The sequence below is a fragment of the Spongiactinospora sp. TRM90649 genome (assembly GCF_029382225.1).
In the GTDB taxonomy this organism is placed as follows: domain Bacteria; phylum Actinomycetota; class Actinomycetes; order Streptosporangiales; family Streptosporangiaceae; genus Spongiactinospora.
In genome coordinates this window covers 113,281-228,623 of sequence record NZ_JARLTC010000014.1, presented here as the reverse complement: position 1 = coordinate 228,623, position 115,343 = coordinate 113,281, and the positions used below count along the sequence as shown (strand labels likewise).

Genomic DNA, 115,343 nt, shown 5'->3' with positions numbered 1-115,343 from the left:
GCGAGCTTCTTCGGCGGGCACAACGTGGCCGAGGCCACCATGGCCGGGGTCACCGGGGAGCGGGCGCGCGTCGGCTTCGCCGGGTGCGAGCTGGAGGTCGCCTGCGGGCAGCCGCTGGAGCCGGCCGAGCGGGTCGGGCTGAGCATTCCTGAGGAGGCGCTGGGCCTGACCCCCGCCGGGCCGGCCCCGGCCCGGCTGGAACTGCACGTGCTCGACGACCTGTACCTGGGCAACGCGGTGCGGGTCACCGTCCGCACCGCCGACGGCGTGCGGCTGCGCGCCGTCCTGCCCCACGACGCCCGCGACTCGATCCGGCACGGCGGCGAGCTGACCGCGTACCTCGACACGACCCAGGTGGTGGCGGTGCCGCATGAGCACTGAACCTATTGGCCCTGACCGAACATATCGTCAGCCCGCGCTCGCGGATCTGCTGAACCCGAAGAGCATCGTGATCGTCGGACTGTCGGCCCGCCCCGGCTCCACCGGCATGCGCATCCTCGCCAACCTCCAGCGGTCCGGCTTCGGCGGCACGGTGTACGGCGTGCACCGCAGCGGCGAGGACGTCGAGGGCGTCCCGGTCTACCGGACGCTTGCCGACGTGCCGGAGATCCCGACCGTGGCACTGCTCTGCACGCCGGGCGAGACCGTGCCCGAGCTGGTCGAGCAGGCCGGGCGGAAGGGCTGCCGTGGCGCGGTCGTCTACGCCTCGGGGTTCGAGGAGACCGCCGACGGCGCGGCGCGGGCCGCCCGCCTGCGCGAGTCGGCCGCCCGCCACGGCATGAGCGTGGTCGGCCCGAACTGCCTGGGCCTGTTCAACCCCGGCCGCGACCTGTGGCTGACCGCCGCCGACTTCGGCACGGACCTGCGTCCCGGCCCGGTCGCGGTGGTGTCGCAGTCCGGGTCGGGGTGCATCCTGCTGGCCGGTTCCGGGCGGCTCCGGTTCTCCTACGTGGTCTCCAGCGGCAACGGGACCGTGACCGGGCTGGCCGACTACCTCGACCACTTCGTGCAGGACCCCGCCACCCGCGCGGTCGGCGTCGTGGTGGAGGGCCTGAGCGACGCCGAGGGCGTGCTGGCCGCGGTCCGCAAAGGCCACGACAACGGCGTCGCGGTGGTGGCCCTGAAGGTCGGCCGGACCGAGCTGGGCGCGCGCAACGTCGCCTCGCACACCGGCGCGATCGCCGGGGACGCGCGGGCCTACGAGGCGTTCTGCCGCAGGGCCGGGATCGTGACGGTCACCGACTACGACGAGCTGACCGAGGCACTGGTCGCGCTCTCGACCATACGCACCGCCCCGGCCGGGGACCGCGTGGCGTTCCTCGGCCTGTCCGGCGGCGAGATCGGGCTGATCGCCGACGTCGCCGCCGACTTCGGCGCCCACCGGGACGGCGGCGCGGTACGGCTGGCCGAGCTGTCGCCGGGCACCCGCGAGGAGCTGGCGCGGATCCTGCCGGAGTTCGCCACGATCGCCAACCCGCTGGACGGCACCGGCCAGTTGGTCGGCGACCCCGAGCGGTTCGGACGGCTCGCCGCCGCCGTGGCCGGTGACCGGGCGGTGGACCTGCTGGCCGTCGTCCTGGACGCGCCGCCGTCGCTGGGCGAGCGGCTGGCCGGCTCCTACGGCCGCCTGCTGGCGACCCTGCCCGGCGTCCGGGAGGGCTCCGGCACGCCGGTCATGGTGCTGTCCAACTACGGCGGCGGGCTGCACCCGTTCACCGAGCGGGCGCTGGCCGGCTCGGACATCCCGGTAGTGCACGGCACCCGCGCCGGGATGGCGGCCGTCGCCGCCGTCACCGCCGGGCGCGGGCGGGCACCCGGTACGGCCGAGGCGCACGAGGCGCGGCCGGAGTCGCTGTCCGCCGTGCGCCGTGCCCTTTCCGCCTCGCCGTCCGGGCAGGTCTCCCACGACGTGCTGGCCGAGCTGGCCGAGCGGTACGACCTGCCGCTGCCCCGCCGGATCGCCGCCGACACCGCCGCCGGCGCGGTCGCGGCGGCCGAGTCGATCGGCTTCCCCGTCGTGCTCAAGACCGCCTCGCCGAAGGTGGTGCACAAGAGCGACGTCGGCGGTGTCGCCGTCGGCCTGGCCACGCCCGAGCGGGTGCGCGAGGCGTACGAGGCCGTGACCTCCTCGGTGGCGGGTCACCTCGGCGAGGCCGCGCCGCAGGTCGTGCTGGAGGAGATGGTCACCGGCGGCGTCGAGGCGTTCGTCGGCTGCGGGCTCGACCCGGTGTTCGGCCAGGTGCTGGCGCTCGGGGCGGGCGGCACGCTGGTCGAGCTGCAGCCCGACCCGGCGCTCTCGCTGCTGCCGGTCTCATCGGAAGAGGTCCGCCGGATGGTGGCCGGCACACCCCTGGCCCGCCTGTTCGCCGGTTACCGGGGCGCCCCGCCCGCCGACGCCGAAGCCTTCGCCGGCCTCGTCCAGCGGGTCGCGCGGCTGGCCGCCGACCTGCGCGTGGCCGAGGTGGAGATCGACCTGAACCCGGTCGCCGTACTGCCACGGGGGCAGGGCGTGCGGGTGCTCGACCTCCGGATCGTCGCGGCGGCCGGACCCCGTGTCCCCGACTCCCAGACACCCGCCGACCAGGAATAGGAAGACCCGCCGTGGACTACGCAACGATCCTGTACGAGGTGGACGACGCGGTCGCCACCGTCACCCTGAACCGGCCCGAGGTCATGAACGCCCTGTCGGCCGACCTGGAGCGGGAGCTGCACGACGCCCTGCGCCGCGCCGGAGCCGACCCGGAGGTGCGCGCGATCATCCTGACCGGCCGGGGCCGGGCGTTCTGCTCCGGCTACGACATGTCGGCCGTCGAGGGCTCCTCCGACCCGGCCGCTCGCTACCCGTCGGAGGTCATCTCCACCTGGTACGAACGCAACCAGGCGGAAATGGACCACCTGCGGGAGATCTGGAGCCTGTCCAAGCCGGTGATCGCGGCGGTCAACGGCTGGTGCATGGGCGGCGGGTTCTGGTACAGCCTGGCCTGCGACATCACCATCGCCTCCAGCGACGCGGTGTTCGCCCAGCCGGAGGTGCGGATGACCTCCAGCTCCATCTTCCTGTTCGCCGCGCTGTGCGGCTGGAAGAACGCCAACCGCTACGCCCTGACCGGCGACCACTTCGACGCGACCGAGGCGCTGCGCATCGGCGTGGTCAACGAGGTCGTCGCGCCGGAGGACCTGCTGCCCGCCGCGCGGCGGCTGGCCCGGCGCATCGCGCTGGTGCCCGCCTCGTCGGTGCGGCTGAACAAGGCCATCACCATGCTGGGCCTGCGCGCGTCCGGCCTGGACAGCGGCCTGCTGCTGAACGGCGCGCTGAACGCGATGGCGCACTCCTCCTACGGCCCGGACCGCGAACGGCTGAACGAGGCCAAGGCCGAGGGCGGGCTCAAGGCGTTCCTGAGGGCCCGCGACGAGCCGTTCCTGCCGGAGCCGTTCGGCCCGAAGTCCGCGAAGCCCAGCGAATAGCCGGCGGCTCACACATGACCGGCGGCTCACACATGAACGGAGGAAAGCGGATGGCGGGAACGGCGGGAGCACGGACGGTCCGGGCGCCGCACGGCGGTGACCTGACCTGCCGGGGCTGGGCGCAGGAGGCGGCCCTGCGGATGCTCATGAACAACCTGGACCCCGATGTCGCCGAGCGTCCTGAGGACCTCGTCGTCTACGGGGGCAACGGCCGTGCGGCGCGGTCCTGGCGGGACTTCGACGCGATCGTGGCGACGCTGCGACGGCTGGCCGACGACGAGACCATGCTGGTGCAGTCGGGCCGTGCGGTGGCGGTGTTCCGCACGCACGAGTGGGCGCCCCGGGTGCTCATCTCCAACGCGATGATCGTGCCGGAGTGGGCCACGCTGGAGGAGTTCCGCCGGCTGGAGGACGCGGGGCTGACGATGTTCGGCCAGATGACGGCCGGTTCGTGGGCCTACATCGGGTCGCAGGGCATCCTGCAGAGCACGTTCGAGACGTTCGCGGCCGTGGCCGACCGGCGCTTCGGAGGAACGCTGGCGGGCACCCTGACGGTCACGGCGGGCCTCGGCGGCATGGGCGGCGCGCAGCCGCTGGCGATCACCATGAACGGCGGGGTGGTCCTGTGCCTGGAGGTCGACCAGGCCAAGATCGACCGGCGGATGCGGCTGGGCTACCTGGACGCCCAGGCCGACGACCTCGACCACGCGCTCGCCGTCGCGCTGGCGGCCAAGGACCAGCGGCGGGCCCTGTCCATCGGGCTGCGGGCCAACGCCGCCGAGGTGCTGCCCGAGATCGTCTCTCGCGACGTCCCCGTGGACATCGCCACCGACCAGACCTCGGCGCACGACCCGCTGCTGTACGCCGTCCCTGGCCTTTCCGAGCGGGAGACCGCCGACCTGCGCGCCAACGACCCGAGGACCTACGTGCTGCGCGCCCGCGCGAGCATGGCCGACCACGTCAGGGCGCTGTCCGCGCTGCACGACCGGGGCACGGAGGTCTTCGAGTACGGCAACGGCATCCGCGTGGAGGCCGACCTCGGCGGGTTCAAGCGGGCCTTCGACTTCCCCGGCTTCATCGCCGCCTACATCCGCCCGCTGTTCTGCGAGGCCAAGGGCCACTGCCGGTGGATCGCGCTGTCCGGCGACCCGGCCGACATCGCCGTCATCGACGCCGCGATGCTGGAGGAGTTCGCCGACAACCAGTCGGTCACCCGGTGGCTGCGGCTGGCCGCCCGCCACGTCCGCGTGCAGGGCCTGCCCGCGCGCACCTGCATGCTCGGCTACGGCGAGCGCGCCCGCGCGGGCAAGGTCATCAACGACCTGGTCCGCGACGGCAAGGTGCGCGCGCCGGTCGCGATCGGCCGCGAGCACCTGGACTCGGGCTCGGTCGCCTCCCCCTACCGGGAGACCGAGGGCATGCTCGACGGCAGCGACGCCATCGCCGACTGGCCGGTGCTCAACGCGCTGCTCAACGCGTCCAGCGGCGCGACGTGGGTCGGCGTGCAGCACGGCGGCGGCACCGGGATCGGCCGGTCGGTCCACACCGGCATGGTGGTGATCGCCGACGGCACCCCGCTGGCCGCGCTGCGCGTGGACCGGGTGATGACCAACGACCCGGGCAGCGGCGTGGTGCGCCATGCCGACGCCGGATACCCGCGCGCCGTCGAGTTCGCCGCAGAGCAGGGCATCTGGACGCCGAGCCTGTCGGTAGAGGCCGGGAAGGGGACCCCGTGAGCGTGGCACCGCTTTCCGGCATCCGCGTCCTGGAGTTCGGCCACTACATCGCCGGGCCGTTCTGCAGCCAGATCCTGGCCGACCAGGGCGCCGACGTGATCAAGGTGGAGCCGCCGGAGGGCGACGCCAGCCGCAGCACGATCACCCTGTCGTACAACGACGTCTACTTCCACGCGCTGAACCGCAACAAGCGCAGCGTGATGCTGGACCTGAAGTCCGGCGAGGCGCAGGAGGCCCTGGTCGAGCTGCTGCGCACCGCCGACGTGCTGGTCACCAACTACGCCGTCGGCATCCCCGAGCGCCTCGGCTTCGGCTACGAGCGGGCCAGGGAGATCAATCCGGCGCTGGTCTACGTGCACGCCAGTGGCTTCGGCAACGACAGCCCGTACGCCAGGCGGCCGGCGTTCGACGGCATCATCCAGGCGATGTCGGGCCTGGTGCACCTGACCGGGGAGCCCGATGGCACGCCGATGCAGGCCGGGCTGTTCGTGCCCGACCACGTCACCGGCCTCTACGCCGCCCTCGCGGTGATGTTCGGGCTCAGCCGCAGGCAGGCGAGCGGCGAGGGCTCGTTCACCGACCTGAGCATGCTGGACGGCATGGTCTCGCTGCTCGGCCCGTGCCTGGCCGAGGTGCTCCAGCTCGGCGTGAGCCCGATGCGGGTCGGCAGCAAGGTGCGGCGGTCCTACGCCGGGACCTACACCGCGTCCGACGGCCACATCTACCTGGCGCCGATGACCACGCGGATGTGGACGGCGCTGGCCGGGGTGGTGGAGGCGCCGGAGCTGCTGCCCTACTTCACCGGCCCGGCCGCGGACAGCAGGCTGGAGCACCGCGCCGAGCTGGACCTCCTCATCGAGCGGTGGACCCGCGCGCGCCCGGTGGCCGAGGTCGCCGAGCGGATGGGCGAGGTCGGCGTGCCGTGCAGCCCGATCTTCAGCGTGGACCGGGTGGCGGCCGACCCTCACGTGCTGCACCGCCGGATGGTCCGGTCCATCCCCCTGGAGGACGGCAGCGGCGAGGTGTTCGTGCCGGGCTCGCCGCTGCCGGTGATCGACACCGCGTTCTCCTCGGGGCCGCCGTCGATCGGGCAGCACACCAAGGAGATCATCGGCGCCGCCGCGGGCGACGCCGGCCGTACCCAGGAATCGACGACCGAACTCCGGAGTGACCTTTGCTAGCCGTCTACGCGACCGCCCCCGCCCCGAACGACCCGCTGTCGGCGCTGGAGGTGGGCGAACGCCCCGATCCCGTGCCCGCGGAAGGGTGGACCACGGTCGAGGTGAGGGCCGCCGGGCTCAACCACCACGACCTGTGGACGCTGCGCGGCGTCGGCATCGCCGCCGACCGCTTCCCGATGATCCTCGGCTGCGACGCGGCGGGGGTGGACACCCGGACCGGCGAGGAGGTCGTCGTGCACGCGGTCGTCGCGAGCCCCGGCTGGAGCGGTGACGAGACCCTCGACCCGGCCCGTTCGCTGCTGAGCGAGAAGCACCAGGGCACGCTCGCGCGGTACGTGAGCGTGCCCGCACGCAACGTGGTGCGCAAGCCCCCGGAGCTGTCCTTCGAGGACGCCGCCTGCCTGCCGACGGCGTGGCTCACCGCCTACCGGATGCTCTTCACCAAGGCGGAGGCGCGCCCCGGCCAGACCGTGCTGGTGCAGGGCGCGTCCGGAGGCGTGGCGTCCGCCGCCATCGCGCTGGGACGCGCGGCGGGCCTGCGGGTGTGGGCCACCGCGCGCACCGAGGCCAAGCGCGCGGCGGCGCTGCGGCTGGGCGCGCACCGGGCGTTCGAGCCGGGCGCGCGGCTGCCGGAACGCGTGGACGCGGTCGTGGAGACCGTCGGCGAGGCGACCTGGGCGCACTCGATGAAGGCGCTGCGTCCCGGTGGGCGGCTGGTGGTCTCCGGCGCGACCAGCGGCGCGGCGCCGCCCGCCGACCTGAACCGGCTGTTCTTCCTGCAACTGGAGGTCGTGGGCTCGACCATGGGCACCCGGCGTGAGCTGGAGGACCTGATGGCCCTGCTGGTCCACACCGGCCTGCGCCCGGCGATCGACCGCACGCTGCCGCTGGCCAAGGCCGCCGACGGGCTCGCGGCCATGCTGGCGGGCGAGATGGTGGGCAAGATCGTGCTCATCCCCTGAACACGCCAGGATGAGTACGGGTATGCCAGGGGCCGACTCACCACGTAACGCCCCGTACAGTGAGGACGCGCGTACGAGTGAGCAAGGAGAACCCGTGTTGCATGAGAGACTGTCGCCGATCTACGACAACGTCCTGCGCCGCAATCCTGGAGAGATCGAGTTCCACCAGGCGGTGCGTGAGGTTCTGGAAAGCGTCGGCCCGGTCCTCGGCAAGCACCCCGAGTACGCCGAATCCAAGATCATTGAGCGGATCTGCGAGCCCGAGCGGCAGATCATCTTCCGCGTCCCGTGGATGGACGACCAGGGCGAAGTGCAGATCAACCGCGGCTTCCGGGTGGAGTTCAACAGCGCGCTCGGGCCGTACAAGGGCGGGCTGCGCTTCCACCCGTCGGTCTACCTGGGCATAGTCAAGTTCCTGGGGTTCGAGCAGATCTTCAAGAACAGCCTGACCGGGCTGCCCATCGGCGGCGGCAAGGGCGGCTCCGACTTCGACCCCAAGGGGCGCTCCGACCATGAGGTCATGCGCTTCTGCCAGAGCTTCATGACCGAGCTGTACCGGCACATCGGCGAGTACACCGACGTGCCGGCGGGTGACATCGGCGTGGGCGGCCGGGAGGTCGGCTACCTGTTCGGCCAGTACAAGCGGATCACCAACCGCTACGAGTCCGGCGTGATCACCGGCAAGGGCCTGGTGTACGGCGGCGCCCAGGTGCGCCGCGAGGCCACCGGCTACGGCTGCGCGTTCTTCGTGGACGAGATGCTGCGGGCGCGCGGCACCTCCTTCGACGGCAGGCGCGTCGTGGTCTCCGGCTCCGGCAACGTGGCCCTCTACACCATCGAGAAGGTCACCCAGCTCGGCGGCGTGGTGGTGGCCTGCTCCGACTCCTCCGGCTACGTGCTTGACGAGAAGGGCATCGACCTCGACCTGCTCAAGCAGATCAAGGAGGTCGAGCGCGGGCGGCTCGACGCCTACGCGGCCCGGCGCGGCGAGCACGTCGGCTTCGTGCCCGGCCGCAGCGTGTGGGAGGTGCCGTGCGAGGTGGCCATGCCGTCGGCCACCCAGAACGAGATCAGCGGGCGCGACGCCGCCGAGCTGGTGCGCAACGGGTGCATCGCGATCGGCGAGGGCGCCAACATGCCGACCACCCCGGAGGCCATCAAGGTCTTCCTGGACGCGGGCGTCGCGTTCGGCCCCGGCAAGGCGGCCAACGCGGGCGGCGTCGCCACCAGCGCCCTGGAGATGCAGCAGAACGCCAGCCGCGACTCCTGGACCTTCGAGTTCTCCGAGCAGCGGCTGCACGAGATCATGAAGGACATCCACGGCCGCTGCCTGGAGACCGCCGACGAGTACGGCATGCCGGGCAACTACGTCGCCGGCGCCAACATCGACGGCTTCCGCCGCGTCGCCGACGCGATGCTCGCCCTCGGCCTCATTTGATCCCCTGATCCGGGCGGCCCGGCTCCGCGGAGCCGATCCGCGCCGCCACGGGTGCCGCCGGGCTAGCGTGCTGTCGTGCCGATCATTTATCTGCCGTATCACCTGGATGAGCACTTAGCCGCCCTCGACCTCCCGCTGCCCGCCGGGATCGAGGCCACCGAGCCGGTCGTGGAGCTGCCGCGCGAGGACGTATGGGCGCGCCTGGCGGGGCTGTACGAGGCGGTCGCCCGGGTCGTCGAGGAAGAGGCGCGGAGCGGGACGGTGGCCACGGTCGTGTCCGGGGACTGCACGATCTCCATCGGGATGGCCGCGGGCCTGCAGCGGGCCGGGATCGACCCGGCGATCGTCTGGTTCGACGCGCACGGCGACCTGCAGACGCTGGAGACCACCACCTCGGGCTACCTCGGCGGGATGGCGCTGCGCCTGCTCGGCGGGTACCGGTCCGACCTGATCGCCGGGCCGCTGGGGCTGAGCCCGCCGGCGGAGGACCGGGTGGTGCTCGTGGACGCCCGCGACCTCGACCAGGCGGAGGCCGACTACCTGGCCTCGTCCGCGGTGCGGCGGCTGGCGCTCGGCGAGGTCTCGGAGGAGACGCTGCCCGCCGGGCCGCTGCTGGTGAACTTCGACCTCGACATCGTCGATCCGGCGGAGCTGCCGGGCCTGCGCTATCCGGCGGCCGGTGGGCCGGCCCCCGCCGCCCTGCTCCGCGCGGCGGAGACCGTCTTCGCCACCGGGCGGGTGGCCGCGCTCAACGTGGCCTGCACCTGGGATCCGGGGCACCCCGAGGCCGACGAGGTGCGCCGGGAGCTGATCGCCGGGGCCCTGGCCGCCCTGCGGGCCGGGGGAGCCTGACCGGTCAGGGAGTGGCGTCGAACGGGGCCAGCAGGGTGCGCAGCAGTGCGGCGAGGGCGTCGCGCTGCTCGCCCGGCATCGAGCCGAGCAGGTCGTGCTCGCGGCGCAGCAGGTCGGCGAACGCGGCGTCGACGCGGGCCTGGCCGGACGGCGTGAGCGACACCAGCACGCCCCGGCGGTCCTCGGGGTCGGGGCGGCGGCGGACGAGCCCGGCGGCGGTTAGGCGGTCGATGCGGTTGGTCATGGTGCCGGAGGTGACCAGGGTGGCGCGCAGCAGCGCTCCCGGGCTCAGCTCGTACGGCTCGCCGGCCCGCCGCAGCGTGGTCAGCACGTCGAACTCCCAGGGTTCGAGCCCGTGCTCGGCGAAGGCCGCCCGGCGGGCCCGGTCGAGGTGGCGCGCGAGCCGCGAGATCCGGCTGAGCACCCGCAGCGGCTCCACGTCGAGATCGGGCCGTTCCTGCCGCCACGCGGCGACCAGCCGATCGACCTCGTCCACCTCATCTGTCATGGCGCGATTCTATCTCTCTTGACATCGAGATATCTCGTTCGCTATCAATTATCTTGATGTCAAGAGATATGTGGGACCCCGAGGTCTATCGCCGCTACGCGGACGAACGCGCCCGGCCGTTCTTCGAGCTCGTCGGCCGGGTCGGCGCCGCACGTCCCCAGTATGTCGTGGACGCCGGGTGCGGGCCCGGCGAGATGACCGCCGAACTGGCCCGGCGCTGGCCCGAGGCGCGGGTGCACGGCTTCGACTCTTCACCCGCCATGATCGCGAAGGCGGCGGGCCACGCCACCGAGCGGCTCGCCTTCGAGGTCGCCGACCTGCGCGAGTGGCGTCCGGAACGCCCGGTGGACGTGCTGGTCTCCAACGCCGTGCTGCAGTGGCTGCCCGAGCACCGCGAACTGCTGCCGCGCTGGGTGGACGGGCTCGCCCCCGGCGGGTGGCTCGCCTTCCAGGTGCCGGGCAACTTCGAGGCGCCGACGCATGCCACGGTTCGTGAGCTGTGCCGTAGCCCGGCCTGGCGTGACCGGCTGGGCGACCTGGCCAGATACGACCCGGTCGGCACGCCGTCGGAATACCTCGACCTGCTCGCCGGGCTCGGCTGCGGGGTGGATGCCTGGGAGACCACCTACGTGCACGTGCTGCCGGGGGAGGACGCGGCGTTCAACTGGGTGAGCGGCACCGCGCTGCGCCCGCTGTTCGAGCGGCTCGGCGAGGGACCGGAGCGGGAGGCGTTCGCCGCGGACTGCCGCAAGGTGCTCGGCGCGGCGTATCCGCGCAGGTCATACGGCACGCCGTTCGAGTTCAGGAGGGTGTTCGTGGTGGCCCGGCGACCCCCGGGATGAGGACCCGAAAGTTGTTAACCTTTCGGTGGCATCATGGCAACGTACTCGCTACCTGATGATAAGGCGGGGTTGGCCGTGGCGCTCGAAATCGAAGACAAGTTCGATGTTCCCGTTGACTACGAGATCCCTGAGCTGGCAGGGGTCCGCGGCTGCGCCGAGGTGGTCGGGCCGAAGAGTCACCAGCTCGTCGCGATCTACTTCGACACCGCCGACCTGCGCCTGGCCGCGCGCGGCATCACCCTGCGCCGTCGCCGGGGCGGCGCCGACCCGGGCTGGCACCTGAAACTGCCCAAGGCCAAGGGCGTCCGGCAGGAGATCACCCACCCGCTGACCCGCAGCACCAAGATCGTCCCCGCTGAGCTGGCCACGCTCGTCCTCGCCTACACCCGGGGCAGAGACCTGGTACCGGTGGCCGAGCTGGACACCCGCCGCAACGTCACCTGGCTGAAGGACGCCGACGGCAACACCGCCGTCGAGCTGGCCGACGACCGTGTCAAGGGCACCGTGTTCGGCGACGAGCCGCGCGTCGAGCGCTGGCGCGAGGTGGAGGCCGAGCTGATCGGCGCGGACACCGCCTTCCTGCGCCGGGTCGGCAAGCGGCTGCGCAAGGCGGGCGCGTCGCCCGCGGCGTCCGCCAACAAGCTGTCCCGCCTGCTCAACGGCGCTTCCCAGCGGGTGACGGCCCCGCCCGCGCTCGCCGCCGCCGAGGGCACCGCGGGCGAGGTCGTGCTGCGCTACCTGGCCGCCCAGGTGGCCGCCCTGCTCGCGCAGGACCCCCGGGTCCGCCGCGCCGAGGACGACGCCGTCCACCAGATGCGCGTCGCCTGCCGCCGGACGCGCAGCGCGCTCAAGGCGTTCAAGCGCATCGTCGCCGTGACCCCGGAGACGACCGCGCTGCAGGAGGAGCTGCGCTGGCTCGGCAACGAGCTGGGCGTCGTCCGCGACCTGGAGGTGATCAGGGCCAGGTTCGCCCGCCACTTCGCGGCCCTGCCCGCCGAACTGGTCGTCGGCCCCATCCGCGCCCGGCTGGGCGACGACCTGCTGGCCAAAGAGCAGCAGGGCTACGGGGTGATCCGCGAGACCCTGTCCGGCGAGCGCTACTTCGCCTTCCTCGACTCCCTCGACGCGCTGCTCGCCGCGCCGCCGCTGACCAAGGTCGCCGCCCGGCCCGCCGACGCGCCGCTCGCCGCCGTCGCCGAGCGTGAGTGGAACCGGGTGACCACCGCCTTCGACGTCGCCCAGGCCGAGCCGACCGAGGCCGCCAGGGAGATCGCCATGCACGACGTCCGCAAGGCCGCCAAGCGGGCCCGCTACACGGCCGAGGTGCTCGGCATGCGCGAGCTGGCCAAGCTGGCCGAGTCCGTGCAGGAGACCCTGGGCACCTACCAGGACGGCGTGGTCACCCAGGAACTGCTGGCCGCCGAGGCCGAGACCGCCCGCCAGGCCGGTGAGGACACCTTCACCTACGGCGTGCTGACCGGCCTGGAACGCGGCACCGGCGAGCGCGCCCACGCGGCGTTCCCCGGCGTGTGGGCGGAGACCACGGCCTCCGCCCGCGCGTTCTTCGACGCCCGCCGCTGAGCGGCCCCGATCACGTGCTGTAGCGTTCCAGGCTCACGATCTGGCCCGCACAGTGGTGGAGCACGGCGAACGCGCCCTTGCGCAGATGCGTGTCGCGGGAGGGCGCGGTGTGCCGTCGCCGCCACACCGCCGTGATCAGCTCGGGCAGCGTCTTGCCGTGCCCGCACAGCACGGCGGGGCGCTCGGCGTCGAGTACGTCCAGCGCCAGCCGCAGCGCGCCCGCCGGGTCATGGGCGGTCTCGGCGAGCGCGGGCTCCTGCCGGATCGGCAGGCCGTGCCTTTCCGCGTACGGTTCGAGGGTCTGCACGCAGCGCCGGCTGGGCGAGCTGATCAGCACCTCCGGCCGGAACCCCGTCAGGGCCTCGGCGAGACCCGCCGCCTGCGCGACGCCGTCGTCGTCGAGCGGGCGTTCGTCGTCGTCGCCGGGCCACTCCTGGCGGGATCCGGCCAGCGCGTGCCGGACGAAGATCAGCGGAACGGTGGTGAGCGGCGCGGCCCGCAGGCCGCGCAGCAGCCCGGCGTCCCACTCGTAGGTGAGCCGTCGCCGGGCCTCCTCGACCCGGAGCCAGGCCATCGCGTCGACCTCTTCGGTCACCTCGAAGCCCGGCCCGCCGTCCGCCTGGGCGGCCCAGTAGTCGACCCGCTTGAGCCTGCCGTTCTTCAGGTAGTGGATCGGCGGCAGCGCCCGGCCGAGCACCGCGTCGATACCGGTCTCCTCGCTCACCTCGCGCAGCGCGCCCGCGATCACGTGCTCGCCCGCCTTGAGCTTGCCCTTGGGGAACGACCAGTCGTCGTAGCGCGGACGGTGGACGAGCACGACCTCGGGGTCGCTCTCGTCGCCCCGCCACACGACCGCCCCCGCCGCCCTGATCATGTCGGTGGGGTGGACGTCCGGCTCAGTCATCTATCGTCCTCCACCGACGGGTACCGATGAGGTGGGTCTGCACGTCGAGCAGCGGTTCCCCGTTGTCGTCGCGGTGTCGGCGGACCCATGATCCGTCGGAGTTGAGCCACCAGCTCCCCGTCTTCTCGGACATGTAGAGGTCGAGCAGCTCGCTGAGGTATTCGCGGTGCTTGGCGCTGGTCACCCTGACCAGGGCCTCCACCCGGCGGTCGAGATTGCGGCGCATCAGGTCGGCGCTGCCGATCCAGATCTCCGGACGGCGGCCCGCGCCGAACTCGTAGATCCGGGAGTGCTCCAGGAAGCGGCCGAGCACGCTGCGTACCCGGATGTTCTCCGACAGGCCTGGGATGCCCGGCCGCAGCGTGCAGACCCCGCGCACGCACAGGTCGACCGGCACGCCCGCCCGGGAGGCCCGGTACAGCGCGTCGATCGTCGTTTCGTCCACCAGGCTGTTGCTCTTGATCCGGATCCGCGCCGGACGGCCCGCCTCCAGATGTGAGATCTCGCGCTCGATCCTGGCCACCAGCCCGCCGCGCATCGAGTGCGGCGCCACCAGCAGCCGCCGGTAGGCGGAGTGATGGGAGTAGCCGGTGAGGTGGATGAACAGGTCGGTGACGTCCTCGCCGACCAGCGGGTCGGAGGTGAGCAGGCCGAAGTCCTCGTACAGGCGGGCGGTCTTGGGGTTGTAGTTGCCGGTGCCGATGTGGCAGTAGCGGCGCAGCTCGCCGGAGGGCTCCTGACGCACCGCGAGGGCCAGCTTGCAGTGCGTCTTCAGGCCGACCACGCCGTAGACCACGTGGCACCCGGCCCGCTCCAGCTTGCGCGCCCAGGAGATGTTGGCGTGCTCGTCGAACCTGGCCTTGATCTCCACCACCACGACGACCTGCTTGCCCGCCTCGGCGGCGTCGATCAGCGCGTCCACGATGGGGGAGTCGCCGCTGGTCCGGTAGAGCGTCTGCTTGATGGCCAGCACGTTCGGGTCTTTCGCGGCGTCCTCGATGAACCGCTGCACGCTGGTGGAGAAGGAGTCGTAGGGATGGTGGACCAGCACGTCGCGCTCGCGCAGCACGGCGAACAGGTCGTCCTCGGCGTGGACGGCCTCGGCGGGCACGAACGGCCGGAAGCTCAGCTCGCCCCGGTCGAGGTCCGCGATCGCGTGCAGGCCGGTGAGGTCGAGCGGGCCGGGCAGCCGGTAGATCTCGTGGTCGGCGACGTCGAGCTCGTCCACCAGCAGGTCGAGCACCTCGTCGGTGATGCTCTCCTCGACCTCCAGCCGGACGGCCGGCCCGAAGCGCCGGTTGCGCAGCTCGCGCTCCAGGGCCTGCATCAGGTTCTCGGTGACGTCCTCGTCCACCTCCAGGTCCTCGTTGCGGGTGACCCGGAAGACATGGTGCTGGAGGATCTCCATGCCCTTGAAGAGCTGGCCCAGGTGCGCGGCGATGACGTCTTCGAGCGGCACGAACCGGTTCGTGGACGCCGCCACGAACCGGGGGAGCTGGCTCGGCACCTTGACCCGGGCGAAGACCTTCGGTCCGGCCGCCGGATTTCGGACCAGGACGGCCAGGTTGAGCGAGAGCCCGGAGATGTAGGGGAACGGGTGGGCGGGATCGACGGCGAGCGGGGTGAGCACCGGGCGGATCCGCTCCCGGAAGAGCTTGCGCATGGCGGTGCGCTCGTCCCTGCCGAGATCGTCCCAGCGGACGAGCTCGATCCCCTCGGCGGTGAGGCTGGGGCGGATCTGGGTGTGGAAGCACGCCGCGTGGCGCAGCGCCAGTTCGTCGGCGATCGCGCCGATCCTGGCCAGCTCCTCGCGCGGCTTCAGCCCGCTCTTGGTGCGCAGCAGCAGGCCCGTGGCCATCCGGCGTTTGAGACCGGCGACCCGGACACGGAAGAACTCATCGAGGTTGCTGGCGAAGATGGCGAGGAAGCGGACCCGCTCCAGGAGGGGAAGCGAGCCGTCCTCTGCCAGTTCCAGCACCCGCTGGTTGAACTGGAGCCAGGACTCCTCACGGTTGAGGAAGCGCTCCTGGGGGAGTGGAGGGTCCTCTTGCCCGTCGGGCGATGGCTGCACGATTTCGGCGGACATATCAACGAATATTGCTCAACTTGTTGAACGGAACGTTAATTTTGGTTCAACGAGCGCTGTCGGTCGCGCGTGCCCGTTACGTTCCCCCTGCACTTCCACTTTAACCTGCTCCGTTGGCGGTGTCCTGGGTCCGGTGGTGCGGTGACGGCGGCAGGCCGCAGCCCACCGCGAGCTCCTCCTGGGGGGCTCCCGAGGGCACGGACAGGGGGGCCGATTCCCCCCCGCCATCGTGCCCGCCATCGTGCCCGCCGTCCTGCGCGGCGGACGGGTGGCCGCCCGCCGTCCGCACCGGCTTGGGCTGGGCCGCGCCGACACGCTCGGCCGCCCGCCGCAGCTTCTCCTGCTCCCTGGCCTCGCGTTCGCGGGCCTTCTCCTGTTCGCGCAGCTCGCGCTCCCTGGCCTTCTCCTGCTCGCGGGCGAGCTTCTCCTGCTCTCTCGCCTCGCGTTCGCGGGCCTTCTCCTGCTCCCGCAGCTCCTTCTCCAGGGCCTTCTCCCGCTCGCGCTGGTCGCGCAGCCGCTGCTTCTCCAGTTCGCGGGCGAGCTTCTCCTGCTCCCTGGCCTCGCGTTCGCGGGCCTTCTCCTGTTCGCGCCGCTCCTTCTCCGTGGCGGGCGGCCGTACGGCGGACGGCCGGGACTGCCCCAGCATGCCCGCGTTGCGGCCGACCGCGCTGAGCCCCGGATCGGGGTTCAGACCGGTCAGGCCGTTCCACGCCAGATTCACCAGGTTGGCGGCGACCTCCTCACGGCCGGGCCGCCGGACGTCGAGCCACCACTGGCCGGTCAGCGCCACCATGCCGACGAGCATCTGCGCGTACATCGGCGCGAGCTTGGGGTCATAGCCCCGGTTGGCGAACTCGTCGGCCAGCACGTCCTCGACCTGGCTGGCGATCTCACTGATCAGGCTGGCGAAGGTGCCCGTGCCGGAGGCCGCGTGGGAGTCGCGGACCAGGATCCGGAAGCCCTCGCTGCTCTCCTCGATGTAGCGGAGCAGCGCCAGGGCCGCCCGCTCCAGCTTGGCCAGTGGGTGGGAGGCCGACAGCGCCTCGGTGATCATGGTGAGCAGGCGTTGCATCTCGCGGTCCACGACGACCGCGTAGATGCCCTCCTTGCCGCCGAAGTGCTCGTAGACCACCGGCTTCGACACCATGGCGTGCGCGGCGATCTCCTCGACGGAGGTGCCGTCGAACCCCTTCTCTGCGAACAGGGCACGGCTTACCTCGATCAGCTGCTCCCTGCGTTCCTTGCCTGACATGCGTCTGCGGGACCGGGATTCGCTCACAGGTCTCATAATGCCCGCAGACCGGGCACCGGTGGGAACGCGGGCCGCCCGGGAGACGGCGGCCCGGCCGATCACCGGATGGTCAGACAACTCGTTTCGCCGCCAGCCGCTCGGGGTCCGGCCAGCGGACGTCGGTGGCCCATCCGGCCTTCTCCAGCAGCCGGATCGTGCCGGCGCTGAGGTCGATCTGCCCCTTCAGCGCGCCGTGCCGCGCGCAGGTGGGGTCGGAGTGGTGCAGGTTGTGCCAGGACTCGCCGAACGAGGGGATCGCCAGCCACCACACGTTGCGCGACTTGTCGCGGACCTGGAACGCCTCCTCGCCGAACACGTGGCAGATCGAGTTGATCGACCAAGTCACGTGGTGCAGCAGGCCGATCCGGACCAGGGTGCCCCAGAAGAACGCGGTGGCCGCGCCCCACCAGGACCAGGTCAGCAGGCCGCCGAGGATCGCGGGCAGGAAGATCGAGGTGATCGCCATGACCGGGAACCACGAGTGCAGCTTGCGGATCACCGGGTCCTTGTAGAGGTCGGGCGCGTACTTCTCGCGGTTGGCGCGAGTGGACTCGAACAGCCAGCCCATGTGGGCGTAGAGCAGGCCCTTGGACATGGCCTTGAACCCGGGGCCGAAGCGCCACGGCGAGTGCGGGTCGCCCTCCTTGTCGGAGAACTTGTGGTGCTTGCGGTGGGTGGCGACCCAGTCGAGGACCGACATCTCCAGCGAGAGGCTGCCGGCGATGCCGAGGGCGATCTTCACCGGGCGCGGCGCCTTGAAGGAGCCGTGCGTGAAGTACCGGTGGAAGCCGACCGTGACGCCGAGGCCGGAGACGATGTAGAGCACGAAGGAGATGACGATGTCGAGCCAGCTCAGGCCCCATCCCCAGGCGAAGGGCACGGCGGCGGCGATGGCCACGAGGGGCGCGCCGACCACTACCGCGAAGGTGATTAGCTCGGGTTTGGTCTTCGGCTCGGGGTCGATATCCGGCTTCGGATGTTGGGACGTGCTCTCGGCGACGACGGTCATAGGGCAGCCTCTCACGACGTGAATGGGGCGAATGTCCTAGCTACGCAACCGTAACCTACGCCATCGTAGGTAAGGAACCCCTAAGAACCGAATATGTCGTAGGTGACGATCCGGAAGAGATCTGATGGTGTTTCCGTGGCTTGCCGATTGAGCGGATATGTGTTACAAGTCGCGCTTTGTCGGAACGTGTGTCTATGTGCGCGCGAAGTAACGAGCGCCGGGCCGGTCCGGGAAAGATCCGTGGAGCTTGTGGTAGTCGATCGCCTGTGACGGGCTGGGCCAGGTAGGGTGTCACGGTGGGCTGAGGCGGCGATCCCCGGTCGTCCCGGGGGTTGTATGGTCAGCTCGCCATCCGGCGTTGGGTAATTGGCAGCCCGCTGTCTTTTGGTGTCAGTTGTCCAGGTTCGAGTCCTGGCGCCGGAGCTGCGTCCGTGTCCGGTTCGGTGGCGGTGCGGGTGGCTGGGTGGGGTGAGAGTCGCCGCAGGGTGGGCAGGTATCCTCACGATGTCGGGTGGATTGCGGTACGGGGCCCAATAGGTGACCGTACGCCATCCCTGATCCATATCTGTTCACAGCCGCGACGCCGAGGGAGCTCAGTCCGTGAGTGTGCCGCGCCCGGCCGCCGTCGTCGTCCTCGCCGCGGGCGAGGGCACGAGGATGAAGTCCGAGAGACCGAAAGTCCTGCACGAGCTTTGTGGCCGGGCGATGCTCGACCATGTGCTCGTCGCCGCGCGAGGGCTGGATCCCGAGCGCCTGATCGTCGTCATCGGGCATGGGCGCGAGCGCATGCACGAGCACCTCGCGCGCACGAGCCCCGACGCGCTCGCCGTGGTCCAGACCGAGCAGCGGGGCACCGGCCACGCCGTCCGCACGGCCCTCGAAGAGGTCGGCACGCTGGGCGGCACGGTGCTGGTCACCTACGGTGACACGCCCATGCTGCGCCAGGAGACCATGGAGCGGCTGCTCGCCGCGCACACCGGCGACGGCAACGCGGTCACCGTCCTGACCGCCGTGGTGCCCGACCCGACCGGATACGGGCGCATCATCCGCGACTCCGGCGGGGCCGTCCTGGAGATCGTCGAAGACCGCGACGCCACCCCCGAGCAGCGCGCCATCGCCGAGATGAACTCCGGCGTCTACGCCTTCGACGGGCAGTTGCTGGCCGACGGCATCAAGCGCGTCGGGGCCGCCAACGCGCAAGGTGAGGAATATCTCACCGACGTGCTGGCCATCCTCCGTGAAGACGGCCACCGGGTCGGCGCCTTCGTCGCGGCCGACCACGTCGAGGTCGAGGGCGTCAACAACCGGGTGCAGCTCGCCGCCGCCCGCCGGGTGCTCAACGACCGGGTGCTGCGCGACCACATGCTGGCCGGGGTCACCGTGATCGACCCGGCGAGCACCTGGATCGACGTCGACGTCACCGTCGAGGCCGACGCCGTCATCCACCCGGGCTGCCAGTTGCACGGCCGCACCACGATCGCGTCCGGCGCGGAGATCGGCCCCGCCACCACGCTGACCGACACCGAGGTCGGCGAGGACGCGGTGGTGCGCAACTCCGTCTGCGAGGGCGCCAGCATCGGCCCAGAGGCCCTCGTCGGCCCCTACACCTACCTGCGGCCCGGGGCCGTGCTGCTGCGCAAGGCCAAGGCCGGCGCGCACGTCGAGATCAAGAACTCCGAGGTCGGCGAAGGGGCCAAGGTGCCCCACCTGAGCTACGTCGGCGACGCCACGATCGGCACCGGCGCCAACATCGGCGCGGCCACCGTGTTCGTCAACTACGACGGCGTGGAGAAGCGCCACATCACCGTGGGCGACCACGCGTTCGTCGGCTGCGACACGATGCTGGTGGCGCCCGTGACGGTGGGGGACGGCGCCTATACGGCCGCCGGATCCACCATCACCAACGACGTTCCGCCCGGGGCGATCGCGGTCGCCCGCGAGCGGCAACGCACCATTGAAGGGTGGGTCGCGCGCAAGCGTGCGGGCACCAGGTCGGCCGAGGCGGCGCGGCGTGCGTCGGCCGCCGGGCAGACCGCTGATCAACAGGAGAAAGGCACGTGAGCGAGCGATCACGTAGGCACGTCATCGAGCAGTCCGGTGAGGTGGCAAAGTGAGCGGCAGGAAGATGACGGGCGAGAAGAACCTGATGTTCTTCTCCGGAAGGGCCTACCCCGAACTGGCCGAGGAGGTCGCGGCCCACCTCGGCATCGAGATGACCCCGACCAAACTGCATGACTTCGCCAACGGTGAGATCTACGTTCGCTATCTGGAGTCCGTCCGCGGATGCGACGCCTTCGTGATCCAGAGCCACACCGCTCCGATCAACCAGTGGATCATGGAGCAGCTCATCATGGTGGACGCCCTGAAACGGGCCTCCGCCAAGCGCATCACCGTGGTCATGCCGTTCTTCGGCTACGCGCGGCAGGACAAGAAGGGCAGGGGCCGGGAGCCGATCACCGCGCGCCTGGCCGCGGACCTGTTCAAGACGGCCGGCGCCGACCGGCTGATGTCGGTCGATCTGCACACCTCCCAGATCCAGGGCTTCTTCGACGGCCCGGTCGACCACCTGTTCGCCATGCCGGTCCTCGCGTCCTACCTGCGCGACAAACTGGAGCCCGCCACCACCACGATCGTCTCGCCCGACACCGGCCGGGTGCGCCTGGCCGAGCGCTGGGCCGACACCCTGGGCACCCCCGTCGCCTTCATCCACAAGCGGCGCGACCTCGACGTGGCCAACCAGGTGAAGGTCCACGAGGTCGTCGGTGAGGTGCGGGGCCGCACCTGTGTGCTGATCGACGACATGATCGACACCGCCGGCACCATCTGCAAGGCGGCCGACGCGCTCTACGAGCAGGGCGCCACCAACGTGCTGGTCGCGGCCACGCACGCGGTGTTCTCCAGCCCCGCCGTCGATCGCATGAAGAACAGCAACATCTCCGAGGTCGTGGTGACCAACACGCTGCCGCTGACCGAGGACAAGCGGTTCGACAAACTGACCGTGCTGTCGATCGCCCCGCTCATCGCGCGGGCGATCAGCGAGGTCTTCAACGACGGCTCGGTGACCAGCCTCTTCGAGGGCGACAGCTAGCTCGTGCGAAGGCGTTAAGGACGCGAGGGCCCGGACGGGTCCTCGCGTCCGTATAAACTGGTTAGGTTGCGCTCGTAACGCCTCCCGCTAGGGCGGGCCAGGGAGAGCGCGCATCCCGATGATCCAACGAGGTCCCTAGGAGATCAGCCGTGTCCGAAGTACTCATCAACGTCGAAGAGCGCACCACCTTCGGCAAGGGCGCCGCCCGCAAGATCCGCCGCGCCGACAAGGTCCCCGCCGTCCTTTACGGCCACGGCACCGACCCCAAGCACCTCACGCTCCCCGGCCACGAGCTGATGATCGCGCTGCGCACGCCCAACGTGCTGATCCGCCTCTCCGGCGAGGGCGTCGACGAGCTGGCCCTGCCCAAGGGCGTCCAGCGTGACCCGATCAAGGGCTTCCTGGAGCACATCGACCTCCTCCTGGTCCGCCGCGGCGAGAAGGTCACCGTCGAGATCCCGGTCACCGTCGCCGGCGACGTCGTCCCGGACGGCATGCTGGAGCAGCTCCTGGTCTCCATCGGCGTCGAGGCCGAGGCCACCCACATCCCGCAGGGCATCGAGGTGAACATCGACGGCCTGGAGATCGGCACCCAGGTCACCGCAGGCGACCTGAACCTCCCGCAGGGTGTCTCCCTGACCGCCGACGCCGAGACCCTGGTGCTGCTCATCGCCACCAAGCCCACCGGGGCCGAGGAGGAGACGGAGGCCGCCGAGGGCGAGGCCGCCGAGGCCCCCGCAGGCGAAAGGGCCGCCGCCGAGGCCACCGAGTCCGAGTAGTAGCCCGCACCACCGGCGCCCGCCTCACACGGCGGGCGCCGTCATGGTTTGGAGGTGTCCGTGGACCGTTGGCTGATCGCGGGCCTGGGCAATCCGGGGCCGGAGTACGCGGCGAACCGGCACAACGTCGGCTTCATGGTGCTGGACGAGCTGGCCGCCAGGGCCGGGGGGCGTTTCAAGACGCACCGGTCGCGCGCGGAGGTGGTCGAAGGACGGCTCGCGGGAGTGCCCGCCGTCCTGGCCAAGCCGCTGTCCTTCATGAACCTCTCCGGCGGCCCGTGCAAGGCGCTGGCCGACTTCTACAAGGTCGATCCGGCGCGGGTCGTGGTCGTCCACGACGAGCTGGACATCCCCTACGGCGCGCTGCGCGCCAAGCTGGGCGGTGGTGACAACGGCCACAACGGCCTGAAGTCGATCACCAAGTCGCTCGGCACCCGCGACTACCTGCGGGTGCGTTTCGGGATCGGCCGCCCGCCCGGTCGGATGGACGCGGCGGCCTTTGTGCTGCGCGACTTCGGCACGGCCGAGCGCAAGGACCTGCCGTTCCTGGTCGACCGAGCGGCCGACGTGGTGGAGTCGCTGATCACCAAGGGCCTGGAGACCACGCAGAACACCTTCCACGCGGCCGACCTCAAGCTCTCGGGCCCTCCTCGCTGACCTCGGCCGTTGCTTGGTCGTGGCCCGCCGCGGTGGCCGATCCCGGCCAGGCCATCAGGTTCTGCAGCAGTTCCGCCTGCTCCATGGCGTCGTCGAGGGCGTTGTGGGTGTGCGGGCGCTGGGCCGCGAGATGGCGGGGCATCTGCCGCTTCGTCGCCCAGCCGATGGTGACTCCGGCCTTCGCCGCGTAGAGCGTTTTTATGTCGATGCACCGCGAATGCCCGAACGGGGACGACCCGGTGAAGTTCATGAAGTACCAGTAAATCCACATCCAGTCGAAGGAAAGCGGATAAGCCGCGAGCACCGGCGTGGAATTCCGGCAAACTCGCTTTATCCAGGCCGCGGCCTCCGCCATCGCGCCCCCCGGATCACGGCCCTCCCGGACCAGCAGGTCGCGGTCGAGCCCGCACACCGCCATCGACTGCGGCACGAAGTCATCGCTGATCGGCCGCAACTCGACGTAGAAGGTGTGGGTGTCGGGACTGATCGCCTCGAAGTGACGCCCCCGCATCCGCCCGGCCATGGTCATTCCCAAACTCACCATTGAATATGGCCCGGGAATCGGACCATCCGCCTCAATGTCCACGGAGATATACGTTTCAGCCTTCAAATCACCGGCCTCCGTTCCACTCGTTATCATTCCCTGACTGTCCGTTTGTGAATGGCAGGAGGGGTGCGTGTTCGACGGTGAACCTTCCACGGCCCTGGCGCGCTCGGCCAGCGGGCGGCGGGCCTCCGACCCCGCGGATCGGTCCCGGCTGCCTCGGTGGGTGCGACAGTATCGCGGGCGGGCGATGTCCGCCGACGCATTTTGCGCCGTGCTCGCCGGGGCGGTGGCGCTCGGCGTCAGGTTCGGTGAGGTCACGCCGTACGTCACGCCCTATCTGCTGCTGAGCGCCGCGCTGCCGCCGGTCTGGACGGCCGCCATCTCCGTCAACCGGGCCTACGAGCCGCGCCTGCTGGGCGCGGGCTCCGAGGAATTCCGCCGCATCGTGCAGTGCGGTCTGCTGCTGACCGCCGGGCTGGCCGTCTGCGCCTACAGCACCAAGATCGATATCGCCCGCGGCTACGTCGTGGTCGCGCTGCCGCTGATGACGCTGCTCACGCTGGCCGCCAGGCACCTGCTGCGGCGGTGGCTGCACCGGGCGCGGGCGCGCGGCGGCTGCATGCGCAGGGTCGTGGTCGTCGGCCACCGCGACGGCGTCGCCGACCTGGTGCGCAGGTTCCGCACGGAGCCCGAGCACGGCATGCAGGTCGTGGCCGCCTGCCTGCCCGGCGACACCGGCGGCTACCGGGGTTTCGGCGCCGGGGAGTGCGAGGTCGAGGGCGTGCCCGTGCTCGGCGACTTCACCGACGCCGCGCTGGTGGTCAACCAGACCGCCGCCGACACCGTGGCCGTCCTCGGCTGTCCGGAGATGGACGGCCTGGCGCTGAGCCGGCTCGCCTGGCGGCTGGAGAAGACCCGCACCGAGCTGGTGGTCGCCCCCGTGCTGATGGAGGTGGCGGGGCCGCGCACCACCATCCGCCCGGCCGCCGGGCTGCCGCTGCTCCACGTCGAGCACCCCGACCTCGCCGGGCCCAGGCAACTGGTGAAGAACCTGTTCGACCGCACGGTGGCGGCGGTGCTGGTGGTGGTGCTCGCGCCGGTGCTGGCGGCGCTGGCGCTGGCCGTCCGCTCGACCAGCCGGGGGCCCGCGCTGTTCCGGCAGACGCGCGTCGGGCGCGGCGGGCACGAGTTCACCATCTACAAGTTCCGCACCATGGCCCCCGACGCCGAACGGCGCAAGGTCGAGCTGGTCAGCGACGGCGACGGCGTGCTGTTCAAGATCCGCGCCGACCCGAGGGTGACCCCCTTCGGCGCCTTCCTGCGCCGCCGGTCCCTCGACGAGCTGCCCCAGCTCATCAACGTCCTGCTCGGCCACATGTCGCTGGTCGGGCCACGCCCGCCGCTGCCCGAAGAGGTCGCGGGCTACGGCGACGACGTCCGGCGGCGGTTACTGGTACGCCCCGGTCTGACCGGTCTGTGGCAGGTGAGCGGCCGGTCGGATCTCTCGTGGGAGGAATCTGTACGGTTGGACCTGCGTTACGTTGAGAACTGGTCCCTGATGCTGGACCTGCAGATCCTGTGGAAGACCTGGTCGGCTGTCGCCCGGGGAGCTGGAGCGTATTGATGACGATTAGGGATGACCATGTGCTGGCCGCCGACCTCGCCACCGAGGCCGGTGAGCTGCTACTCACCCTCCGGGCCGAGCGTGGCTTCGAAGATCCCCGGGCATTGCGCGACGCCGGAGACGCGAGCGCGCACCGGTTCCTGGCCGACTCGCTGGCCCGGCTACGGCCCTCCGACGAGGTCCTGTCGGAGGAGGCCACCCGCGAGGAGCGGCTGAACTCCCGGCGGCTCGAGGCCGAGCGGGTCTGGATCGTCGACCCGCTCGACGGCACCCGCGAGTTCGCCGAGGAGGGGCGCGCCGACTGGGCCGTCCACGTGGCCCTGTGGGAGCGCGGCACGCTGACGGCCGGAGCCGTCGCCCTGCCCGCCCAGGGCCGCACGCTGACCACGGCCGACCCGCCCAAGCTCGCCGCCGCGCGCCCCGGCGCCCGCGTCCGGATCGCGGTGAGCCGCAGCCGTCCGCCCGAGTTCGTGCAGAAACTCGCCTACCTGGTGGGCGGCGACCTGGTGCCGATCGGCTCGGCCGGCGCCAAGATCGCCGCAGTGCTCACCGGCGAGGTCGAGGCGTACGTCCACGCCGGGGGCCAGTACGAGTGGGACTCCGCCGCCCCGGCCGCCGTCGCCCTGGCCGCCGGAGCCCACGCGAGCAGGATCGACGGCTCGCCGCTGACCTACAACCAGGCCGACCCCTCACTACCGGATATCCTGGTTTCCCTACCGGAGCTGGCGCCGTCCTTGCTCTCCGGAATCCGTGACCTTCAACGATGACCCGCGTCCACAGAGCCACCTCGGAGGACACCCCGATGCTGCAGGCCGACTACACAACGTCGCAACTCGACGTCCTTGAGGCCGAGGCGATCCACATCATGCGCGAGGTCGCCGCCGAATTCGAGCGCCCCTGTCTGCTCTTCTCCGGCGGCAAAGACTCCATCGTGATGCTCCGCATCGCGGAGAAGGCGTTCTGGCCCGCGCCGATCCCCTTCCCGCTGATGCACGTGGACACCGGGCACAACTTCCCCGAAGTGATCGACTACCGCGACCGCAGGGTCGCCGAACTGGGTGTTCGGCTCGTCGTGGCCAGCGTCCAGGCGTCGATCGACGCCGGGCGGGTGGTCGAGGAGACCGGACGCCGCGCCTCGCGCAACCGGCTGCAGACCACCACGCTGCTCGACGGCATCGAGGAGCACGAGTTCGACGCCGTGTTCGGCGGCGCCCGCCGCGACGAGGAGAAGGCCCGCGCCAAGGAGCGCGTGTTCTCCTTCCGCGACGACTTCGGCCAGTGGGACCCGAAGAACCAGCGCCCCGAGCTGTGGAACCTCTACAACGCGCGGATCCGCAAGGGCGAGCACATCCGGGTCTTCCCGCTGTCCAACTGGACCGAGCTCGACGTCTGGGACTACATCCGCCGCGAGGACATCGAGATCCCGTCGATCTACTTCGCGCACACGCGCAAGGTCTTCCTGCGCGACGGCATGCTGTTGTCCGACGACGAAGTGGTCAACCGCGGCGACGACGAGCCGGTCTACGAGGCCACCGTGCGCTACCGCACGGTCGGCGACATGACCTGCACCGGGGCCGTCCAGTCGGCCGCCGCCAGCGTCGAGGAGATCATCGCCGAGATCGCCGCCACCCGGATCACCGAGCGGGGCGCGACCAGGGCCGACGACCGCACGTCCGAGGCCGCCATGGAAGACCGCAAGCGGGAAGGCTACTTCTAAACCATGGACATCCTGCGTTTCGCCACGGCGGGGTCGGTGGACGACGGCAAGTCGACGCTGATCGGGCGGCTCCTCTACGACTCCAAGGCGATCTTCGAGGACCAGCTCGAAGCGGTCGAGCGCACCAGCCGCGACCGCGGCACCGAGTACACCGACCTGTCGCTGCTCACCGACGGCCTGCGCGCCGAGCGTGAACAGGGCATCACCATCGACGTGGCCTACCGCTACTTCGCCACGCCGAAGCGGAAGTTCATCATCGCCGACACCCCCGGGCACATCCAGTACACCCGCAACATGGTGACCGGCGCCTCCACCGCCGACCTGGCGATCATCCTGATCGACGCCCGCAAGGGCGTCCTTGAGCAGTCCCGGCGGCACGCCTTCCTGACCACCCTGCTCCGGGTCCCGCACCTGGTGCTCGCGGTCAACAAGATGGACCTCGTCGACTACTCCGAGGAGCGGTTCAACGAGATCCACGAGGAGTTCACCGCGTTCGCCGCCAAGCTCAACGTGGCCGACCTCACGTTCATCCCGATGTCGGCCCTGCACGGCGACAACGTGGTCTCCCGCTCCGAGAACATGCCCTGGTACCAGGGCACCTCCCTGCTCCACCACCTGGAGAACGTGCACATCGCCTCCGACCGCAACCTGGTCGACGTGCGCTTCCCCGTGCAGTACGTGATCCGCCCGCAGCGGGCCAACGACCCCGCCTTCCACGACTACCGCGGCTACGCCGGCCAGGTCGCGGGCGGCGTGCTGAAGCCGGGCGACGAGGTCGTCCACCTGCCCAGCGGTCTCGCCACCCGCATCGCCTCGATCGACACCTTCGACGGCCCGGTGGCCGAGGCGTACCCCCCGATGTCGGTCACCCTGCGCCTGGAGGACGACATCGACATCTCGCGCGGCGACATGATCTGCCGCCCCAACAACCAGCCGCAGGCGGCCCAGGAACTCGAGGCCATGGTCTGCTGGATGACCGACGCCACCAAGCTGTCACCCCGCACCAAGCTGAGCATCAAGCACACGACCCGTACGGCCCGCGCGATGGTCCGCGACCTGCATTACCGCCTCGACGTCAACACCCTCCACCGCGACGAGTCCGCCGAGTCGCTGGGCCTCAACGAGATCGGCCGCGTCTCTCTGCGCGTCACCCAGCCGCTCTTCGTCGACGACTACGCCCGCAACCGAATGACCGGCGGCTTCATCCTGGTGGACGAGTCCACCAACGGCACGGTAGGCGCCGGCATGATCGTCGACGCCCGCACCTGATCTCCATGTGGGGGCCGTAGGGGGCGCACTCCGACGGCCCATCTCACACGTGGGGCAGGAGAATCTCCCGGACTTCCACGATCTCGCGGTTGTGGACGGTGATGAGAACCGGGATGTGGTAGGAGTGCGCGGTGGCGCGCTTGATCAGTAGCTCCCGGGAACACGACCTGGTGCCCAGGGAGCGTCGGGCGGCGATCGGGCCCTCCGGAGATACCTTGCACAGGTAGGCGCTCTTGAAACGCACATCCCGGGCGATCGGCGAGGCGTAGACCCTCGCGTCGCGCTTCGGCGGGCTCACGAATCCGCTCTCGCCGTCGTTTCCGTATCTCCAGCGGATCGGCTCGTACTCGGCGACTCCGTCCCGCACTTTGGTCATCCAGCCGCGCAGGACGCCGTTGTGGCGGGAATGCGGCTTCTTGCTGAAGTCATGGCCCGGGTCACGCTGGAACTTCGCGCCGAAGACCTTGGGGTCCTTGTAGTGAGGCATCGCGTCGGCTCGGGCCGACACGGCGGGTAACACGACGAGGGCAGCGGCCCCGACGGTGATCAGTGTGCGTAACAGACTTTTCATGCTCGTTTGGACACTCATGAGCAGACCCCGGTTGTTCCTAACGAGTGTGATACATATCACAATGGCCTTCGCTGCGCTCGAACGACCTCTCCAAGGGCCGCGCTTCGCCCTCCAATCCTTTCCGCCCTCCAGCCGGAGCCGCGTTTCTGCCTTCGTCTGCGTCGGTCTCCGGCCCGAGCGCCACTCCGCACGCCTGAGATCGCCCTCGCCGCGCCCGGCCGAGCCTTCCAATGGCCGCGCTTCGCGCGTCCAAGGGCCGCGCTGCGCTCGGACGTTCCCCGTCCCCGGTGCCACGGCCCGAAGGCGTTTCCACGGCCAGAGCGGGAAGCGCGATGGCGTCCCGTGGGGTGGTGGGACTTTGGCGAGGCCGGAGCAGCCGACCTGTGCGATGTCCGATACGGCCGCTCCCATTCACCCACTCGGCGGGGCACCATCGTCAGGCGGCACCCATGCGGGCCAGGATGCCGAGTTGTGCGGCCAGCGCCGCGGACAGGTCGATCGGTGTCGGGGAGGTCACCTTGGCGGTACGCCCGCACGGACGGCAGGACGTAGGTGACGGGGACGGGACGCGTACCGGGGCGCGTTGGGCGACACCGCCTGACGGTGCAGGCGGTGTCGCGGCTCGCCCTAGGAGACACGTTCGGGCGAGGCGAAGCCGATCAGTCGTACGCCCGCGCGGACGGCGGGGCGCACGCCATGGTGGGGCCGGCGTCACCGGTTCGGTTCACGAATCGGGTGGGCCGCAGGCGGGACGTGTCACTTTCGGCGTGGTTTGCGGTAGGTGATGGGTTTGTCGCCCTTGGCCGGGTAGGCCATGATCAGGAGGCGTTGGCCGTTCTCCTGTAGGCCCTTCCAGTTGAACCAGTCGTAGTGGACGCGGATCCGGTAATGGCCGGGGCGGCCGTTGAGGGACAGGTCGGGGAACGTGGTGCCGCTCAAATCGTCGGTGAGGACGATCTCGCCGGTAGGGCTTTCGTAGCCGACCTCGGTGACCTGGTCCCAGCCCTTGGTCTCCACCGGAGGGCGGCGGGTGTAGGTCTCCAGGGTGACGCAGAGGTCGTAGTCGGAGTGCGTCGTGATCACGAGCTGGCCGGGGTGGGCGGCCACCAGGCCGTTGTCCTGGGCCTTGCTCAGCAGCTCCTCTTCGCCTTCGGCCGGATCTTCGTCGCCCCCGGTCGGCTCGTACGTGCTCACGACTCCGTAGTCCGTGAACTGCGGTTCCTTCAGGCGGACGGCCTTGGCGGGTTTGATGAGCGGGCGGTGGACGGGGCGGGTGTCGCACATGCGCTGCGAGTCGTCCTCCCACTCCTGCATTTCCCGGTTCTGCTCGGCGGCCGCGGCGCTCACCACGGCGCCGGCGCTTGGGCAGATCTCCGCCAGCGGGTAGGTCAGGGCATCGCGCCGCAGTCCCGTCGTCGCCTGCAGGCGGGCGACCTCCGCGGGGTCGTTGCGCGTGTAGACGCCGCACAGGCGGCGCGCGTAGGACAGGATCCCGGCGTCGGGTGTGTTGGCGGTGAACTTGAACTGGTCACCTTTTCGCAGGGAGCACACGATGCGCTGATCCCTGGTGAGTGCGGGCTTCTTCGCCTCGCCCGAATACATCTCGGTGCCATACTCGGCCTGGGTGCACTCCTCGCCTGTGGTGATCGAACCCGCGGGCCGGGATGCCTGGAATGTGAATCCGAGGGCGATCAGAGTGACGAGCCGGACCGACACCACGTAGTAGCGGGCGAGCCCGGTGAACGCGGACGCGTATATGACCCGCAGGAGCAGGGCGGAGCCGATCAGGGCGGCGGAGTACCACAGCGGCGAGATGCCGAACCAGACCTCACCGTTCTGTCCCTGGGTGAACAACCCTTCCGGGTAGATCTGCGTGCCGTCGTAGAAGAAGTCGAATTCGCCGGACGTCGGCACGGTCGTGAGCGCGCTGATGAGGCCCACGGCCGCCGCGATGGTCAGCGCGCGTGTCGTGAGCCGCACGATGCCGGGGGTCCGGCGCAGCACGGCGGCCAGGATCAGCAGCGCGGGCCCGCCGACGCCGATGAAGACGTCCAGGCCGAGCCACGCCATCGCCTGCCCGCTGCCCAGTTGTGCACGGGCGAGGTACTCGATCACGCCCCTGGGCCCGGTCCAGTGGTACCTGCCCTGGGCGAGGTTGACGGCGGCCGGGGCCAGCGGAAGCGCGATCGCCAACACGGCCAGTGGCCACGACACGGTGGTCGCGCGCACCGGCGCCGCTCGCGGGACCGGTTCCGGCAGCGGATTCGCCAGCTCGTGGGCCGTCCGGGCGTCCCACACCAACCCGAAGACGCTGACCGCGCCGACGAGAGTGAAGAAGGTGAGGATGCCGGGGAACTCGCCGTCGAAGGTGACCATCCCGTGGGGCTGGAGCACGGTCATCGCCTGCGCGATGACGCCTATCCGGACGGTGGCCGCGCTCCAGCGGGGATCCCGTGCCTGTGCGATCAGGATCGTCACCGACCACACCAGTCCGCCATAGCCGTACCCGCCGGCGAGGTTGAGGATCTGCCCGGCGAAGTCGAGGTCGAAGAGGTCCGTGATCCCCTCGCCGAGGGCGCTCAGAGTGCTGATGAGCCCGGTGATGAGGGAGAACACCCGCAGGCCACGGGAGGCGCTACCTCGAAGCACCAGGAAGAACAGCCAGACGACGGCCAGTTGCACGAGGCATCCGATGGTCCCGATCACCGACCAGAACCAGGAGATCTCCAGTAGCCGGATCAGCGGCCCGCTGGTGGTGAGGATGAGGCTGTAGCCGACGGTGAGGTAGAGGAAGAGCCGCAGCAGCGCCACGTGCCTGCCCCGGTCCGTCAGCTCGCCTCGCAGGCGTCCGCGCAGCACCTGCCACAGGGCCCAGCCCTGCACCGCCCCGATGGGCACCAGGACGAGCGCGAGCCACCCCGGGAGGACGAAAGGTGCCTCTTCCCGACCGAAATACCACCGCGGATCGGTCTCCTGGGTGACGACGGTCCACACGGGCTGGTCGGAGGTGGTGGTCAATGCCAGGACGGCCAGCAGGACGACCGCGATGAAATAGCCGAGCGCGATCAGAGCGGCGATCTTGCCAAATCGATAGCGACGCATGGCCTTCTCTGCAAGGGGCGCGAAGCGGGTGAAAACGCCCAACCGTAGCGAGCCACCGCAAAATCAATCAAATAAAGCGCTCTCCGCGGATGTGATCCACGTCACGCCCATACGTCGGGGTGGCGTCCATGATGAATCCTTGGTGATCGGACCACGAAATGATTACCCTCAGTGCTAGCATGAGTGCTGACGGTAGCGACTGCTTGGGGGTGCATTCGTGGGCCAGTGCCCGCCGCCCGCTCGGGTGATCTTTCTGGGTGGGCTCGGCCGTAGCGGAAGCACGCTCCTGGAGCGGCTGCTCGGTGAGGTTCCCGGGGTGGTTCCGCTGGGCGAGGTCGTGCACCTGTGGGCGCGCGGCGTGCTCGGTGCGGAGCCCTGTGGCTGCGGCGTTTCACTGCCGGGCTGCGGGTTCTGGTGCGAGGTCGGCAGGCGGGCCTTCGGCGGCTGGGCCGCCGAGCTGGCCACACGCATGATCGAGCTGCGCCGGCTGGTCGATCGCACCCGGCACATTCCGCCCAGGCCGAGCCTTGAGCTGGTGGAATACGTCAGCGTCTACCGCCGCCTCTACACCGCCGCGGCCGACGTCGCGGGCGGCAACGTCGTGGTCGATTCGAGCAAGCACGCGTCGCTGGCGTTCTGCCTGGCCGCGGCCGGGGTGCCGGTTCACGTCGTGCACATGGTCCGCGATCCCCGGGCGGTGGCCCATTCGTGGCGCAGGCGCATCACCCGTCCGGAAGACGGTACGCCGATGCCCCGCTGGTCGCCGTTCCGCACCGCCGCGCACTGGACGGCGCAGAACCTCGCGCTCGAACTGCTGGCGGGCAAGGGCGTTCCCGTCACCCGGGTTCGATACGAAGACCTGCTCGACGCGCCGCGTCCCGCGTTCGCCCGGCTGCTGACCAGCCTCGACCTGGCGCCCCGTCTCGACTTCCTCACCGGCCGCCACGCGCGGCTGACCACGGCGCACACCGCCTCCGGCAACCCGATGCGGTTCAGCTCGGGAGAGGTCGAGCTGGTGCGCGACGACGCGTGGCGGCAGGCGCTGCCGCGCGCGCAGCGGGTGCTGGTCACGGCGCTGACCCTGCCCCTGATGATCCAGTACGGCTATCGCGCCCGGGCGGCGGCATGACGGCCCATCCGTCGGTCGGCGTGGTGATCGCCACCCGTGGCGCGCGTCCCGGCCCGCTGTGCGACGCCGTCCTCGCGGCCCTCCGGCAGGACTACCCGGGCCATGTCGAAGTGATCGTCGTGGCCGACGGCGGGGCCGAAATGGTGGCCCAAGTGAAAGCCCAATTGGCGCACGTTTTGTCAGAAACAAGGGCAAAGGTGCGAGTCACATCAAATCAACTCACAAATGGACTTCCAGGTACACGTAACACCGGCGTCGTCACGCTCGACACAGATATCGTGGCGTTTTGCGACGACGACGACGTATGGATGCCCGGAAAGCTCAGCGCCCAAATCTCGGCACTGAGCGCGCATCCGACCGCTGAGTTCGCGAGCTGCGGCATCGAGATCGAGTACGGCACATGCCGCACCGCTCGCCTGGCAGGCACCGACACGATCACCCACGCTCACCTGACGAGATCGCGGATGGTCATGGTGCACTCCTCCACATTCCTGTTCTGGCGTCACGCCTCCTTCCGGGTGGACGAAAGCGCCCCCGGCGGCCAGAACGAAGACTGGGACCTAGCCCTCCGTGCCGCCAAGCGGCACCCGATCGTTCATGTCGACCTGCCGCTGGTTCGGGTGCGCTGGGGAGCGTCCGACTACCTCGCCCGCTGGGCGGACAGGATCGCCGGGCTGCACTGGATGCTCACCCGGCACACGGAGCTGGCCGTAGATTCACGCGGCGCGGCACGGATCTACGGCCAGTTGGCGTTCGCTCACGCGGCGCTCGGTCACCGCCGAGAGGCGTGCAGGTGGGCCCTGCGCGCCTCGGCGGCCCGGCCGGCCGAACCGCGCGCCGCCCTCGCCCTCGTCGTGGCCGCGGGGCTCGTCTCCGCCGCCACCGTCGTGGGCCGGCTGCACACGAGGGGGCGCGGGATATGAACATGCCGCACGTTCCCGAAGACGGCCGGGTGATCGTCGGCCGTGTCGCGTTCGACCCGCTCACCGAGGGCGAGGTCGTCGATCGAGTCGTCGCGGCGCTTCGCGCCGGTCAGGGCGGCCACATCATCACGCCCAACGTCGACATCTGCCGGGCCACCCGCCGAGATTCGGAAATCGCCGCACTGGTGGCATCGGCCGACATCGTCGTGGCCGACGGCATGCCCCTGGTCTGGGCGTCCAAGCTACTGGGCACCCCGGTTCCGGGACGGGTCACCGGTGCCGACCTGATCTGGTCCCTGTCGGCCGCCGCGGCCCGTGAAGGGGCCCCGGTCTTCCTGCTCGGCGGCCCGCCGGGGGTCGCCGAGCGGGCCGGTGCCGCACTGGCGGCGCGTGCTCCGGGGCTCATCGTGGCGGGCACCTTCGCACCGCCGTTCGGGTTCGAGTCGGTCGCGGCCGAGCAGGTCCGCATCCGGAGCGAACTGCTCGCGGCCGACCCCCGGCTGGTGTTCGTCGGGCTGGGCTTCCCACGGCAAGACCGGCTGATCGTCGAGCTGCGCGAGATCCTCCCCGGCGCCTGGTTCGTCGGATGTGGAGCCGCGGTCGCCTTCGCGGCTGGCACCATGCGCCGTGCCCCCGCGTGGATGCGCGGCGCCGGGCTGGAGTGGATGCATCGCCTGATCACCGAGCCCATCCGGCTGGCCCGCCGCTACCTGATCGACGATCTCCCCTTCGCCACCGGCCTGCTGATCACCAGCGCCATCCGCCGCCGCCACTGACCACCGGTCCACGCTGCACACCGGCCCACGCTGACGGTCCATCTATGCTGCCCGCCGGCCCGGGCTGACCGTTGGTTCGGGCCGGTGGTTTACCAGCGCTATCCGCCGTCGGCGCAGCCTGCCGACCGGGGCTGACGGTTGGTCCGCGTCGACGGACCACCTTTACCGGTCGCCGGGCTGGGCCTCTTTCGGCCGGTCGCAGGCGGAGTGTGAGGCGTCGCACCCCGCCTGGTCCGGCCTGGTCCAGGCGGTCGGTTGAAAGGGGTACCGGCGCATCAGCCGCATAGGCGGCGGATGCGGTTGATCTGGTCGGGGGAGAGACCGAGGGCTCTCGCCTGGGCCGCCTGCCGGGAGTCCATCCGGCGGAAGGCGGTGCGCGACAGCGACCGTCCGCTCCACGCGAACGGAACCGGGATCATCGGGCGGTTCAGCGGGGGGCTGCACGCGCGGGTGATCCGCGCCTCCGCGCGGGGCGACCAGGTCAGGCCCGCCCAGGTGTAGAGGTCGCTGAACCCGCCGAGCGGGTCGGCGGCGAGGTGTTCGTAGCGGACGACACGGATGCCCGGATGCCGGGCGGCGAGCCGGTCGGCGATCACGCCGGTCAGGCGCCACAGGATGGCGGTCTTGATGACGTCGTCGGCGGAGGCGGCGAGCGAGGCGACCTCCCGCGCGTGGGGGTGGTCGCGCAGCAGCAGCGGCTGGTCGAGGAGTTCACGGAAGTCGAACGTCCAGCCGAGCCGGTGCCAGCTCGCCGCGAGCGCCACCGGGTCGCGGAGCAGGATGATCACCCGGCAGCCGAGCCGTTCGACGAACCAGCCGGCTGAGAGCAGCGCGAACGGGTCGTCGAGCAGGGCTCGGTGACCCAGCATCCGCCCGGCGGTGAACGCCCCGCCGTACCGGATGAGCCGGGCCACGTCGTACGGCGCGCGGTTGCGCCGCAACTCCGCAGCGAACCGGTAGCGCAACGCGACCGTGTCCCGGAACGCCGGAAGCCACCCGGCCTCGTTGTCGCGGCAGATGTACTGGAACCGGTGGGTGACGGTGGCGTCGAGCACGCCTGGACACCCGCCCGGCGGGTGCTGCGGATTGAGCGGTTCGTTCACGTAGACGAGTTCGCCGCCCGCGACGAGCATGCGTCCGGCCCAGCTCGTGCCACTCCTGGGCAGGCCGGTGACCAGCAGCGGACCGGTGAAGGGAAGGCTCATGGAGTGTCTCCGCGCCAGGTGCGAGGGCGTAGCGCGGTGGCGCTGTGCCGTCCGAAGGGGCGTAGGCCGTAGCGGTGGTGCAGGTGCAGCAACGGGAGCAGGTTCTTCACCAGCACCCCCGCCGACCAGCCGAGCGCCGCGCCGACCGCGCCGTGCTCTGGCACCAGCGCGAGATCGGCGGCGACGGTGACGGCGACCGCGGCGGCGGTGTTGGCCAGGCTGGCGGTGGTGTGCCCGGCGGCGGTCAGGACGATGTCCACCATGCCGCACGCCGACGCGATCATCATGGTCCCGGCGAGGACGGCGGCGACCTGCACGCCACGTTCGTACCCGGTGCCGAAGAACCGGGGGAGCAGCGGGGCGAGCGCCGCGTAGCCCGCCCACATCGGCCAGGTCAGGGTGACCAGCCACAAGGTGGTGGCCTGGTAGAGCCGTCGCGCGCCCGGCAGGTCGCCCGCCGCGAGCGCGCGGACCAGCCGGGGCTGCGCGGCGTGCGCCAACCCCTGGGCGGCGAGCTGGCCGACGACCTTGAAGCGGGTGGCGGCCGTGTAACAGGCGGCTTCCGCCGGCCCGCCCAGCACCGCGACGATCACGATGTCCAGTCGCTGGAACACCGCCTGGATGGCGCCCGCCCCGGCGCGCGGCGCGGTGTGCCGCCACAGCTCCCCGGCCGCCCCAGGCCGCCGCACCGCGCCGCGCGGGACTCGGCGGCGCAACCACAGCGCGGCCAGGACCAGCACCGGCACGTACGGCAACGCCCACGCGAGCGGCAAGGCGACGCTCGCCTCAACAGCGCGGGCGGCGTTCGCGTCGACGGTGGTGGTGGCGGGCGTCTCGATGGCCGGTGCGATGTGCGTCTCGATCGCCCGGGTGGAGTTCGTCTCGACGGCGTGGGTGGCGGGGGGTTCGACCGTTGGTATGGCGCTTGTGCCGACCGCTGGAGCTGTGAGGAGGACGGCGATCACGGTGAGTGTGAGCTGGCCGAGGGGCTGTAGCAGCCCGCTCAGATACGTGGTGGGGCCCATCGCGCCGAGCCCGCGGGTGGCCGCCACCAGGACGTCGGCGCACGCGATGAAGGGGACGGCCAGCGCGAGCAGCCGCACCCACGGCACGGGGATCCCGGTGGCCGCCGCGACGGCCGGGCCGAGCAGATGGATCGTGGCGGAGGTGAGCACGGCCAGGGCGAGGACAGGAAGCAGAGCCGCCCGAATGTACGCGGAAACATCGGCTTGGTCGGTGTGCCGGGCCAGTGCGTGCACCAGCCCGTTGCCCGCGTCCAGCCGGACGATCCCGGCGACCATCAAACTGAGCGCCATCGCCGTGAACAGCGCCCCGGCCGTCGCGGGCGGCACCGCCCGGCTGACCACCACGACCAGCGCCACCTGCGCCGCCGCCCCCGCGCCCGCCCCCGCCAGGCCCAGCGCGCCGCCGCGAGCGACGGCCCCGAGCGACGGCGCGGCGGACACGGTCACCGGCGCCAGGACGGCGTGCGCCCCCCCAGCCACCGGACGAGCTGCGCGTCGCACGCCTCGAACTCGTCGGACAGCCTGCGACGCAACCGGGCGGGCATCGGCGCCGCCCGAGGACGGGCGTTGTGCCGGTCGAAACAGGGCGGCGTCAGCGGCGGGAGGTCGAGAAACGACAGGATCTCGTCGTAGACGACGGCGGGCGAGGCGAAGAACCGGTGGCTGTCCACCACCAGCAGCCGATCGGCGCCGACCAGCGGCTCGATCCGGGCGAGCTGCTCGGCGTAGCGCCCCCTGGACAGGTAGGCGTGGTGCCGGTGCGCGTGGCTGCTCGCCATAGGATCCGCGCGCAGGCGCTCGGCCTCTCCCGCGAGCCGTTCGCCCTCCAGCTCGACGGCCCGCTCGAACCGGCTCTCCGGCTCGAAGCCCCTGGCCACCTCATGGGCATGCGCCGAATGCGCCCGTTCCACCGGGTCGCGGACCAGCACGATCAGCTTCACCCCCGGCAGCCGCTCCGCGATCCGCGCCCCGGCCAGCGGGTGGAAGAGGTAGTAGGGCGACGACTCGAACGCCAGCGGACGCCTGCCGTACGTGTGGTGCAGCCGGGCGGCGGTGGCATGCAACGGAAAATGCGCCCGATACCAGGACAGCCCATGCTCGTAGGCGACGTCGAAGTAGTGCACGCCCTTGCGCAATACCGGTTTGAGCACCAGCGGGTGCCCGGCGAGCGCCCGGTAGAGGGACGTGGTGCCGGATCGCTGCGCACCGATGATCAGAAAGGTGGGCAGCATCCGGCCCTCGGCGGTCAGGCGGCCGGCGGCCAGCGACACCGCGTGCGCCGACCCCTTGAGCGGTCCGCGCAGCGGGCCGTCCAGCGCCCTGCTCAGGGAACGCCGCAGCGCGCGGTTCAGCGCACGGGGACGCGACCCCCGCACGGGAACGCGGGCCCGGCCGGGCAGGTGGATCAAAGGATCAGCTCCTGGTGATCGACGAGCGGCGAGAGCCAGGTGGACGGCGGGCCGAGCGGCTCGTGGCCGTCTCGCGCGTGCCGGTCGGCCAGCGTGATCAGATAGTGCAGCACCGTGTGCCTGGCCTGCGCGGACGACAGGCCGTACGGTGCGAGCACCGCCGTCGCCTGGGCCAGGCACGAGCGGGCCGCCTCCGCCGGGCGCATCCGCCGTAGCGCCCGGTGCAGGTAGTTGTGCGCGGCGTCGAACCCGAACGGCACGCCGGTCGCGAAGCGTTCCCAGTCCCACACCAGCAGCCGCCCGCCGGGTACGGGCGCCATGTTCCACGGCGTCAGGTCGCCGTGCCACGCGTACGGCTCGCCGGGGCACAGCTCCGCGATCTCGCGGACGGCGGCGCGCAGCGTCTCCGGGCGGGGCTTGGATGCCCGCAGCCCGCGCCGGGGCACCGGCAGCGGGGAGGTCACCAGCACCTCAAGGCCGCGCCAGCGACCATGGTGCAGCAGGGCGGGCGCGACCACGGTGCGCAGCGGTGCACCCGCCAGCAGGCCGAGGGCCGTGGCCTCGGCACGCACCAGCGCCGCCGTGCACGGCGTGTCGCCGATCTTGACGAACGCGGCGAGCCCGGCCGGGCCGTGCGCCTCCAGGACGGGCTTGCGGTTGGCCCGCCGCGCGGGCCGCACGTGCAGGACGGCACGCACCGGGATGCCCAGGACCTCGCCCAGGTGATCCTCGATCGAGTCGCCGCCTCCCGACGGGACCATCACCCGGCTGCCGAACGCGCGATGCCACCACGCCCGGGGTACCAGGCGGCGCGGCAGCCGGGGATGGGGCAGCAGCGAGTAGGCGACCGGATCGTCGTCGCCGGGGAACAGCAGGCGGACGGTCTGGTCGAGATAGCGCACGCGAACACGGGCGTCGGTCACGGTGACCCCTTGGTGAGGGACCCTCTCCACAGGAGGGCGAACGAGATCATGTAGAGCGTGAGGGGGGTGAAATAGCCGTCGTAGATGAGCATGTAGAACAGGACCAGCAGCATGACCAGCACGCCGGCCATGGCGATCGGGCTGCGGTCGCGCCGGTAGCGCAGCGCCGCGCCCGCGAAGAACGCGATGTAGAGGGCGGCGCCGACGAACCCCTGGGCGATCGTCAGGTGCCACAGGTGACCGTCGCTGCCGAGCGGGGGGTGGCCGCACTCGTCGCACCACTGCGTCTTGCCGGTGGTGATCGAACGGTGGTTGCCGAGCGCGTTGCGGGTGTTGCCGTAGCCGATGACGGGGGAGTGCCCGGCGGCGGCGAGGGTCGCGGTCACCGTGAACGCCCGGATGTCGTTGCTGTGCGGGCTGTCCAGCCGCTTGGTGATCACCGACGCCAGCGGGCTGAGCAGGACGGCCAGCACGGCCGCCGCGCTCACCGCGCAGAGCGCCACCCGGGCCCGCGCGCCGAGCCGGAACACCAGGTAGACGACGGCCAGGCCGAGGCCGATCCACAGGCCCCTGTTCAGCGAGTACACCACCGGGATCGCCGCAACGGCCAGGACGGCGGCGGCGACCAGACGGTGCCGGGCCTCGCCGTACACCCACCAGCCCACCACGAACCAGACGGCCAGGACCGACAGGTTGCTGCCCCACGCGTTGGCCCATTCGAACGGGGCCTCGGGGCGGGGCAGGGCGTGCCCGAGGACCTTCTGGGTCTGCGCGACGGTGGGATGGATGAGGTTGCCGACGAAGGAGTTGCCACCGAGCCAGTCGGGCAGCACCATCTCGACCGGCGAGGTGAACTCGAAGCCGGGGGCGATCAGCCCTAACAGGCCTCCGGCCACGGTGGCGACGAACAGCGCGCCGAGCATCCGCACCAGGGTGAGCTGCGGCAGCTCCTGATGGGTGAGATTGCCCAGGTAGAGCACGATGATGAGCATCGCCACGCACATCGTCAGCCGGATCAGGTGACCGACCACCCGGCCCTGGCTCAGATCGCCGTACGTGCCGGGCGGCGACTCGGCCAGCATCAGCGCGCCGAGCGCCTGGCCGGTCAGCAGCAGCACCCACAGCCCGAAACCGGGCGGCACCTTGACCGGCCTGCGCCGCCACAGGACGACCGCCATCGGGATCGCCACGACGATCACCGACAGGCCGCCGAAGCCGAGCGCCCACCAGATCGGGTAGCCGACGAGCAGCGCGGCGATCGGCCAGGCCACCGGCGCGAGGCGCCACCTCATCGCGCACGCCTCACATCTCGTGCCAGGGGCTCCGGCCCCCGCGTGGCCGGTCGTCGTCCGTGGCGGGGGTCTCCGGGGTCTGACCGTGCGGCTCCCAGCGGAACGGCTGGGCCGGGGTGACGGCCTCGGCGAGACTGACGAGGGCGGCGAGCCCCGCGAGATCTCCGGATTCGGAGCCGCCGGGGTTGTGCGCGGTGGGTTCTTCCTCGGCGTCGTCGTCGGGATCGTCGTGCCACTGGGCGTGCTCGTCGTCGGATGTGCCGTCGGCCCATCGGTCGGCCTCGTCACCGGGCGTCCGGCTCAGCCGGTCGCCCCAGGCGGGGGACGCGGCCTCCCGGCCGATGTCGTCGAGGCCGTCGTCGGCGGCCCAGCGCGAACGCCCGGCGGGCGGCGGCACGACTCGTTCGTCACCGGGGGTGATCGCCTCCGGCCCGGTGTTCGCACCGAATCGCGGCAGTGTGTACCCATCGCCCGAGGGCCCGCTTCCGTGCGACCGGTCGCGCGGCGCGGAGGGCTCCGACCGTGCGGTGAGGCGGGGCATGCCCGTGTGGTCGGTGGGGCTTTCCGACGGGTGCGGCGCGCTGGAAGGAGGGGCGGCGTCGGCCCAGCGGGAGCGGCCGGTGGGCGGGACGTCGTCGAGCCGGTCGCCCCAGGCGGGGTAATCGGCGGAGGCGTCGTCGCCCGGGGTCTCCGGGGCGGAGCGCGCCTGGCCGGTGGGCGGGGACGCGGCGAAGTGGTCGGTGTCGGTGGTGGGCGACACCCGGCGGCCGGGGGGATCGGACGGTTCGGTGAGCCGGTGGATGGGGCTGGTGATCAGCGCTTCGGTGACGTGCGAGGCGTCCCAGGTACGGCCGGTGCCGGGCGCGCGATCGCCGGGCGCGGGGACCACGAGCCTGCCGAGGCCCTCGGTGCCGGGCGGTCGGCCCTCGGACCTGCGCGGTGGCGTAGCGCCGAGCGCGTCCGACTCGGCCCGCGAGGCCGTCCGGGACGGCGGAGCCGGCGGTACCGCCGTCCCCGGCCACTCACCGTCCCCCTGCCAAAACCCCCCCGCACCTCGTCCCGCCGCCCCGAACTTCCCCACACCCGCCACGTTCCCCGGCCCCCCGGCCCCGGACCAGGACGCCCCGGCATCGACGGCCCCGCCCTCAGGATCGCCCCCGGAATCGGACGCGGCCCTGTAGCCGAGCTCGACCCCCGCCCTGGCACCCGGCTCGGATGCGGCCCTGAAGCCGGAGTCGGATGTGGGCCTGAAGTCGGCCCCGGTTCTGGTGCCGGGTTCGGGTGTGGCCCCGTACCTGGAATCGGATGTGCTTTTGAAGCCGAGGTCGGATCCGGGCATGGGGTCTGGGGTGGTCGCTGAAACGGGGGCTGAGCCGGAGGCGGACCAGGGGGGAGGGGCTCCGGCGGGGGAGCCGGGAGGGTGGGGCGCCTTTTCGGCTCCGGACCCCTGCCTGCCGCCGCCCCTGCCGTCCGGCTTGCCGAAGGAGCCGGGCTTCTCCAGTTCCGGGGACGGCCGGTCGTTCGTCGGGGGCTCGGCGGCGGCGCGGCGGACGCGGCGGCGGGCCGGGCGGAGCACGATGGCGCCGATCAGACGGGTGCCGGTGCGGCGCAGTGCCTGGGCGGCGGTGGCGACCTCGCGGGCCGAGACCCCGCGCAGTGAGACCAGCAGCACCGCCGTCTCGGCGCGGGCGAGGTCGTGCAGGCCGTCGCCGTTCAGCACGCGGGTGGGGGCGAGCGGCCCGGCCAGGGCCCGCGTGAGCTGGCGGCCTTCGAAGTCGGCCCCGACCGGGCGGATGAGCAGGTGGCCGCCGGGCCGGGCGGCGATCAGCGTGGACGCCAGCTCGTGCGGCCCATCGGGGTCGCGGCCCCCCGGGACCCCGGACGGCCCCGCGATCACCGGGATGCCGGTGAGGCGCTCGACGTCGCGGGCGCCGCGCAGCCGGGTGTCGAGGCGGTCGCGGGCGAAGGCCGCCCCGGCCCCGGCGAGCAGGCCGAGCATCAGGCCGCTGCCGAGGTGGAGAGGAGCGCTGGGGGCGCTGGGCGCGCCGGGCGGGACGGCCTCGCTGATCACCGACCCGGGGGTGATCGCGACCGTGCGCAGGGTGTCGTACTTGGCGGTGAGGTTGTAGACCTGACGGCTCAGGACGTCTTGCTGCTGCTGGGCGATGGTGCGCTCGGCCGAGCCCCTGGCCAGGCCGGGAAGCGAGGTGGCGATCTCGCCGAGGTCGGCGTTGACCTGCTTGAGCTTCGCCGACAGGGCCTTGAGCTGGACGCCCAGCTCACGCTGCGCGGCCTCGGTGCGCTGCTGGAGGTACGCCTCGGCGTAGGCGCGGGCGTGTGCGGCGGCGGAGGCGGGCGTGGCCGCGGTGGCGGAGATCGACAGGACGGCGGAGTTCGGCGGCACGGCGACGGCGATCGTGGCGGCCGGGACCGGTTCGGCGAGCGCGGACGGCTTCAGGTTGGTCGCGGCCTTCTCGGCGACGACGGCCGACTGCGCGATCTGCGCCTCGGTGTCGAGGTTGAGCGATTCGCGCTGCCGCCCGCTGAGCTGGTTGATCTGGTCGTTGACCCCGGTGGGGGAGACCAGGACCTGGGTGGTCGCGGTGTAGGAGGACGGCGTGTACCGGAGCAGCGCGGCGCCGCCGGTGAACCCGGAGGCGAGGCAGAAGAAGAAGATCAGCCACCGCCTGCGCAGCAGCGAGGTGTATTCGGACAGTTCGGTTCCCGAACCTCGGTCGGGAAAATCCGGCGACAGGCTCATAGGAAATCGTGCCCTCCAGCCGGGTCCGGATGGTTGCGCGGGCCGCTCCCGCACGCAAAGATGAACGGCCCCCCACTATAGGCCGGTCGGCCATTCCACCGATGCGCTTGACCGATATTTTCCATCGGATGAACGAATTTCGGCAAGTGAATCATGGAGTGATGGCAGGGTTGTCCTGAAAAAGCCGGACATACCTGGTCGGAAGGCTTCGCAACGGCTGTGTAAAGTCTCCGACGTGCGAGGATACGCCGGTGGGATGGTAGGCGGCAAGGACGTCAAGAAACGCGCAAGAGCTATGTATTGCGACATATAGCCGCACATAGAAACATGGCGACGTTTTCGAAGGGAGTGCGGCGACTTGCATCATCGTGGCCATAAGCATGGAAGGGTCCTGGCCCGGATCTTCCGGAATATCGGGGATATCGGGAAAATCAGGAATATTAAAGAAGCCAATAAGAGGCGCTTCCTTCGTCAGGTGCGGTTCGTGATGGTCGGTGCGTTGCTTGGGGCGAGCAGCGCCTGTTCCGGAGCGGGAGGAGGCGACGGCGGCACAGGGGCCTCGCCCGCGCCCGAGAGCCGGACCGATCTGCTGGGCCTGGGGGCCTCGGTGCCCTGTGAGGTCACCGCCAAGCTGATTCCGTCCTGCGGGGCCTGGTGGGGGATCGCGCCCGAGGTGTTCTCGGGGCTGCCGCCGGGGATGGCGCTGGCGCGGGCGGAGCGGCGAATGGGGCGCCGGGCCGACATCGTGCACCTCTACCACCGGGAGAGCGAGTTGTTCCCCTCCAAGGAGGAGCGGGCGCTGGTGGAGGACCGCCGCCGGCCGCGGATGCTGCTGATCAACTGGAAGCCGTCCTTCGAGCACACCTGGGCGCAGATCGCGGCGGGGGCGCTGGACGCCCGGATCGACCGGCTGGCGGCGCACCTGACCAAGCACTTCCGTGAGCGCTTCTTCCTCACGATCCACCACGAACCGGAGAACGACGTGCGCGCCGAGCCCCGGTCGGGGATGACCGCCGACGACTACGCGGCGATGTACCGCCGGGTGGTGCTGCGCCTGCGCGCCAAGGGGGTCGGCAACGCGGTCACCGTCATGACCTACATGGGCGCGCCCAACTGGGCCTCAAAGCCGTGGTTCGAGCGGCTCTACCCCGGCGACGACGTGGTCGACTGGGTGGCGCTCGACCCGTACGCCGACGCCCGCGTGAACGATTTCGACAGCCTGATCAACAAGCGGCGCGCCGACTACCCCGGCTGGCCGGGTTTTTACCGGTGGATGCAGACCCGCTTCCCGAGCAAGCCGATCATGGTGGCCGAGTGGGGGGCCTTCGAGCGCGCCGGCGACCACACCTTCAAGCGCAGGTTCTTCGATTCTGTGCGCTCCAGGATCCAGCGTTACCCGCAGGTCAAGGCGATGGTCTACTTCGACTCGGCGCTGGCCCCGCGAGGCGACACCAGGTTCGACACCTCGGCCGGGGCCGGGCGGGCGTTCCGGGATCTCGCCCGCGATTCCTACTTCCGCTCGACTCCCGTCGAGCGCTGAGCCTCCGCCGAGGGCTGAGTTTCCGCTGAGCGCTGAGTTCCCGTCGAGCGCTGACCCTCCAGTCGGCGGGTGAGCGTGGCGAACCACCAGACGGCCGCTCCGACGGCCACGGCGGCCACGAGCACCCACAGGGTGGTCATGTCGTCCACGCCGAGCAGCTTGAGCGCCGATGCCAGCAGCACGATCGTCAGCAGTGCCCTGATCAGCCCGCCGGGGGCCCGCGAGGAGATCCGCGCGCCGAGGTAGACGCCGGGGATCGAGCCGATCAGCAGCGAGGCGGTCAGGTCGAGCCGGAAGTCGCCGTAGAGCAGGTGCCCGATCGCCGCCGAGGCGACCAGCGGCACGGCCTGCACCAGGTCGGTCCCGACGAGCTGGTTGGCCCGCAGCGCGGGATACAGCGCGAGCAGGGCGACCACGATGAGCGAACCCGACCCGACCGAGGAGATCCCGACGATCAACCCTCCGATCGTACCGACCAGTAGGGTAGGGATCGGGCGCACAGCGATGTCCGTGAGCCCCGTCTCGGTTCCCTTCGAGCCGCGCTCGCGCCACCCCAGGTACGTCTTGGCCACCAGCCCGCCCACGGCCAGCAGCAGCGCGACGCCCAGGGCGTACTTGACCGCCTGCTGCACCTGCTCGCCCTCGCCGAAGGCGCGGGCCACGAACACCCCGCAGAACGCGGCGGGCACGCTGCCCGCGCACAGCCAGCCGACCAGCCGCATGTCCACAGTGCCGCGCCGCAGGTGGACGTAGCCGCCGACGGGCTTCATCACCGCCGAGGCCACCAGGTCGCTGGACACCGCGGCCAGCGGCGGGACGTTGAAGACGAGCAGCATCATCGGGGTCATCAGGGCCCCGCCGCCCATGCCGGTCAGTCCGACGATCACGGCGACCAGGAACGAGCCGATGATCAGGGGGAGGTCGATCACCGGATCACCTGATCCATCGGCCGGAGGTCAGCAGGTCGGTCACCCGGGCCACGGCGCGCTCCACCGGAATGCCGGTGGTGTCGATCACCAGGTCGGCGTCGTCGGGCTCCTCGTAGGGGTCGGAGATGCCGGTGAACTCGGGGATCAGGCCGGCGCGGGCCTTGGCGTACAGGCCCTTGCGGTCGCGGCGCTCGCACTCGGCGAGCGGGGTGGACACGTGGATCAGCAGGAAGTCGGCGCCGACCGCCTCGGCCATCTCGCGGACCTCGGCGCGCGTGGCGGCGTATGGCGCGATCGGCGCGCAGATCGCCAGCCCGCCGTGCCTGGCCACCTCGGCGGCGACGAACCCGATGCGCCGGATGTTGAGGTCGCGGTCGGCCTTGGAGAAGGTCAGCCCGGCCGACAGCAGTCGCCGCACGACGTCGCCGTCGAGGTAGGTCACCGTGCGGGTGCCGCGTTCCAACAGGACGTCGTGCAGGCCCCTGGCGATGGTGGACTTCCCGGAACCGGACAGTCCGGTGAAGAAGACCACGAGGCCGCGCCGGTGCGGGGGGCCGGGAATGGAGATCGGGTCGGGGGCCGCCAGGTGCTCGGACGCGCCGTACGCCTCGGCGACGTGCTCGCGCAGCTCCAGGTCGATCGCGGTGTCCTCGCGCGGGGCCAGCGGGACCGCGGTGATCGCCGCGCCGCCGGGCAGCCGGTCGCGGGCGCTGAGCGCCGCGCGCACCACGGCGGGGCCGCCCTCGCCGTACGCCAGGGGCAGCAGCAGCACGGCCGCGTCGAGCTCGGAGGCCGTCGCGGTGATCTCGGCCAGCACGGGATCGTCGAGCGGCCCGCGCATGGTGATCGCCAGCACGTCTCGGTCGCCCAGCTCCTTGCGGGTCTCGGCGGGAGTGCGTCGCAGCCGCGCGAACGGCCCGTGCTCCGGCGCCCCGAGCCCTTCGACGGGCCCGGCCACGCCGTGCGGCCCGCGCTCGGTGACCGTCAGGACGGCCAGCGCCGCCCCCTCCGGATCGCGCAGCGTGACCTGGTCGCCGGCGGCGGCCGGATGGTCGTCGGGCAGGGCCAGCAGCACCGGGTCGGGCCATCGGGTGCCGTCGGTCAGGGTGCCGTGGTCGAGCACGCTGTGCGCGTCCGCCTCGCCGAGGAAACCGGTGAGCGGGTGGAACGCGCCGGACAGCAGCAGCTCCAGATCGGCCAGCTCACGGGCATCGGGGGTCCACTCGGAAGTCGCCATATGCTCCGTCGCCGTTTGCCGCACTCAACCGACCGTCTTGGTAGGAGAGTGACAGATTAGCGACTCGTCCCAGGTCAGATCAAACGAGCGAACTGGTTCTGCGGCTTGCGGATGACGAACGTGATCTCGTCGTGCGCGGCCGTGCGGCGCCCGCCGGAAAGACTGTGGACCAGGCGGCACGCGAGCCGCGCGAGCCCGCCGAACGTGCCGCGCAGCGCGGGCCCGGCGCAGGCGGTGTGCTCCTCGCTGATCCGCAGGCCCCGGCTCAGGCAGAACGACCGGACACCGTCACGGGAGGTGATCGTCTCGTAGACGGCGGGCAGCGGCCCGACCGTGCCGGAGGGCGTGAACCGGCGCCAGGTAAGCCGTCGCAGCGGCGTGGGGACCACGCGGTCCCAGAAACCGTAGGCCGACTCGCGGTCGCGCATCCGCAGCAGCAGCAGCCCGCCGGGGCGCAGGCCCGCGATCAGGCGGTCGAGCACCAGTTCGGCGTGCCGGATGCGTTCGAGCACCAGGTCGATGTGCACCACGTCGAAGGCGCGTGGCGGGACCGGCACCAGGCGCAGGTCGCCGAGCGCGAAGGCGTCGAGGTCGGGGCGCGACTCGACCACGCGGCGCAGCGCGGGCAGGTCTTCGTCGATGCCGGTGACCCTGGTCTCCATGCGCGGCGCGGTGAGCGGGTCGCCGCCTCTGCCGCACCCGGCCGCGAGGACGTCGATCCGGCGCCCCAGGTGCTCGGTCCACTGGTCGCGGATGATGCGGTTGAACAGGTCGTCTCGCTCGACGCCCGATGTCACCTCGTACATGTCACCTAGAGTAGTCAATCGACCGCGAAGAGCCGAGGATACCCGTGCGGCGACGTCACGGAGAGCCGGGCAAGTACCCTGTAGTCAGTAACCCCCGTGCACGCGACCCTCCCGCCGGGGGTAGTCGTGTTGCCATCGTGGGGCTGTGGGCGATTTCTGATGACCCTTTCCGGACTTCTTGATCTTGTCGTGGCCGATCCCGGGCTCGCCGGGCCGCTGCGCGACGTGCGGTCGGGCGACACCTCCGACGTGTCCCTGATCGCGCCGCCCGCGCTGCGTCCGTTCACGGTCGCGGCGCTGGCCCGCGACGGCGACGGCGACGGCGGCGCGGCGCGCACCGTGCTCGCCGTGACCGCGACCGAGCGCGAGGCGGAAGACCTCGCCGCCGCGCTGACCAGTCTGCTCGACGAGAACTCCATCGCGGTGTTCCCGGCCTGGGAGACGCTGCCGCACGAGCGGCTGTCCCCACGCAGCGACACGGTGGGGCGGCGGCTCGCGGTGCTGCGGCGGCTGGCCCACCCGGTGGGCGGCGACACCGCCGCGGGCCCGCTGAGCGTGGTCGTGGCCCCGATCCGCGCGGTGCTACAGCCGATCGTCAAGGGCCTGGGCGACCTGGTGCCGGTGCGCCTGCGCGCGGGCGACGACGCCGACCTCGACGAGGTCGTGGCGCGGCTGGTCGAGAACGGCTACCACCGGGTGGACATGGTGGAGCGGCGCGGCGAGGTGGCCGTGCGCGGCGGGCTGCTCGACGTCTTCCCGCCCACCGAGGAGCACCCGCTGCGGCTGGAGTTCTGGGGCGACACCGTCGAGGAGATCCGCTGGTTCAAGGTCGCCGACCAGCGGTCGCTGGAGGTGGCGGAAGACGGCCTGTTCGCCGCCCCCTGCCGCGAGCTGCTGCTGACCCCCGACGTGCGCGAGCGGGCCAGGGAGCTGGCCGATCAGCACCCGGCGCTGGCCGAGACGCTCGAACAGCTCGCCGAGGGTTCGCCGGTCGAGGGCATGGAGGCGTTCGCGCCCGTGCTGGCCGGGGAGATGGACCTGCTGGTGCAGCACCTGCCGGTCCGCTCGGCGGTGTTCGTCTGCGACCCCGAGCGCATCCGCAGCCGCGCGGAGGAGCTGGTCCGCACCAGCCAGGAGTTCCTGGAGGCGTCGTGGATCAACGCGGCGGCCGGCGGCGAGGCCCCGATCGACCTCGGCGCGTCGGCCTTCCGCAGGCTCGACGAGGTCCGCGAGCACGCCGGTGAGCTGGGGCAGCCGTGGTGGTCGATCGCGCCGTTCACCGGCACCGGCGACACCACGGACGGCGTGACGCTCGACGCGCACGAGGCCGAGTCCTACCGGGGCGACACCCAGCGGGCGCTGGGCGACATCAAGGGCTGGCTGGGCGAGGGCCGTACGGTCGTGCTGCTCAGCGAGGGCCACGGCCCGGCCGAGCGCATCGTGGAGCTGCTGAAGGGCGTGGACGTCCCGGCCAGGCTGGAGCCGGGCCTGGGGGCCGAGCCCGCCAGGGGAGTGGCCCACGTGACCACGGGCCGCGTGGAGCACGGGTTCGTGACCGAGACCCTGGCCGTGCTCACCCACCTCGACCTGGTGGGGCAGAAGGCGTCCACGAAGGACATGCGGCGCCTGCCGTCGCGCCGCCGCAACATGGTCGATCCGCTGCAGCTCAAGGTGGGCGACCACGTCGTCCACGAGCAGCATGGCGTAGGCCGTTACGTGGAGATGGTGCAGCGCACGGTCCAGGGGGCGACGCGCGAGTACCTGGTCATCGAGTACGCCAAGGGCGACCGGCTGTACGTGCCCACCGACCAGCTCGACGAGGTGACCCGCTACGTCGGCGGCGAGGCCCCGACGCTGAACCGGATGGGCGGCGCCGACTGGGCCAAGGCCAAGTCGCGGGCCAAGAAGGCGGTCAAGGAGATCGCCGGCGAGCTGATCAGGCTGTACAGCGCCCGGATGGCCTCGCCCGGTCACCCGTTCGCGGCCGACTCCCCGTGGCAGCGCGAGATGGAGGACGCCTTCCCCTACGCCGAGACCAACGACCAGCTCGCCGCCATCGACGAGGTCAAGCGCGACATGGAGCGCCCGCTGCCGATGGACCGCCTGGTCTGCGGCGACGTCGGGTACGGCAAGACCGAGATCGCGGTGCGGGCGGCGTTCAAGGCCGTCCAGGACGGCAAGCAGGTCGCCGTGCTGGTCCCCACCACCCTGCTGGTCCAGCAGCACCTGTCCACGTTCACCGAGCGGTTCTCCAGCTTCCCCGTCGTGGTCAAGCCGATGTCGCGGTTCCAGACCGACGCCGAGGTCAAGGAGACCATGCGCGGGCTCACCGAAGGCTCCGTCGACGTCGTGATCGGCACCCACCGCCTGCTCAGCCCCGAGGTCAGGTTCAAGCACCTCGGCCTGATCATCGTGGACGAGGAGCAGCGGTTCGGCGTGGAGCACAAGGAGGCCATGAAGCACCTGCGCACTCAGGTGGACGTGCTGGCCATGTCGGCCACCCCGATCCCGCGCACCCTGGAGATGGGCCTCACGGGGATCAGGGAGATGTCCACGATCCTCACGCCGCCGGAGGAGCGGCACCCGATCCTGACCTTCGTCGGGCCGTACGACGAGAAGCAGATCTCCGCCGCCGTGCGCCGCGAGCTGATGCGCGACGGGCAGGTGTTCTTCGTGCACAACCGGGTGGCCAGCATCAACAAGACGGCGGCGCGGCTGCACGAGCTGGTGCCCGAGGCCAAGATCGCGGTGGCGCACGGCCAGATGAACGAGCAGCAGCTCGAAAAGATCATGGTGGACTTCTGGGAGCGCAACTTCGACGTGCTGGTGTGCACGACCATCGTCGAGTCGGGCCTGGACGTGCCCAACGCCAACACGCTCATCGTGGACCGGGCCGACAACTACGGCCTGTCGCAGCTCCACCAGCTCCGCGGCCGGGTGGGACGCGGCCGGGAGCGCGGCTACGCCTACTTCCTCTACCCGCCGGAGCGCCCGCTGACCGAGACGGCGCACGAGCGGCTGGCCACCATCGCCCAGCACACCGAGATGGGCGCGGGCATGTACGTCGCGATGAAGGACCTGGAGATCCGCGGCGCGGGCAACATCCTGGGCGCGGAGCAGTCCGGCCACATCGCGGGCGTCGGCTTCGACCTCTACGTGCGGATGATGTCGGAGGCCGTGCAGGAGCAGAAGGCGAAGCTCACCGGCGCGGCGCCGGGCGAGAGCGAGCGCGCCGACGTGCGGGTCGAGCTGCCGATCAACGCGCACATCCCGCACGACTACGTGACCTCCGAGCGGCTGCGGCTTGAGGCGTACAAGCGGATCGCCGCGATCGGTGCGCAGGAGGACATCGTGGCGGTCCGCGACGAGCTGACCGACCGGTACGGCCGGCCGCCGCAGGCCGTGGACAACCTGCTGGAGGTGGCGCGTTTCCGGATCCGCGCCCGCCAGGCCGGGCTGACCGACGTCACCGTGCAGGGCCAGTACGTCAAGTTCATCCCGGTCACCCTGGCCGACTCCCAGCAGGTCCGGTTGCAGCGCCTCTACCCCAAGTCCCTGTACAAGCAGGCCGTCCAGACGCTTCTGGTGCCGGTGCCGAAGACCAGGCCGCTCGGCGGTCAGCCGCTGCGCGACCTCGACCTGCTCAAGTGGTGCGGCGACCTGGTGCAGGCGATGTTCCTGGAGCCCGCCGCCGCGGCGGGAGCCGCCGGACGGGCGCGATAGGGTAGGCGCGATTTGTCGGAAGGGATCCCACGTTGAAGACTCCAACGCGTCTGGCTGTGGCCGTGGCGGCCTCCGGCGTCATCCTGCTCACCGCCTGCTCGCCGATGAAGGCCGGAGCGGCCGCGATCGTGGGCCAGGAGCGCATCACCTCCTCCGAGGTGGACGCACGTGTCCGCGAGGTCGAGCGCGCGCTGAACGGCGTGCCCGGCGCCCGCGAGCAGCTTCCCCGCCCGCTGCCGCAGTCGGTGCTGCTGCAGCTCGTGGAGACCAGCCGGTTCGGCCAGGTGGGCGTGAACAACGGCGTGAAGGTCAGCGAGAGCGAGATCGACGCCTTCATCACCACCCAGGGCGGCGGCGCGCGGCAGGTCGAGCAGCAGCTTCTGGTGCAGGGTGTGCCCCCGTCGCAGAGCCGCGACTACGTCCGGGCCTTCCTCACCGGCCAGAAGCTGATCGTCTCCCTGGGCGGCGGCACCGACGACGCGTCGGTGCAGCGCGGCCAGCAGGAGGTGGCCAAGCAGGTCATGGCGGTGCCGGTGACCTTCAACCCGCGCTACGGCGACTGGGACCAGCAGCAGGGCGCGTTCCTGCCCGCCCAGCGCTTCGGCAAGACCGGCAAGCAGGCCGGCGAGGCGCAGACCGCGCCGCAGGAGGGCGTGCCGCAGGACCAGATGCCCCAGGAGCAGGTCCCGCAGGACCAGATCCCGCAGGGCGGCTGATCGGGCGGTGGTCCGCGAATGCCGCTGATCCTCGTCACCACCTCGCCCAGGGTGGCCCCCGGGCTGCTCGGGCACCACGCCTGGCGGGTGCTGCGTGAGGGCCGCGTCCTGACCGGCTCCGCCGACCACCCCTGCCTGCCCTACCTCGCGGAGGCGGGCGTCGAGGTCGAGGTGGCCGCGCCCGACCCGGCGCGGCTCGTCGCCGAGGCCCGTTCGGCCCAGGTGGTGTGGCTGGCCGCCCAGGACGGCGACGCCGACGTGATGCGCGCCTTCGGGCACGCCGCCGTCGCCTTGGACGACCCGCCCGAGATCGAGGTCGTGCCCGGCTCCTACGACCTGCCGGGCGCGCGGGTGCTCGACCTGGTCGCGGTGATGGACCGGCTGCGCACCGAGTGCCCGTGGGACGCCGAGCAGACCCACGAGTCGCTGGTGCCCTACCTGCTCGAAGAGGCGTACGAGGTGCTGGAGACCGTCGAGGAGGGCGACCGCGCCGCGCTGCGCGAGGAGCTGGGCGACGTGCTGCTCCAGGTGGCGTTCCACTCCCGGGTGGCGAGCGACCGCGAGGACGATGGCTTCGACATCGACGACGTGGCCCAGGGCATCGTGGACAAGCTGATCCGCCGTCACCCCCACGTGTTCGGCACGGTCAGCGTGCGGGGCGCCGACGAGGTCAACGACAACTGGGAGACCATCAAGGCCGCCGAGCGGACCGCCAAGGGCGGCGGCTCGGCCCTCGACGGCGTGCCCATGGGCCAGCCGTCGCTGACCCTGGCGGCCAAGCTGCAGCGGCGCGCGGAGCGCGTGGGCGCGCCCGCAGAGCTGCCCGGCGACCTCGCCGCGCGCGGGGTCTCCCCGCTCGGGGCGCGCCTGTTCGAACTCGTTCGTGAGGCCCGGGCCGAGGGACTCGACCCGGAGGCCGAGCTGCGGGCCGCCGCCCGCGCCTATCGCGACCACGTACGCGCCTGGGAGGAGCCGCAGGGCGGCTGATCCGTTACGCTCGGCGTGAGTCAGCGTTGAGTCAGCGTCGTCGAGCCCCAGTCGCCGAGCCCAGTGGGAGAAGCGGATGTCCAGCGCCGATCCACTGCGGCCGGGAGACCCCGAGCGGCTGGGCCGCTACCGGCTGCTCGGCCTGCTGGGCGAGGGCGGCCAGGGCACCGTGTTCCTGGCCGAGGATCCCGAAGGCGAGCGGGTGGCGGTCAAGCTGCTGCACGCCAGGTTCGCGGGCGACGCCTCGGCGAGAGAGCGGTTCCGGCGCGAGGTCGAGACGGCCCGCCGGGTCGCGCGGTTCTGCACGGTCCGGGTGCTCGACTCCGACGTCCGCAACGACCACCCGTACGTGGTCAGCGAGTACGTCGAGGGGGTCCCGCTCGACCGGATGGTCCGCGAGAACGGGCCGCGCACGGGCGACGACCTGATGCGCGTGGCGGTCGGCACGGCTACGGCCCTGGCCGCGATCCACCGCGCGGGGGTCGTCCACCGCGACTTCAAGCCGAGCAACGTGCTGCTGGCGGCCGACGGGCCGAGGGTCATCGACTTCGGCATCGCCCGCGCGCTGGACGGCGTGACCTCCGCGACCACCAGCTCGGCGCTGGGCACCCCGGCGTACATGTCGCCCGAGCAGATCTCCGGGCACTCGGCCACCGCCGCCTCCGACGTGTTCGCCTGGGCGATCACCATGGTCTTCGCCGCGACCGGCCGTCCGGCCTTCGGGTCGGAGACCATCCCGGCCGTGCTCAACCGCATCCTGCACGCGCACCCCGACCTCTCGGGCCTGCCCGCCGGTCCGTTACGCGACATCCTGTTCGCCTGCCTCGCCAAGGACCCCGCCGCGCGCCCGCCGGCCGCTCAGCTCCTCCTCGACCTGATCGCGGCCGACACCGCGACTCCCGGCCAGGCGGCGCCCTCCCCGGGAGGTGTGCCCGCGGCCGGGCGGGCGGGGCAGGAGACCGGCCCGGCAGGCCGGGCGCTCGGGGCCACGGGGCCTTCCGGCGGGTGGCACACGCCCGTGGGAGGGCCCGCCCAGCCGCCCCCGCCGCAGGGGACGCCCGTTCCGGTGGGAGCGGTCTCCGGCGGGCAGATGCCGGCTCCCCGCGGGCGTCGCGAGCCGGAGGAGCGGCGCAGGCGTGGCGCGTGGGTCGCGGTGGGGGTGGCCGCCGCCGTCGCGGCGGTGACGGTCTCGGCCGCGATCCTGGCCCCCCGGTTCTCACCCACCCCCGTTCCCTCCGTCACCACGCAGGCGGGCGTGACGAGGGAGGCGGGCAGTACGCCGGAACAGGCCCCCAGCGAGACCACGACCCCCACTCCCACCGCCACCGGTGCCTCTCCGCGCCTTCCCGGCGGCTTCGGCAAACCCGTGGGCGCGGTGTTCTCCGGGCATTCCGACGAGGTGACGGGCGTGGCCTTCACCCGCCTGAAAGGCCGCGACGTCGCCGTCTCCTCCGACCGCAACGGCCGGATCCTCATATCCGACCTCGCTACCGGCAAGCAGGCGGCCCCCGCCTACCGGCTCGGGGCCGAGGTGTTCAGCGACATCGAGGTGATCGACCTCGACGGCCGGCCCGCCGGCGTCGCGGGCGGTTACGACAACGCCGTCCACGTCTGGGACCTTGAGTCGGGCAAGCGGATCAGCCGCTTCGCCGGGCACTCCGACGACGTGAACTCCGTGGCCGTGACCTCCCTGGACGGCCGTCCGGTGGTGGCGTCCTCCGGCGGAGACGGCACGCGCCTGTCCGACCCGGTCACCGGCGAGCAGATCGGCTCGGCGATGCGGGGCCACAAGTTCGGTGTGCTGTCGATGGTCACCGCCGAACTCGACGGCAAGCCGGTCGTCGTCACCGTCGGCGCGCAGACCGACAACCGGCTCATCGTCTGGGACGCCACCACCCGGCGGCCGATCGGCGAGCCGTACACCACCACCCCGTGCTACGCGCTCGCCGTCGCCACGGTCGGAGGCCGTACGGTGCTCGCGCGGGAGAACCGCGCCAACGAGATCGAGGTGGTCGACCTCGCCACCCGGCGGCCGCTCTACGAGGCGATGGCCGGGCACCGCGAGGCGGTGGTCGACGCCGCCGTCGCCGACGCCGGGGGCCGTCCCGTGCTGCTCACCGCGAGCTGGGACAAGTCCGTGCGGGCGTGGGACCTCACCACCGGCAAGCCGCTCGGCGGGCCGTTCAAGGGCGCCAAGGACTGGCTGCTCACCGTGACCGCGGCCGAACTCGACGGCGGGCTCGTGGCCGTCGCCGGCGGCCAGGACCGCAGGCTCAGGAGCTGGCGACTGGAATAGCGCCCGGCGGATCCGTGCGGCCCGCCATGTGTCGATAGGCTTTCTGGCGCAACCCGTTCTTCGATCCCAAGGAGCGCTTCGTGGCTGCCATCGAGGCCGTTACCGCGCGCGAGATCCTCGACTCCCGGGGCAACCCCACGGTAGAGGTCGAGGTCCTGCTTGACGACTACAGCACCGGCCGGGCCGCGGTGCCGAGTGGTGCGTCCACCGGCCAGTTCGAGGCGGTGGAACTGCGCGACGGCGGCGAGCGCTACCTCGGCAAGGGCGTGGAGAAGGCGGTGCTCGGCGTCACGGACGAGATCGCCGACGAGATCGCCGAGCTCGACGCCGAGGACCAGCGGCTGATCGACCAGACGATGATCGACCTGGACGGCACCGACAACAAGTCCAGGCTCGGCGCGAACGCCATCCTGGGCGTGTCGCTGGCCGTGGCCAAGGCCGCCGCCGACAGCGCCGACCTGGAGCTTTACCGCTACGTCGGCGGGCCGAACGCGCACCTGCTGCCGGTGCCGATGATGAACATCCTGAACGGCGGCGCGCACGCCGACACCAACGTGGACATCCAGGAGTTCATGATCGCGCCGATCGGCGCGGAGACGTTCTCCGAGGCGGTCCGCTGGGGCGCGGAGGTCTACCACACGCTCAAGGCGGTGCTGAAGGAGACGGGCTACGCCACCGGGCTGGGCGACGAGGGCGGCTTCGCGCCGAACCTGCCGTCCAACCGCGACGCGCTCGACCTGATCATGGTGGCCATCGAGCGGGCCGGCTACACCCCGGGCGAGGACATCGCGCTGGCGCTCGACGTCGCGGCCACCGAGTTCCACTCCGGCGGCACCTACACCATCGACGGCAAGGGCCTGAGCGCGGACGAGCTGATCGCGTTCTACACCGACCTGGTCGCCTCCTACCCGCTGGTCTCCATCGAGGACCCGCTGGACGAAGAGGACTGGGCGGGCTGGAAGTCCATCACCACCGCCATCGGCTCGCGGGTCCAGCTCGTCGGCGACGACCTGTTCGTCACCAACCCCGAGCGGCTGGCCCGGGGCATCGCCGACGGCGCGGCCAACGCGCTGCTGGTGAAGGTGAACCAGATCGGCACGCTCACCGAGACCCTCGACGCGGTCGAGCTGGCCCACCGCAGCGGCTACCGCTGCATGATGAGCCACCGGTCCGGCGAGACCGAGGACGTCACGATCGCCGACCTGGCGGTGGCGACGAACTGCGGCCAGATCAAGACCGGCGCGCCGGCGCGCTCCGACCGCGTGGCGAAGTACAACCAGTTGCTTCGCATCGAGGAGCATTTGGGAGATTCCGCCCGCTACGCGGGTCGCGGTGCCTTCCCCCGCTTCTCTCGCTAGCGTGGGTGACGGTGGCCCGCGCCCGGCGTCCGCGCCGGGCACGGGCCGCCGCGCCGAGCACAGGGAGGGCAGTGGATGAGCAGGCGGCCGCAACTGACCGGGCGCGCGGCGGTGCTCGCGGTGGTGGTGTGCGCGATCGCGATGAGCCTGGCCTACCCGGTCAGGGAGTTCGTCGCCCAGCGCCGCCAGATCGCGGAGCTGCAACAGGAGCAGGCCCGGGAGCTCGCGGCCCTGCAACGCCTGCGGGAGCGGAGCAAACAGCTCCAGGATCCGGGCTACACCGTGCGTCAGGCCAGGGAGCGCCTGTTCTACTGCGAGCCCGGGCAGAAGTGTTTCGTGGTGATGGACGGCGACAAGGTGGCGGCCCCCGGCAAGCCGGGACGACGGGCCGTGGCCAGGCCGCCGTGGTACGAGTCGCTGTGGAAGTCGGTCGAGGCGGCCGACCACGGCGTCTCCCGATGACCCCGCAGGGGGAGGAGCGTCCGGTGCCCGACCGGGAGGATCTCGACAGCGTCGAACGCCAGCTCGGCCGTCCGCCGAGGGCGGTGCGCGCGGTGGCGCACCGGTGCCCGTGCGGGCTGCCCGATGTGGTGGAGACCGCGCCCAGGCTGGCCGACGGGTCGCCGTTCCCGACGCTGTACTACTTGACGTGTCCGCGCGCGGCCTCCGAGATCGGCGCGCTGGAGTCGTCCGGGCTGATGCGGGAGATGCGCGAGCGGCTGGCCGCCGATCCCGAGCTGGCCAAGTCGTACCAGGCCGCCCATGACGACTACGTCGCCAGGCGCGACGCGGTGGCCGAGCAGGAGGGCATCGAGCCGCTGCCGCGCGGTACGCAGAGCGCGGGCGGGATGCCCGACCGGGTGAAGTGCCTGCACGCGCTGGTCGCGCACGAGCTGGCCGCGCCGGGGTCCAATCCGCTGGGCCGCGAGGCCCTCGATCTGCTGCCGCCCTGGTGGGCGGCCGGTCCGTGCGTGACGCGCGATGAGGTGGGCGAGCGATGACCCGTGTGGCCGCGATCGACTGCGGCACCAACTCGGTGCGCCTGCTGGTCGCCGACGTGACGGCGGACGGCCTGGCCGAGATCGAGCGGCGCATGGAGATCGTGCGCCTGGGCGAGGGAGTGGACCGCACCGGACGCTTGTCCCCGGCCGCGCTGGAGCGCACGTTCGCCGCGATGCGCGGCTACGCCAAGCTGATCGCCCAGCACGGGGCGGAGGCGGTGCGCGTGGTGGCGACCAGCGCGACCCGCGACGCCGCGAACCGCGCCGACTTCGAGCGGGGCGTGCGCGAGATCTTCGGCGTGGCTCCCGAGGTGGTCACCGGGGCCGAGGAGGCCGCGCTGTCCTTCGCCGGGGCGACCAGAGACCTGCCGGGGCACCCCGCGCCGTTCCTGGTGGTGGACATCGGCGGCGGCTCGACCGAGTTCGTGGTGGGCCCGTCGCCCTGGGGGGCGCTGTCGGTCGACATCGGCTGCGTGCGCCTGACCGAGCGGCATCTGAAGGACGCCGACCCGCCGTCCGGCGAGGCGGTGGCGGCGGTGGCCGCCGACATCGACCGGGCGCTCGACCGGGTCGAGGCCGAGGTGCCGGTGGGCGCGGCGCGCACCCTGGTGGGGCTCGCCGGATCGGTCACGACGGTCGCGGGAATCGCTCTCGGGCTTTCCGAATACGATCCCGCGCGTATTCACCATTCCCGAATTCCGGCCGGTGACGTGCACGAGGTCACCCAGCGTCTGCTTTCGATGACGCATGAAGAGCGCGCGGCACTGGGCGTCATGCATCCGGGGCGGGTCGACGTCATCGGCGCGGGCGCGCTCATTCTGGACCGGATCGTGGCCCGATACGGCTTCGCCGAGGTCGCGGTGAGCGAGCACGACATTCTCGACGGTATCGCCTGGTCACTCGTGGGTTTGTAACGTTCCTGGGTGGCTGCCGCTTTTGGTGGCAGTTGAGTGGTTCTCTGGCCTATAGCTGGTCGTCACCTCGCCTAACGGCGACCCGGCGGCGGACACCTTCACCTACACCTGCCCCAAGCAGAGCCAACGCCGTCGGCCCGGCTTGAACGACACGCTCTGAGGCGACACACGGAACCCTCTTCTGGGAACCGTGAGGGACGTGACGCCCCGTTTGGGAATCGCGTCCCTTCGTCGTGATGGCACGATCGTTGGCATGAGCTTCGTACCGCCGGGCAGCGGCCGGCCCGGAGACCCGGCCACCGCCGACACCCCCGTCGCCCACGACCGCGCCGAGGTCGCCGAACTGGCCGGCGACGCCGGAACGACCGGCGAACTGGCCGCGCGCGAGTCGGTGTGCCGGGCCTGCCCCAGGCTGGTGGCCTGGCGCGAGGAGGTCGCGCGGGTCAGGCGGCGGGCCTTCGCCGACGAGGTCTACTGGGGCCGCCCGGTGCCGGGCTGGGGCGCGGACGAGCCTCGGGTGCTCATCGTGGGCCTGGCCCCCGCCGCGCACGGCGGGAACCGCACCGGGCGGATCTTCACCGGCGACCGCAGCGGCGACTGGCTGTTCGCCTCGCTCTACCGCACCGGGCTGGCCGTCCAGCCCACCAGCGTGCGCGTCGATGACGGCCAGCGGCTCAACGCCACCCGGATGATGGCCGTGGTGCGCTGCGCGCCGCCCGCCAACAAGCCCACTCCGGAGGAGCGCGACACCTGCCGTCCGTGGCTGGACCGCGAGCTGGAGCTGGCCGGGCCCGGGGTGCGGGCGATCGTGGCGCTCGGCGGGTTCGCCTGGCAGGCCGTGTGGCCCGCTCTGCGGGAGGCGGGGTACGGGCTGCCGGCCGTCCGGCCGAAGTTCGGCCATGGCGCGGAGGCCGAGATCGCCTACGACGGCGCGCCCGTCCACCTGATCGGTTGCTATCACCCCAGCCAGCAGAACACCTTCACCGGCAGGGTCACCGAGCGGATGCTCGACGACGTGTTCGCCCGCGCGGCGGCCCTGGCCAGGGTGTCCGTGCGGGAGTGACGAACGTCGCAGCCCCCCGATTGGCCTCGAAGGATATGGGAAGCGTAAGCTTGTGAATGTATTCACAAGCAGTGCGAGAGGTGGGCACCCAAGGTGAACCGCGACCCCAAGCACATCCTGATCGTCGGTGGTGGCTACGTCGGCCTCTACACCGCCCTGCGTCTTCAGCGCAGGCTGCGCGGCGCCCTGCGCGACGGCACCGTGCGGGTAACGCTGGTCGATCCGCAGTCCTACATGACCTACCAGCCGTTCCTCCCGGAGGCGGCGGCGGGCAACCTGTCCCCGCGCCACGTGGTGGCGCCGCTGCGCCGGATCCTGCCCAAGATCCGCATCCTGAACGGGCGGATCACCAAGCTGAACCACGCGGGTCACACCGCCACGTTCGAGCCGAACGAGGGGTCCGCCCGCGAGATCCGCTACGACATCGTGGTGATGGCGGCCGGTTCGATCTCGCGCACGCTGCCGATCCCCGGCCTGACCGACATCGGCATCGGCTTCAAGTCCATCGGTGAGGCCATCGGCCTGCGCAACCGGGTCCTGCACCAGCTCGACGTGGCCGAGTCCAGCACCGACGAGGAGCTGCGCCGCAAGGCGCTCACCTTCGTGGTGGTCGGTGCGGGCTTCGCCGGCGTCGAGGCGCTGGCCGAGCTGGAGGACATGTCCCGCTACTCGACGCGCTACTACCGCAACATCGACCCCAAGGACCTGCGCTGGGTGCTCGTCGAGGCGACCGACCGGGTGCTGCCCGAGGTCGGCCCCGAGATGGGCCGCTGGACCCTCGGCGAGCTGCGCGCCCGGGGCATCGACGTGCGGCTCAACACGCGCCTGGAGTCCTGCGTGAACGGGCACGTGGTCCTGTCGGACGGCGACTCCTTCGAGGCCGAGACCCTGGTCTGGACGGCCGGCGTCAAGGCCAGCCCGGTGGTCAACGCCACCGACCTGCCGATCGACGAACGCGGCCGGATCAAGGCCACCACCCGGCTCACCGTGTCCGGCCAGCCCGACGCCTTCACCGCGGGCGACATCGCGGGCGTGCCCGACGTCACCAACCCCGGGCAGTACTGCGCGCCGAACGCCCAGCACGCGGTGCGCCAGGCCAAGGTGCTCGCCGACAACATCGTGCGCAAGCTCCGCGGCGAGGAGCTGGTGGAGTACCGCCACCGCTACGTCGGTTCGGTGGCGGGCCTGGGCTTGCACGAGGGCGTGGCCAACGTCTACGGCATCAAGCTGCGCGGCCTGCCCGCGTGGTTCATGCACCGGACCTACCACCTGTCCAGGGTGCCTACTCTTAACAGGAAGGTCCGCGTCGTGGTGGACTGGACCCTCGCCCTGTTCTTCAAGCGGGAGACCATCTCGCTGGGTGAGATCCACCGCCCGCGCGACCAGTTCCGTGCCGCGGTCGCCGGTGATCGCCGGGGCTGACCGGGGTACTATTCCGCACGCCGTGTCCCACGTCCCGGCCGGGGCGGTTCCCGGGGGCGTGGGCGGCGTGTGAGGAGAGACCATGGTGGTGCGGTCGCGGCCGGACGGGCTGACGCCCGGCGCTGCGACGCCCCCGCGAAGCGGCGGGCGGCGCCTCGCGTCGGCTTTCGCGTGGTCCTTGCCACCGGCCCCCGCGTCGGCTTTCGCATGGTCCTCCGCGTCGGCTTTCGCGTGGTCCTTGCCGCCGGCCCCCGCGTCGGCTCCCGCGTCGGCCTCGATGCTGCCTGCTGCGTTTTCGACCCGCTCCCGCGCGCTTTCCCTCTCGCCGGACGCCGGTCGAGCAATGTTCTGGAAATCCGGCCCTTCCGTGGCCGGACCGGGTGACGTCGCCCCGGTCATGCATTACGGGCCGCACCACTGGGCGCGCGTGCCCGAGACCATTCACGCCGGTGAGTCCGGCTCACATTGCATTCCGCACCGGCTCCGCCGTACCCGGGGGCCGGTGTTCGCCGTGCGGCCCGCGACCTGCGACGCCTTACACCGCGCCCGGTACACCTGCCGCTAAACCGCACGAAGGGGTCGGCACTTGACCCGCCGTGGCTTTAGACTTCGTCCGTAATCGGCGTTACGTCATCTCCTGTGGCCCCTGATGCGAAACTGTGCTCCTCTTATGAGTGGTCCATTACGTATGATTGCGGCGCCCCCGTAGCCCAATGGCAGAGGCAAACCCCTTAAAAGGGTTGTAGTGCGGGTTCGAGTCCCGCCGGGGGCACCTCTGTCGAACCGTCAAAGAAACACCGCTGACGTGCGCTTTCGCAGGTAACCGCGGTAGTTCTGCGACGGTGCCGCGCAGACTTTCCGACAGCGAAGCCATACTCCCGGTCGTCGCGGAACGTATACCGCCGGTCGCGGAAATACATCGGCCCAGGTAAACGGGTCTCCTTTCCGGCCCGGCCGCGCTGTTTGGGATCCCGGTAGTTCATCAATTCGATTCCCCGCCGACGGCTCTCTGTGCTAATCGGACAACGGGCGAGAAGGGGTGGTCCGGTCGCCCTCGGTGACGTGAGTGACGTATGCGACGTAAGCCGACGAGCCCGGCACGGGGCACCGCGTGGCCCGCAACGTGGTGAAACTTCATACGCGGTCCGGGAACCGACAGCCGTCCTGACACGTTGATCTGAGCGCCCCGGCATGACATGCCGGGGTGCCGCGCGCGGCGACGCAGGCCGCGGGGGCTTGCGTCAGGTCCACAACTGAAGTCAGATATCGCTCGATAGGGCCCTCAGATGCGTGATCTACTAACCTGATCGCGTAGCGGCCGCAGCGTGGAGGAAGCGATGGAGAGCAAGAACCCGGTCTTCAGCCGGAAACGACAAGCGTCCCAGGCGTGGGGCGGGCCGACACCCACGCCTGACCAGCTCCAGGGCATGTACGACGCCCCGTCGTACGCTCCGCCCGCGCACCGGCCGATGACCATCGACGACGTCGTCGTCCGCGGGTTCATGACCCTCGGCACGCTCGTGGTCTCGGGCGCGGTCGCGTGGGTGCTCAACGTGCCGCTCGGCATCGCCGTCGCGTGCGCGCTCATCGGCGTGGTGCTCGGCCTGATCGCCTCGTTCAAGCAGAGCACCAACCCGGCGCTGATCCTCGGCTACGCACTCTTCTACGGCGTGTTCGTCGGCGCCCTCAGCCACGCCTACGAGACGGCCTTCAACGGCATCGTCCTGCAGGCGGTGCTCGGCACGGCCTTCGCGTTCGGCGCGGTGCTGGCCGTGCACTCGCTGAAGATCGTCAGGGTCACTCCCAAGCTGGTCCGCTACGTGGCCGCCGCCGCCATCGCGGCGCTCGGCCTCATGCTGGTCAACCTGATCCTGGGCTTCTTCGTGGACGGCGGCCTCGGCATCCGCACCGACAGCCCGCTCGGCTGGATCTTCAGCATCGCGATGATCCTGCTCGGCTGCTTCTTCCTGCTGCTCGACTTCGACTCGATCGAGCAGGCGGTGCGCATGGGCGCGCCGGAGAAGTTCGCCTGGCAGTGCGCCTTCGGTCTCACCCTGAGCCTGGTGTGGATCTACCTGGAGGTGCTCCGCTTCATCAGCTACTTCTCCAGCGACTGATCGCAGGTTCCTCGGCACACGGCCGCGAGGCCGTGACGACAGGCGACGTGCGAGGTGGGCCCCGCTTCGGCGGGGCCTTCCGCATTGCCGGGGGATCATGGCCGGCTCACGAATGATCTACGTTGGTCGGCCGAAGACATGTGTTTCCGGTCTTGCCATTTACGCCAGCATGTTGCAGTGTCGAGCAAAGGAGCTCATCCGTGGAGGTGCCCATGTCGCTGAACCACTCACCGGAGATGCAGAACAAGCTGATCGCCAGGGTTGCCACAATAACCGGACGCGAACTCCCAGAGTGGTTCCAAGCCATCGACAACGGCCCGGCTTTCCTGCGCTGCGAGGAGCGCGCCAACTGGCTCGCCGACGAGCACGGGCTGTCCCACGGCTATGCCGCCGCGATCGTGCGTGAACACGAGCGGCACCGCCGTCACCGAATGTAGTCGTCCGCGATGCCCGCGCCCCTCGTAGCGGCGCGGGCGTCCGCGTGTCCGAAGATCCATAGGTCCGGAGATCTCCGCCCGGCACAGGGCATGATGAGGTCATGGATCTCGACAAGGCCCGCGCCTTCGTGCGCACGAACCACCGTGCAGTCCTGTTGACCCGGCACGCCGACGGCCGGCCGCAGATGTCGCCGGTGACCGTCGGCGTCGACGACGACGGCTACATCGTCATCAGCACCAGAGAGACCGCCGCCAAGACCCGCAACCTGCGCCGCGACCCGAACGTCGCGGTGTGCGTGTTCACCGACGGGTTCTTCGGCGAATGGGTGCAGATCGAGGGCACCGCAGAGCTGATCTCGCTGCCCGAGGCCATGGAGCCGCTGGTGGAGTACTACCGGCGGATCTCCGGCGAGCACCCCGACTGGGACGACTACCGCGCCGCCATGGAGCGCGACCGGCGGCTGATCGTGCGGATCGAGCCGACCCGGGCCGGGCCCGACCGCCACGGGTGACCCTCAGGCGAGCCGCACGCCCACGGTGTGCGACGCGCCCTCGCGCCCGTCCAGCGGGCCGAAGCCGAGCGTGAGCGCCGGACCGGCGGTGGCCAGGGTGAGCAGCGGATGCGCCTGTGTCACCCCGGCCACCGGCCGGTTCCAGGTCACCGTCAGGCCGGTGAGCGACCGGCGCGGATCCGACACAGTGACGGTGGCCGTGCCGTCGCCCGGCTCCCGGACCAGCACCGCGCACGGGGCGGAGGCGGTCAGCGGCCCGGCCGTCCCCGGCTGCCAGAAGTTCACCGCGGTGACGCCCAGCGAGGGCACGTGCACGCCCTGGGACACCGCGGAGTTGGCCAGCACGCGCGCCCAGCCCGGGTCGGCGGCGCGGGCCCTCGTCTCGGCCGGGCTCGCCCCGGGCAGCAGCAGGTAGACGTAATCGGCCGCGGTGGGGTCGGTGCCGTGGTCGAGCCAGAGCGTGACGTACCGCCGGGTGACGCCGGACGCCGTGCGCGCCTCACGCAGCGTGCGCAGCGGGGGCGCGCCGGGCAGCACGTAGCCGCCGTGCCCGGCCAGGTGGGCGAACCCGGCCGCGCGGTCCACGGTGAGCGCCGCCGTGGTCCGCCGGTTGTCGACGACGGTTTCCACGGGCACGCTGTCGGCGGCGGTGATCCCCGCGCCCAGGCAGACGATCGCGTCGTCCAGGAAGACCCATGACTTGAAGGCCGCAAGCGTGCTCTCCAGCCCGAGCAGGTGCTGGCCGGCCGTGGCGTAGCGGCCGTCGGTGGCCCCGCCCACCCAGCGGGCCGCCGGACGGGTGTCGCCCCACGCGCCGCCCGCGCCGTCGGGCAGCCGCCGTGTGGAGACCGTGGTGCCGGGCAGCCGGTAAGGGTCCACGGTGCTCCAGAAGGAGTCGGAGTACTGGTCTCCGTGGCCGCGCGCCCACCAGTAGAGCATTCCGGAGCCGGTGTGCCAGCCGCGCAGGTTCTCGCCGTTGCCGTACTCGTAGTGGCCGATCCACTCGGAGGCCATGCTCAGCGCGGCGCACCAGCCCGGCTCGCGGTGGACCGCGCGGGCGCTCATCGGGAACAGCCGGTGGCCCACCGGTTCCTCGGCCGCCGGGATCGAGTCGTCGGCCAGGATCGCCGCCAGGCGGCCGTGGAAGGCCAGGTCGTGCCGCTCGGCCGCGTCGAGCATGGGCGGGTGGGCCGAGCGCCCGGCCCAGCCCTTGACCATCGAGTGCCAGCGGGCCCGGTAGGCGACCGGGGCGGTGTCGCCGAGCAGCAGGATCGAGGCGGCGATCTCACGCCCGCGCCGGTGGTCGCCGAACGGCTCTCTGGCCACGCTGCGGCCCCTGACCAGGTCCATGCAGAAGCCGTCGTGCACGAACGGGGCGAACGAGCGCTCCACCATGTCGAACACGGTCGTGCTGGTGACCTCCCAGGGGGAGCCGCGCAGCACCGCGAACAGCGTGGCCAGCGCGGACAGCAGCGTCGCGCCGTACGCGCCCTGGTAGGGGATCGAGGTGTGCTGGATGAACGAGCCGTCGCGGTAGAACCCGTCGCCCTCGCCGACCAGCGGGAACACCGGCGCCAGCGCCGAGGCCGCCAGCGCCGCCCTGGCGTGGTCGGACCTCAGCATCGCGCGCAGCAGCGTCACCGTGCACAGATCGACGCGGTTGGCCGCCGTGCTGGTGCCGGAATAGCGGGCCAGCCGACGTTCCGGGACGAAACGGTCGACCGAATCGCGCAGCGCCGCGCTCTCCGGCTCCGGCAGATGCGGCTCGATCAGGACGGCCGCGTCGAGCAGCGCCCTGGGCACGCCGATCTGCCAGTGCCACCAGTTGCCGACCTCGCGGGCCGTGGCCGGATAGACGAGCTCACGGTAGTGCCCGATCCCACGGGCGACGGCGCCGGCCAGCCCCGCGTCACCGGTCAGTCCCGTGCCCGGCAGGACGTATGCGCGGGCCATCGCCCGCAGCCGCGCCGGGGTGGCCACGAACGAGGGGAACGGCTGGTCGGGCCAGAGCGAGCCCGCGGCCGGGGCCATCGTGTCGCGGTGCCGGGCCGCCACCGCGCCCAGCTCGGCCAGGCGAGTGCGGTACGGCTCGGCCGAGGGGTCGAACGCCGCCCCCGCCGTCACCTCGCGCCACCGGCGGCGCAGCACCGTGAACGAGGTGTCGGGCGTGTGCGCGGGCGGCGTGGGGAACAGTGCCCCCACCGCCCCGGCCACGCCGACCGCGCCGAACTGGAGTACCAAACGCCTTCGCGGGCCGTGCACGCGAACGATTATCGCGTGCCCGGCCCGGAAAACCGCTTAGCCGAGCCGCTCCAGGATCATCGCCATGCCCTGGCCGCCGCCCACGCACATGGTCTCAAGCCCGATCGACTTGTCGTGGAAGCGCAGGCTGTTGATCAGGGTGGAGGTGAGCCGGGCGCCGGTCATGCCGAACGGGTGGCCCACCGCGATGGCCCCGCCGTTCACGTTGAGCCGGTCGAGGTCGATGCCGAGGTCGCGGTACGACGGGATCACCTGGGCCGCGAACGCCTCGTTGATCTCGACCAGGTCGACGTCGCCGATGGACATCCCGGCCTTGGCCAGGGCCTTACGGGAGGCCTCGACCGGCCCCAGGCCCATGATCTCGGGGGACAGCCCGGTGACGCCGGTGGAGACGATCCTGGCCAGCGGGGTGATGCCCAGCTCGGCGGCCTTGGTGTCGCTCATCACGATCACCGCCGCCGCGCCGTCGTTGAGCGCGCAGCAATTGCCCGCGGTGACCGTGCCGTCGGGGCGGAAGACCGGCTTGAGCCCGGACACCTTCTCGTAGGTGGTGCCGGGGCGCGGGCCGTCGTCCTTGCTGACGACCTGGCCGTCCGGCAGCGTGGCCGGGGTGATGTCGCTCTCCCAGAACCCGTTGGCCAGCGCCTTCTCCGCGAGGTTCTGCGAGCGGACGCCGAACTCGTCCTGGTCCTGGCGGGTGACGCCCTTGAGCTGGGCGACGTTCTCGGCGGTCTGCCCCATCGCGATGTAGATGTCCGGGACGCGCTCGTCGGCGCGCGGGTCGGACCAGGTCCGGCCGCCCTCGGCGAGCGCGGCGGTGCGGGCCCGGGCCTCGTCGAAGATCGGGTTCTGAGTGTCGGGCAGCGAGTCGGAGCTGCCCTTGGCGAACCGGGAGACGCACTCGACCCCGGCGGAGACGAAGACGTCACCCTCGCCCGCCTTGATGGCGTGGAAGGCCATCCGGGTGGTCTGCAGCGAGGAGGAGCAGTAGCGGGTGATCGTCGCCCCGGGGACGCCGTCGAGGCCCAGCAGGACGGACACCACCCTGGCCATGTTGAAGCCCTGCTCGCCGCCGGGCAGGCCGCAGCCTAGCAGCAGGTCGTCGATCTGGGTGGGGTCCAGCTCCGGGACCTTGGCCAGGGCCGCCCGGACCATCTGCGCGGTCAGGTCGTCGGGGCGGATGTCCTTCAGCGATCCCTTGACGGCGCGGCCGATCGGCGAGCGCGCGGTGGCGACGATGACTGCCTCGGGCATGGGGAGCCCTCCTGGGTGTGATTTCGGCGCTTCGCTGCGGACATTACCCCGCGCGCGGAGGGCGGCCATGGCCGGGGGTGGGGAAAACAGAATTTTGTACTGGCGCGGTGCCGTGACGTGCGGTCAGCCGTACATGCCGGGGGCTGCGACCGCGCCGTCCTTGACGCCGTGGACGCCGCCCCGCTCGTCGCGCCACAGCCGCCAGCCGTCCTGGCTGCCGGTGAACCACGGGGGCGGCGCCGTCTGCCCGGTGAGGCGCTTGCCGGTGCCGAGGTCGTACTCGCACAGCGCGGCCACCGAGTAGAACCCGGCGGGCTGGCCCTTGAGCGGGAGCGGCTTGGGGTCGGTGACGCAGAACGACCAGGCGTTCTGGCCCGCGGTCTGGGCCGGACGGCCGGAGGCCAGGTCGTAGACCGCGCCGTCGGTGCCGTGCTTGAGGAAGCCGATGCGGTCCATCCTGGCGGGGAACGCGAGCCACCAGCCGGTGCCGGGGACCTCGCCCACGCCGATCTGGCCGAGCACCCGGCCGTTGTCCGGGTCGAGGCGGGCGAACCCGCCGTAGCGGCCCTGGTAGTCGACCGGCCGCACGACCGGCGCGAACCCGGGGCTGCCGCTCGGGTAGACGCGCACCACGTTGGGGCGCATCCAGTTGATCACGCCGTCCTCCAGCCGGACCGAGAACACCCCGAACGTGGAGACCCGCTTCCTGCGGGTGTCGGAGAACGGCGCGACATAGCCGACCAGGTCCTGCCGCGTGGCGCCGAACGCCCAGCCGCCCGACATGTCCACCCCCTCGCCGAGGGCCTGCTCGACCGGCTGCTGCCAGACGACCTTCCTCGTCTTCAGGTCGTAGGCTTCGAGCACCGGATCGCGGGCGAGCCTGAGCAGCACCATCCGCGAGGCGTCGGACCACTCCACCTCGGCGATGCCGGGCAGGCGCCACAGCGTGCGGCCGGTCGCCGGGTCGAGCATCACCGTGCGGGCCGTCGGCAGCGCGGTGTTCTCCGCCAGGCACAGGTAGGGGCCGCAGCGCTGCGGCCCGAAGGCGGAGTGGACGGGCCTGCTCCAGCTCGGCCGCCCGCTGCGGGCGTCGCGCGCCACGAGCCTGGCGTGCCAGCGGGCGCCCTGCGCGCCCGGTGGCACAGGCTTCTCCGGCGGGTCGATCGAGGCGACCACGGTGTGCCCCTTGCCGGTGGTGACGGCGGCGGGCGGGGCCACGCCCATGCCTGGCAGGCGGCCCGCCATGGTGGCCGGGGCGGTCCACAGCCTGCGGCCGGTGGCCAGTTCCGCGGTCAGGGTCTCCAGGGTGCCGTCCGGGCGAAGCGAGGTGGTGGCGAGCACGCCGCCCGCCGTGGAGACCCGGCTGACGGAGTTCACCTGCGGGTTGTGCCAGGTCGGGGCGGCCTGCGTGGCGGCGTCGCTGCCGGAGCAGCCGGCCAGGGCCAGCACGCCGGCGATCGCGGCGGCCTGTCGCTTTCGTCGGGCGTGGATCACGTGCATTCACTCCTAGGGGCGCGGGGAGTGACGGCCCTGGAGCGGAGCGTGAGCGATGTCAGGCGTCGTCGGGCAGGGCGGTCGCCCGTCTGCGAAGCAACCGGACCCAGCGCCGTTGTGGTCCGGCCGTACGGCCGGTGACGTCGGTCCGGGTGACCTCGGTGCCTGACTCCTCCGCGGCCAGGGCCGCCGCTAGGTAGATCGATTTCGATCTCGCCCCGCGCTGAGGTTCGGGCTCGGGCCAGAGCCCCAGCGCGGTGCATACAGACGGTAGCACCGCGTAAGCAGCCTGTTGGTAACCTCTGGCAGATGGGTGAAATCGATCGGGTCCGAACATTTCGCCAGGGTTTGTGGCGAATGTCGGGCCCAGCAGGTCGGCGAACGCCACCGTCCGCCCGCCCGCCTCGACCACCGCGACCGTCTGCGCCGCCGCCAGCTCCCGGCACCAGCGCCGGGTGATCCAGCGCAGCGGCTGCGCGATCGGCCGCACGGTGCCCAGGTCCGGGCAGGTGCCGACGATCACCCGCGCGCCGCCCTCCACCAGCCGCCGCACCGCCTGCTGCAGGTAGCGGACGGCCATCGCCGGCCGCGTCCGCGTCGTCACGTCGTTGGCCCCGATGAAGATGACCGCGACGTCGGCCCGCGCCGCGAGCGCCTGGTCCACCTGTTCGTCCAGGTGCACCGACTCCGCCCCCGACATGCCCGCCACGGTGAGCCGGACCGGGCGCTCGGCCACATCCGCCAGCCCGTTGGCCAGGATCACGCCCGGCGTCTCCGCCGGATCGGTCAGGCCGAGCCCGACCGAGGTGGAGTCGCCCAGCATGACGAGGCTGATCGGCTCACCGAGACCCTCGCCGTAGATCGCGTTGGCGAGCGGCCCCTGCTCCCCGTGCGGCCGGCCGACGAGCCTGCGGGCCAGCAGCCCCTCGGCGACGAGCAGGCCGTAGGTGACCGCGCCCACGGCGGTCAGCCCACCGCCGCCGAACGCGGCGGCGGTCGCGATACGCCGTGCCGCGCGCGCCACGCCAGGAGTCCAGAACACGTGCGCCCCCTTCGTACCGATCAACACGTATCGGACCGCCACGGAACGCAGCAAGTAGACCCGCCATGAGGACGCGGGAAGTTCATCCTCAAGGGGTGAACGGTGAACGGGGTCTGCACTGCCGGAAGTTTCGGGATACGTTCTGGGCACCCGCTGCTCGTCTCCGAGATCGTCCGCCGCCTGCCCGTGCAGGTCCCGACCGGAAGGACAGCAACGTGAGAGCGATCGTCCACGACCCCGGCGCCCCCTACGGCCTGCGCCTTGGCGAGGCCCCCGATCCCGTGCCACGCGACGGTCAGGCCCTCGTACGGGTCGCCGCGATTTCCTTCAACCTGGGCGAGCTGCGCGACCTGTGCGGGTTCTCGCCCGGCCACGTCTCCGGCTGGGACGCCTCGGGGGTGGTGGAGCGTGCCGCCGCCGACGGCTCGGGCCCGCCGGTCGGCACGCGGGTCACCACCTTCGGGTGGACCGGCGCGTGGGCCGAGCTGCGCGCCGTGGACGTCGGGGAACTGGCGGCCGTACCCGGCCACGTGGACCTGGGGGCGGCCAGTGCCGTACCGGTCGCGGGGGTCAGCGCGCTACAGGCCGTCCGCGCGCTGGGGCCGCTGTTCGGGCGGCGGGTCCTGGTCACCGGGGCCTCGGGCGGCGTCGGCCGGTTCGCGGTGCAGCTCGCCGCCCGCGCCGGGGCCCACGTCGTCGCCTCCGTCGGCGCGGCCGGGCGCGGCGCGGGCCTCGACGCCCTCGGCGCGGCCGAGGTCGTCGTCGGCAAGGTCCCGGGGCCGCTGCACGCGGTGATCGACAACGTCGGCGGGCCGCTGCTGGCCGAGGCGCTCACCCGGCTGGAGGACGGCGGCGTGGTGCAGTGGATCGGCCAGGCGTCGGGGCGCGCGACCGTGCTGGACTCCGCCCAGCGGGCGGGACACCGTTCCTGGCGGCTGGAGAGCTTCGCCGTCGCCGCGCCGTTCGGCCCCGACCTCGCGTTCCTGATGGGCCTGCTCGGGTCCGGGGAGCTCGACCCGCAGGTCGGCTGGCGCGGCGGCTGGGAACGCGCCCAGGAGGCGGCGGGGGCGCTGCTGTCCCGCCAGGTCAACGGGAAGGCCGTGCTCGACGTGTGGAGCCCGCCCTGAGACGCCGGTCGTGCCGTTTCCCGCGTCGGCGACGGTAGCGTTTGCAGGGAAAGCGGCCGGAGCGCGTCCACCCCTCGGTGTTCCGGCTCTCGTCCAGCCGATGAGGCTGCGCCAGACAAGGTGGTTCGCGGGCGGTGCGTGTTCATGACTCGCTGATCGAGCTGGTGGGGGACACCCCGCTCGTTCGGCTGCACAAGGTGACGGCGGGCGTTCCCGCGCAGGTAATCGCCAAGGTCGAGTACTTCAACCCCGGCGGTTCGGTGAAGGACCGGATCGCGCTGCGGATGATCGAGGCGGCGGAGCGCTCGGGCGCGCTGACGCCCGGCGGCACGATCGTGGAGCCGACCTCCGGCAACACCGGGGTCGGCCTGGCGATCGTGGCGCAGCGCAAGGGTTACCGCTGCCTGTTCGTGGTCCCCGACAAGGTCGCCCAGGACAAGATCGCGGTCCTGCGCGCCTACGGGGCGGAGGTGGTCGTCTGCCCGACCGCCGTCTCACCGGACCACCCCGACTCCTACTACTCCGTCTCCGACCGTCTGGTCCGTGAGACGCCCAACGCCTGGAAGCCCGACCAGTACTCCAACCCGGAGAACCCCGACAGCCACTACCACTCCACCGGGCCGGAGATCTGGGAGCAGACCGAAGGGCGCGTCACCCACTTCGTGGCGGGCATCGGCACCGGCGGCACCATCACGGGCGCGGGCCGCTACCTCAAGGAGGTCTCCGGTGGCCGGGTCAAGGTCATCGGGGCCGACCCTGAGGGATCGGTGTACTCCGGCGGCTCGGGCCGGCCGTACCTGGTCGAGGGGGTGGGCGAGGACATCTGGCCCGCCACCTACGACACCGGGCTGTGCGACGAGGTCATCGCGGTCTCCGACCGCGACTCCTTCGGCATGACGCGGCGGCTGGCCCGCGAGGAGGGCCTGCTCGTGGGCGGCTCCTGCGGCATGGCCGTGGTCGCCGCGCTGCGGGTCGCCGCCACGGCCGGGCCCGACGGCGTGGTGGTCGTGCTGCTGCCCGACGGCGGCCGGGGATACCTGTCGAAGATCTTCAACGACGACTGGATGGCCGACTACGGCTTCCTCAGCACGTCGGAGGAGGAGGGCGCGGTCCGCGACGTCCTGAACCGCAAGACCACCCGGCTCCCGCAGTTCGTGCACACCCACCCGCACGAGTCGGTCGGCACGGCCATCGAGATCATGCGCGAGTACGGCGTGTCACAGCTCCCGGTGATGAAGGAGGAGCCCCCGGTCATGGCGGCCGAGGTGATCGGCTCCATCGTGGAGCGCGAACTGCTCGACGCCCTTTACCATGGCCGCGTCCGCGCCGGCGACCCGCTGGAGGGGCACATGTCCCCGCCGCTCCCCATGATCGGCGCGGGCGAGTCGGTCTCCATGGCCGTCGCCGCCCTGGAGAAGGCCGACGCCGCCGTCGTCCTCGACGACGGCAAGCCCATCGGCCTGCTCACCCGCCAGGACATCCTCACCTACCTCACCAATCACTGATCCGGCCACTGATCCCGGATCAGGCCGCGGCGGCGGGGAGCTGGGCGACCACTTCCCAGGCGCCGTCGGGGGCGCGGCCGGCGAACAGCCGGCCGCCGAGGGCCTCGACGCGCTCGCGCATGCCGAGCAGGCCGAAGCCGCCGCCGTCGCGGCGCATGCCCCTGGTGTCCTGGGGCGGGTGCTCGTTGCGGATCCGCATCCAGAGCCACCCCTGAATCAGCCGGAGATCGACCTCCACCCACCCCGCCCCGGGCGCGTGCCGCCGCACGTTGGTCAGCGATTCCTGGAGCACCCGGTGCAGCGTGGTCATGGTCTCCGGCGGCAGATGGGCCTCGCTCACCCCGCGCGCCACCTCGAACGCAACCTTCGGCCCCTCGGTCCCGGCGAACCGGTCGACGAGGATCCGCAGGTCGGCCAGTTCGGTGCCCGGCGTGCGGCCCGCCTCGTCCTGCGCCCGTAACACGCCGACCAGGCGGCGCATCGAGGTCAGCGCGTCGGACCCGGCGCTGGCGATGGCGTCGAGCGCGGGCACCACGGCATCGGGCTTCTGCTCGGCGACCGTGCGCGCGGCCTGGGCCTGCACCACGATCCCGGTGATGTGGTGGGCCACCAGGTCGTGCAGCTCCCTGGCCAGGTCGAGCCGCTCGGCCCGCCGTACGGCGTGCGCCGCCTGCTCCCGCCGCTCCCGCTGGAAGCGCAGGTAGGCCCCCGTCCCGGCGGCGACCGCCCACGCCATCAGGCTGAGCAGCCCCACGGCCAGCCCCGACGTGTCGTCGGACCGCGACCCCGCCCCCACGGCCAGCACCGCCATCGCGCCGAGCGCCAGCAGCACCGCCCTGCCGATCGGCTCCACCCACCGCAGCACGCCGACGGTGAGCACCACGATCGCCCACACCTCCGCCATGCCGAGGTAGTGCATCCTGGGCAGCTCCGACAGGTCGATCACGACCGAGGAGACCGCAGAAGTCCCGAGCACCGCCGCCATCGACGGCACCCGCCACCGCCTGCGGGTCAGCAGGGCGACGAACCCGACGACCCCGCACAGCAGCGGCAGCACGATCTGGTGGGAGACCATGGTGATGCCGAGGTCACCGAGGAGGAGCAGGCACATCCAGCCGATCAACGCGATCTGGCTGAGTCTCCTGGCCCAGAAGACGAGCCTGTTCGCATCCCCCACGCGTTCGAGCCTAAACGGCGCCACCCACCACGTGAATCGGCCGTTCGGCTGACCACCCGATGTTCGGAAAGTAGTCACACAATCACGTTTAGTGAGATACGATCGCGACCATATTCGAACATGGGGTCGAAAAAACGAGACGGCCCTCCGGGGAGGGCCGTCGGGCTAGGGGGTTATAGCCCCTAACCGGGAATGCACTAAGGATAGGTCAGGATCCGATGTCACACAACCGATTCTCCCAACCACAGCGCGTCGCCGTTTACATCGACGGATTCAACCTGCAGCACGCGCTGCGCGAACGCAATCGCCGATATCTCTGGCTCGACCTCTGGGCCCTCGGCAACCGCCTGCTGCGTCCCAGGCAGACGCTGGCCGCGGTGAAGCTGTTCACCGCGCCGGTGCGAAACGCCGACGAGGAACTGCGGGCGCACAAGACCTACTGGGCGGCGCTGCGGGCCGGAGGGCAGGTGGAGGTGGTCCTCGGCCGCTTCCAGGAGAAGCACGTGCGCTGCCGGGTCTGCGGTGGCAGATGGCGCACCTACGAAGAGAAGGAGACCGACGTCTCGCTGGCCATCTCCATGATCGAAGACGCGGTCGACGGCCAGGCGGACAAGATCCTGCTCGTCTCCGGCGACAGCGACTTCCGCACGGCGGTCAGGAGTGTGCGCAGGCTGAACCCGGGGGTCGGCGTGATCGTGGTGTTCCCGCCAGGCAGACAGTCGGAGGTCCTGGGGCGCGCCGCGCACGGCCGCATGTTCCTCGGCCTCGACGCCATCAGGCAGTCGCAGTTCCCGGAGAGCGTGCCGGGCGTCGATGGTATGACCTATACGCGGCCGAAGTACTGGAGCTGACCGATGTGCCACTATGCGGGAGGGTACGGTGGGCCGCATGGGCAATGGATTCGAGACTCTGGCCATCCACGCTGGTCAGGAGCCTGACCCGGTCACGGGGGCGGTTGTTCCGCCGATATATGCGACATCTACTTACAAGCAGGACGGCGTCGGCGGGCTGCGATCCGGATATGAGTACAGCCGGTCGGCCAATCCCACGCGGGCCGCGCTGGAGGAGAACATCGCGGCGCTCGAAGGGGGCGTTCGCGGGCTGGCGTTCGCCTCGGGGCTGGCGGCGGAGGACACGCTGTTGCGCACGCTCTGCCGTCCGGGCGACCATGTGCTGATCCCGCACGACGCCTACGGCGGCACCTACCGGTTGTTCGCCAAGGTGCAGGCGGGCTGGGGGTTGGCGTTCGATCCGGTGCCGCTCGGCGACGTCGAGGCGGTGCGGGCGGCGGTCACGCCGCAGACGAAGATCATTTGGGTGGAGACGCCGACCAACCCGCTGCTCGGCATCGCCGACATCGCGGCGCTGGCGGGGGTGGCGCACGAGGCGGGGGCGCTGCTCGTCGTGGACAACACGTTCGCGTCGCCGTACCTGCAGCAGCCGCTGGCGCTGGGCGCCGACGTGGTCGTCCACTCCACGACGAAGTACATCGGCGGGCACTCCGACGTGGTGGGCGGGGCGCTCGTGGTGGCCGACCGGGCGCTGGGCGAGGAGCTGACCTACCACCAGAACGCGATGGGCGCGGTGGCCGGGCCGTTCGACGCGTGGCTGACGCTGCGCGGGATCAAGACACTGGCCGTCCGGATGGAGCGGCACTGCGACAACGCCGAGCGGGTCGTGGAACTGCTGTCGGCGCATCCGCGCGTGACCCGGGTGCTATACCCGGGGCTGCCCGGGCACCCCGGGCACGAGATCGCCGCCAAGCAGATGCGGCGGTTCGGCGGCATGGTGTCGTTCCAGGTCGCGGGCGGTGCGGAGGAGGCCGTGCGGATCTGCGGCCGGACCCGCCTGTTCACCCTCGGCGAGTCGCTCGGCGGGGTCGAGTCGCTGATCGAGCACCCGGGCAGGATGACGCACGCGTCGGTCGCGGGCTCGCCGCTGGAGGTGCCCGCCGACCTGGTGCGCCTGTCGGTGGGCATCGAGACCGTCGACGACCTGCTGGCCGACCTGACCCGCGCGTTCTAGGGCGTCAGAACCACACCATCAGCACCAGGATCACCAGGAAGAGCAGGGCGGCGACGCCGGCCAGGGCGGCGATCCTGCCGGACTGCACCTTGGCGTCGTCGTCGCCGCTCTCGTTGGACAGCAGGCGGATCGCGGCCTTCTGGTCGCGGTCGATGATGACCAGCAGGGCCGCCGCCACGATGAACAGCGTCATGGACACCGACATGTACGGCTTGCCGAGCAGCCCGCCGCCCAGCAGCACGCCCAGGATCAGCCCGAACAGGAAGACGCCGAGGGTCAGCAGGCCGAACACCCGGGTACTGCGGTGCAGGTAACGCAGCACCGCGACGTCTTTGGCGCGGATGTATCTCGGCGTGGCGCTGGTCACCGCGACCACCGGGCCGAGCGCGAAGATCGCGAACCCGATGTGCAGCCAAAGCAGCAGGTTGTCCATGGGACAGAAGAGTAGCCTCCCGGTGATCGAACCGGGAGGCCGTCTACGCGGCCGGCGGCGCGTCGCGGCGCGTGACCGCGGCGGCAGCCCTGGGCTCGTCGCCCATCTCCTCATCACGGCAACGGGAGAAGAAGCCAAGACAGAATTCGTAGGAGACGCATGCGACGACCATCAGCGTGATCAGAACTATCACGACGATCATGAATCCACCCCTTGCCCGACTAGCCGGGCCCCCATGTCTAAACATCGTCCGCTCAGGTGGGACGACCCGCAAGCGGATAAGCCGTCACGTTCGAGAAACGGTCGATTACCACCCACGCACTCCATTGGACTGAGTAGGATCGCTGGCGGGTTCGACTCTGGTACCTGACGGGCGGGCCACACAGGAGTCACCTTTTTGCGGCGGGGGTTCCGCCATGGCACGAGGAGGTGCCGATCGTGGCGCTCAGGCACGTGGAGCCGTTCACCGACGAGTGGCGGCGTCAGCCGGGGTTCTATCTCCGGCGGGTCGTCGCCGCCCTGGGGGAGTCGGTGGGCGACTGGTGGGAGGACGACCCGGGCCGGGGTGATCCGCGCTCCGCCACGATCCGGCTGGCCGACGAGACCCTCTTGGTCTGGGACGAGGAGAGCGGCTGGCGGCTGCGGGCCCCGGCCGGGCATCCGGGTGACGAGACGTGCGTGCGCTACCTGTGCGGCGGCGTGCTGCCCCGTCCGGAGCGGGTTCCGGCCGCGCTGGCCGACGCCCGCTCGGGGGCCGGCAACAGCACGGCCTTCCGCCCCTGCTACCGCTCGCACCGCCACCACCGTGACGGCTTCGACCTGGCGCTCGCCGACTACACGACCCTGAGCAACGCCTGAGCGGCGCTCAGTGGGCCCTGCGCCTGCTGCGCAGGAAGTCGCTGACCACGTACTCCCCGAGCCGGTCCGCGCTCGCCGAGAAGACCCGGCCGCCGTTGCGCCGGGCGACCTCGTCCACGAACTCCTTGAGGCGTTCGTCCGCCGCCAGCATGAAGACGTTGAGCGTGGCCCTGCGGCGGGTCATCTTGTCCACCTCGGCGAGGGTCAGCTCCAGCGTCTCGGCCGAAGGCGGCCACTCGAAGGCCGACCGCCCGTTGCGCAGCAGGTGGGCGGTGGGCTCGCCGTCGGTGACCACGAGCACCACCGGCTCGAAGTCGGGGTGGCGGTCCAGGTGGCGACCGGCGATCAGCAGCGCGTGGTGCAGGTTGGTGCCCTGCACCATGTCCCAGTCGAGCCCGGCCAGTTCGTCCGGCTGAAGCACCCTGGCGTAGTTGGAGAACCCGACGATCTGCACGGCGTCCTGCGGGAACTTCGAGGACACCAGCGCCTGGAGCGCCAGCGCGGTCTGCTTGGCCGCCGCCCACGTGCCGCGCAGCGCCATCGAGTACGACAGGTCGACCAGCAGGCAGACGGCCGCCGCCGTACGCCGTTCGGTCTCGGCGACCTCGAAGTCGTCCACGGACAGCCGCACCGGGGAGCCGCCGCCCCGGCGTACGCCGTTGACGACCGTGCGGACCACGTCGAGCGGCTGCTCGTCGCCGAAGTGCCAGGGGCGGGACGAGCCGGTCAGCTCGCCCGCGGCTCCGGCGTCGCGCTGGTCGTGGTCGCCCCGGCGGCCCGCGTCGAGCGAGGAGAAGACCCGGCGCAGGGCCGTCTCGCCGAGCCGGCGCACGGCCTTGGGGGTCAGCTCCATCTTGCCGCGCTGGCGGCGCAGGTAGCCCTGCTCCTCCAGCTCCCGCTCGATCCGCCGCAGCGCGGCGAGGTCGTCCACGGCCGAACGGCCGAGCGCCCGCCGGATGGCCGCCTCGTCGATGTCGTCGAGGCGGGCCCCCGGGTAGTCCTGCCGCAGGGCGGTCTCCAGCCGGTTCAGGTCGGCCAGTTCCTCCAGGGCGTTGACGGCGTCGCCCATGCCCATCGGGTCCTCGCCGGACATGCGTTCCGTCGCGCTCCACGGCAGGTCGGGACGGCGGGCGTAAAGTGACTCGCCGAGCCTGCGCATCTGCTCGGCCAGCCCGGCGTCCCGCAGGGTCTGGTCGATCAGCGCGGACAGTTCCGCACGCTGCTGCGGCGTCATCGAGGCCAGCATCCGCTGCGCGGCGGCGGCGCGGCGGGCCAGGATGTCGACGAGTTCCGCGAGGTCACGGGGATGCTCGGGGAACATGTCCCCGTACTCCTCCATGAACCGCTCGAAGTCGGCCTGCTCGTGCTCGCCGCGCGCGTCGCGGTCGAGCATGTCGTTCAGCTCCGACATCATCCGCCGGACCCGCTCCATGGCCTGAGGGTCGGGGTTCGCCAGCGCGTCCCGCAGGCCGCGGAACCGGCTGTCGAGCACCTCCCTGCGCAGCAGGTCGCGCAGTTCCTCGAAGGTCCTGGCGGCCTGCGCCGAACGCCACTGGTAGTCGCCGAGCGCCTGGATGGCGCCGGCGGTGTCGTCGGGGAGCGTCTCGAGCTCGGTCTCGCGCAGCCTGGCCTCGTCGGAGGGGTCGGGGAACAGCTCGGCCCGCTCCTGGCCGATCGCCTTGTCCAGCAGCGCCCTGGCCCGTTCCAGCGTGCCGTCCAGGCGGCCCTGTTCGCGCAGTTCACGGCGTCTGCGGCGGACCTCGCGGAGCAGGTCGTCCAGGCCGCGCCGGTCGGGGGCGCCGGGCAGCCCGCGCTTGAGCAGGTCGCGCAGGGCGTGCAGCGGCGTCGATCCGGACAGGATCGCGTCGCCCATCTCGTCCAGGGCCGCCCGCACGTCGTACGGCGGCGCCAGCGGGTCGGGCCCGTCGTTGAACTGTCCGTAGCGATACGTCATCTCAGCGTCCCAGGGGTCATCTGATGCCTCCGAGGAAACCTCCGCCGTCAGGCAGGGGAGGAATCGGACTCCCGCCTCGCGGGGCAGGACGGACAAACTCACCACCGAATCGAACAACCGTGCGACTCGTGGCCGGTCGCGCGGTACGATGCCGGGCGTGGCGCGGATCGTGCAGCGGGCCTACAAGTACCGCTTCCACCCGACCCCCGGGCAGGCATCCGAGCTTGCCCGGACGTTCGGTTGCGTCCGCCTGGTCTACAACAAGGCCCTGGAAGAACGGACCCGTGCCCACACGCTGGAAGGGCGTCGCGTCTCCTACACGGAGTCCTCGGCGATGCTGACGGCGTGGAAACGCGGCGACGAGTTCGGGTTCCTGTCCGAGGTGTCGTGTGTGCCGTTGCAGCAGGCGTTGCGGCATCTGCAGGCGGCGTTCGCGAACTTCTTCGCCAGACGGGCCGGGTACCCGGCGTTCAAGTCCCGCAAGAGGTCGCGGTCGAGCGCGGAGTACACCCGTTCGGCGTTCCGCCGGCGCGACGGCACGCTGAGGCTGGCGAAGATGGACGCGCCGCTGAGCATCGTGTGGTCGCGTCCGCTGCCGGAGGGGGCCGAGCCGTCCACGGTGACCGTGTCCAGGGACGCGGCCGGACGCTGGTTCGTCTCCCTGCCGGTGGAGGAGGAGATCGCCCCTTTGCCGTCGGTGGACGCGGCGGTGGGTATGGACAGGGGGATCACCGCCCTGGCCGAGCTGTCCACCGGCGAGAAGATCCCCAACCCCCGCCACGAACGCCGTGACCGGCGCAAGCTGGCCAAGGCCCAGCGTTCGCTCGCCCGCAAGGAGAAGGGATCGAACAACCGGGCCAAGACCAGGCTCAAGGTCGCGAAGGTGTACGCCCGGATCGCCGATCGCAGGCGGGATCATCCGCACAAGGTCACCACACGGCTTGTTCGCGAGAACCAAGTGATCGCCGTGGAAGACCTGGCCGTGCGGAACATGGTCCGCAACCGCTCCCTGGCCCGCGCCGTCGCCGATGCGTCCTGGCGGGAGTTGCGTTCGATGCTGGAGTACAAGGCGGCCTGGTACGGACGCACGCTGGTGGCGGTGGACCGCTGGTTCCCCTCCTCCAGGCTGTGCTCGGTGTGCGGGGCCCTGCGAGAGAGGATGCCGCTGGAGGTCCGGGAGTGGGCGTGCCCGTGCGGCGCGGTCCATGATCGGGACGTGAACGCGGCCCGCAACGTGCTCGCCGCCGGGCAGGCGGAGAGCTGAAACGCCTGTGGAGCCGGTAAGACCCAATGGGGAAACCTCCTCGGCGGGCGGTCGGCGGTGAAGCAGGAATCCAGGAAGGGGAGAAGTCAAGTGCGGTAGATCGCGCTCCCCTCGGCGGCGTCCTTGGACAGGCGGCGCATCAGGAAGAGCCCTTCCAGCGCGAATTCCAGGGCGGCGGCGGCGTGGCCCGGGGATTCCTCGCCCGCGCCCATGCCAAGGCTTTGCATGAGCTTGGCCAGGCCCTCGACCGGGCCGATCCGGCGCAGCAGCTCCCCGGCGGGGACCAGTTCGCCGGATTCGATCTGGGCGCCGTCGTCGAACTTGGCCAGCAGCGGGGCGAGGTCCATGCCGCCCAGGGTGCCGCGGAAGGTCTCGGCGGTGGCCCGGCGCAGCAGGTGGGTGAGGACCTCGGTCTCCCTGCCCTCCTCGCTGACCTCGAACTCGACCTTGCCGCGCAGGGTGTGGACGATGGGGGGAAGGTCGCAGACGCGGGTGACCGCGCGCTCCTCGCCGGTGAGCGCGGCCCGCCGTACGGCGGAGGCCGACGCGGTCTCGGCGGCGGCGATGGAGAACCGCGCCGACACCCCGGAGCGGGAGTCGACCGCGGTGGACTCGCGGACCAGCCGGGTGAACCTGGCGAGCACCTCGACCAGGTGGTCGGGCAGGTCGGCGCCCAGTTCGGCCCAGTCGAGCACGGCCTCCTGGCGGATCAGCCGCAGCTCGGTGTCGAGGTCGAGCGGGTAGTGGGTGCGGACCTCCGCGCCGAAGCGGTCCTTCAGCGGGGTGATGATACGGCCCCGGTTGGTGTAGTCCTCGGGGTTGGCGCTGGCGATGAGCAGGATGTCGAGGGGGAGCCGCAGGTTGTAGCCCCGGACCTGGATGTCGCGCTCCTCCAGCACGTTGAGCAGCGAGACCTGGATGCGCTCGGCCAGGTCGGGGAGCTCGTTGACGGAGAACACGCCGCGGTTGCTGCGCGGCACCAGCCCGTAGTGGACGGTCTCCGGGTCGCCCAGGGTGCGCCCCTCGGCGATCTTGATGGGGTCGACGTCGCCGATCAGGTCGCCGACGGAGGTGTCAGGGGTGGCGAGCTTCTCGCCGTAGCGTTCGTCCCGGTGCTTCCAGGCGATGGGCAGGTCGTCGCCGGCCTCCCCGGCCAGGCGACGGCAGCGCACGCACGACGGGGCGTAGGGGTGGTCGTTGATCTCACAACCGGCCACGATCGGGGTCCACTCGTCGAGCAGGCCGGTCACGGTCCGGATCAGGCGGGTCTTGCCCTGGCCGCGCTCGCCCAGCAGGACCAGGTCATGCCCGGCCAGCAGGGCGCGTTCCAGATGCGGCAGCACCGAGTCGTCGAAGCCGACGATGCCCGGGAAGCGCTCCTCGCCGGAGCGCATCCGGCCGAGCAGGTTCTCCCTGATCTCGGCTTTGACCGTGCGATGGATATGGCCGCTCTGGCGCAGCTCACGCAGAGTGTGGAGCTCTGGGTTTTGATGCACGGGTTCGAGACTACGTCCCATGGGGCGGATGCGGCAGCCTGATTACCGAGAGCCCGGACTACTCGGTCGTGTTCTTTGGCCGCATCCGGCCGTGGGCACGGCGGTTCCGGGGTTTGACCATTGAAGTCGCGGCGGGTACGCGTGCTTGTCCCTTCAGTGGGGAGAATCGGGCCAAGGGGACAGTTCCCGCCATCAACCATCATTGATAGTCATCGACCAGCTAGAGGAGGCGAGCCGGGTGGCACTGCTGACGAGTCGCATCGCCGACGGTCTCGCCGTCGGACCAGATCTTGAGGACGCCGCGGAGGCCGCGGTCGCGCAGGCGCTGGCCGGGCTCAGCGCCCCCGCCGGGCTCGTCTGCTTCTTCATCTGCGGCGAGGACCCGGACGACGTGGCGAAGGCCGGTCACCGGGCCATGCGGATGGCGCCGGGGGCGCACGTGATCGGGTGCAGCGCCACGGGCGTCATCGGCGACTCCAGGGGAGTGGAGCTGAACTCCGCCGTGAGCGCCTGGGCCGCCACGCTGGACGGCGCCAGGGTCACGCCGTTCGCGCTGGAGACGCTGCGCACCCACGACCGGTTCGTGGTGGTGGGTCTGCCCGAACGCCTCCGTGACGATCAGGTCGCCATCATCCTGTCCGACCCCTACAGCTTCCCCACCGACGCGTTCGTGGAGCGCTCGGCCGAGGTCCTCGGCGACCTGCCGCTGATCGGCGGCCTGGCCAACGGCCTGCGCGGCCGGGGCTCTGTGCGGCTGTTCGTCGACGGCGAGGTCTACGAGGAGGGCGCCATCGGCGTCGTCCTGGGCGGCCCGATCGCGGTGACCACCGTGGTCAGCCAGGGCTGCCGCCCCATCGGCCCGTCCATGGTGGTGACCAGGGCCGAGGAGAACCTGCTGCTCGAACTGGCCGGGCAGCCCGCCCTGGCGCGCCTGGAGGACATCGTCAGCGGCCTGGAGGAGGACGAGCGCGAACTCGTCGCCTCCGGCCTGCAGATCGGCGTGGCCATGGACGAGTACGCCGAACGGCACGAGCGCGGCGACTTCCTGATCCGCGGCGTGCTGGGCATCGACCCCGAGCGCGAGGCGGTCGCCATCGGTGACGTGCTGGACATCGGCCGCACCGTGCGCTTCCAGGTGCGTGACGCCCGCACCGCCGACGAGGACCTGTACGAGCTGCTGGACGCCCACCGCCAGGAGTTCGGCAGTGTGGACGGCGCGCTGCTGTTCTCCTGCAACGGGCGCGGCTCGTCGATGTTCGGCAGCGCCGACCACGATCCCCTCGCGGTCCGCGACACCCTGGGGCCGATCGGCGTCGCCGGGTTCTTCGCGGCGGGCGAGGTCGGCCCGGTCGGCGGCCAGAATCACGTGCACGGCTTCACGGCGTCCCTGCTCGTCTTCTCCACCCCGAGCCGCTACGAACACTAAGAGATCTCAGCAGAATGCGTGTACATCCGGCCCGCGCTCCAGGGCAGGTTCATCGCCGAGGCCGACGCCGCGTTCCCGGGCAACCCGACGTCCACGGTCTCGCTGGAGCCTCGCACTCCCCGTTCCTGTCGATGCCCGGCGAGGTCGCCCGCGTTAGCGCCGGCCTCGGCTGACCCGGGGCCGTCCTGACGGTCACGTCCTCGGCCCCGGGGTCAGGCGGTCGATCGCCGGCGCCGCGTGGAGCGCGTACTCGCCGAGGAGCTCCCCGTGCGCCTCTTCGAGGCTGAGGATGGCCGCGCCGAGGACGGTGGCCAGGGCGCCGATGACGCTGCCGGTGACCGTCACGAACTCGTGCAGCGGCCGGGCCGCCGCCTGCACCGCGCGCACCACCTCGGGCGCGTCGCCGATCTCTCCGCCGATGACCACGATGTCCGGATCGGTGACGGCCGCGAGCGCCACGCACGCCCTGGCGACGTCCTGCACGTACTCGTCGAGGAGGGCCCCCGCCTCGGCCGAACCCGCGGCCACCTCGGCCAGGATCGCCCGCACCACGCCGCCGACGGAGAAGCCGGCGGCCTCCGGCGACCTCGATCGGTAGGCGTCGGCCAGGCGGGAGGCGGCCAGCCGGTCCTCCATGGCGTACCGCGACACCTGCTCAGGGGCGTCGGGCGCCCACGGGTACGGCAGGCGCGACAGCTCGCCCGCCGCGCCGTGCGCGCCCCGGACCAGGCGGCCCTCGGTGATGATCCCGGCGCCGACGCCGACGCCGAGCTGCAGGTAGGCCAGGCTCGGCGTCTCGGCGCCCGCACCGATCCGCATCTCGGCCACCGCCGAGCAGTTGACGTTGTTCTCCAGCCGCACCGGGCCGTCGTAGTGGTCCGCGAGCGCGCGCAGCAGCGCGGCGACGGCCCCCTGCTCCCGGTCGGCGTCGGCGGGGGAGACCTGGCGGCGCCCGGCGTCGATGATCTGCGGGACCGCGATCGTCACGGCCCGCAGCCGCTGCCGGCCGTCCGCCCGGCCGCACCATTCGGCGAGCTGCCCGGCGACCTGCTCCAGGATGGCCGGGGACGGCTCCCGCCTGCGGGCCGCGCCGGAGCGGGCGGGTTCGGCGACGGACACGTGCGTGGCGTCCACGCCGGCGAGATCGACGGCCAGCAGCTCGACGTGGGAGCCGCCCAGGTCGATCCCGAGCGCCCAGCCGACCTCGTCGGCGGCCTCGAACAGCACGGCGGGCTTGCCCGTCACGGGAACGTGCCTGCCGTTGCGGCGTACGTATCCGGCCGCCTCCAGCGAACTCACCGCGTCGTTGACGCTCGGCTTCGACAGGCCCGTGGCCGCGAGCAGCCGTGGCCGGGTGGTCGAGCCCTGACCGAGCGTGTGGCTCAGGACGTGCCGCTGAGTCGGGGGGAGTTCAACGGAACGCACGTCGTCATCCAATCGGAGTCGTGCCTGCCCGGGTGGGCGCGGTGAGGGCGGTGAGGGCACGGACGGCGGCGGCCGCGCTCGCACGGGACGCGCCGAAGGTCCGGATCACGCCGGAGGCACGAGGATACTCCGTTCCGGGGTAGCCCATGTCGACGACGATCAGGCGCGGTACGCGCAGCCGCGCGAAGACCTCCGCGCTCTCGGGATGACGCGGCAGGTCACGCACCACGGCCACGACGACGTCGGTCGGCCCGGCGTCCGAGAGGTCGGGAAGGTCGTGGATCGGCGGGCTCAGCACATGATCGGCGAACGCGACGCCGGCCTCGCGCAACTCCCGCGCGATGCCCCAGGGAACCGGCCCGGCCGCGATGGACGTGCGGTCGTCGAACGTCACCAGACGCACGCCGCCGCCCGCGATCGACACGTCCCCCTCGACCCTGGTCGCGCCCCACGCCGCCGCGCGCCCGATCGACCGCTCCGCCGAGGTGTCGGCCGAGCCGGGAAGGCCTGGAGTGCCGGGATAGTCGCGGGCCATCGTCCGGATCCGCCGGTCGGCCTCCTCCAGCCGTTCCACCGTCAGCTCACCGGACTCGGCGGCGGCGACGATCGCGTCCACGACGGCCCTGGTCGCGTCCTCGTACTGCTCCGCGCCCAGGCACAAGGCGTCCACCCCGGCGCGCAGCGCGCCGACGGCGGCGGCGGGCAGGGACGAGGCGTGGTTCAGCACGCCGTGCATCTCCAGCGCGTCGGAGATGACCACGCCGTCGTAGCCGATCTCGTCGCGCAGCAGGCGGGAGATCACGGTCTCGCTCAGCGTCGTGGGCGCGGCGGGGTCCAGGCAGTCCACCACGACGTGGGCGGTCATCATGCTCGCGACGTTCGCCCGCGCGCCGCGCGTGAAGGTCGGCAGGTGCTCGGCGGTGAACTCGGCATGGCCGGCCGCGACCCGGCCGAGCGCCAGATGCGAGTCCAGCAGCGACCCGCCGAGCCCCGGATAGTGCTTCAGGCACGCCGCCACGCCCGCGCTCTGCAGGCCCTCGACCCAGGCCGCCGCGTGTTCGGCGTTGTGGCGGGGCGTGCGGCCGAACGAGCGGGTGGTGAGCGGGCTGTGCCCGTCGGTCACGTAGTCGCCGATCGGCGCGAGGTTGAAGTTGACGCCCAGTTCGCGCAGCTCCGCGCCGATGCCCCGGCCGACCGCGCGGGTGGCGTCCAGATCGTCGTGCTCGCTCAGCACGCGGTTGCCGGGGTAGGGGCTGCCGCTGTCGTGGTGGATCCGGGTGACGTCGCCGCCTTCCTCGTCGATGCCGACGACGGCGTCGGGGCGGACGTCGAGGATCTGCCGCACCAGCGCGGCGACCTGCTCGGGCGTCACGATGTTGCGGCCGAACAGGATGACGCCGCCCAGCCCCTCGCGGAGCAGGTCGAGCAGCCAGGGCGGCGCGGTGGTGCCCTCGAAGGCGGGCAGCACGGTGCCGAGGGCGAGCCGGCGCAGGTGCGATGTCACGTGAGTTGCTCCTCATCGTTCGGCAGTGCCAGGTGGGCGAGCCGGACCGCGCCGTAGACCGGCTCGGTGTCCAGGATCGACAGCGGCAGCGAGACGTCCCGCGCGGTCAGCCCCGAGGCGAACGCGGCCTGGAAGGCGGGCTGCCCGACCATGACCGCGCCCGCGCCGACCACGGCGTCGGCCTGGACTCCGAGGCGCAGGGCGGTGGCCACGCTGCCGGCCAGCCGTTCCGCGTTGTCGGTGATGGCCCGCCGGGCGCAGGGCGAGCCCGCCGCCGCGCGGTCGAAGACGCCCGCCGCGAGGCCGCCCAGCTCCTCGCGTGAGCGGGTGAGGGCGCCGGGGAGGCGGCGGTCGTCGGTGAGGCCGAAGGAGTCGGCCACGAACGGGCGGAACACGGGGTCGATCTCGCCGCGGTCGAGGCAGGCGGTGTAGTGGCGGAGGGCGTCGATCACGATGCGCGGCGCGCTGCCGTGGTCGCCGAGCAGCCAGCCCCAGCCGTCGGTGAGCACGGTGGCGCCGCTCGCCGTCCGGCCGCCGACCACCGCGCCGGTTCCGGCGATCACCGAGAGCGCGTGGTCCCGGCCGCTGGCCAGGCCGACCAGGAGGGCGTCGTTGCAGACGGCCGCGGCCACGTCCGGGCCGAGTTCGGCGGCCACGGCGGCTTGGAGGTCCTTGGTCATCGCGTCGGAGTCGCAGCCCCTGGCTCCCACGCCCACCGCGGCGAGCGTCACGCCCTCGGGGGTGACCTGGCGCAGGACGTCGCGGATCAACCGGGCCCGTCCGGTCGTGGACCGGTCGTTCCAGTCCGTGTTGGGCCGGGTCTCGGCCGCGAGCGGTTCGCCGGTGGCCGCCTCCTCGATGTGGACCCGCAGGTACGAGCCGCCGATGTCGAGGCCCGCGACGCCGGGGCGCGGCTGATCCACCGTGTTCACGCGGCCGACACGACCTTCGTGTCCATCCGGACGAAGACCGGGTCCTCGGGGCGCCTGCCGATGGCCGAGCACGCCTCCTGGACGACCATCTGCAGGATCACACTCGACGCGATCGACAGCTCGGCGTCGGTCATCCCGGGCAGCTCGATCTGGTACAGAGGGCCGGTTCCGGCGTATTCGATGGGGTCGGTTCCGATGAGGTGGACGGTCGCGCCGTGGTCGGCCAACTGCCGGGCGAGCAGCGCCTCTGCCCCCCGGTTCACGATCAGGTGGACCGTCCCCGGCTTGGCGCTGTCCATGAAGCCGTGCAGGTAGGAGCGGGTGTCGAAGCTCGCGGCGGGCCTGCCGACGCCCTCGCGGATCAGCAGCGAGCCGCCTTCGGCCGCGGCCAGCCCGGCCCCCGACGAGACCAGGTCGATGTGACCGGCGCGCAGCAGGTCGACCGCGACGCGGACGGCGTCGCCGCGCCGCTCCCTGATCACCCCGGCCAGCCGTTCGCCGAACCGGATCCAGCGCTTCCCGTCCAGGTCGCCGGTGAGGTGTTCCGCCAGCAGGGCCATGGCCAGCGCGGTCGCCGTGTAGCCGATGGTCGAGACCCGGGAGTCGGGCACGTCGCCCAGCCACAGATGCCGGGGCGTCAGGTCGGCCACCGGCGATGGGATCCGGTTGACGACGCTCATCCGGGACTCCTCGGGGACCTCCGACAACGCGCGCACGATCTCGACGCTGCGCCCCGACTGGGAGATTCCGAGGTACGTCGTGCCGGGCCGTACCTGGGCGGCGGTGAAGTCGGCTCCGGTCAGCAGTTCGCACGGTATCCCGCGTGCGGAGCACTCCGCCACGAGGACGTGGGCGGCGGCGTGGCTCGCCCCGATCCCGAACACCACCAGGCGCTCCGCGCCGCTGCCCCGGTGGCGGTCGAGCTGGTCCGGCAACGCCGTGGCAAGGTGGGTCAGGGTCTCGGGTTGGCTGCTAAAGGCCTGGTCGAAGGAGTTCCACGAACTGGTTGTTGCTGTGACCATATGAGTAAGGTAGCTTACCTTACTCAGGATCGTCAAAAGATCGCGTGTCCTGTGGAAGGTGCATCCCAAATGAACGATCGTCCCTCGCCGTTCCAGCCGGCCCGCCGTTCTCTCCTGGCGTTCATGGCCCTGGCCCCCGTCGCGGGCGCGCTGGCCGGCTGCGCCACGAGCGGCGGCGGCAGCCGCCCGACCGCCGCCGCCTCCCCGACGGGGGCGGTCGATCCCGCCAACCCGTTCGCGGTGGCCTCGGATGCGCCCGTAGAGGTGATCGTCTTCGACGGCGGGTACGGCCAGGCCTACATCAAGCTGCCCGTGGACCTGTACAAGACGAAGCACCCGGCCGCCAAGATCACCCAGACCGCCACCCAGCAGATCCAGCAGACGCTCCAGCCGCGTTTCGTCGCCAAGAACCCGCCGGACCTGGTGAACAACTCCGGGTCCAACGCCATCGACTACGGCTCGCTCGTCGCCGACAAGGCGCTGCTGCCGCTCGACCCGCTGCTGGCGGCCCCCTCCTGGAGCGATCCAGCGGTCACCGTGGGCGACTCGCTGCGCCCCGGCGTTGTGCAGGTGGGCACGCACGACGGCCAGTTCGTGGTGCTGAACTACTCCTACGGCGCGTACGGCGCGTGGTACAGCGCCTCGCTGTTCGAGGAGAAGGGCTGGACCTACCCGAAGACCTGGGACGGCTACCTCGACCTGTGCGAGAACATGGCCACCGCCGGGATCGCGCCGTGGACCTACCCCGGCCAGTTCCCGTACTACATGTTCTGGTGGCTGGCCTCGATGATCTACAAGGTCGGCGGCCAGGAGGTCATCGACAAGATCAACGGCTTCGCGGCCGACGCCTGGACCGACGAGCGGACCGTCACCGCGCTGCGGGCGTTCGAGGCGATCCCCGCCAACGGCTGGGTGCTCAAGGGCAGCTCCGGGCTGAGCCACACCGACGCCCAGACGCAGTTCCTGCAGAAGAAGGCCGGATTCGTGCCCTGCGGGTCCTGGCTGGAGAACGAGATGGGGGACAGCGTCCCGGCCGGCTTCGACATGTCGATCTGCCGCGTGCCGTCGATCACCGCCTCCGACGACCGGCCGTTCGGCGCGCTGTGCGCGAAGGCGGGCGAGCCGTACGTGGTGCCGCGCGACGCCGCCAACAGCGCCGGGGGCCTTGAGTTCCTGCGGGGGATGCTCTCCAACGAGGGCGCCGAGAACTTCATCGCCAAGGCGGGCACGCTCTCCTCCAACCGCAACGCCAAGCTGCCCAAGGACGCCAAGCACGGACTCGTCTCCATCGACGACGCGCTGAAGGAGGCGGGCGACAACGTGTTCGGCGTCACCGTCGACACCCGCGACAGCCGCCTGTGGAACGACATCGCCAACGTCATGGGCCGGTTCATGAAGGGTGAAGTGAAGGCCGACCAGCTCGCCAAGGAGGCCCAGCGTCTCACCGACAAGGCCCGGGACTAGGTCGGGCGTTTCATGCGCAAGACCAACCATGGCCGCTTCATCGCCGGTTTCCTCGCGGTGCCGGTGATCCTGTACGGGGTGTTCGTGGCCTCGCCGTACGTGCAGGCGTTCTACATCGCCCTCACGGACTGGCGGGGCCTGTCCTCCGAGATCGAGATCATCGGGTTCGCCAACTTCGCCGAGCTGTTCGGCGACCCGGTGTTCTGGCAGGCACTCCGCAACAACCTGATCCTCCTGGTGACCCTGCCCGTCATCACCATAGGGCTGGGACTGTTCCTCGCCTTCATGCTCAACGCCGCGGGCGGGCCCCGGGGCGGGGAGCCGCGCGGCGTGCGGGGCGCGAAGTTCTACCGGGTCGTGTACTTCTTCCCCTACATCCTGTCGATCGCGATCATCGGCGTGTTGTGGAAGAACATCTACAACCCGATCAACGGCCTCATCAACGGCGGACTGCGGGCCATCGGCCTGGGGGAGATCCAGCCGTCGTGGCTCGGTGACGAGAGCCTGGCGTTCTGGGCGGTGCTGGCCGTACTGGTCTGGAACGGCGTCGGCTTCTACGTCGTGCTGTTCACCGCCGGGATCAAGGCGATCCCCGCCTCGCTGCTCGAAGCGGCCGTGCTCGACGGCGCGTCGCGGACCCAGGTCCTCTTCCGCATCACGATTCCGCTGATCTGGGAGAACATCCGGACCTCGGCGGTCTACCTGGGGATCGCGGCGCTGGACGCGTTCGCCATCGTGCAGATCATGACCGCCGGCGGGCCGAACGACTCCACCCAGGTCGGGGCGTTCTACCTCTACCAGAACGCCTTCTCCTACGGCCGGTTCGGCTACGCCTCGGCGATGGGCGTGGTGCTCTTCGTCGTCACGCTCGTCCTGTCCGCACTCACCCTGCGCGCGACCCGCAAAGAGAGGATCGAATTCTGATGACCACCGCCACGCACGACCGGGTGAGCGGGCCGGGGGCCGCCACCGGTTCGCGGCGGTCGCGCACCGGGAAGGCCCGGTCCTCAGGGCCGACGATCGCCGTCGCCCAGGCGTTCCTGGTCCTGTGGGCCGTCGTCTCGACCCTGCCGCTGCTGTGGGCCGTCATCAGCTCGTTCAAGTCCGACCCCGAGATCGTGGCCGATCCGTGGTCGCTCCCGGGCGCGCTGCGCTGGGAGAACTTCGTACGGGCCTGGGAGACCGCGTCGATCGGGACCTACTTCGGCAACACCCTCGTGGTCGTCGGCGGTGGCGTCGCGCTGACGCTGCTGCTGTCGGCCATGGCCGCGTACGTGCTGGCCCGCTTCGAGTTCCGGCTCAAGAGCGCGATCTACTACTTCTTCATCGCCGGGATGACCTTCCCGGTCTTCATGGCGCTCGTCCCGCTGTTCTTCGTCGTGCAGAACCTGGGACTGGCCAACTCACTGCCCGGGCTGATCCTGGTCTACACGGCGTATTCGCTGCCGTTCTCCATGTTCTTCCTGGTGGCGTTCTTCCGGACGCTGCCAGAGGAGATCGCCGAGGCCGCGAAGCTGGACGGATGCGGGGAGAGCACGATCTTCTTCAAGATCATGCTGCCGATGGCCAAGCCGGGGCTGATCAGCGTGGGGATCTTCAACTTCATCGGGCAGTGGAACCAGTACCTGATCCCCCTGGTGCTGGTGAGCGACGACAGCAAGTTCGTGCTGTCGCAGGGCCTGGCCAACCTCGCGGTGGAACAGGGATACGCCGGAGACAGGTCGGGGCTGTTCGCGGGCCTCACCATCGCCATGGTGCCGATCCTCGTCGTCTACGCCCTCCTGCAGGGCCGGGTCCAGGCGGGCATGACGGCCGGAGCCCTCAAGTGAACGCCCTCAAGTAGCGGCCGGCCGGAACCCGTTCACCACCGGGGCGTGAAGGGGTTCCGGCCGGCCGATGGGAGACTTGTCCCATGAACAACCCGCAGGTGACGTATGAGGATGTGGTCGCCGCCAGGGGCCTGCTGGCGAGCGTGGCGGTGCGAACGCCCGTGCTGCATTCGCGGGTCCTCTCCGAGACCGTCGGCGGCCCCGTCCACCTCAAGTGCGAGAACCTGCAGCGCTCCGGCTCGTTCAAGGTGCGCGGCGCCTACGTCAGGATCGCCGGGCTGACCGACGAGGAGAAGGCCAGGGGGGTCGTCGCGGCCAGCGCGGGCAACCACGCCCAGGGCGTGGCGCTCGGCGCCGGGCTGGTCGGCGCCAAGTCCACCGTCTACATGCCCGAGGGCGCCCCGCTGCCCAAGGTCGCCGCGACCCGCGCGTACGGGGCCGACGTGGTGTTCGCCGGGCACACCGTGGACGTCGCGCTGGAGGCCGCCAAGGAGCACGCCGAGCAGACCGGGGCGGTGTTCATCCACCCTTTCGACCACCCGCACGTGGTGGCCGGCCAGGGCACCATCGGGCTGGAGATCCTTGAGCAGCTCCCCGAGGCCGCCACCATCGTGGTGCCGGTCGGCGGCGGCGGCCTCGCGGCCGGGGTGGCGCTCGCGGCGAAGTCGGTGCGCCCGGGGGTGCGGGTCGTCGGCGTGCAGGCCGAACGGGCCGCCGCGTTCCCCGCGTCGCTGGCCGCCGGGCAGCCGGTGATGGTCGAGCCCGCCTCCACGGTGGCGGACGGCATCGCCGTCGGACGGCCGGGCGACCTGCCGTTTGAACTGATCCACTACCTGGTCGACAGCGTGGTCACGGTCACCGAGGAAGAGCTGTCCCAGGCCCTGGTGCTGATGCTCGAACGCTCCAAGCTCGTCGTGGAACCGGCGGGCGTGGCCGGGGTCGCCGCGCTGCTGTCCCGGCCGCACGCCTTCGAGCCGCCGGTCGTCGTGCTGCTGTCCGGCGGCAACATCGACCCGCTGCTGATGGCCAAGGTGCTGCGGCACGGCCTGGCCGCCGCCGGGCGCTACCTGGCCTTCCGCATCCGCCTGGCCGACCGTCCCGGCGCGCTGGCCGACCTGCTCGGACGGCTGGCCGGCCTCGGCGCCAACGTCCTGGACGTGGTGCACGAGCGGGTCGGCGTCCGCCTGCACCTGGACGAGGTCGAGGTGCTGCTCCAGGTCGAGACCAAGGGCCCAGGCCACTGCGAAGAGGTGCTCGGCGCGCTGCGCCGCGACGGCTACAAGCTCAACTTCGGCTGACTCACCAGTCGGTGGGCCGCGCCGGGGTGAACAGCCACGCCTTGAACAGCTCGCCGAGCTTCTTGCCCGAGCGCCGCTCGGCCATGTCCACGAACTCGTCGGTGGTCACGCTGCCGTACTCGTAGCGCGCATTGTAGGCGCGCAGCAGGTCGAAGAACGCGGTGTCGCCGATCCGCTGGCGCAGCGCGTGCAGGGTCATGCCGCCGCGCGTGTAGACCGAGCTGTTGAACAGGTCGTCGGGCCTGGCCTTGCCCGGCGGGTACTCCCACATCGGGCTGGCCTCGCTCCGGTAGTGGCCCTGGAAGATCTGCTCGGCGGACTGCTTGCCGGTGTGCTCGGACCACAGCCACTCGGCGTAGGTGGCGAAGCCCTCGTTCAGCCAGAGGTCCTGCCAGCGGCGGATGCTCAGGCTGTTGCCGAACCACTGGTGGGCCAGCTCGTGGGCGATGATGCCCTCGTCGGGGGCGAAACCGCCGTACATCGGCTTGGTCTGGTTCTCCAGCGCGTAGCCCGCCGCGTAGTCGTCCACGACGCCGCCGGTGGACCCGAACGGGTAGGGGCCGAAGACCGAGCTCCAGTAGTCGGTGATCTTGCCGGAGGTCGTGTAGAGGTCGTTCAGCGACGAGCGGTACTTCGGGTCGGTGGCGGCCAGGTTGGGCACCCCGGCGGCGGTCTTGCCGGTGCGCAGGTCGAACTTCCCGAGCGTCATGGTGGCCAGGTAGGTGACCATCGGGTGGGTCTCGCGCCAGACGAAGGTGGTCTTGCCGTCGGTCTGGCGGGGCTTGCCCACCATCTCGCCGTTGGCCAGCGCGGTCAGTCCTTTCGGGACGGTGATCTCGAAGTCGTAGGTGGCCTTGTCGGCCGGGTGGTCGTTGGCGGGGAACCAGGTCTTGGCGCCGTTGGGCTCGCCGGTCACGAACGCGCCGTCGGCGGTCGGGATGAAGCCGTAGACGCCGAGGTTGTTGGCGTCGCGGATGGGCTCGGGGCGGCCGCCGTACTCGACCTTGACGGCGAAGGCCGCGCCGTCGCGCAGGACCTCGGCCGGGGTGACGGTCAGCTCGTCGCCGTCTCGGCTGAACGTGGCGGGCGAGTCGTCGACGCTGACGGACCGGACGTCGAGGCCGGAGAGGTCGAGGTTGAAGCGGGAGAGGTCCTGGACGGCGTTGGCGCGGATGACGGCCTGGCCGTCGAGCTTCTTCACGGCCGGGTCGTAGTCGAGCCGCAGGCTGTAGTGGCGCACGTCGTAGCCGCCGTTGCCGTCGAGCGGGAAGTCGGGGTCGCCGATCCCGAGGGCCCCCGGCCGGCCGTCGCCGGTGGGCGGGGGCCCGGAGGCGGGCTCGCTCTCCCCGCTGGACGCCGTGCAGGCGAGCAGGCTGAAGATCGTGGTGGACGCCAGAGCGAACCGGCCGATATGCCGCATGACCTCTTCCCGGGTGCCGAATGGCCCGGGAAGAGGTCCCGGGCCGATGACGGCAGCCTACGGGAGACGATCCGGCGACTCCACGTGACGCGCCAGCTACAGATTGCCGCGAAGTTCCTGCTCCCGCTCGATCGCCTCGAACAGGGCCTTGAAGTTGCCCTTGCCGAAGCCGAGCGAGCCGTGGCGTTCGATCAGCTCGAAGAACACCGTAGGCCGGTCCTGCACCGGCTTGGTGAAGATCTGCAGCAGGTAGCCGTCCTCGTCGCGGTCCACCAGGATGCGGCGCGAGCGCAGCTCCTCGATGGGCGCGCGGACCTCGCCGATGCGGGCGCGCAGCTCGGGGTCCTCATAGTAGGAGTCGGGGGTGTCCAGGAACTGCACGCCGGCCGCGCGCATGTGGTCCACGGCGGCCAGGATGTCGCCGGTGGCCAGGGCGACGTGCTGGACGCCGGGGCCGCCGTAGAACTCCAGGTACTCGTCCACCTGCGACTTGCGCTTGGAGACGGCGGGCTCGTTCAGCGGGAACTTCACCTTGCGCGAGCCGTCCGCGACGACCTTGGACATCAGCGCCGAGTACTCGGTGGCGATGTCGTCGCCGACGAACTCGGCCATGTTGGTGAAGCCCATGACGCGCTTGTAGAACTCGACCCACTCGTCCATTCGGCCGAGCTCGACGTTGCCCACGCAGTGGTCCACCGCCTGGAAGAACCGCTTGGCGGGCGGGGCGACCAGCGGCTCGGCGGGCACGTAGCCCGGCAGGTGGACACCGCTGTACTCGCTGCGGCCGACAAGGGTGTGGCGGGTCTCGCCGTACGTCGCGATGGCCGCGAGCGTCACCTTCCCGTGCTCGTCCTGGGTCGTGTACGGCTCGGCCAGGCCGCGCGCGCCGTTGTTCACGGCGTGCCGGTAGGCGGCCTCCACGTCCGGTACGTCAATGGCGAGATCGATGACTCCGTCGCCGTGCTCGGCCACGTGCCTGGCCAGGTCGGTGCCGGCCCGCACCGGGGCGCGCAGCTCGAAGCGCGCGCTGCCGGACGTGAGCACGTACGCGGCCTCGTCACGGCTGCCGTTCTCGGGGCCGCGGTAGGCCACCACGCGCATGCCGAAAGCGGTCGAGTAGTAGTGGGCGGCCTGCTTGGCGTTGCCGACGGCGAAGACTACCGAGTCCATCCCGTTGACGGGAAAGTTGTCGCTCATAGCAGCAACTGTTGGTATGAGTGACCTTGTTGCGCAACACCTACCTGATTTAGTGGACAATGTGCATAACTGCCCATTCCGGATGACGAGGACCGCTGTGCAACCATGACGATCGACAGGCTGGACTCCCGGATCATCGAACTGTTCGCCGCCGAACCACGACTCGGGGTGCTGGAGTGCTCACGGCGGCTGGGTGTGGCGCGTGGCACCGTCCAGGCCCGCCTCGACAGGCTGTCCGAGCGAGGGGTCATCACCGGGTTCGGCCCCCAGGTGAGCGAGAAGGCCCTCGGCTACGACGTCACCGCGTTCGTGACGCTGCAGATCCGTCAGGTCAGCGGGCACGAGCCCGTGGTGGACCGGCTGGCGCTGATCCCCGAGGTGCTGGAGGTGCACACCATCACCGGAGGAGGTGACATGCTGTGCCGGGTCGTCGCGCGCAGCAACGCCGACCTGCAAAGGGTGATCGACCTCATCGTGGACGTGCACGGGGTCGTCAGGTCGTCATCCGTCATCGCCCTTGACACGCCCATCCCATACCGAGTGATGCCATTGGTGACCGATGTGCCGCGCCATCTGCCAGGGGAGACGTAAAGTCGAGGGAGACCGAAGCATAGTCATCGGTCGTTTACCCTGGATCGCTCCGTCAAGCTGTCGTCGGGGGACGGTGAGGAGAAAGGCATGCTCAAGCGGCGGTTCGTCCGTTACACGCTCATCGCGTTCGGCGCGGGCCTCCTGCTGGCGATCGCGCTCTTCGGCGTGGCCTGGGCCCTGACCCCGATCCCCGACGCGGCCCAGAAGCAGGCGGTGGCGCAAGGCTCGGTGATCTACTACCGAGACGGCAAGACCGTCCTGGCCAAGCAGGGCGTCAACCGCAAGACGGTCAAGCTGGAACGGGTGCCGAAGCACGTGCGCGACGCGGTGATCGCCGCCGAGAACCGCACGTTCTACGAGGACAAGGGCGTCTCACTGCGCGGCACCGCGCGGGCCGTGTGGTCCACGGTCACCGGCAAGCAGGTGCAGGGCGGCTCCACGATCACCCAGCAGATGGTCCGCAACTACTACAGCGGCCTCAACCAGGAGCGCTCGCTCACCCGCAAGTTCAAAGAGATCATGGTCGCGCTGAAGGTCGACCAGTCCAAGTCCAAGGACTGGGTCCTGCAGCAGTACCTGAACACGATCTACTTCGGCCGGGGGGCGTGGGGCGTGCAGGCGGCGTCCCAGGCATACTTCGGGAAAGACGTGGAAGACCTCTCCATCGCCCAGGGCGCCTACCTGGCGGCGGTCATCCAGCAGCCGTCCCGCTACGCCGACCCCAAGGGCGAGGCGCTGACCGCCGCCACCGACCGGTGGCGGTCCGTGCTGACCGCGATGACGCAGATCCGCGCCCTCACTCCGGAGCAGGTCGCCGAGCAGCGCTTCCCCAAGCTGGCCAAGTACAAGACCGCGCTGGCCCCCAAGGGCCAGGAGAACTACATGCTCGACCAGGTCAGGGCCGAACTGGCCTGGCGCGGCTTCGACGACGAGGACCTCAACCAGGGCGGCCTGAAGGTCACCACCACCTTCGACAAGAAGCTGATGGCCGCCGCCGAGAAGGCGGTCACCTCCACGCTGCCCGAGGCCACCCCGAAGAAGGTCCGCACCGGGCTGGCCGCGGTCGATCCGGCGACCGGCGAGGTGGTCGCCTTCTACGGCGGGCGCTACCGCTCCTCGCAGTACGACAACGCCTTCTCCGCCAAGGTCCAGGCCGGGTCCACGTTCAAGCCCTACACGCTGGCCGCCGCCCTGGAGAACGGCTACGACCTGTCCACCCGGGTCAACGGCAACTCGCCGATGCGGGTGGCGTCCTCACCGGTCAAGAACTCCGGCGGCACCTCCTACGGCATGATCAACCTGGTCACGGCCACCCGTAACTCGGTCAACACCGCGTTCGTCGACCTCGGCTCGAAGGTCGGACTGGACAAGGTGGCCGAGACGGCCAAGGCCGTCGGCCTGCCCGCCGCCCAGATCGACCCGCACGCCTCGGCGGCGACCCTCCCGCTCGGCGTCGCCTCGGTCAGCGCGGTCCAGCAGGCGTCCGGCTTCGCCGCCTTCGCGGCGGGCGGCATGCACAACGCCGCCCACGTGATCCGCTCGGTCACCCAGCCCGACGGCACCACCACCGAGGTCGCGCCGGTCGCGCGGCGCGCCTTCTCCGAGCAGACCGCCACCGACGCCACCTACGCCATGACCCAGGTCGTCGAGGGCGGCACCGGCACCGCCGCCCGCCTGTGGGGCCGCCCGGTGGCGGGCAAGACCGGCACCACCGACGCCTCGGCGGCGGTCTGGTTCGCCGGGTACACCCCGCAACTGGCGGCGGCGGTCGACATGTTCCGCGACGACAACGAGCCGGTGACCGTCCCCGGCTACGGCGCCCTGTACGGCGGCACGCTCCCGGCGCGCGTCTGGCAGGCGTTCATGACGGTGGCAATGGAAGGCGAGCCGGTCAAGGAGTTCCCCGAGCCGTCCGACCGAGGCTGGGGCCCGTCCGTCGACGACGAGCCGTACTGGAACCGCGACCGCGACCAGGACGACCGCTACACCCCCGACCCCCAGCCCACCGAGATCACCCCGACCGAGCCGTCCCCACCCCAGCCCACCGACGAGCCCACCGACGGCCCGCCCCCCACCGAAGAGAACCCCCCGGAGACCGGCCCCCCCGGCCCCGAAGAAACCACCAACCCCAATCCGGACCCCCCCAACCCCAACCCCCCGACCGCCCCCGACCAATCCCCACCCGACCGCGCCAACCGCCTGATCCCGGTCCCCTGACCGGACATCGGCCCGCCCACGCGGCCATGTCGTAAGCGGCAGGGGACGCATGCGGCCGCCTCTGGGGGCGTCGATCCGGCCCCTCCCGCCGGCCCCATACCCAGCGGCCCGGCCCGGTCAGACCTTGGGGTTCACTGTCCAGCGCCCGCGACGGCCTCCACCGGACCACGCCCCCGCCCTGCCGCGGCCCCTGCGGCCCGGAGCCCCGTCCTCCGTCCGCATCGACGGTTGGCCGCGCGGTCGCCTGGTGGTGGGGTTAGCGGGTGCGGGCGGCTATTTGGGGGCTGACTCTTACTACGCCGGCGAGGTTTCTGGCGCTTACGGGGGAGATTTTGACCACGTCGCCGGTGCGGGGGGCCTGGAGCATTTGGCCGTTGCCCCAGTAGATGGCTACGTGGGAGATGTAGCCGGGGTTGGTGGGGTCGTGGCGCCAGAAGATGAGGTCGCCGGGTTGGGCCTGGGAGAGGGGGATCTGGGGGCCGGTGACCCACTGTTGGTGGGTGACGCGGGGCATGCGGACGCCGGCCTGGGCGTAGGCCCACTGGACGAGGCCCGAGCAGTCGAAGGTGTCGGGGCCCTCGGCGCCCCAGACGTAGGGGCGGCCGAGTTTGGAGACCGCCGCCTTGAGGGCGGTCTCGATCTGGGCCACGCTCATCAGGGTCCCCGCGGGCCAGGAGGTCTGTCCCTGGGGCTGTACGGTGCCCTTGGGCCGTATGAGGACCGGGTTGATGGTGGCGACCTGGGAGCCCTTGGGCAGGGCGCGCAGCAGCGCCCTGCGCAGTTTGGCGGTGTCCTTCTTGGGGGCGCTGACCACCAGCGCGTTGTTCTGCGGGATGCCCAGTGACCGGGCGGTGGGCCGGGAGACGACCGCGTCGATGGAGCCCATGCCCATGGTGGCGTAGGCCCCGACGCGCAGGGTGCGGTTTCCGGCGTTGACCGTACGGCCGAGGCTCAGCCCGCCGTCGTTGCCGAGCACGAAGGAGACCGCGGCGTCGCCGCCCGCGATGTTGCCCCACAGGGCGTCGGACTTGGCGGTGGGGCGCGGGGTGAAGGCGCGGAAGGTCGAGGGGTCGACGCCGAGGGTCTGGACGCGCTTGCCGTCGATCGCGACCTCGGCGGCGTCGGCCACCTCCACCGCGCGCACCCCGTGCAGTGCCGTGACCTTGGACAGCGCGGCCTGGGTGAGCGGACGGCGCGTCACCGCGAACAGGTGGGGGGCGTGCAGGTCGCCCAGCGGGCGGACGGGCTCCGCCTGGGCGGCGGGCCGGACCGGGGCCTGCGCGGTGTTCCGCGTTGGGTTCTGCGTTGGGTTCTGGGCCGGATTGGGCGTTCCTGGAGTGGGCCGGGCGACGTATCCGTTGCTCAGCCGCCAGGGGGCCGCGGCGAGCTGGGAGTTCTCCGGCGACTTGGCGCGGCGGCGGGACAGCTCGCTGATCACCACCACGTCGGTGGTGATCACGATGACGAGGGTCACCGCGATGGCGGGGACGGCACGCCGGAATCGCCGTGACGTCCCGTGCCGGTAGGGCATATGCGGATGACCGTAGGGAGCGCGCGCCCGCTCGTCGAGCACGACACCACCCCTTCCCGCCGCAGGTTCCGCCCTTGACCGCCGCCTTTACGAGCATGCCGCACGTGCCGCGTGGTACGCATGCCTACGTGAAACTTACCGGGGAATTGCCGGTGTCGATGAGAAAATCCGCCGCGGTGTCCCGTTTTGGGCCCGCGGCGGATCGTCGTCCGTCGATCAGTGCCGGAATGTGTGGCGCGGTCGCCGGTCAGTTGCCGACGTAGGGCACCGCCTCAAGGATCTCCACGGTGTTCTGCCTGCCGTTGGGCAGGGTGAACGTCGCCTTCTCGCCGACCTTCTTGCCGTTGATCGCCGAGCCCAGCGGGGACTTCGGCGAGTAGACGTCGATCGGGGCGCCGCTCTCCTCGCGGGACGCCAGCAGGAAGGTGACTTCCTCCTCGTCGCCGCCGAAGCGGATGGTGACCGTCATACCGGGGCCGACGACGCCTTCGGTGCGGGGCGCCTCCCCGACGCGGGCGTTGTCCAGGAGTTGGCGGAGCTGGAGGATGCGGCCCTCCATCTTGCCCTGCTCCTCCTTGGCCGCGTGGTAGCCGCCGTTCTCGCGCAGGTCGCCTTCTTCCCGGGCGGCCTCGATCTTTTTGGCGATGTCGGTACGCCCCGGGCCAGAGAGGTACTCCATTTCCGCCTTCAGGCGGTCGTACGCCTCCTGGGTCAGCCAGGTGACGCTCTGGTCGTGGGAGTCGGCCACGGGTTCTCCTTGCTCACTCGTACGGGGGCACTGCTCTCGGTGATGCCACGGACACATCTGAATTTCGACAGGCTAACAAGCCCGCGCCGCGAACGCTTCCCCAAATGTCTCACTATACGAGATAGCAGTACTGGACGTGAACCGAAGTCGCCTGGGCGCTCGTCCCGAGCTGGTCTGAGCGTTGGACATAGCTCTCACCAGCGGGAATAGTGACCTCCTTGGTGCCCACTTCGATGTGGTTCACGTCGGTGGCGCGCAGGCGGCAAAGTGCGGCCTGATCGGAAGGCTTGTATATCTCGTAGGTAATGCTCACGGAGTCGGGACGATCCGCGTTGAACGTGATCACCTGGTCGATCACCTCGGTGTCGCCCTTGGACGCCCACATCACGTAGCCCCAGCCGCCCGCCGCGATCGCCACCAGCACCGCGATGACCAAGTGGACGATGAAACGCCCGGGGCGCGCCGGACCGTCGGCCCGTTCGGGCAGATCGTCCGGTGTGCCGAGCACCGGTGCTGTCGGCCGGTGCGGCTCGGCCTCGCTGGCGATCATCGTGGAATCTCCCTGCACTCCCTCGGCGTTATCCGAGACAATTGTCCCTCGCGGGGGTTCCGCCTCCGCGCCTGCCCGGGGGGAAGAACCATGTTGCCGGGGCGATCCGCCGTCGGCGGCCCGCCCACCTCCCCGGAGCCCAGGTTCCGAACCACAAGGAGACACCGAGGCCCGTGAGTGCACCGCTGAGGCTGATGGCCGTTCACGCGCACCCCGACGACGAGTCGAGCAAGGGCGCCGCGACCATGGCACGTTACGTCGCGGAGGGCGTTGACGTGCTGGTATGCACCCTAACCGGTGGCGAGCGCGGCTCCGTCCTGAATCCCAAGATGGACCGCCCGGAGATCCTCGCCAACATGACCGACGTCCGCCGTGAGGAGATGGAGCGGGCGCGCGAGATCCTCGGCGTATCGCAGCGTTTCCTGGGCTTCGTCGACTCCGGGCTGCCCGAGGACGAGAGCGAGCCGCTGCCGGAGGGCTGCTTCGCAGTACAGGAGCTGCATGTGGCCGCGGCCCCGCTGGTGGCGGCGGTCCGCGAGTTCCGGCCGCATGTGATGCTCACCTACGACGACGACGGCGGCTATCCGCACCCCGACCACATCATGACGAACCGGGTGTCGGTGGAGGCGTTCGAGGCGGCCGGCGACCCTGACCGCTATCCGGACGCGGGCGAGCCCTGGCAGCCGCTGAAGCTTTACTACCACATGGGGTTCAGCAAGGAGCGATTCGAGGCGCTGCACGAGGCGATGAACACGCGGGGGATGGGCTCGCCGTACGCCGACTGGATCTCCCGCTGGGAGGACCGCCCGCAGAAGTGGCCGGTCACCACGAAGGTGCCGTGCTCGGGCCACTTCGAGACCCGCGACCGGGCGTTGCTGGCGCACGCCACGCAGGTCGATCCCGACGGGTTCTGGTTCGTCTGCCCGCGCGAGCTGCAGATGGAGATCTGGCCGACCGAGGACTACCACCTGGCCAGGTCGCTGGTCGACACCGATCTCCCTGAGAACGACCTGTTCACCGGCATCGACGGCGCCCGCCCCCAGGCCTGCGTGGTCACCGACGCCTCCGCCCAGGCGTCCCCCGCCTGCCCCTGACCCGTCCGCCACCGACCTGCCCGCCACCACCGCCGCGCGGGCACCGGGCGGGGCGGGTGGCAGACTGGAGGGGTGAACGTCTTCAACTCGACGATCGGCAACGTCAGCCCGGGGCTGCTCGGGTTCCTCGTCGTGGCCGCGCTCGGTGCTGCCCTCTTCATGCTGGTCAAGTCGATGAACAAGCAGATGTCCAAGATCGAGGTCCCGTACGAGGACGAGATCCGCGAGAGCGAGGCCGCCGCCAAGGGCAACGGCGCCGCCAACGGCGAGCCCAAGCCCAACGGGGCCCATTGATGGCGACGCTGACGACACTGACGACGCTGACGACGCTGATGGGGGCGCGCTGATGGCCGAGGAGATCCGCGTCACCGACAACGTCGACGCCGCCCGCTTCGAGATCTTCGTGGACGGCGCGCTCGCCGGCTTCGCCGACTACCGCCTGCGCAAAGACAAGATCGTCATCACGCACACCGAGATCGACGAGTCGTACGGCGGACGCGGCCTCGGCTCGAAGCTGGCCAAGGCCGCCCTCGACGCCAGCCGTGACACCGGCCTGGCGGTGGCCCCGGCGTGCCCGTTCGTCGCCGACTACATCCGCCGCCACCCCGAATACCTCGACCTGGTGGCCGACGACTACCGCGAGGCGGTCGAAGCCGGCCCCGGCTCCTGACCCCGCCCCGCGCGGGTCACTGCGTGCGGTCCCAGGCACGTTCGAGTGCCTTGGGCAGGCCCCACCAGCCGAGCGGGGTCAGCACCTCCTCGTGGTCGACCACGCCCAGTTCCGCCCACAGCGGGATGACCGACATGAACAGCATCTCCGTGGCCTCGACGTCGTCGGGGTCGTCCTCGTCGGTCTCGACGTCCTCGGACTCGGCGATCAGCCGGGCGATCCGCTCAGGTGAGGCCAGCACCCCGGGGCCCCGCCTGGCCAGGGCCGTAACCGCGGCCAGCCAGTCGGCGTGGTGGATGGCGCACAGCGCGGCCAGCACGGAGTCCTCGTGGCCGAGTTCGCCTTCGAGGTCGATGAACTCCTCGACGGTGTCGTCCTCCTCCGACAGGTCGGACATCGGCCCGGACACCCCCGCCGCGACCCGCAGCCACAGGTCGGCGTCGTCGGCGGGCAGCGGCTCGCCCTCGAAACCGGCGCAGGCCCGCAGCACGCTGCCGGGGTAGCCGGGACCGGCCAGCACCTCGCGCAGCCGCGCGGTCACGGCACGCAGCTCGCCCTCGGGCAGCGGCGGCTCGGGCAGCTCGCCGACGACCCGGCGCAGCTCGCTGAGCGCGAACGCCTCCTCCTCGTCCCAGGCCTCCTCCAGCTCGCGGTCCAGCTCGTCGCCGACCACGGTCATCGGCACCCGGCCGTCGTCCGGCAGCGGCTCGGACAGCCAGCGCTCCTGGAGCTCCTCGTAGGCCAGCCGCGCCGAGGGGTCGCCGGACGCCAGGGCGTCCGGGTCGATCGTCCCCGCCGTCACCTGCTCCTCCAGGTAGGCCACGAACAGGTCGTGCATCTCGGCGGTGGCCTCGCCGCGCTCGTCCTCGTCGGGCCAGACGAAGTAGCCGCGGGTCAGCAGGATCGGCTCGGTGCCGGTGGCCTCCAGCCAGCGCCGGACGTCGCCGACCGTCGCCGCGCCGGACTCGATCGCGCTCAGGGTCGCCTTGGCGGAGTCCCAGAACGGCGCGGACAGGGGGTTCCCCGCTTCGGTAAGGGCCCGGCGGAGGTCGGGCAGTGCCACCAGGGCCACCCCGGACGGCGCGGCCAGCAGCGCGCGGGCGACGTCTCTGCGGGTGAGCGTCGCGGCCGGGCGGCCCGCGTATGTGCAGACGAAATCGAGATCCACGCGACCTGAGCCTACGCCTGCGGGGCATCGCCCACTACAGCCGGAGGATTGGCGCGGGACGGCGTGGATAGGCTGACGAACGTGAACCGGCTGCGCGACGCCACGAGCCCGTATCTGCTCCAGCACGCCGACAATCCCGTCGACTGGCGGGAGTGGGGCGAGGACGCCTTCGAGGAGGCGCGGCGGCGCGACGTGCCGCTGCTGATCTCCGTGGGCTATTCGGCCTGCCATTGGTGTCATGTCATGGCGCACGAGTCGTTCGAGGACGACGCGACCGCCAAGCTGATGAACGAGCACTTCGTCAACGTCAAGGTCGACCGCGAGGAGCGCCCCGACGTCGACGCCGTCTACATGGGCGCGACCCAGGCCATGACGGGCAGCGGCGGGTGGCCGATGACGGTCTTCGCCACACCCGACGGGCATCCGTTCTACACGGGCACCTATTTCCCCAGGGCGCAGTTCCAGCGGCTGCTGCTGGGCGTCTCCGGCGCCTGGGAGAACGACCGGCCCGCGGTGCTCGGGCAGGGGTCGAAGATCGTCGCTGCGCTGACGGAGCGGGCCGCGCTGCCGTCAGGGCCGGTGCCGACGGAGGAGACCCTGGGCGCGGCCGTGCGCGACCTGGCCGGGGCCTTCGACGCGGCGCGCGGCGGGTTCGGCGGCGCGCCGAAGTTCCCGCCGTCGATGGTGCTGGAGTTCCTGCTGCGCGAGCGGTCGGCGGAGGCCGCGGAGATGGCCGAGGTCACGCTCGACGCGATGGCCAGGGGCGGCATCTACGACCAGCTCGGCGGCGGCTTCGCCCGCTACAGCGTGGACGCCGAGTGGATCGTCCCGCACTTCGAGAAGATGCTCTATGACAACGCGCTGCTGCTGCGGGTCTACACGCACTGGTGGCGCTCCGGCGGTTCGCCGCCGGCGCGGCGCGTGGCGCTGGAGACGGCGGAGTGGCTGGTGCGCGAGATGCGCACGCCCGAGGGCGGGTTCGCCTCCGCGCTCGACGCCGACAGCGAGGGCGAGGAGGGCCGCTTCTACGTCTGGACCCCCGAGGGGCTGCGCGAGGCGCTCGGCGACGCCGACGGCGCGTGGGCGGCGGAGGTCTTCGGCGTGACCGACGAGGGGAACTTCGAGCACGGCACGTCGGTGCTGCGGTTGCTCGACGACCCAGATGACGCAGGACGGCTGGCCCGCGTGCGCGAGGCCCTGCTCGCCGTCCGCGAGCGCCGGGTGCGCCCCGGCAGAGACGACAAGGTGGTCGCGGCCTGGAACGGCCTGGCCGTGGCCGCGCTCGCCGAGACCGGCGCGGTCTTCGAACGCCCCGACCTGGTCCAGGCGGCGCGCGACGCCGCGGTGCTGCTCGACGAGGTCCACCTGGACGGCGGGCGCCTGCTGCGCACCTCCCGCGACGGCCGCGCCTCCGCCAACGCCGGCGTCCTTGAGGACTACGCCGACGTCGCCGAGGGCCTGCTCGCGCTGTACTCCGTCACCGGCGAGACCCGCTGGTTCCGCCGCGCGGGCGAACTGCTCGACGTGATCCTCGACCGGTTCGCCGACGGCGCGGGCGGCTTCTTCGACACCGCCGACGACGCCGAGCGCCTCTTCCAGCGCCCGCAGGACCCTACCGACAACGCCACGCCGTCCGGGCAGTTCGCCGCGGCCGGGGCGCTGCTGGCCCATGCCGCGCTGACCGGCTCGGCCCGGCACCGGGAGGCGGCGGAGGCCGCGCTCGGCACGGTGTCGGTGCTCGCCGGGCGGCACTCCCGGTTCGCCGGGTGGGGGCTGGCGGTGGCGCGCGCCGCGCTCTCGGGGCCGGTGGAGGTGGCGATCGTCGGCCCGGACGCCGATCCCGCCGCCGACGCGCTGCACCGCGCCGCACTGCTCGCCGACGTGCCGGGGCTGGTCGTGGCCCGCGCGCCGGTCGAGCGCGCCGGTGAGGTCCCGCTGCTTTCGGGCCGGGGCCTGGTCGGCGGGGAGGCCGCGGCCTACGTGTGCCGCCGTTTCACCTGCCGGGCCCCGGTGACCACGGTCGCCGACCTCCGCGCGGAGCTGTCCCCGGCCCGCTGAGCCGCATTTCCCTGAGCACCTTGTTTCGCCTTCAGGGAAATCCTGTGATGCCGTAGATGTCATTTCAGGAGAAGCGTTGTAATCTCAATTACATGGAAAGCGATGAAGCAAGTGGGCAGTTGCGAGGATGGTTCTCCGGGCGGTTGCCCGAAGACTGGTTCACCGGAGCCCCCGAGATCGTGCTCGACCGTGAGGAGATCACGGTCATCGGCGCGCTGGCCGACCCCGTTACGGCCGAGGGCGCCCAGGAGGCGGAGCGCGCGGCCGCCGTGGACGGGCTGATCCGCAGGTTCCGTGAGGAGACCAGGGAGCGCCGGATCGAGATCGCGCGGGAGGTCGAGCACCGCTTCCGCAAGAAGGTCTCCTGGGGCGTCTCCTGCGGCGGCGAGACAGTGATGTTCACCACACTGTCGGTGCCGGTGATGACCCGGCTGCGCCAGCCGGAGCGCCAGGTGCTCGACACTCTGGTCGCCGCGGGCGTGGCCCGCAGCCGCAGCGACGCCCTGGCCTGGTGCGTACGGCTGGTCGGCAAGCACACCGATTCCTGGCTCGCCGAGCTGCGCGACGCCCTCCAGCACGTCGATCGCGTCCGCGCGGCCGGTCCTGACGTCGACTCCTGACTTGACCGCGCGGTCCGCCGCGCACGATTTCCGGAGGAGTGCGAGCGCCGTCGCGGTGCCCGCCACCCTCCATTCCCTCCTCCGGGAAGGGCTGTTGTGCTGGCCTTTTCCGCCGGATCTGGACTAAACCTCTTACCAGATTGGTTTAGACCTCCGCCCGTGGTTTATACCACTGCGGCGGCGGCTTTTCATTAACTCGCTCACAAGTGGGTAGTGACCCGAGACCACCGCCTGGAGGGCGGTTCGGCCCCTGCTCATCAGGGTTGTGTGGAAACGCGACCCGGCAGGTTGGCTGATTCGTCAAGGCACGGCGTAACCCGCGGATTGATCTTCGGCGTTGGCATATGACTGGTCTACGCCAATTGGATTAACCGCGGAGCAGTCGTTAATGATGTCTTGGCCGAGCGAGTGTAGAGGAGCCGTCGCAGTGACCCTTTCCGTTGAGGCACCCGCCCCGACGACCCACGATGAGTTGGCGACGTGGGTCCGCCAGATCGCCGAGCTGACCCAGCCCGACCGCGTGGAGTGGTGCGACGGGTCCGAGGCCGAGTGGACCCGCCTCACCAACCTGCTGGTCGAGCAGGGCACCTTCACGAGGCTGGCCAAGCGGCAGAACAGCTTCTACGCCGCGTCCGACCCGTCGGACGTCGCGAGGGTCGAGAACCGCACGTTCATCTGCTCGGAGCGTGAGGAGGACGCCGGTCCCACCAACAACTGGATCGCTCCAGACGAGATGCGCGCCACCTTCGGTGAGCTGTACCGGGGGTGCATGCGCGGACGCACCATGTACGTCGTGCCGTTCTGCATGGGACCGCTCGGCGGCCGGATCTCGCAGCTCGGCGTCGAGATCACCGACTCGCCGTACGTCGTGGTGTCCATGCGCATCATGACGCGGATGGGCGACCGGGCGCTGCGGGAGATCGAGGAGCGGGGCGACTTCGTCAAGGCCGTGCACTCGGTCGGCGCGCCGCTGGAGCGGGGACAGGCCGACGTCCCGTGGCCGTGCAGCGACACCAAGTACATCAGCCACTTCCCGGAGACCAGGGAGATCTGGTCGTACGGCTCCGGCTACGGCGGCAACGCGCTGCTCGGCAAGAAGTGCTACGCGCTGCGGATCGCCAGCGTGATGGCCCGCGACGAGGGCTGGCTCGCCGAGCACATGCTCGTGCTGAAGCTGACCCCGCCCACCGGCGAGGCCCGGTACATCGCCGCCGCGTTCCCGAGCGCCTGCGGCAAGACCAACCTGGCCATGCTCCAGCCCACGATCCCCGGCTGGAAGGTCGAGACCATCGGCGACGACATCGCCTGGATGCGCTATGGCCCGGACGGCAGGCTCTACGCGATCAACCCCGAGGCCGGCTTCTTCGGCGTCGCCCCGGGCACCGGCGAGACCACCAACGCCAACGCGATCCGGACCCTGTGGGGCAACAGCATCTTCACCAACGTCGCCCTCACCGACGACGGCGACGTCTGGTGGGAGGGCATGACCGACGAGCCACCCGCCCACCTGACCGACTGGAAGGGCCGTTCCTGGACGCCCGCGAGCGACGAGCCCGCCGCCCACCCGAACGCCCGCTTCACCACCCCGGCCGGGCAGTGCCCGACCATCGCGCCGGAGTGGCAGGACCCGAACGGCGTGCCGATCTCGGCGATCCTGTTCGGCGGCCGTCGCGCCAGCGCCGTGCCGCTGGTCACCGAGGCGCTGAGCTGGCAGCACGGCGTCTTCCTGGGCGCGAACGTGGCCTCGGAGAAGACCGCCGCGGCCGAGGGCAAGGTCGGCGAGCTGCGCCGCGACCCGTTCGCGATGCTGCCCTTCTGCGGCTACAACATGGGCGACTACTTCGGCCACTGGCTGGAGGTCGGGCGCCGCCAGGGCGCCGAGCTGCCGCGTATCTACTACGTCAACTGGTTCCGCAAGGGCGCGGACGGCTCGTTCCTGTGGCCGGGCTTCGGCGAGAACAGCCGGGTGCTGAAGTGGATCGTGGAGCGGCTGAACGGCACGGCCGAGGCCGTGCGCACCCCGATCGGGCTGCTGCCCGACGCCATCGACACCGAGGGCCTGGAGATCTCCCAGGAGGCCCTGGACACGCTGCTGTCGGTGGACACCGAGGTGTGGAAGGAGGAGGCCGCGCTGGTCCCGCCGCACTTCGAGACCTTCGGCGACCACCTGCCCAAGGAGCTGTGGGACGAGTACCACGCCCTGGTGAAGCGCCTGGGCTGAGTCAGACCACCGGTGCGACATGGCACGCGCGCTGGTCTGGGTAGACCGGCGCGCGTGCCATGCCGTCGTACCACCCGCTGATCGGATTTGACCGACAAGCGGGGCTATGCGGCGGGCGATTTGGATATGACCCTTCAGATGGGGGGTCTTCGCTGTGCCGACGGGTCGTACCTGACCGTGCTGCCGCGCGCGTGCGTGGACAGCGTCGGCGTGCCGTACGAGATCACGCTGGAGCTGCGCAGGGACGGCGCGCCGTACGGGATGGTGGGGGAGCGCTGCGGATGGCTCCTGCCGCGCCTGGCGGCCGGTATGAGGGCCGCGCGGGCCGACGGTGACGGCGCCTGGGCCGACCCCGACGACCGCTTCCCCGAGGACGCCCCGGACGCCGAGCTGTTCGCGTTCAGATACCGCTCCAGGCGGCGCGTCGTGGGCGGCGGCGAACTGCGCTGCCAGGTCCGCACGCTTCCGCTGTGGACGCCTGCGGACGCCCCGGCGGCCATCGGGCGCTGGCGGCTGACCAGGCGGGCGGTGGTCGAGGCGTGGGGTCACGACGGCGTCGGCCTGCGCGCCGTTCTGACCTCCGGCGAGCTGGCCGAATTCATCGCGGGTCTGGTCGTCGAGGCCGAGGGATGTCTCGGTATGGCCCAGTCCGGATCCGGTATCCGGAACGGGGGGACAGACCGCCCTCCGGGGCGGTGATAATTGCCCCTGTGACCTGTTGCCGGTGACAGGGGGAGGTTTCCATGGGCGTACGTGATCTGGTCTATCGCCTGTACGAGCGCAGGCTTGAGAGCAGGCTGGGCAACGCCATGATCCCCCGCCACGTGGCGGTGATCGTCGACGGCAACCGCCGCTGGGCGCGCTCGATGGGCATGGACGACGTCAGCCGCGGCCACCGCAAGGGCGCCGACAAGATCACCGAGCTGGTGGCCTGGTGCCGTGACGCCGGTGTCGAGGTCGTCACGATGTGGTTGCTCTCCAGCGACAACCTGGCCCGTCCGAAGGACGAGCTGGAGCCGCTGATGCGGATCATCGAGGATCTGGTCCAGGAGCTGGTCGAGGCCGGGTGGCACATCAAACCCGTGGGGGCTTTGGACCTTCTGCCCGATCGCACGGCACATGTCCTGAAAAATGCAAAAGAAGCCACCTCAGACCGCCCCGGGCTGATTGTGAACGTGGCCGTTGGGTATGGAGGAAGGCGTGAGATCGCTGATGCGGTGCGCTCTCTCCTCCAGGAGCACGCCAGCACGGGGGCGAGTATCGAGGACCTCGTCGAGGTTCTCGATGTGGAGCACATCGCGGAGCATCTCTACACGCGCGGCCTGCCCGACCCGGATCTCGTCATCCGGACCTCGGGAGAGCAGCGGCTCTCCGGATTCCTGCTCTGGCAGAGCGCCCACTCCGAGTTCTACTTCTGCGAGGCCTACTGGCCTGATTTCCGCAGGGTCGACTTCTTGCGGGCGCTGCGGTCCTACGCCGCGCGGCATCGGCGGTACGGCTCCTGAGCCGGCGTACGCGCTGGAAACAGCACGTGAACTGCCCCTTTCAGTCGGCTTTGACATATTGGGGTGGGCCGGATCAGGACGTACCGTAGGAGGTAGGCGGCAGCGTCCGCCCACTCTGGAGAGGGCCCGCTTTTGCGTAAACCACCTGCTGAGGGGGCCGGAGTCCGGCTTCGCCCCGCAGTGGAGGGTGCGGCCGGGCCCGGTACGAATCCCACCTCATCTGGTTCAGGGCGTCCACCCCAAACGGCGCCCGGGGGAGATCGCGTGGCAGTGTCCTCGATTCACCCATCCACCCGCACGTCCCGCCGTCCTACACGGCGTACCTACGTGCTGGACACCTCGGTCCTGCTCGCCGACCCAGCGGCGATGACCCGCTTCGCCGAGCACGAGGTAGTCCTGCCGATCGTCGTCATCACCGAACTTGAGGCCAAGCGTCAGCATCCAGAGCTGGGCTACTTCGCCCGCAAGGCGCTGCGCTACCTCGACGACCTTCGGATCACGCACGGCCGGCTCGACGAGCCGATGCCGGTCGGCGATGGCACGCTCAGGGTGGAGCTCAACCACAGTGACCCGTCGATCCTGCCGGTAGGTTTCCGGCTCGGTGACAACGACACCCGCATCCTCACCGTCGCCCGCCACCTCGCCGCCGAGGGGTGCGACGTGGTGCTGGTGTCGAAGGACCTGCCGATGCGGATCAAGGCCGCGTCGATCGGGCTCGTCGCCGAGGAATACCGCGCCGAACTGGTCGTCGAGTCCGGCTGGACGGGCATGGCGGAGATCCAGGTCACCGGCGACGACATCGCCGCGCTCTTCGAGCACGGCAGGCTGGAGCTCCCCGAGGCCGCGGAGCTGCCCTGCCACACCGGCCTGCGGCTGCTCGCCGCGCAGGGCTCGGCCCTCGGGCGGGTCCTGCCCGACAAGTCCGTCCGCCTGGTCAGGGGCGACCGCGAGGTCTTCGGCCTGCACGGCCGCTCCGCCGAGCAGCGCATCGCGCTGGACCTGCTGATGGACCCCGAGGTCGGCATCGTCTCCATGGGCGGCAGGGCCGGCACCGGCAAGTCCGCGCTCGCCCTGTGCGCGGGCCTGGAGGCCGTCCTGGAGCGCCGCCAGCACCGCAAGGTGGTCGTCTTCCGCCCGCTGTACGCCGTGGGCGGCCAGGAACTGGGCTACCTGCCCGGCACCGAGAACGAGAAGATGGGCCCATGGGCGCAGGCCGTCTTCGACACCCTGGGCGCGGTCACCACGCCCGAGGTGATCGAGGAGGTCATCGACCGCGGCATGCTGGAGGTGCTGCCGCTCACGCACATCCGGGGCCGCTCGCTGCACGACGCCTTCGTGATCGTGGACGAGGCGCAGTCCCTGGAGCGCGGGGTGCTGCTCACCGTCCTGTCGCGGATCGGCGCCAACTCCCGGGTCGTGCTCACCCACGACGTCGCCCAGCGCGACAATCTCCGGGTCGGACGGCACGACGGCGTCGTCGCGGTGGTCGAGAAGCTCAAGGGCCACCCGCTGTTCGCCCACGTCACGCTGACCAGGTCCGAGCGGTCGCCGATCGCCGCCCTGGTCACCGAGATGCTGGAGGACCTCACCGCCTGATCACCGCCTGACACGTCACGGGGGGAGCTGCGTCTCCGGCGAGGCCAGATCACGGAACTCGCTGCACACGTGCTCCCCCCGGTTGTGCGGCGTGCCGTCCAGGGCCATCTGGGTGATCTGCACGACCCAGATCTCCCGGCTGCGCAGGCCCGCCGTGGTGCAGGTGAGCTGGGCCAGCGCGGCGCGGCTCAGGCGGCCGTCGCCGCCGACGAACACGTGCAGGCGCAGGCCCCTGGGCACGTCGGGGTCGTTGCGCGCGGGCTGGCCGTACCGGCTGAGCTGGCTGTCGCGGTGGGTGAACCCGCGCAGGTCCGAGCCGAGCCCGGACGGCGGCTGGTCGCTGGCCTTGAACAGCGCGTCCACGACGTCCTCGATGGCGTTGGACGGCGCCGCCACCCTGGTCGGGAACAGGCGCCGGTCGCGCAGCAGGTAGACCGTGATGAACGTCGGCTCGAAACTGACCACCGGGGCCCGGCCGTGGTCCACCACTCCGCTGGTCTCGATCCCGCACCCGCTGGCGGCGAGGAGCGTCGCGGCGATCACACACAGGACTCCTCTCATGCGTGCGGCAGCCAGACCGTGAAGAGGGTCCCGGGGTCCTGCCGCCGGACCGAGATCGTGCCGCCGTGCAGCCGGGCGTTGGCCCGCGCGATGGACAGCCCGAGCCCGCTGCCCTCGCTGCGCGCCCGCCCGGCCTCCGCCTTGAAGAAGCGGTCGAAGACGTGCGGCAGGGCCTCGTCGGGGATGCCCTTGCCGTGGTCGCGCACCTTGACCTCCAGCCCGTTGGGGGTGCCCCGGGCGCTCACCAGCACCGGAGGAGCGCCGTGCCGCAGCGCGTTGCCGACCAGGTTGGCCAGGATCACGTCGAAGCGGCGGGGATCGAGCGTGAACGACAGACCCTCGGAGACGTTCAGCCGCACCTGATCGGCCCAGCCGCGCATCTCCAGGCAGTCGGTCAGGGCGTCGGCCACGTTGACGCGTTCCACCCGCAGCGTCGCGGTGCCCGCGTCCAGGCGGCTGGCCTCGATCAGGTGCTCGACCAGGACGCGCAGCCGCTCGATCTCGCCGAGGACCAGCCGTACGGCCTGCGCGGGCTCCGACGGCAGCCGATCGGCCTCCTCGCGGAGCATGTCGGTGACGGCCGTCATCGCCGCCAGCGGCGTGCGCAGCTCGTGGGAGACGTCGGCGACGAACCGCCGGGAGATCGCCTCCAGCGCGCGCAGCTCGCTGACGCTCTTCTCCAGCGCCGACGCCGACTCGTTGAACGTGGCGGTGAGCCGCGCCAGCTCGTCGTGCCCGTGCACGGGCAGCCGGGTGTCCAGGCGCCCCTCTCCGAGCGCGCGGGCGGCGGACCCGAGCCTTCGCACCGGCAGCAGCACCCGCCTGGCCGAGAGCAGCGCGCCGGTGAGCCCGACGAACAGCGTGATCGCGCCCGCCTGGGTCAGCCCGTCGCGCAGGTCGGCCAGGATGCGCTCCTCGTCGGCCAGCGAGACGAAGACGAACACGGTCATCCCGGTCGGCTGGACGCTGCCGTTCCTGGCCAGCCGGTGCACCTGGGTGCCGACGACCAGCCAGGTCCGGTCGTCGATCCGGGCACGCTGCGACACCACCCGGTGCGGGGCCTGCGCCCGCAGCTCGTACGGCACGTCGGCGAGCCGCATCCGCGCGCCCGGGTAGATCGACTCCTGGTACGACACGATCACCTCGCGCCCGGGGGCGCCGAGCGACCGGTGCACGTTGTTCAGGTCCTCCCCGGTCGGCGGCAGCTCGCCGGGCCACAGCGCGCCGATCGGCACGGTGATCTGCTCCAGCGTGTTCAGCACGTCCGACACCGCCGCGCTCTCCGTCCGGTTGATCAGCGCGGACTTCACCAGCGTGTATCCGATCCCGGCGACCAGCGCCGAGGCGGTCATCGCCACCAGGATGAATGTGATCACCAACCGGCCGCGCAGCCCCGTCGGACGGCGCAGCGCCCGCCAGACCGACCGCAGCGACCGGTTCAGGAAGGCGATCACGGCGGGCTGAACCGGTACCCGAAGCCGCGCGCGGTGTGGATGAACGTCGGTTCGGCGGGCACCGGCTCGATCTTGGCGCGGACCCGCTGCACGCAGGCGTCCACGAGACGGGAGTCGGCGACGTGGGAGTGGTCCCAGACCACGCGGAGCAGGTGGCGGCGGTTGAGTACCTGGCCGGGATGGCGGACCAGTTCGAGCAGCAGCCGCAGCTCGGTCGGCGTCAGGTGGATCTCGCGCCCGGCGCGCGTCACCTTCAGCGCGCCCCGGTCGATGATCAGGTCGCCGAACACGATCCGGTCGGAGGAGGCCGACTCGACCCGGCGCAGCACCGCGCGGATCCGCGCGTCGAGCACCCGGGGTTCGACCGGTTTGACCACGTAGTCGTCGGCCCCGGCCTCCAGGCCGACCACGACGTCGAGGTCGTCGCCGCGCGCGGTGAGCAGGATCACCGGGAGCTGGTCGAACCTGCGGATCCGGCGGCAGACCTCCACGCCGTCCATGCCGGGCAGCATCACGTCGAGGATCGCGATCTCGGGGCGTTTGGCACGGACGTGTTCGAGCGCTTCCTCGCCGGTCGTGAACGCGGTCACCGAATGGCCCTGCCGCGACAGGGCCATTTCCAGTGCCGTGCGCACCGAGGGATCGTCTTCTACCAGGAGGATGCCGGCCACGCGGTCATTATGGGTCCCCCCTAAGGGCAACCGTTGTGTGTCACGAAACTGTGACATACCACCCATGGAACGCGGACGCATCGCCGAGACCCTAGGAGGGGTCCGTCCTTCGGTCGCGGGGGTGTCGAAGGGGGGGCCGTCAACATCCGGTCGCCCTGACCGGAAGGTCAGGCAGATGTGACCCCTAAGTTGCAAAAATGTGGCAAAAATCACAGCGACTATGAAAGGGCACGTCAACGCAACGATAGGTCAACCGTGAGTGACCGGGGGCCGCTCCCCGACCGGACCGATTATCGCGTTCCGGTTGCGGAGTACCCCCCGGTTCACGGCATGCTCATAGGTCGTGAGTTCAGGTCCGGAATTGAGAGACCGGCCCGCGCCGCAGGGCACGCGGGGCCGCCGCAGGAGCAGCCAGCGCTCCACGCGCGGTCTCCCCCCACGCGCCGCCGCCCCCGCCGATCCCCGGCCTCCCAAGAGCCGTCGCGGATCGTGGTCCACGTCCAAGCGCATCCTGATCCTCGGCAGCACGGCCGTGTTCATCGTGGGCGGTGGCGGATTCGTCGCCTACACCGCCTACCAGAACGCGAACCGCCCGCCGTCCGAGCCGGTGCCGCTGGCCGAGTGGGCCAAGCTCCTCGGTCCCGACCCGTTCGCCCCCGACCCCCAGGCCGACATCCAGAAGGCCGCGGCGGCGCAGTCGATGCGCAAGCGCGCCCTGGAAGACTCCCGGAAGGGCCGCGACCCGCTGAGCCGGGTCAAGATCCCCGAGAAGGCCCCCGGCGGCGACGGCTTCCTGCCCAAGAACTTCCCGGTCGGCACCAAGCCCAACACCGGCAGCAACATGGCCATCGGCAAGGCGATGAACGCCGCGATGGGCTGGGACTCCCAGTGGGGCTGCCTGCAGAGCCTGTGGCAGAAGGAAAGCAACTGGAACGAGCGGGCGATGAACCGCTACAGCGGCGCCTACGGC

95 protein-coding genes, 2 tRNA genes and 2 pseudogenes (2 of these 99 only partly in view) are annotated in these 115,343 nt (G+C 71.2%); 60 read left to right on the top strand and 39 right to left on the bottom strand.

Annotated elements, in window-relative coordinates:
• The 8 genes from P3X83_RS19735 to P3X83_RS19700 form a co-directional block, all read left to right on the top strand.
• Positions 1-381 carry the end of an ABC transporter ATP-binding protein gene (locus P3X83_RS19735; RefSeq protein WP_277306597.1) on the top strand. The gene continues 768 nt to the left of window position 1, outside the view, so only the last 381 of its 1,149 coding nucleotides appear in the window; the start codon falls outside the window, past its left edge; its stop codon occupies positions 379-381.
• Positions 371-2,590 carry an acetate--CoA ligase family protein gene (locus P3X83_RS19730; RefSeq protein ID WP_277306596.1) on the top strand — a complete coding sequence of 740 codons (2,220 nt, stop codon included), beginning with the start codon at positions 371-373 and terminating at the stop codon, positions 2,588-2,590. The genes P3X83_RS19735 and P3X83_RS19730 overlap by 11 nt, the downstream gene beginning before the upstream one ends.
• An 11-nt stretch (positions 2,591-2,601) precedes the next feature.
• Positions 2,602-3,465 carry an enoyl-CoA hydratase/isomerase family protein gene (locus P3X83_RS19725; RefSeq protein WP_277306595.1) on the top strand — a complete coding sequence of 288 codons (864 nt, stop codon included), beginning with the start codon at positions 2,602-2,604 and terminating at the stop codon, positions 3,463-3,465.
• Positions 3,466-3,515: 50 nt separating this feature from the next.
• Positions 3,516-5,201, top strand: coding sequence for a urocanate hydratase (gene hutU, locus P3X83_RS19720; protein ID WP_277306594.1), 1,686 nt, complete (start codon positions 3,516-3,518; stop codon positions 5,199-5,201).
• Entirely contained in the window at positions 5,198-6,382 is a 1,185-nt protein-coding gene (locus tag P3X83_RS19715) for a CoA transferase (protein WP_277306593.1), read from the top strand. Before hutU ends, P3X83_RS19715 begins: the two co-directional genes overlap by 4 nt.
• The gene (locus P3X83_RS19710) at positions 6,376-7,344 is read left to right on the top strand and encodes a zinc-binding dehydrogenase (RefSeq protein WP_277306592.1); all 969 of its coding nucleotides are present in this window, start codon (positions 6,376-6,378) and stop codon (positions 7,342-7,344) included. Before P3X83_RS19715 ends, P3X83_RS19710 begins: the two co-directional genes overlap by 7 nt.
• A gap of 94 nt (positions 7,345-7,438) precedes the next feature.
• Entirely contained in the window at positions 7,439-8,782 is a 1,344-nt protein-coding gene (gene gdhA / locus P3X83_RS19705) for an NADP-specific glutamate dehydrogenase (protein WP_277306591.1), read from the top strand.
• 75 nt (positions 8,783-8,857) lie between these two features.
• Positions 8,858-9,634, top strand: a complete 777-nt coding sequence (locus P3X83_RS19700) for an arginase family protein (RefSeq protein WP_277306590.1) — start codon at positions 8,858-8,860, stop codon at positions 9,632-9,634.
• 4 nt (positions 9,635-9,638) lie between these two features.
• Here P3X83_RS19700 and P3X83_RS19695 read toward each other — a convergent pair whose 3' ends face one another.
• Positions 9,639-10,142, bottom strand: coding sequence for a MarR family transcriptional regulator (locus P3X83_RS19695; RefSeq protein ID WP_277306589.1), 504 nt, complete (start codon positions 10,140-10,142; stop codon positions 9,639-9,641).
• Between the two features lie 56 nt (positions 10,143-10,198).
• On the opposite strand from P3X83_RS19695, the gene P3X83_RS19690 reads away from it, so the two are divergent.
• A complete protein-coding gene (locus P3X83_RS19690; RefSeq protein ID WP_277306588.1) occupies positions 10,199-10,984 on the top strand; it encodes a trans-aconitate 2-methyltransferase in 786 nt (261 codons plus the stop codon).
• A 75-nt stretch (positions 10,985-11,059) separates the two neighbouring features.
• Positions 11,060-12,565 (top strand): CYTH and CHAD domain-containing protein, encoded by a 1,506-nt coding sequence (locus P3X83_RS19685; protein WP_277306587.1) that lies wholly within the window; start codon positions 11,060-11,062, stop codon positions 12,563-12,565.
• 10 nt (positions 12,566-12,575) lie between these two features.
• Here the strand turns inward: P3X83_RS19685 and P3X83_RS19680 are convergent, their stop codons facing one another.
• The 4 genes and pseudogenes from P3X83_RS19680 to P3X83_RS19665 all read right to left on the bottom strand — a co-directional run bounded on the left by P3X83_RS19680 (position 12,576) and on the right by P3X83_RS19665 (position 17,855).
• Entirely contained in the window at positions 12,576-13,469 is an 894-nt protein-coding gene (locus P3X83_RS19680) for an NUDIX hydrolase (protein ID WP_277306586.1), read from the bottom strand.
• Positions 13,462-15,555 carry an RNA degradosome polyphosphate kinase gene (locus P3X83_RS19675; protein ID WP_277306585.1) on the bottom strand — a complete coding sequence of 698 codons (2,094 nt, stop codon included), beginning with the start codon at positions 15,553-15,555 and terminating at the stop codon, positions 13,462-13,464. The genes P3X83_RS19680 and P3X83_RS19675 overlap by 8 nt, the downstream gene beginning before the upstream one ends.
• A gap of 694 nt (positions 15,556-16,249) precedes the next feature.
• Positions 16,250-16,843: pseudogene (locus tag P3X83_RS19670) on the bottom strand (TetR/AcrR family transcriptional regulator); the annotation flags it as partial.
• A 73-nt stretch (positions 16,844-16,916) separates the two neighbouring features.
• Complete coding sequence (locus P3X83_RS19665; RefSeq protein ID WP_277306584.1) at positions 16,917-17,855, bottom strand: fatty acid desaturase; 939 nt, start codon at positions 17,853-17,855, stop codon at positions 16,917-16,919.
• A 351-nt stretch (positions 17,856-18,206) separates the two neighbouring features.
• On the opposite strand from P3X83_RS19665, the gene P3X83_RS19660 reads away from it, so the two are divergent.
• The 5 genes from P3X83_RS19660 to pth all read left to right on the top strand — a co-directional run bounded on the left by P3X83_RS19660 (position 18,207) and on the right by pth (position 22,379).
• Positions 18,207-18,278, top strand: a tRNA-Gln gene (locus P3X83_RS19660).
• A gap of 177 nt (positions 18,279-18,455) precedes the next feature.
• Complete coding sequence (glmU, locus tag P3X83_RS19655) at positions 18,456-19,916, top strand: bifunctional UDP-N-acetylglucosamine diphosphorylase/glucosamine-1-phosphate N-acetyltransferase GlmU (RefSeq protein ID WP_277306583.1); 1,461 nt, start codon at positions 18,456-18,458, stop codon at positions 19,914-19,916.
• 49 nt (positions 19,917-19,965) lie between these two features.
• On the top strand, positions 19,966-20,943 hold the full coding sequence (locus P3X83_RS19650) for a ribose-phosphate diphosphokinase (RefSeq protein WP_277306582.1): 978 nt from the start codon (positions 19,966-19,968) through the stop codon (positions 20,941-20,943).
• Positions 20,944-21,092: 149 nt separating this feature from the next.
• Entirely contained in the window at positions 21,093-21,722 is a 630-nt protein-coding gene (locus P3X83_RS19645; RefSeq protein WP_277306581.1) for a 50S ribosomal protein L25/general stress protein Ctc, read from the top strand.
• A gap of 60 nt (positions 21,723-21,782) precedes the next feature.
• A complete protein-coding gene (pth, locus tag P3X83_RS19640; protein WP_277306609.1) occupies positions 21,783-22,379 on the top strand; it encodes an aminoacyl-tRNA hydrolase in 597 nt (198 codons plus the stop codon).
• Here the strand turns inward: pth and P3X83_RS19635 are convergent.
• A complete protein-coding gene (locus tag P3X83_RS19635; RefSeq protein ID WP_277306580.1) occupies positions 22,354-22,965 on the bottom strand; it encodes an exonuclease in 612 nt (203 codons plus the stop codon). The genes pth and P3X83_RS19635 overlap by 26 nt on opposite strands.
• Positions 22,966-23,173: 208 nt before the next feature.
• Here P3X83_RS19635 and P3X83_RS19630 point away from each other — a divergent pair, with 208 nt between their 5' ends.
• The 4 genes from P3X83_RS19630 to cysN are packed head-to-tail and all read left to right on the top strand — an operon-like array spanning position 23,174 to position 27,536.
• The gene (locus P3X83_RS19630; protein ID WP_277306608.1) at positions 23,174-24,550 is read left to right on the top strand and encodes a sugar transferase; all 1,377 of its coding nucleotides are present in this window, start codon (positions 23,174-23,176) and stop codon (positions 24,548-24,550) included.
• Positions 24,550-25,317: a 3'(2'),5'-bisphosphate nucleotidase CysQ gene (locus tag P3X83_RS19625; protein WP_277306579.1), complete on the top strand. Its 768-nt coding sequence runs from the start codon at positions 24,550-24,552 to the stop codon at positions 25,315-25,317. The genes P3X83_RS19630 and P3X83_RS19625 overlap by 1 nt, the downstream gene beginning before the upstream one ends.
• Positions 25,318-25,352: 35 nt before the next feature.
• Complete coding sequence (gene cysD, locus P3X83_RS19620; RefSeq protein ID WP_277306607.1) at positions 25,353-26,267, top strand: sulfate adenylyltransferase subunit CysD; 915 nt, start codon at positions 25,353-25,355, stop codon at positions 26,265-26,267.
• Between the two features lie 3 nt (positions 26,268-26,270).
• The gene (gene cysN / locus P3X83_RS19615; protein WP_277306577.1) at positions 26,271-27,536 is read left to right on the top strand and encodes a sulfate adenylyltransferase subunit CysN; all 1,266 of its coding nucleotides are present in this window, start codon (positions 26,271-26,273) and stop codon (positions 27,534-27,536) included.
• Positions 27,537-27,579: 43 nt separating this feature from the next.
• Here the strand turns inward: cysN and P3X83_RS19610 are convergent, their stop codons facing one another.
• Both P3X83_RS19610 and P3X83_RS19605 read right to left on the bottom strand, forming a co-directional pair.
• Positions 27,580-28,107, bottom strand: coding sequence for a hypothetical protein (locus P3X83_RS19610; RefSeq protein ID WP_277306576.1), 528 nt, complete (start codon positions 28,105-28,107; stop codon positions 27,580-27,582).
• Between the two features lie 756 nt (positions 28,108-28,863).
• Positions 28,864-31,209: a hypothetical protein gene (locus P3X83_RS19605; RefSeq protein ID WP_277306575.1), complete on the bottom strand. Its 2,346-nt coding sequence runs from the start codon at positions 31,207-31,209 to the stop codon at positions 28,864-28,866.
• 244 nt (positions 31,210-31,453) lie between these two features.
• On the opposite strand from P3X83_RS19605, the gene P3X83_RS19600 reads away from it, so the two are divergent.
• Genes P3X83_RS19600 through P3X83_RS19590 form a run of 3 tightly spaced genes read left to right on the top strand, consistent with a single transcriptional unit; the run spans position 31,454 to position 34,037 of the window.
• Positions 31,454-32,338 (top strand): sulfotransferase, encoded by an 885-nt coding sequence (locus P3X83_RS19600; protein WP_277306574.1) that lies wholly within the window; start codon positions 31,454-31,456, stop codon positions 32,336-32,338.
• On the top strand, positions 32,335-33,261 hold the full coding sequence (locus P3X83_RS19595) for a glycosyltransferase family A protein (RefSeq protein WP_277306573.1): 927 nt from the start codon (positions 32,335-32,337) through the stop codon (positions 33,259-33,261). The genes P3X83_RS19600 and P3X83_RS19595 overlap by 4 nt, the downstream gene beginning before the upstream one ends.
• Before the next feature lie 2 nt (positions 33,262-33,263).
• Positions 33,264-34,037, top strand: a complete 774-nt coding sequence (locus tag P3X83_RS19590) for a WecB/TagA/CpsF family glycosyltransferase (protein ID WP_277306572.1) — start codon at positions 33,264-33,266, stop codon at positions 34,035-34,037.
• 275 nt (positions 34,038-34,312) lie between these two features.
• Here the strand turns inward: P3X83_RS19590 and P3X83_RS19585 are convergent, their stop codons facing one another.
• From P3X83_RS19585 to P3X83_RS19560, 6 genes are read right to left on the bottom strand one after another with little or no spacing between them, the layout of a single operon-like run.
• The gene (locus P3X83_RS19585) at positions 34,313-35,242 is read right to left on the bottom strand and encodes a sulfotransferase (RefSeq protein WP_277306571.1); all 930 of its coding nucleotides are present in this window, start codon (positions 35,240-35,242) and stop codon (positions 34,313-34,315) included.
• Positions 35,239-36,747, bottom strand: a complete 1,509-nt coding sequence (locus P3X83_RS19580; protein WP_277306570.1) for a lipopolysaccharide biosynthesis protein — start codon at positions 36,745-36,747, stop codon at positions 35,239-35,241. Before P3X83_RS19580 ends, P3X83_RS19585 begins: the two co-directional genes overlap by 4 nt.
• Positions 36,711-37,676: a sulfotransferase domain-containing protein gene (locus P3X83_RS19575; protein WP_346742723.1), complete on the bottom strand. Its 966-nt coding sequence runs from the start codon at positions 37,674-37,676 to the stop codon at positions 36,711-36,713. Before P3X83_RS19575 ends, P3X83_RS19580 begins: the two co-directional genes overlap by 37 nt.
• The gene (locus tag P3X83_RS19570) at positions 37,673-38,599 is read right to left on the bottom strand and encodes a hypothetical protein (protein ID WP_277306569.1); all 927 of its coding nucleotides are present in this window, start codon (positions 38,597-38,599) and stop codon (positions 37,673-37,675) included. Before P3X83_RS19570 ends, P3X83_RS19575 begins: the two co-directional genes overlap by 4 nt.
• A complete protein-coding gene (locus P3X83_RS19565; protein WP_277306568.1) occupies positions 38,596-39,891 on the bottom strand; it encodes a hypothetical protein in 1,296 nt (431 codons plus the stop codon). Before P3X83_RS19565 ends, P3X83_RS19570 begins: the two co-directional genes overlap by 4 nt.
• A 10-nt stretch (positions 39,892-39,901) precedes the next feature.
• Positions 39,902-42,652 carry a Wzz/FepE/Etk N-terminal domain-containing protein gene (locus P3X83_RS19560; protein WP_277306567.1) on the bottom strand — a complete coding sequence of 917 codons (2,751 nt, stop codon included), beginning with the start codon at positions 42,650-42,652 and terminating at the stop codon, positions 39,902-39,904.
• Between the two features lie 487 nt (positions 42,653-43,139).
• Here P3X83_RS19560 and P3X83_RS19555 point away from each other — a divergent pair, with 487 nt between their 5' ends.
• Positions 43,140-44,192, top strand: a complete 1,053-nt coding sequence (locus P3X83_RS19555; protein ID WP_277306566.1) for a hypothetical protein — start codon at positions 43,140-43,142, stop codon at positions 44,190-44,192.
• On the opposite strand, the gene P3X83_RS19550 is transcribed toward P3X83_RS19555, so the two are convergent.
• The 3 genes from P3X83_RS19550 to P3X83_RS19540 form a co-directional block, all read right to left on the bottom strand.
• Positions 44,162-45,121: a sulfite exporter TauE/SafE family protein gene (locus tag P3X83_RS19550; RefSeq protein WP_277306565.1), complete on the bottom strand. Its 960-nt coding sequence runs from the start codon at positions 45,119-45,121 to the stop codon at positions 44,162-44,164. The genes P3X83_RS19555 and P3X83_RS19550 overlap by 31 nt on opposite strands.
• A 4-nt stretch (positions 45,122-45,125) precedes the next feature.
• Positions 45,126-46,358: an adenylyl-sulfate kinase gene (gene cysC / locus P3X83_RS19545; RefSeq protein ID WP_277306564.1), complete on the bottom strand. Its 1,233-nt coding sequence runs from the start codon at positions 46,356-46,358 to the stop codon at positions 45,126-45,128.
• A 74-nt stretch (positions 46,359-46,432) separates the two neighbouring features.
• Positions 46,433-47,164, bottom strand: coding sequence for a class I SAM-dependent methyltransferase (locus P3X83_RS19540; protein WP_277306563.1), 732 nt, complete (start codon positions 47,162-47,164; stop codon positions 46,433-46,435).
• 159 nt (positions 47,165-47,323) lie between these two features.
• On the opposite strand from P3X83_RS19540, the gene mfd reads away from it, so the two are divergent.
• From mfd to P3X83_RS19470, 14 genes are all read left to right on the top strand, one after another.
• Positions 47,324-50,887, top strand: coding sequence for a transcription-repair coupling factor (gene mfd, locus P3X83_RS19535; protein WP_277306562.1), 3,564 nt, complete (start codon positions 47,324-47,326; stop codon positions 50,885-50,887).
• Between the two features lie 32 nt (positions 50,888-50,919).
• Positions 50,920-51,603 (top strand): hypothetical protein, encoded by a 684-nt coding sequence (locus P3X83_RS19530; protein ID WP_277306561.1) that lies wholly within the window; start codon positions 50,920-50,922, stop codon positions 51,601-51,603.
• A gap of 18 nt (positions 51,604-51,621) precedes the next feature.
• Positions 51,622-52,590, top strand: a complete 969-nt coding sequence (locus P3X83_RS19525) for a MazG family protein (RefSeq protein WP_277306560.1) — start codon at positions 51,622-51,624, stop codon at positions 52,588-52,590.
• A 76-nt stretch (positions 52,591-52,666) separates the two neighbouring features.
• A complete protein-coding gene (locus P3X83_RS19520) occupies positions 52,667-54,886 on the top strand; it encodes a serine/threonine-protein kinase (RefSeq protein ID WP_277306559.1) in 2,220 nt (739 codons plus the stop codon).
• An 80-nt stretch (positions 54,887-54,966) separates the two neighbouring features.
• Entirely contained in the window at positions 54,967-56,244 is a 1,278-nt protein-coding gene (gene eno, locus P3X83_RS19515; protein WP_277306558.1) for a phosphopyruvate hydratase, read from the top strand.
• Between the two features lie 75 nt (positions 56,245-56,319).
• On the top strand, positions 56,320-56,706 hold the full coding sequence (locus P3X83_RS19510) for a septum formation initiator family protein (RefSeq protein ID WP_277306557.1): 387 nt from the start codon (positions 56,320-56,322) through the stop codon (positions 56,704-56,706).
• Complete coding sequence (locus P3X83_RS19505) at positions 56,703-57,245, top strand: DUF501 domain-containing protein (protein ID WP_277306556.1); 543 nt, start codon at positions 56,703-56,705, stop codon at positions 57,243-57,245. Before P3X83_RS19510 ends, P3X83_RS19505 begins: the two co-directional genes overlap by 4 nt.
• Positions 57,242-58,159: a Ppx/GppA phosphatase family protein gene (locus tag P3X83_RS19500; protein WP_277306555.1), complete on the top strand. Its 918-nt coding sequence runs from the start codon at positions 57,242-57,244 to the stop codon at positions 58,157-58,159. The genes P3X83_RS19505 and P3X83_RS19500 overlap by 4 nt, the downstream gene beginning before the upstream one ends.
• Before the next feature lie 253 nt (positions 58,160-58,412).
• Positions 58,413-59,222, top strand: a complete 810-nt coding sequence (locus P3X83_RS19495; protein ID WP_277306554.1) for a uracil-DNA glycosylase — start codon at positions 58,413-58,415, stop codon at positions 59,220-59,222.
• A gap of 93 nt (positions 59,223-59,315) precedes the next feature.
• Positions 59,316-60,644: an NAD(P)/FAD-dependent oxidoreductase gene (locus P3X83_RS19490; protein ID WP_277306553.1), complete on the top strand. Its 1,329-nt coding sequence runs from the start codon at positions 59,316-59,318 to the stop codon at positions 60,642-60,644.
• 699 nt (positions 60,645-61,343) lie between these two features.
• Positions 61,344-61,416, top strand: a tRNA-Leu gene (locus P3X83_RS19485).
• A gap of 565 nt (positions 61,417-61,981) precedes the next feature.
• On the top strand, positions 61,982-62,761 hold the full coding sequence (locus P3X83_RS19480; RefSeq protein ID WP_277306552.1) for a Bax inhibitor-1/YccA family protein: 780 nt from the start codon (positions 61,982-61,984) through the stop codon (positions 62,759-62,761).
• A gap of 212 nt (positions 62,762-62,973) precedes the next feature.
• Complete coding sequence (locus tag P3X83_RS19475) at positions 62,974-63,198, top strand: DUF4287 domain-containing protein (RefSeq protein ID WP_111168973.1); 225 nt, start codon at positions 62,974-62,976, stop codon at positions 63,196-63,198.
• A gap of 101 nt (positions 63,199-63,299) precedes the next feature.
• Positions 63,300-63,710, top strand: coding sequence for a PPOX class F420-dependent oxidoreductase (locus tag P3X83_RS19470; protein WP_277306550.1), 411 nt, complete (start codon positions 63,300-63,302; stop codon positions 63,708-63,710).
• Between the two features lie 3 nt (positions 63,711-63,713).
• On the opposite strand, the gene P3X83_RS19465 is transcribed toward P3X83_RS19470, so the two are convergent.
• The 4 genes from P3X83_RS19465 to P3X83_RS19450 all read right to left on the bottom strand — a co-directional run bounded on the left by P3X83_RS19465 (position 63,714) and on the right by P3X83_RS19450 (position 69,762).
• Entirely contained in the window at positions 63,714-65,972 is a 2,259-nt protein-coding gene (locus P3X83_RS19465) for a polysaccharide lyase 8 family protein (protein ID WP_277306549.1), read from the bottom strand.
• Between the two features lie 36 nt (positions 65,973-66,008).
• Positions 66,009-67,226, bottom strand: a complete 1,218-nt coding sequence (locus P3X83_RS19460; RefSeq protein WP_277306548.1) for an acetyl-CoA C-acetyltransferase — start codon at positions 67,224-67,226, stop codon at positions 66,009-66,011.
• A gap of 123 nt (positions 67,227-67,349) precedes the next feature.
• Complete coding sequence (locus P3X83_RS19455) at positions 67,350-68,720, bottom strand: hypothetical protein (protein ID WP_277306547.1); 1,371 nt, start codon at positions 68,718-68,720, stop codon at positions 67,350-67,352.
• Positions 68,721-68,778: 58 nt separating this feature from the next.
• Positions 68,779-69,762 (bottom strand): SGNH/GDSL hydrolase family protein, encoded by a 984-nt coding sequence (locus tag P3X83_RS19450; protein ID WP_277306546.1) that lies wholly within the window; start codon positions 69,760-69,762, stop codon positions 68,779-68,781.
• A 215-nt stretch (positions 69,763-69,977) separates the two neighbouring features.
• Between P3X83_RS19450 and P3X83_RS19445 the strand changes: the two genes are divergently transcribed.
• Positions 69,978-70,889, top strand: a complete 912-nt coding sequence (locus tag P3X83_RS19445) for a zinc-binding dehydrogenase (protein ID WP_277306545.1) — start codon at positions 69,978-69,980, stop codon at positions 70,887-70,889.
• A gap of 134 nt (positions 70,890-71,023) precedes the next feature.
• Positions 71,024-72,394, top strand: a complete 1,371-nt coding sequence (locus tag P3X83_RS19440) for a cystathionine beta-synthase (RefSeq protein ID WP_277306544.1) — start codon at positions 71,024-71,026, stop codon at positions 72,392-72,394.
• Between the two features lie 19 nt (positions 72,395-72,413).
• Here P3X83_RS19440 and P3X83_RS19435 read toward each other — a convergent pair whose 3' ends face one another.
• Positions 72,414-73,571: a histidine kinase gene (locus tag P3X83_RS19435; RefSeq protein ID WP_277306543.1), complete on the bottom strand. Its 1,158-nt coding sequence runs from the start codon at positions 73,569-73,571 to the stop codon at positions 72,414-72,416.
• Positions 73,572-73,789: 218 nt separating this feature from the next.
• Between P3X83_RS19435 and P3X83_RS19430 the strand changes: the two genes are divergently transcribed.
• Both P3X83_RS19430 and P3X83_RS19425 read left to right on the top strand, forming a co-directional pair.
• Positions 73,790-74,422, top strand: coding sequence for an NYN domain-containing protein (locus P3X83_RS19430; protein WP_277306542.1), 633 nt, complete (start codon positions 73,790-73,792; stop codon positions 74,420-74,422).
• 37 nt (positions 74,423-74,459) lie between these two features.
• Complete coding sequence (locus P3X83_RS19425; RefSeq protein WP_277306541.1) at positions 74,460-75,596, top strand: cystathionine gamma-synthase; 1,137 nt, start codon at positions 74,460-74,462, stop codon at positions 75,594-75,596.
• 4 nt (positions 75,597-75,600) lie between these two features.
• Here P3X83_RS19425 and P3X83_RS19420 read toward each other — a convergent pair whose 3' ends face one another.
• Both P3X83_RS19420 and P3X83_RS19415 read right to left on the bottom strand, forming a co-directional pair.
• Positions 75,601-76,029: a DUF2269 family protein gene (locus tag P3X83_RS19420; RefSeq protein WP_277306540.1), complete on the bottom strand. Its 429-nt coding sequence runs from the start codon at positions 76,027-76,029 to the stop codon at positions 75,601-75,603.
• 43 nt (positions 76,030-76,072) lie between these two features.
• Positions 76,073-76,231, bottom strand: a complete 159-nt coding sequence (locus P3X83_RS19415) for a hypothetical protein (protein WP_277306539.1) — start codon at positions 76,229-76,231, stop codon at positions 76,073-76,075.
• Positions 76,232-76,467: 236 nt separating this feature from the next.
• On the opposite strand from P3X83_RS19415, the gene P3X83_RS19410 reads away from it, so the two are divergent.
• Positions 76,468-76,887, top strand: a complete 420-nt coding sequence (locus P3X83_RS19410) for a DUF6292 family protein (RefSeq protein WP_277306538.1) — start codon at positions 76,468-76,470, stop codon at positions 76,885-76,887.
• A gap of 7 nt (positions 76,888-76,894) precedes the next feature.
• Here the strand turns inward: P3X83_RS19410 and P3X83_RS19405 are convergent, their stop codons facing one another.
• Positions 76,895-78,841 carry a hypothetical protein gene (locus P3X83_RS19405; RefSeq protein ID WP_277306537.1) on the bottom strand — a complete coding sequence of 649 codons (1,947 nt, stop codon included), beginning with the start codon at positions 78,839-78,841 and terminating at the stop codon, positions 76,895-76,897.
• A 157-nt stretch (positions 78,842-78,998) separates the two neighbouring features.
• Between P3X83_RS19405 and P3X83_RS19400 the strand changes: the two are divergent.
• Positions 78,999-80,204: pseudogene (locus tag P3X83_RS19400) on the top strand (RNA-guided endonuclease TnpB family protein).
• Here the strand turns inward: P3X83_RS19400 and P3X83_RS19395 are convergent.
• Positions 80,192-81,622: a sigma 54-interacting transcriptional regulator gene (locus P3X83_RS19395; protein WP_277306536.1), complete on the bottom strand. Its 1,431-nt coding sequence runs from the start codon at positions 81,620-81,622 to the stop codon at positions 80,192-80,194. The pseudogene P3X83_RS19400 and the gene P3X83_RS19395 overlap by 13 nt on opposite strands.
• Before the next feature lie 217 nt (positions 81,623-81,839).
• Between P3X83_RS19395 and P3X83_RS19390 the strand changes: the two genes are divergently transcribed.
• Positions 81,840-83,027, top strand: a complete 1,188-nt coding sequence (locus P3X83_RS19390; RefSeq protein ID WP_277306535.1) for an FIST N-terminal domain-containing protein — start codon at positions 81,840-81,842, stop codon at positions 83,025-83,027.
• Between the two features lie 192 nt (positions 83,028-83,219).
• On the opposite strand, the gene P3X83_RS19385 is transcribed toward P3X83_RS19390, so the two are convergent.
• Genes P3X83_RS19385 through P3X83_RS19370 form a run of 4 tightly spaced genes read right to left on the bottom strand, consistent with a single transcriptional unit; the run spans position 83,220 to position 87,910 of the window.
• On the bottom strand, positions 83,220-84,452 hold the full coding sequence (locus P3X83_RS19385) for an ROK family transcriptional regulator (RefSeq protein ID WP_277306534.1): 1,233 nt from the start codon (positions 84,450-84,452) through the stop codon (positions 83,220-83,222).
• A 4-nt stretch (positions 84,453-84,456) separates the two neighbouring features.
• Positions 84,457-85,956: a glycoside hydrolase family 3 N-terminal domain-containing protein gene (locus P3X83_RS19380; RefSeq protein ID WP_277306533.1), complete on the bottom strand. Its 1,500-nt coding sequence runs from the start codon at positions 85,954-85,956 to the stop codon at positions 84,457-84,459.
• The gene (locus tag P3X83_RS19375; protein WP_277306532.1) at positions 85,953-86,888 is read right to left on the bottom strand and encodes a hypothetical protein; all 936 of its coding nucleotides are present in this window, start codon (positions 86,886-86,888) and stop codon (positions 85,953-85,955) included. Before P3X83_RS19375 ends, P3X83_RS19380 begins: the two co-directional genes overlap by 4 nt.
• Positions 86,885-87,910 carry a hypothetical protein gene (locus P3X83_RS19370; protein WP_277306531.1) on the bottom strand — a complete coding sequence of 342 codons (1,026 nt, stop codon included), beginning with the start codon at positions 87,908-87,910 and terminating at the stop codon, positions 86,885-86,887. The genes P3X83_RS19375 and P3X83_RS19370 overlap by 4 nt, the downstream gene beginning before the upstream one ends.
• A gap of 69 nt (positions 87,911-87,979) precedes the next feature.
• Between P3X83_RS19370 and ngcE the strand changes: the two genes are divergently transcribed.
• The 4 genes from ngcE to ilvA all read left to right on the top strand — a co-directional run bounded on the left by ngcE (position 87,980) and on the right by ilvA (position 92,501).
• Complete coding sequence (gene ngcE, locus P3X83_RS19365) at positions 87,980-89,374, top strand: N-acetylglucosamine/diacetylchitobiose ABC transporter substrate-binding protein (protein ID WP_277306530.1); 1,395 nt, start codon at positions 87,980-87,982, stop codon at positions 89,372-89,374.
• A 12-nt stretch (positions 89,375-89,386) separates the two neighbouring features.
• Positions 89,387-90,298 carry a sugar ABC transporter permease gene (locus tag P3X83_RS19360; RefSeq protein WP_277306529.1) on the top strand — a complete coding sequence of 304 codons (912 nt, stop codon included), beginning with the start codon at positions 89,387-89,389 and terminating at the stop codon, positions 90,296-90,298.
• Positions 90,298-91,203 carry a carbohydrate ABC transporter permease gene (locus P3X83_RS19355; RefSeq protein WP_277306528.1) on the top strand — a complete coding sequence of 302 codons (906 nt, stop codon included), beginning with the start codon at positions 90,298-90,300 and terminating at the stop codon, positions 91,201-91,203. The genes P3X83_RS19360 and P3X83_RS19355 overlap by 1 nt, the downstream gene beginning before the upstream one ends.
• An 83-nt stretch (positions 91,204-91,286) precedes the next feature.
• Complete coding sequence (ilvA, locus tag P3X83_RS19350; protein ID WP_277306527.1) at positions 91,287-92,501, top strand: threonine ammonia-lyase; 1,215 nt, start codon at positions 91,287-91,289, stop codon at positions 92,499-92,501.
• A gap of 1 nt (position 92,502) precedes the next feature.
• Here ilvA and P3X83_RS19345 read toward each other — a convergent pair whose 3' ends face one another.
• Positions 92,503-93,921 carry a M1 family metallopeptidase gene (locus tag P3X83_RS19345; protein WP_277306526.1) on the bottom strand — a complete coding sequence of 473 codons (1,419 nt, stop codon included), beginning with the start codon at positions 93,919-93,921 and terminating at the stop codon, positions 92,503-92,505.
• A gap of 96 nt (positions 93,922-94,017) precedes the next feature.
• Positions 94,018-95,118, bottom strand: coding sequence for a 4-hydroxyphenylpyruvate dioxygenase (gene hppD / locus P3X83_RS19340; RefSeq protein WP_277306525.1), 1,101 nt, complete (start codon positions 95,116-95,118; stop codon positions 94,018-94,020).
• 105 nt (positions 95,119-95,223) lie between these two features.
• Between hppD and P3X83_RS19335 the strand changes: the two genes are divergently transcribed.
• Complete coding sequence (locus tag P3X83_RS19335; RefSeq protein WP_277306524.1) at positions 95,224-95,709, top strand: Lrp/AsnC family transcriptional regulator; 486 nt, start codon at positions 95,224-95,226, stop codon at positions 95,707-95,709.
• An 87-nt stretch (positions 95,710-95,796) separates the two neighbouring features.
• The gene (locus P3X83_RS19330) at positions 95,797-97,926 is read left to right on the top strand and encodes a transglycosylase domain-containing protein (RefSeq protein ID WP_277306523.1); all 2,130 of its coding nucleotides are present in this window, start codon (positions 95,797-95,799) and stop codon (positions 97,924-97,926) included.
• A 256-nt stretch (positions 97,927-98,182) separates the two neighbouring features.
• Here P3X83_RS19330 and P3X83_RS19325 read toward each other — a convergent pair whose 3' ends face one another.
• The 3 genes from P3X83_RS19325 to P3X83_RS19315 form a co-directional block, all read right to left on the bottom strand.
• Positions 98,183-99,499: a C40 family peptidase gene (locus P3X83_RS19325; RefSeq protein ID WP_277306522.1), complete on the bottom strand. Its 1,317-nt coding sequence runs from the start codon at positions 99,497-99,499 to the stop codon at positions 98,183-98,185.
• A 205-nt stretch (positions 99,500-99,704) separates the two neighbouring features.
• Positions 99,705-100,205, bottom strand: coding sequence for a transcription elongation factor GreA (gene greA, locus P3X83_RS19320; RefSeq protein ID WP_277306521.1), 501 nt, complete (start codon positions 100,203-100,205; stop codon positions 99,705-99,707).
• Positions 100,206-100,317: 112 nt separating this feature from the next.
• Positions 100,318-100,755, bottom strand: coding sequence for a DUF4307 domain-containing protein (locus tag P3X83_RS19315; RefSeq protein WP_277306520.1), 438 nt, complete (start codon positions 100,753-100,755; stop codon positions 100,318-100,320).
• A 173-nt stretch (positions 100,756-100,928) separates the two neighbouring features.
• Between P3X83_RS19315 and mca the strand changes: the two genes are divergently transcribed.
• The 3 genes from mca to P3X83_RS19300 all read left to right on the top strand — a co-directional run bounded on the left by mca (position 100,929) and on the right by P3X83_RS19300 (position 102,519).
• Positions 100,929-101,849, top strand: a complete 921-nt coding sequence (gene mca, locus P3X83_RS19310) for a mycothiol conjugate amidase Mca (RefSeq protein ID WP_277306519.1) — start codon at positions 100,929-100,931, stop codon at positions 101,847-101,849.
• Between the two features lie 72 nt (positions 101,850-101,921).
• Positions 101,922-102,143, top strand: a complete 222-nt coding sequence (locus P3X83_RS19305; protein WP_277306518.1) for a hypothetical protein — start codon at positions 101,922-101,924, stop codon at positions 102,141-102,143.
• Positions 102,144-102,195: 52 nt separating this feature from the next.
• Positions 102,196-102,519: a GNAT family N-acetyltransferase gene (locus tag P3X83_RS19300; protein WP_277306517.1), complete on the top strand. Its 324-nt coding sequence runs from the start codon at positions 102,196-102,198 to the stop codon at positions 102,517-102,519.
• A gap of 16 nt (positions 102,520-102,535) precedes the next feature.
• Here P3X83_RS19300 and P3X83_RS19295 read toward each other — a convergent pair whose 3' ends face one another.
• Positions 102,536-103,687, bottom strand: coding sequence for a hypothetical protein (locus P3X83_RS19295; protein WP_277306516.1), 1,152 nt, complete (start codon positions 103,685-103,687; stop codon positions 102,536-102,538).
• An 81-nt stretch (positions 103,688-103,768) separates the two neighbouring features.
• On the opposite strand from P3X83_RS19295, the gene P3X83_RS19290 reads away from it, so the two are divergent.
• The 6 genes from P3X83_RS19290 (at position 103,769) to P3X83_RS19265 (ending at position 111,687) form a co-directional block, all read left to right on the top strand.
• Positions 103,769-105,745 carry a thioredoxin domain-containing protein gene (locus P3X83_RS19290; RefSeq protein ID WP_277306605.1) on the top strand — a complete coding sequence of 659 codons (1,977 nt, stop codon included), beginning with the start codon at positions 103,769-103,771 and terminating at the stop codon, positions 105,743-105,745.
• A gap of 92 nt (positions 105,746-105,837) precedes the next feature.
• Positions 105,838-106,365 carry a hypothetical protein gene (locus P3X83_RS19285; RefSeq protein ID WP_277306515.1) on the top strand — a complete coding sequence of 176 codons (528 nt, stop codon included), beginning with the start codon at positions 105,838-105,840 and terminating at the stop codon, positions 106,363-106,365.
• 391 nt (positions 106,366-106,756) lie between these two features.
• Positions 106,757-108,586: a phosphoenolpyruvate carboxykinase (GTP) gene (locus P3X83_RS19280; protein ID WP_277306514.1), complete on the top strand. Its 1,830-nt coding sequence runs from the start codon at positions 106,757-106,759 to the stop codon at positions 108,584-108,586.
• 138 nt (positions 108,587-108,724) lie between these two features.
• Positions 108,725-109,285: a hypothetical protein gene (locus P3X83_RS19275; RefSeq protein ID WP_277306513.1), complete on the top strand. Its 561-nt coding sequence runs from the start codon at positions 108,725-108,727 to the stop codon at positions 109,283-109,285.
• 44 nt (positions 109,286-109,329) lie between these two features.
• Positions 109,330-110,091 (top strand): isoprenyl transferase, encoded by a 762-nt coding sequence (locus P3X83_RS19270; protein WP_277306512.1) that lies wholly within the window; start codon positions 109,330-109,332, stop codon positions 110,089-110,091.
• Positions 110,092-110,355: 264 nt separating this feature from the next.
• Positions 110,356-111,687: a PhoH family protein gene (locus P3X83_RS19265; RefSeq protein ID WP_277306511.1), complete on the top strand. Its 1,332-nt coding sequence runs from the start codon at positions 110,356-110,358 to the stop codon at positions 111,685-111,687.
• Positions 111,688-111,702: 15 nt separating this feature from the next.
• Here the strand turns inward: P3X83_RS19265 and P3X83_RS19260 are convergent, their stop codons facing one another.
• The 3 genes from P3X83_RS19260 to P3X83_RS19250 are packed head-to-tail and all read right to left on the bottom strand — an operon-like array spanning position 111,703 to position 114,373.
• The gene (locus tag P3X83_RS19260; RefSeq protein WP_277306510.1) at positions 111,703-112,230 is read right to left on the bottom strand and encodes a hypothetical protein; all 528 of its coding nucleotides are present in this window, start codon (positions 112,228-112,230) and stop codon (positions 111,703-111,705) included.
• A gap of 14 nt (positions 112,231-112,244) precedes the next feature.
• The gene (locus P3X83_RS19255) at positions 112,245-113,702 is read right to left on the bottom strand and encodes a HAMP domain-containing sensor histidine kinase (protein ID WP_277306509.1); all 1,458 of its coding nucleotides are present in this window, start codon (positions 113,700-113,702) and stop codon (positions 112,245-112,247) included.
• Positions 113,699-114,373 carry a response regulator transcription factor gene (locus P3X83_RS19250; protein WP_277306508.1) on the bottom strand — a complete coding sequence of 225 codons (675 nt, stop codon included), beginning with the start codon at positions 114,371-114,373 and terminating at the stop codon, positions 113,699-113,701. Before P3X83_RS19250 ends, P3X83_RS19255 begins: the two co-directional genes overlap by 4 nt.
• A 343-nt stretch (positions 114,374-114,716) precedes the next feature.
• Here P3X83_RS19250 and P3X83_RS19245 point away from each other — a divergent pair, with 343 nt between their 5' ends.
• On the top strand, positions 114,717-115,343 hold the 5' portion of the coding sequence (locus tag P3X83_RS19245) for a transglycosylase SLT domain-containing protein (protein WP_277306507.1). The gene runs 159 nt beyond the window's last position; the window shows 627 of its 786 coding nt (coding positions 1-627); it begins with the start codon at positions 114,717-114,719; the stop codon falls past the right edge of the window.

Bases quoted from the DNA above. Each gene is read 5' to 3' on its own strand.
- P3X83_RS19730 (WP_277306596.1), top strand. From the start codon at position 371: ATGAGCACTGAACCTATTGGCCCTGACCGAACATATCGTCAGCCCGCG.
- hutU (WP_277306594.1), top strand. From the start codon at position 3,516: ATGGCGGGAACGGCGGGAGCACGGACGGTCCGGGCGCCGCACGGCGGT.
- P3X83_RS19695 (WP_277306589.1), bottom strand. From the start codon at position 10,142: ATGACAGATGAGGTGGACGAGGTCGATCGGCTGGTCGCCGCGTGGCGG.
- P3X83_RS19690 (WP_277306588.1), top strand. From the start codon at position 10,199: ATGTCAAGAGATATGTGGGACCCCGAGGTCTATCGCCGCTACGCGGAC.
- P3X83_RS19680 (WP_277306586.1), bottom strand. From the start codon at position 13,469: ATGACTGAGCCGGACGTCCACCCCACCGACATGATCAGGGCGGCGGGG.
- P3X83_RS19675 (WP_277306585.1), bottom strand. From the start codon at position 15,555: ATGTCCGCCGAAATCGTGCAGCCATCGCCCGACGGGCAAGAGGACCCT.
- P3X83_RS19665 (WP_277306584.1), bottom strand. From the start codon at position 17,855: ATGACCGTCGTCGCCGAGAGCACGTCCCAACATCCGAAGCCGGATATC.
- P3X83_RS19630 (WP_277306608.1), top strand. From the start codon at position 23,174: ATGTCCGCCGACGCATTTTGCGCCGTGCTCGCCGGGGCGGTGGCGCTC.
- P3X83_RS19625 (WP_277306579.1), top strand. From the start codon at position 24,550: ATGACGATTAGGGATGACCATGTGCTGGCCGCCGACCTCGCCACCGAG.
- cysD (WP_277306607.1), top strand. From the start codon at position 25,353: ATGCTGCAGGCCGACTACACAACGTCGCAACTCGACGTCCTTGAGGCC.
- cysN (WP_277306577.1), top strand. From the start codon at position 26,271: ATGGACATCCTGCGTTTCGCCACGGCGGGGTCGGTGGACGACGGCAAG.
- P3X83_RS19610 (WP_277306576.1), bottom strand. From the start codon at position 28,107: ATGAAAAGTCTGTTACGCACACTGATCACCGTCGGGGCCGCTGCCCTC.
- P3X83_RS19605 (WP_277306575.1), bottom strand. From the start codon at position 31,209: ATGCGTCGCTATCGATTTGGCAAGATCGCCGCTCTGATCGCGCTCGGC.
- P3X83_RS19595 (WP_277306573.1), top strand. From the start codon at position 32,335: ATGACGGCCCATCCGTCGGTCGGCGTGGTGATCGCCACCCGTGGCGCG.
- P3X83_RS19590 (WP_277306572.1), top strand. From the start codon at position 33,264: ATGCCGCACGTTCCCGAAGACGGCCGGGTGATCGTCGGCCGTGTCGCG.
- P3X83_RS19585 (WP_277306571.1), bottom strand. From the start codon at position 35,242: ATGAGCCTTCCCTTCACCGGTCCGCTGCTGGTCACCGGCCTGCCCAGG.
- P3X83_RS19565 (WP_277306568.1), bottom strand. From the start codon at position 39,891: ATGAGGTGGCGCCTCGCGCCGGTGGCCTGGCCGATCGCCGCGCTGCTC.
- P3X83_RS19560 (WP_277306567.1), bottom strand. From the start codon at position 42,652: ATGAGCCTGTCGCCGGATTTTCCCGACCGAGGTTCGGGAACCGAACTG.
- P3X83_RS19555 (WP_277306566.1), top strand. From the start codon at position 43,140: ATGGTCGGTGCGTTGCTTGGGGCGAGCAGCGCCTGTTCCGGAGCGGGA.
- cysC (WP_277306564.1), bottom strand. From the start codon at position 46,358: ATGGCGACTTCCGAGTGGACCCCCGATGCCCGTGAGCTGGCCGATCTG.
- P3X83_RS19540 (WP_277306563.1), bottom strand. From the start codon at position 47,164: ATGTACGAGGTGACATCGGGCGTCGAGCGAGACGACCTGTTCAACCGC.
- mfd (WP_277306562.1), top strand. From the start codon at position 47,324: ATGACCCTTTCCGGACTTCTTGATCTTGTCGTGGCCGATCCCGGGCTC.
- P3X83_RS19525 (WP_277306560.1), top strand. From the start codon at position 51,622: ATGCCGCTGATCCTCGTCACCACCTCGCCCAGGGTGGCCCCCGGGCTG.
- P3X83_RS19520 (WP_277306559.1), top strand. From the start codon at position 52,667: ATGTCCAGCGCCGATCCACTGCGGCCGGGAGACCCCGAGCGGCTGGGC.
- P3X83_RS19510 (WP_277306557.1), top strand. From the start codon at position 56,320: ATGAGCAGGCGGCCGCAACTGACCGGGCGCGCGGCGGTGCTCGCGGTG.
- P3X83_RS19505 (WP_277306556.1), top strand. From the start codon at position 56,703: ATGACCCCGCAGGGGGAGGAGCGTCCGGTGCCCGACCGGGAGGATCTC.
- P3X83_RS19500 (WP_277306555.1), top strand. From the start codon at position 57,242: ATGACCCGTGTGGCCGCGATCGACTGCGGCACCAACTCGGTGCGCCTG.
- P3X83_RS19495 (WP_277306554.1), top strand. From the start codon at position 58,413: ATGAGCTTCGTACCGCCGGGCAGCGGCCGGCCCGGAGACCCGGCCACC.
- P3X83_RS19480 (WP_277306552.1), top strand. From the start codon at position 61,982: ATGGAGAGCAAGAACCCGGTCTTCAGCCGGAAACGACAAGCGTCCCAG.
- P3X83_RS19475 (WP_111168973.1), top strand. From the start codon at position 62,974: ATGTCGCTGAACCACTCACCGGAGATGCAGAACAAGCTGATCGCCAGG.
- P3X83_RS19470 (WP_277306550.1), top strand. From the start codon at position 63,300: ATGGATCTCGACAAGGCCCGCGCCTTCGTGCGCACGAACCACCGTGCA.
- P3X83_RS19460 (WP_277306548.1), bottom strand. From the start codon at position 67,226: ATGCCCGAGGCAGTCATCGTCGCCACCGCGCGCTCGCCGATCGGCCGC.
- P3X83_RS19430 (WP_277306542.1), top strand. From the start codon at position 73,790: ATGTCACACAACCGATTCTCCCAACCACAGCGCGTCGCCGTTTACATC.
- P3X83_RS19425 (WP_277306541.1), top strand. From the start codon at position 74,460: ATGGGCAATGGATTCGAGACTCTGGCCATCCACGCTGGTCAGGAGCCT.
- P3X83_RS19420 (WP_277306540.1), bottom strand. From the start codon at position 76,029: ATGGACAACCTGCTGCTTTGGCTGCACATCGGGTTCGCGATCTTCGCG.
- P3X83_RS19415 (WP_277306539.1), bottom strand. From the start codon at position 76,231: ATGATCGTCGTGATAGTTCTGATCACGCTGATGGTCGTCGCATGCGTC.
- P3X83_RS19405 (WP_277306537.1), bottom strand. From the start codon at position 78,841: ATGACGTATCGCTACGGACAGTTCAACGACGGGCCCGACCCGCTGGCG.
- P3X83_RS19395 (WP_277306536.1), bottom strand. From the start codon at position 81,622: ATGGGACGTAGTCTCGAACCCGTGCATCAAAACCCAGAGCTCCACACT.
- P3X83_RS19370 (WP_277306531.1), bottom strand. From the start codon at position 87,910: ATGGTCACAGCAACAACCAGTTCGTGGAACTCCTTCGACCAGGCCTTT.
- ngcE (WP_277306530.1), top strand. From the start codon at position 87,980: ATGAACGATCGTCCCTCGCCGTTCCAGCCGGCCCGCCGTTCTCTCCTG.
- P3X83_RS19360 (WP_277306529.1), top strand. From the start codon at position 89,387: ATGCGCAAGACCAACCATGGCCGCTTCATCGCCGGTTTCCTCGCGGTG.
- P3X83_RS19355 (WP_277306528.1), top strand. From the start codon at position 90,298: ATGACCACCGCCACGCACGACCGGGTGAGCGGGCCGGGGGCCGCCACC.
- ilvA (WP_277306527.1), top strand. From the start codon at position 91,287: ATGAACAACCCGCAGGTGACGTATGAGGATGTGGTCGCCGCCAGGGGC.
- P3X83_RS19345 (WP_277306526.1), bottom strand. From the start codon at position 93,921: ATGCGGCATATCGGCCGGTTCGCTCTGGCGTCCACCACGATCTTCAGC.
- hppD (WP_277306525.1), bottom strand. From the start codon at position 95,118: ATGAGCGACAACTTTCCCGTCAACGGGATGGACTCGGTAGTCTTCGCC.
- P3X83_RS19335 (WP_277306524.1), top strand. From the start codon at position 95,224: ATGACGATCGACAGGCTGGACTCCCGGATCATCGAACTGTTCGCCGCC.
- P3X83_RS19330 (WP_277306523.1), top strand. From the start codon at position 95,797: ATGCTCAAGCGGCGGTTCGTCCGTTACACGCTCATCGCGTTCGGCGCG.
- P3X83_RS19315 (WP_277306520.1), bottom strand. From the start codon at position 100,755: ATGATCGCCAGCGAGGCCGAGCCGCACCGGCCGACAGCACCGGTGCTC.
- P3X83_RS19300 (WP_277306517.1), top strand. From the start codon at position 102,196: ATGGCCGAGGAGATCCGCGTCACCGACAACGTCGACGCCGCCCGCTTC.
- P3X83_RS19285 (WP_277306515.1), top strand. From the start codon at position 105,838: ATGGAAAGCGATGAAGCAAGTGGGCAGTTGCGAGGATGGTTCTCCGGG.
- P3X83_RS19280 (WP_277306514.1), top strand. From the start codon at position 106,757: ATGTCTTGGCCGAGCGAGTGTAGAGGAGCCGTCGCAGTGACCCTTTCC.
- P3X83_RS19275 (WP_277306513.1), top strand. From the start codon at position 108,725: ATGGGGGGTCTTCGCTGTGCCGACGGGTCGTACCTGACCGTGCTGCCG.
- P3X83_RS19270 (WP_277306512.1), top strand. From the start codon at position 109,330: ATGGGCGTACGTGATCTGGTCTATCGCCTGTACGAGCGCAGGCTTGAG.